This is a genomic window from Chryseobacterium pennipullorum, assembly GCF_003384725.1.
Classification (GTDB): Bacteria; Bacteroidota; Bacteroidia; order Flavobacteriales; family Weeksellaceae; genus Chryseobacterium; species Chryseobacterium pennipullorum.
In genome coordinates this window covers 1-110486 of sequence record NZ_QNVV01000018.1, presented here as the reverse complement: position 1 = coordinate 110486, position 110486 = coordinate 1, and the positions used below count along the sequence as shown (strand labels likewise).

Sequence of the window (110486 nt, the reverse complement as noted above, 5' to 3'; positions counted from 1 at the left end):
TTTATAGGTTACATGGACCGTTGTTTCGGTAATTCCATACATATTAATCAGCGTTGGTGATGAGCGGTAACGCTCATACCATGGTTTTAAAGAGGCCAGATTTAAAGCTTCGCCTCCAAATATCACATAACGGAGGCTCCCCAGATCTTCTGTCCGCTCAAGCGCGGTATCGATAAACTGATAGAATGCTGTTGGGGTCTGGTTGAGCACTGTAAGGCCTTCGTGTAAGCATAAGCTAAAGAATAGATTCGTGTCTTTGGCTTGTTCTGAAGAGGGTACCAATAGTTTTCCGCCATAAAGCAATGCTCCCCAGATCTCCCATACACTAAAGTCAAAGACGTACGAGTGGAATAAGCTCCACACATCCCGGTCATTAAATTGATACCAGTGATCGGTTGCACTAAAGAGGCGGGCTACATTTCTATGGGTCTGCATAACCCCTTTTGGCATTCCGGTGGTTCCGCTGGTGTAGATCACATAAGCCAGATGATCAGGATTTGCCTGGGTTACAGGATTGGAGCTGCTGTAGTTGGTCAATGTTGTCTCGAAAGAAGCATCATTCAGAACCAAAACAGAAGCCGAAATACCGCTGCACACTTCCTGAACGGAGGCTTTTGCACCGGCATGGGCCAGTACGGTTTTTGCTCCGGTATCTTCAAGAATGTGGCGGATCCTTTCTACAGGATAGGATGGATCCATCGGAACGTAAGCTCCTCCTGCTTTTAAAACACCCAGAATAGCGATCAGCATCTCTTCAGAGCGGTCAAGGCACAAAGGAACCAAATCATCAGGCTGAAGGTCACAGGTTTCCAAAAGGTAGTGTGCCAGACGGTTGGACCGCTCATTAAGCTCGTGGTAGGTCAGCCTTATATCCTGATGCACTATGGCAATGTGATCAGGGGTCTTCTCAACCTGGATCTCAAACAGCTCCTGAATTGTATGAGCACCAGAGTAGTTCTCCTCACTTGACCATAACCTAGATAGCTGCTGCTTCTGTTCTTTGGTCAGATACGACAATTGATCAGATGTAATTTCGGACTTTTCAAGAATCTGCTCTAAAACCGTATTCATTCCTGCGATCAATTGACGGATCATTTTTTCATCAAACAGGAATCCTTCATAGCTGATATTTAAGCTTACTTCTTCACCGGTTTCGTAGGCCACGATTCCCAATGGATAGTCGAGACGTTCTACCGACCCTTTGAAGATAAATGACAGCTCATTGTCTTCTCCTCCTTTTGGTGCAGGATAATTTTCATAGACGAATAAGCTGCTGAAACTCCGGCGCCCATCATGCTGGAGGCTGGCCAGGTTTACACTGCTATGGGTATTCAGCTCACTGATTCTGTGCTGAATTTCTGATATAATATCTGTTACTTTTCCTTCTGTATGGTTTACAATAAGAGGTAAAGTATTGATATAAAGTCCTACGGAAGATTCTATTTCGTCTACCGGCAAACTTCGTCCTGATACGGTAGTTCCGACTACTGTTGTAGATCCTCCGCTGTAGACTGCCAGCTGCTTATGCCATAAATACTGAAGGACTGCATTTACTGTAAATCCGTTTCCGGAGGTAAACTTCTTAAGCTTGTGGTATTGCTCACCCGTTATCGACATTTTTACCGAGCGATGATCTGCTATTTGTTTATATTCCGGAAGGTCAATCTGCCTTTGCGATTCTTTGATCAGACTTCCCAGGTCTTCGCGGTCTTCCAGAAGTCCCATATAGTTTTTCCAAAAACTACGGTTGCTGTCTTTATTTTCCTGAAGGTATTTCTGAGCTTCTGCATATGCTTTGTCCGGAGCCGGTATAAGCTCCTGCCCTTTAATCAGCTTAAGATAAGCCTCGTGAATCAGGGTAAGGAATACAGGCATACTCCACCCGTCCAGAATGGCGTGGTGATTGCTGAAAAGGCAGCTGTAATGTCTTTCTGAACGCTTGAACAGATAAACCCTGAAGAGACTTCCTTCAGACAGATCATATACTTCAAAACGGTCTTTTTGGGTCATCTCTCTGATCAGGTTGTCCTGATCTTCTTCATTCATTTCACTGATATCATGATACCGCCAGTCAAGCTTACCTTTTCTGTCGATGATCTGAACGATTTCCCCGCTCCAGTCGAACCTTAATCTTAGGGTAGGAAGCTGTTCCTGAGTATAGAGCCATGCTTCTTTAAGCTTATTCAGATCTATTTCAGCTCCATAATCCCATGCCAACTGTACCCGGTAAGCATCATCTTTATCTCCCTGGTTTAAGGCATGGTACACAAATCCTTCCTGAAGACTGTTGGCAAGATATACTCCTTCCACAGCTCCTGACTCCTGAATTTGGATCAGCTGCTCTTTTCCGATGATATTTCCCGTATCTGATGGGGTGAGCCAGCTTCTGTCTTCTGCTGTAAGCTGATCTACAGTCTGTTTTATATATTCTTTAAATCTTTCTGTAAGAAGATCGATCTGGTTTTGCGAAAGATATCCTGAGATTCCAAAACGAAGCACACCATCTGCTATCGCCCCATTGATACTGATCACGTAGCTATCCCTGTTCTTGCTTCCCATGGAATTTCCACTATTTTCTCCCGAAATGTACCAACTCTTTTCGCCAGTACTTTCCTCCTGGTCAAGCTGCCCCAAATAGTTGAAACTGATTTTCGGAAGCGCCTGCTTTGTATAGCCTACAAGGCTTCCATACCCAATTCCATTATTGGAAATACTTCTCAGGGATTCTTTGGTGAGAATCACAGTATCCTTTACATCATTCCCTGTTTCCAGTAATAACGGGTACATGGAGGTAAACCAACCTACAGTTTCTGTAATATCCAGCTTATTAAATACATCTTCACGGCCGTGCCCTTCAAGAAGAACAGCATGCTGAGTTTCCCCGGTAAGATCTGACAATGCAGAAGCCAATGCTGATAACAGCAAATCATTGATCTGGGTATGGTATACATGATGGACTTCCCTGATGAGCTTTTCCGTATAGCCATGATCCAGCATAAGGTTGGCAAAATGATACTCTGAGCCGGATAATGCGTTGAGGGCATCATTACTCTGTTCTACAGTTACTGCCTTATTCTTCCAATAGGAAAGTTCTTTTTCTCTGGATTCAGGATCATCAGTTTTGTAGGTTTTAATGGCTTCAATCCATTGACGGTAACTGCTTCCTTTTAAATGAGGGGCGACTGTATTTCCATTTTCAAGCGTCTGATAAATATTCTTCAGATCTTCAGTAATAATTCTCCAGCTTACGGCATCAATGATCAGGTGATGAAGGGCAAAGAAAACTCTTGCGCTTCCGTCTTCATACCCTTTAATATATCCTATCTGGAATAGCGGCCCCTTCTCTATGTTGAACTCCGCCTGCCAGTCCGTCAATATTTCAGGAAGACTGTTATGTGTAACTTTGGAGATATCTAAATAATGAATCCACGGAACGGTTTCTATTCCATACTGTTGGGTATATATTCCGTTTTCTTTCGGATAATATATTCTGAATGCATCATGTCTCTCAATAAGAAGCTTGATACTCTGTTCCAACAGTTCCGTATCCAACTGAGGCACCTTGATCAGGAAGGACTGATTCCAATGGTTAAGATCCCCCACAAACCCTTGTTCTGCCAGATCAAAGAACCATTCCTGAATAGGCAGAAAAGATAATCCTCCTGTTAACAGTCCCTGTTCTGTCAGAATCTGGGTCTGCTCTTCTTTTTCCCTGATATCGATGAGCTCAGAAATCTTCATTACTGATTTTGAAGCAAAAACATCTTTAACACTAAGCCGTATATCCAGTCTTTGCCGTATTCTGCTTACCAGCTGAATACTGATAATACTGTCGCCTCCTAATCTGAAAAAGTCATCATGGATTCCTATTGTTGAGGCATCCAATCCAAGGACTTCACCGTAGATCTGACACAGTCTTTCCTGAAGCTCATTCTCTGGTGCTGTATAATCTCTGCTTCCTGTAAATTCAGGCTCAGGTAAGCCCCGGCGGTCTAACTTCCCATTGATGGTTAAGGGCAGAGAGGTCAGATGAACAAATACTGCCGGAACCATATATTCCGGTAATACTTCTGACAGGAAGGATGTAAGCATTCCTGCTTCTATAGAAGTATCCGAGACATAATAGCCTACAAGGTAGTTCATCCCGGCCTTGTTTTCTTTGGCAAGGACAACCGATTGCCTTACTTCAGGGTATTCCTGAAGCCGGTTTTCAATCTCGCCCAGCTCTATCCTATAGCCACGGATCTTCACCTGGAAGTCATTCCTGCCAATGTATTCCAGTTCGCCATCGGAAAGACAACGTACAAGATCGCCTGTTTTATACAAAATCCCATTCTTCCCTTCTCCCTTCTCCTCATCTGTCTGGAATGGATTTGCGATGAAACGTTCTGCGGTCAGTTCGGCACGGTTGAGGTAGCCTCTTGCGATTCCTGCTCCGCCTACATATAATTCGCCAACAGCGCCGACAGGAACGGCTCTCAGATATTTGTCCAGAATATACATCCCCTGATCCGGGATATTCTCCCCAATCAAAGATACTTTGTCAAGGTCTTCTACACTCAGCTTTTTATAGGTTACATGGACCGTTGTTTCGGTAATTCCATACATATTAATCAGCGTTGGTGATGAGCGGTAACGCTCATACCATGGTTTTAAAGAGGCCAGATTTAAAGCTTCGCCTCCAAATATCACATAACGAAGGCTCCCCAGATCTTCTGTCCGCTCAAGCGCGGTATCGATAAACTGATAGAATGCCGTTGGGGTCTGGTTGAGCACTGTAAGGCCTTCCTGTAAGCATAAGCTAAAGAATAGATTCGTGTCTTTGGTTTGTTCTGAAGAGGGTACCAATAGTTTTCCGCCATACAGCAATGCTCCCCAGATCTCCCATACACTAAAGTCAAAGACGTACGAGTGGAATAAGCTCCACACATCCCGGTCATTAAATTGATACCAGTGATCGGTTGCACTAAAGAGGCGGGCTACATTTCTATGGGTCTGCATAACCCCTTTTGGCATTCCGGTGGTTCCGCTGGTGTAGATCACATAAGCCAGATGATCAGGATTTGCCTGGGTTACAGGATTGGAGCTGCTGTAGTTGGTCAATGTTGTCTCGAAAGAAGCATCATTCAGAACCAAAACAGAAGCCGAAATACCGCTGCACACTTCCTGAACGGAGGCTTTTGCACCGGCATGGGCCAGTACGGTTTTTGCTCCGGTATCTTCAAGAATGTGGCGGATCCTTTCTACAGGATAGGATGGATCCATCGGAACGTAAGCTCCCCCTGCTTTTAAAACACCCAGAATAGCGATCAGCATCTCTTCGGAGCGGTCAAGACACAAAGGAACCAAATCATCAGGCTGAAGGTCACAGGTTTCCAAAAGGTAGTGTGCCAGACGGTTGGACCGCTCATTAAGCTCGCGGTAGGTCAGCCTTATATCCTGATGCACTATGGCAATGTGATCAGGGGTCTTCTCAACCTGGATCTCAAACAGCTCCTGAATTGTATGAGCACCAGAGTAGTTCTCCTCACTTGACCACAACCTAGACAGCTGCTGCTCCTGCTCCTGAGGAACAAGGGTTAATTCAGCTAATGTAAGGTCTTTCTGCAGATCAATTCCTGCTATCTGATCAAGCATGAACAGATAGGAGTCCATCATATTTTTAACGGTTCCTTTTGAATATACCGCTTTAGCATAGTTGAACATTCCCTGAAGCGTCTCTCCGATATCATTGATCATCGTGGTAAGATCAAATTTAGCGACCTGGTAGTCTATATTTCCATTGAAAGGATGAAGGATCATTTCATTTTCAGAAGGAGAAACCTCATCTCCAAAACTCTGAAGCCCAAACATCACCTGGAAAACCGGATGGCGGGAAGCATCTTTTTCCACTCCCAGCTCTTCTACCAGTCTTTCAAACGGAAGGTCCTGATGAGACTGGGCTTCCGTCACCGATTGAGCAATCTGTAAAATAAAGTCTTTTACCCTTTGGGACGGATCAATATTTTCCCTTAAGGCAAGGGTATTGACAAAGAATCCGATCATATCCTCAAGTCCCGGATGGTGACGGTTGGCAATCGGGCTTCCCACGATGATATCATCCTGCCCGGAGTAGGCGGAAAGTGTAAGGTAATATCCTCCCAGTACTATGCTGTATAAACTTACTCCCAGATCTTTGGAAAGATTCTTCAATCTTCGTGTCTGATCACTGTTCAGACTGAAGTAAAGATTCTCTCCTTCATAAGAAATCTGTGAAGGCCTTTTAAAGTCTGATGGCAAATCAAGATTCTGGAATCCGTTCAATTTATTTTTCCAATAGCTTATTTGCTGATCAAGACGTTCTCCTGTAAGGTAATTACGCTGCCATAATGCAAAGTCTTTGTATTGGATCTTTAATGAAGGAAGTCCGTGCGTCCTTCCTTCTCTGATGGCATTGTAAATACTGGTGAGCTCTTTTAAGAAAACATCAGTAGACCACCCGTCAAAAGCAATATGATGGATGACAACGGATAGATAATATGTTTCTTCTAGTTTGAAGATGTTAATATCTGCCGGCAATTCCTCTTCCAGACGGAAAATCTTATTGGCTACGCTGCTCACTTTTTCTTCAAGCTCAGCCATGGTCTTTACCTCCTGCTGATGTATGGCAGGAATGTCATTGACAACCTCTTGCCACCCTAATCCATCATCGGTGGTACGGATCACAGAACGAAGCACTTCATGACGCATTATAATTGCATCTAAAGCATTGCACAGTGATGTAATATCCGTTTTCTCATCCAGACGGAAGATCATCGGCACATTATAGGCACTGCTTCCTCCCTCATAATTTTCTATAAACCATAGTCTTTCCTGGGCAAAAGACAATCTTTGCTCTTCAGGAGCACTTACTTCTACAGGAGCGATAACAATCTGATCTCCCATAGTGTTTTCATCTGACAAAATATGGGAAAGGGAAGCAATTGTTTTATGGCTGAAGATGGCAGCAACTTCTACTCTTATATCCAGCATCTGCCGGATCTTACTGATCAGTTTGATGGCCATAATACTGTTTCCTCCCAATCTGAAGAAATCATCATGTATACTGATATTTTCTGCATCCAATCCTAATACCTCACCATAAATATGGCATAATCTACTCTGCAGCTCATTTTCAGGAGCAACGTAATTTTTACTTTCCGTAAATACCGGCTCAGGCAGCTGTTTCCGATCTAATTTTCCATTGATCGTGAGCGGTAAAGCTTCCAAATGTACAAAAGCATTAGGGATCATATAATCCGGAAGCGTATCGGAAAGATGATCTATAAGGAGATCAGAATCAATCTCTGTATCAGAGACATAGTATCCTGCAAGATATTTTGATCCTGTTTTATTTGCTTTGGCCAGAACTGCAGCTTGGCGGATTCCAGGATAATGAAGCAAGGTATTTTCAATTTCCCCCAACTCAATCCTGTGTCCTCTGATCTTCACCTGAAAGTCATTTCTACCTCTATACTCTAATTCACCACCAGGCAGCCAGCGAACGAGGTCACCCGTTTTGTACAAACGGTCATTTTCGGCTCTGCTCTTCTGTTCAGGAGTCTGAAATGGATTTGAAATAAACCGTTCTGCCGTCAGTTCAGGTTGGTTCAGGTATCCTCTGGCAATTCCTGCTCCTCCTATATACAGCTCTCCTGCCGCTCCTAATGGAACCGGGCGCAGCTGGCTGTCCAGGACAAATGCGGTAGTATTGGCAATAGGTGCTCCTATATTCAAAGGATTATAATCTTCTTTATAATCGTGTAAGGTAACACAGACCGTTCCTTCAGTTGGCCCATACTCATTGACCAGGATGATATCATCTGTATTTTTATCCAGAGCAGGGAAACTTTCTCCGCCGGCAAAAATCAATTTCAAACTTGTTCCATGGTCTATCAGATCTCTCAGTAGTACCGGAGGAATGAATGATACTTCTATATTGTTTTCTCTGATATACTCATTGAGTCTGTTTACTGAGGTTCTTAAGTCATTATTGTAAAGCCATAAGGTATTCCCGTTACATAGTGCCGGGAACGCTTCATACACAAAGGCATCAAAAACGTAATTCGAATAACATCCCACTTCCTGATATTCTTCAAGTCGGTGAGCCTTTATCATTGATTCTATGAGGTTTATCACTCCTGAATGTTCGATCATTACTCCTTTTGGCAACCCTGTTGTTCCACTGGTGTAGATCACATAGGCAAGGTTCCCGGAATGTACTTGAGTAACAGGATTTTTAGATTCTTCTAATTCAAGCTGTACTTTAAAATCAATAGTATCCAGAACAATCAGATCTGTATTTTCAAAAGCGTCTGACTTTTCAGCAGAAGATTCTTCTACAAGAGCAATTTTAGCATGGGTGTCCTTGAGGATATGTTTTATTCTGTCTGCGGGATATGAAGGATCCATTGGTACATATGCCGCACCTGTTTTCATGACTGCCAGGATCGCAATAAGCATATTTTCGGAACGGTCCAGGCACAAAGGCACAATATCATCAGGCTGAAGCGCATAGAATTTGATAAGATGATGGGCCAGACGATTGGCTTTCTCATTTAATGCTCTGTAGGAAAGTCTTACCTCATCATACACGAGCGCCGTTCGATCCGGAGTTTTTTCCACCTGATTTTCAAAAAGGCCATGCACCGTCATTCCAGAAGGAAATTCTTTACGGGTAGCATTCCATTCTTCTATTTTTTTAGCGTCTTCATCAGGAATATATTGTAATTCAGCAAGCTTAATTTCTTTTTCCCTATCAGTGTCCGCGATTTGATCTAATAAAAACGCGTACGTACGGATCATATTCTGAACCGTTTCTTTTGAGAAAATGGCTTTAGCATAATTGAACATGCCATGGATATTTTCTTTTCCATCGTCGATCATGGTCGTCAGATCAAATTTCGCAACCTGATAATCAACTTCATCATCAAAAGGATGAAGCAGAGTCTCTCCACTACCTTCAGAAACCCTATTACCGCCAAAACTTTGAAGGCCAAACATGACCTGGAAAACAGGATGTCTGGAGGTATCCTGTTCTATACGCAGCTCTTCTACGAGCTTCTCAAATGGAAGATCCTGATGAGACTGAGCTTCTGAAACAGATGTTGATACCTGAAGAATGAAATCCCTAAGCGTCTGTTCTATATTAATTTTTTCTCTTAGGGCGAGGGTATTGACAAAGAAACCAATGATATCTTCAAGTCCTGCATGATGACGGTTGGCAATCGGGCTTCCCACGACAATATCATCCTGACCGGAATAAGCCGAAAGCATTAAATAATAACCTGCAAGCATGACACTGTTCAGACTTACTCCCAGATCTTTTGAAAGATCTCTCAGTTTTTTGCTTTGTTGTGCATTCAGACTGAAATAAAGGTTCTCCCCTTTGTAAGAAATTTGAGAAGGTCTGCTGAAATCTGCCGGTAAATCCAGGTTCTGAAAATCATCAAGTTTGTTTTTCCAATAGCTAATCTGCTGATCCAGTCGGCTTCCTGTAAGATAGCTACGCTGCCATAGGGCAAAATCCTTATACTGAAACGGTAATTCCGGAAGCGTAGAATCAAAGTTGTTATTAAGAAGAGCAGTGTACATTGTTTGTATCTCCCTAAGAAATATATCCGTAGACCATCCATCGAACGCAATGTGATGGATCACAACAGACAGATAGCTTTCTTTTTCTAATCTGAGAATATTGATCTCCACCGGAATTTCGGTATCCAGAAGGAAAACTTTATTGGCATATCTGTTAATGCAAGCATTGAGCTCTTCTTTTGTTTTTACTTCTTTTATTTTAAATTCCGGAATCAGATCAGTTACAATCTGATATCCTACTCCTTCATCCGTAGTATGAATGACTGAACGAAGTATTTGATGACGACTGATTACCGCTTCAATCGCTTTGCACAGGGTTGAGATATCCGTTTTTTCATCCAGAATTGCCGTCATCGGAATATTATATGCGCTGCTTCCACCTTCATATGTTTCTATAAACCATAACCTCTCCTGAGCAAATGACAACCTTTGTTCTTCGGGAGAGTTTATTTTTGCAGGTGTTATAACAACATGCTCATGAGCTGTACTTCCTCTCAAAACCTTTTCCAGCGCTGCAATCGTCTTATGGCCGAATACCATAGCGACATCTACCTGCAACGCAAGGTTCTGCTTAATTTTACTGATCAGCTTGATGGCCATAATACTATTTCCTCCTAACCTGAAGAAGTCGTCATGAATACTGATCTTATTACGATCCAGTCCCAATACTCCGGCATAGACATTTGCAAGTTTCTGCTGAAGTTCGTTCTCCGGTGCAGTATATGCATTTCCACCTGTAAATCCAGGCTCGGGAAGTTGTTTTCTGTCCAGCTTACCATTGATCGAAACAGGCAGTTCGGTAAGGTGTACAAAGGCTGCAGGGACCATATACTCGGGTAAAGTTTGTGACAGAAACTCTGAAAGGATATGCGAATCCATGGCTGAATCTGATACATAATACGCTGCCAGATATTTCATCCCTGCCTTATTTTCTTTGGCCAGAACTGCTACCTGATGGATTTCCTGATGCTGAAGCAATCTGTTTTCAATTTCTTCCAGCTCGATACGGTATCCACGGATTTTTACCTGGAAGTCATTTCTGCCTATATATTCAATATTCCCGTCCGGAAGCCAGCGCACAAGGTCTCCCGTTTTATATAATCTTGTGTTTTTATCATTTTCAGTCTGAAAAGGATTAGGAATGAAACGCTCTCTGGTAAGGTCCGGCCTGTTCAAATAACCCCGGGAAACTCCTGATCCGCCGATATAGAGTTCTCCTACAGCCCCTACAGGTACCGGACGGAGCTGATCATCTACGATGTAGACGCTTGTATTCCCTATGGGACGTCCTATACTGTTTGCCCTTCCATTATTATTGACAATGGAAGTAACAGTCACTTCAGTAGGACCATAGCAGTTAAGAAAATTAAAATGTCCTTCTTTGAGTTTATTATACAGATCTATGGTAAGGGTCTCACCTCCTGAAGCCAGCTTACGCATACTTTTTACCTGTGTAATGTCTATATTCTGCAGTACGGAAGGTGTAAGGTTTATGTAGGAAACTCCGTGATCGTTAAGATTTTTTAGGAATGTTTCTTCGTTTAGGTAACTCTTATCTTCCGTGAGAAGCAGGTGATTTCCATGTAAAAGAGCCAACAGCATTTGCTCTACAGAAGGGTCAAATACATAATTGGCAAATTGCAGGATCACATCCTGATCATCCAGACCATAACGTGAATACAGATCAGAAACAAGGTTCACTACATTTTTATGTTCTACCATTACTCCCTTAGGAAGCCCTGTGGTTCCACTGGTATAAATCACATAAGCAAGGTTTTCAGAACATAGCGGGACGGTTGGATTTGACGTCTCCATTGCTTCTACAGCACCCTGAAAGATCGTATTATCCAGAGATACAACATGTACGTTTTCTGTTATTTGCACCTGTTCTTGCGTACTTTCCTGAGCCAGCACTATCCTTGCCTTTGTATCGTTCAAAATATGTTTTATTCTATCTTCAGGGTACGAAGGATCCATAGGAACATAAGCTGCTCCTGCTTTCCATACCGCCAGAATAGCGATGATCATATTTTCAGAACGCTCCAGGCATAATGGGACCAACTCGTCAGGCTGAAGATCATAAGAGCTGATGAGATAATGGGCCAACTGGTTTGAGCGTTCGTTGAGTTCACGATATGACAATTGTATATGCTGATAGATCAAGGCCGGATGATCAGGCGTTTTTGACACCTGCTTTTCAAACAGCTCATGGATCGTTTTATCAGAAGGGAAGTCATACCAGGTATCATTCCAGTCTTCTGTTATTTTTTTTAACTCATCTGCTGTAAGATAAGACAGGTCTTCGGAAACAATTCCGGGATCTGTTAGAAGCTGAGCAAGGATGGTTTCCATCCCCCGGATCAGCTGGGCCATCATTTTTTCTTCAAATAGATAGCCATCATAATTGAGTAGTAACGATACCTTATCTTCGCGCTCATAAGCCACAACGCCCAACGGGTAATCCAGTTTTTCTACGGAATCCCTGAATTCAAAGCCCAGCTTGCTATCATCACCCCCTTTGGGAACAGGATAGTTCTCATACACAAATAAACTGCTGAAGATCCTGCGCCCGTCATGGTGAAGCTCAGCCAGATTGATATCACTATGTGTATTCAGGTCACTGATCCTGTTCTGAATCTCCACAATCTGGTCCGCGACCTTCCCTTCTCCATGGGTCACGATCAATGGCAGGGTATTGATGTAAAGACCTGCAGAGGTCTCAATACCATCTATCGGTAAGCTTCTTCCTGAGACTGTGGTGCCCACTATACTGGTTGCCAATCCACTGTATACACTCAGCTGCTTGTGCCATAAATATTGCAACACCGCATTGACTGTAAATCCTTGTTCCTTAGTAAACTCCTTCAAATGATCATACCTTTCCCCCTCTATCTGTAAGGAAATTTGCTGATGATCAAGAATTTGACGGTACGTTCCCATATCTATATGCTTTCGGTCTTCCCTAACCAGACTGCTCAGGTCTTCCTGATCTTCCAGCAGGCTCATATAGCCATTCCAAAATGCTGTACTTCCCTCTTTATGGGATTGAAGATACTGCTGTGTTAAGGCATAGGCACGGTCAGTTGCCAGCACCGGCGCCTCGCCTTTTAGCTTTTGAAGATAAGCGGCATGCACACTGTTCAAAACAACAGGCATACTCCATCCGTCCAAAATAGCGTGGTGGTTACTGAATAAGCAGCTGTAATGTTTGTCTGCTCTCCTGAACAGGTATACCCGGAACAGGCTTCCTTTTGAGAGGTCATACTCCTCAAAGCGGTCTTTTTGGGTAAGTTCTCTGATAAGGCTTTCCTGGGCATCTCTGTCGATATCGCTGATGTCCTGATAGCGCCAGTCCAGCTCTCCTTCTTTATCAATTACCTGAACAATCTCCCCATTCCAGTCAAACCTTAGCCTTAAGGAAGGGTAAGCTTTTTGGGTAAGTGTCCATGATTCTTTAAGTTGATCTATATCCATTCCGGAATGATAATCCCAGATCAGCTGTACCCTGTATGCATCGTCTTTATCTCCCTGATTCAAAGCATGATATACAAAACCCTCTTGTAAGCTGTTGGCAAGATATATGCCTTCTGTTTCTCTCGTTTCCTGGATGATCTCAAGCTGTTCTTTCTCTACAATATGGTCGATATCAGATGGTGTAAGATAGCCTCTTTGAACCCCTGAAAGGCTTGTGATGATAGATTCCAGGTGGTTTTTAAAGCCTTCGGATAGCTTTTTGATCTGTTCTTCGGCAAGATAACCGGACACCCCAAAACGAAGTTGCCCGTCTGCAACAGCCCCATTCAAACTGATAAAATAGCTGTCGCGGTTGTTGCTTCCTACTCCTGATCCACTGTCTTCAGATATAATGAACCAGCTCTTATCTGCCGACCAATCTTCCTGATCCAACTGACCTAAGTAGTTGAAACTGATCTTTGGTAAGCTTCTTTCTGTATAGCCGATCAGACTTCCATACCCAATTCCATTATTGGGAATGCTTCTCAGGGATTCTTTTGTCAGAACTACGGTATCAGCCGGATCTTTGCCTTTATTCAACAGTACAGGATACATTGTGGTGAACCAGCCTACGGTTTCAGTTATATCAAGATTTTCAAAGACCTCCTCCCGTCCGTGTCCTTCCAATACTATGGAGTGGCTATCCTCCCCGGTAAGCTCAGAAAGAGCCAGGGAGAGAGCGGCCAAAAGCAAATCATTGATCCGGGTATGGTACACATGATTTGTATTTCTGATCAAAGACTCAGTCATCTCTTTGCTGAGGGTGAGATGTCCGTGACAGGATTCTCCCTCTATCAGCCTGTTCAATGAAGAATTATTCTGCTCAGTGGTTTCCGCAACGGTGTTCCAATATAATAATTCGCGTGCTCTGGATTCCGGATCTTCTGAATTATATCTTTTTACAGCTTCCACCCACTGACGGTAGCTGCTGCCTTTGGTGTGGGAGGTTATGGTCTCTGCTTCTCCTTTTTCAAGGGAATGATAGATATTTTTAAGGTCTTCAGTAATGATCCTCCAGCTTACGGCATCAATGATCAAATGGTGAAGCGCAAAGTAAATCCTTGCACTGCCATCTTCGTAGCCACTGATGTAACCAATCTGATATAGAGGCCCTTTCTCAATATCAAAGCCGGATTGCCAACCGGTAAAAGTCTGAGATAATTCCTGAGCACTTGCTCCTGAGGCATCAAGGTAATGGATTGAAGGGATGATTTCCCTGCTCTCCGTACTACCATACACCTGATTATAAACACCTTCCAATTTTGGATAATGGAGTCTGAAGGCATCATGTTTTTCCAGCAACCGTTCTACAGAGGCTTCTAATAATTCTTTATCCAGCTCCGGAACCTGAATTAGAAATGCCTGGTTCCAATGATTGAAATCCACCAGATATCCCTGTTCTTTCTGACTGAAGAACCATTCCTGAACAGGAAGTAAAGAAACTGATCCACTTAAAATTCCTTGTTCTGAAAGGATATGATTGTTTTCCCCTTGGTTCTTCTCCTCAATAAGATGTGATAATGCGGCTGGGGTACGTGCTGTAAAAATTTCTTTAACGCTTAATCTTACCTCAAGCTGCTGGCGGATTCTTCCTACCAATTGAATACTGACGATACTGTCTCCTCCCAATCTGAAGAAGTCGTCTTCGATACTGATCCCTGAAGCACCAAGGCCCAGGACTTCCCCGTAGATCTTACACAGCTTTATCTGAAGCTCTGTTTGGGGAGCAATATAATTTTTACCACCTGTAAATTCAGGCTCCGGAAGCTTTTTTCTGTCCAGTTTACCATTGATTGTTAAAGGTAATGCTGTTAAATGAACAAAAACTCCCGGTATCATATATTCCGGTAAGCCTGCTGACAGATCCTCAGAAAGCAGATTGGAATTTATTTCAAAATCGGATACATAGTAACCGGCTAGGTATTTTAATCCTGATTTATTTTCTTTAGCCAAGACCGCAGCCTGACGGATTCCAGGGTATTGAAGAAGCTTACTCTCTATTTCGCCCAATTCAATCCTGTAGCCACGGATCTTTACCTGGAAGTCATTTCTTCCCATGTATTCCAGCTCACCATTTGCCAGCCAACGTACTAAATCTCCGGTTTTATATAACCGTCCATTCTCGTCTTTTCTTTTTTGAGATTCGGTCTGGAAAGGGTTCGCCATGAAGCGTTCTTCGGTAAGTTCCGGTCTGTTCAGATATCCTCTGGCAATACCCGATCCACCAATATAAAGCTCTCCGACAGCACCTACAGGAACCGGTCGCATTGATCCATCCAGGACATATGTTGTCATATTTCCAATAGGGCCACCAATATTGAGCGGATTTCCATCTTCATGATAATGGTGCATGGTTGCACAAACGGTTCCTTCGGTAGGGCCATATGCATTAATAATATCCACTCCTGCAGCCTGATAAAGGGCCATCAGCTGTGGATTGGTCACATCTCCTGCTACCATAAGCTTTTCTAATGGTAAAATATATTCCTTTGTCAGAAGGACCGGTGGTATAGTGGCAATGCTGACGCAGTGGTCAGTTATATATTGTTGTAAGGCTGCTATGTCGGTCTGTATTTCTTTATCAAGCAGGTGAATGGTGTGTCCAAAGCTAATGGCAGGATAAAGTTCGGCTACATGGGCATCAAAAACATAGTTGGCATACCAGAGGACATTTCTGTAATCATTTCGTTCAGGAATAAGATCCAGACCAGCAGCAAACTGGCTGATCAGATTCACTACTCCTTTATGCTCTACCATTACCCCTTTAGGAAGGCCTGTCGTCCCACTGGTGTAGATGACATAAGCAAGATTTTCAGGCTTTACTTCAGTAACAGGGTTATCTGAGTTTGAGATCACAGATTGAATCCGGCAATGATCCTCATCTAAAGCGATCACCGGGATTATAAAATCATTCAAAAGATCTTTTGTCACTTTCTGCCCGATCACCAATCTCGCCTTGGTATCCTGAACAATATGCTGTATGCGCTCTTTGGGATACGACGGATCCATTGGAACATAAGCCGCTCCCGATTTTAATACGGCCAAGATCGCGATCAACATATTCCCGGAACGTTCTAAACACAGGGGAACAATATCGTCAGGCCGGAGGCTGTAGGTTTCAATAAGATGGTGCGCGAGGCGGTTTGCTCTTTCATTCAGTTCACGATATGACATCTGGATATCCTGATATACCAGTGCCGTATGATCTGGCGTTTTTAAGGCCTGCTCTTCAAATAACTGATGAACAGTTTTATTGGAAGGATATTCAGAAACAGTATTGTTCCAGTCTGCTGTTATTTTTTTGTAGGTAAGCTCTTCTAAAAACTGAAGATCATTAATGGTAAAGTGTTCAACCTCTGCAGCGCTCATAACAGCCAACTGTTCCAACAGCAGTGCGTAAGTATTTTTGAGCCCTGTTACCGTATCTCTGCTGAAAAGGGAAACGGCATAGTTGAACATACCGCGGATGGCCTCTTCCCCATCATCAATCATTGTGGTTAAGTCAAATTTTGCAGCCTGATAATCAATTTCACCTCGATAAGGAATAAACAGACTCTCATCCAGTCCATCATTTCTTCCGAAGCTCTGAACGCCAAACATAACCTGAAAAACAGGATGTCTGGAGGTATCCTGCTCAACTCCCAATTCCTCCACCAGCTTCTCAAAAGGAAGATCCTGGTGAGACTGAGCTTCTGCCACTGACTTTGAAACCTGTAGAATGAAATCTCTTATCTTTTGCTGAGGCTGGATATTTTCCCTTAGCGCAAGGGTATTTACAAAGAACCCAATAAGATCTTCAAGACCGGCATGATGACGGTTTGCAATAGGGCTTCCCACCACAATATCATTCTGGCCGGAATAAGCCGAAAGCATCAGATAATATCCTCCAAGCATCACGCTGTAAAGACTTACCCCTAAATCTTTGGAAAGCCTTCTCAGCCCCAATCCTACCTCAGCAGAAAGGTTGAAGTACAAAGTAGCCCCTTCATAAGAAATAGAAGCCGGACGCTTAAAGTCCAAAGGAAGGTTCAATGATTCAAAGTCTTCAAGGCGAGTTTTCCAGTAACCGATCTGACTGCCCAGCACATCTCCTTTCAGATAGTTCCGCTGCCATAACGCAAAGTCTCTGTATTGTATTTTTAAATCCGGTAAATGATGCTCGTCATGGTTGACAAGTGCCCCATAAACGGTTTGTATTTCCTTTAAAAATACATCTGCAGACCATCCGTCGAAAGCAATATGATGAACAACAACAGACAGGAAGTTCTGTTCTTTCAATCTGAATATCTGAATATCTATAGGCAGCTCTTCCTCTAAACGGAAGATCTTATGAGCTGCCTCATTAACAGCGGACTCAAGTTCTTCGTCTGTCTCTACTTTTATGATCTTACATTCGGGAACAAAGTCTGTGATCACCTGATACCCCAGTCCTTCTCCTGTAGTCCGGATGACTGACCGGAGTACTTCATGGCGTTGTATAACGGTCTCTATTGATTTTTGAAGTACCTCCAGATTGATATTCTCCTTGAGCCTGAAAGCTATTGGAATGTTATAGGCATTGCTTCCCCCTTCATACGCTTCAATAAACCATAATCTTTCCTGCGCAAAGGATAATTTTTGCTCTTCAGGTGAAGAAACTACTACAGGAGCAATATGTAAAGTCTCAGTAGACTCAGATTCAAGAACTGAGGCTAAGGAAGCGACCGTTTTATGACTGAAAACTGCGGCTACCTGTACCGGGGAATCCATTTGATTCCTGATCTTACTGATCAGCTTTATGGCCATGATACTGTTTCCGCCCAGCTTGAAAAAGTCGTCATGGATGCCTACCGCATGGCCATTCAGCCCCAATACTTCTGCATAGATCAGACAAAGTTTTTCCTGCAGTTCATTTTCAGGTGCTGTATATTTTTCACTTTCTTTGAGCTCTGGTTCCGGAAGCTGCTTTCTGTCCAGTTTTCCGTTGATCGTCAGTGGAAGATATTCCAGGTGTACATAAGCACCGGGAATCATATATTCAGGTAAAGCCCCTGTCAAAAATTCCGAAATCCTGGAAGAATCTATCACAGAATCTGATACATAGTATCCTGACAGATACTTCATTCCGGCGTTATTTTCTTTCACCATGGCGACTGCCTGGCGGATACCCGGATACCCCAAAAGTGCGGTTTCTATCTCACCAAGCTCAATTCTATATCCACGGATCTTTACCTGGAAGTCATTACGGCCCAAATATTCCAGATCCCCATTGGGAAGATAGCGGACAAGGTCGCCTGTCTTGTAAAGTCGGCTGTTTTTTTCTCTTATTTTTTGTATTTCCGTCTGAAATGGATTTGTAATAAACCGTTCAGCAGTAAGTTCCGGTCTGTTCAAATAGCCACGGGCGATTCCGTCACCCCCGATATGAAGTTCTCCTAAGACTCCTACCGGAACAGGTCGGTGATACGCATCCAATACATACGCTGAAGCATTTCCTACAGGACGTCCGATCAGGTGGACATCTCCATGATCTACCTTTTTGTAAGCAGCATAGATGGTCGCTTCAGTGGGCCCGTATAAATTGTAAAGTGTTGTATATTCTGACCAGTATTTTCCTGTTTCGTAGTCACAGGGCTCGCCGGCATACAATAATCCTTTCAGGGCTGGATAGGATATGCGTGGAAGGACGGATAACATCACAGGCGGCAGATAGGCATAGGCTATCTGATGTTCCAGCAGATAAAGGCTTATTGAATCTGCATCCCTTTTAGTGCTTTCATCCAGCAGATGAAGTTCATTTCCAAATAATAAGGTATTAAAAAACTCTGATACAGATACGTCAAATACATAGGATGTATACGCTGTTATTTTTTCCCTGGTACTGAAGCCATAGGCATCTCTTACCTGAGTGACCAGGTTCACCACATTTCTGTGTTCTATCATCACTCCCTTAGGCATCCCAGTGGTTCCACTGGTGTAGATTACATAAGCCAGATTGCCGGATTCAACTGCTGTTACAGGATCATCAGCCTCCATGGTACCCATAGAATGCCTGAAAGCTTCTTCATCCAGAGATATTGCTGTTACGGACTCTATGTTTTGTACTTTTTCTCTGGTTCTTTCCTGCACCAACACTATTTTCGCTTGGGTATCTTTAAGAATATGCTGTATTCTGTCTGCCGGAAGAGCAGGATCCATAGGAACATAAGCCGCTCCTGTCTTTAACACCGCAAGAATGGTTACCAACATATCTTCTGACCGTTCCAGACAAAGGGGAACAAGCTCATCCGGCTGAAGACTGTAGGTATCGATAAGATAATGAGCAAGCTGGTTAGCCTTCCTATTCAGTTCATCATAGGAAAGTCTTTCCTCCTGGTATACCAAAGCCGTTTGCTCTGGTGTTTTTCGTACCTGCTCTTCAAATAAATGATGGATTGTTTTTTCTTCAGGATAAAAAGATTCACCAGAATTCCATTCACTGATTATTTTTTGATGATGTTGATTATTTATAAGAGCCAGATCTTGAATTCTTTTGTTTCCTGTATGCTCTATACTGGTGATCTGCTGCAGAAAGAACAGATAGGAATCCATCATCTGCACGATCGTATCCCTGCTAAAGAGTGCGACTGCATAATTGAATATCCCTCTCAGTATCTCTCCCTGATCATCGATCATCATCGTCAGATCAAACTTTGCAGACTGATAGTCTATATCTCCATCAAAAGGTTGAAGGACCGCATTATGATTTTTAAAAGAAACTCCGTCGTTGAAGTTCTGAAGCCCAAACATTACCTGGAATACAGGGTGCCTTGCAGAGTCCTGCTCTACCCCCAGTTCCTCTACAAGCTTTTCGAATGGCATATCCTGATGGGACTGTGCTTCGGTAACGGATTGGCTTACCTGAAGTATAAAATCCCGGATCCGTTGTCCTGGGTCCAGCTTCTCTCTCAGCGCCAATGTGTTGACGAAGAATCCTATGATGTTTTCAAGTCCTGCATGATGGCGGTTTGCCACAGGACTTCCCACCACCACATCATCCTGACCGGAATACGCTGACAGCATCAGGTAATATCCACTCAGCATCACACTGTATAAACTCACTCCAAGACCCTTCGAAAGGTCTCTTAATGCGGAAACAAGATCAACAGGGATATCAAAATATAATGTAGATCCTGTATATGAAATATGCGCCGGCCGCTTGAAATCCAGAGGGAGGTCCAGGGTTTGGAAACCTTCAAGCTTATTTTTCCAGTAAGCGGTCTGTTGATTTAACCTTTCACCTGTGAGATAAGCCCTTTGCCATAATGCATAATCTTTATATTGTATCTTCAGCTCAGGCAGTTGAGCCAGACCCCCTTGAGAAAGTACCTGGTAGAGATCACATAATTCTTTTATAAAAATGCCCGTAGACCAGCCATCAAAAGCAATATGGTGGATGACAACAGATAAATAATAATGGCTCTCGAGTCGGAAAATATTGATATATATCGGGAGCTCTTCTTCCAGGTTGAAAATTTTATTGGCTGCCTGATCAATGGCCTTGTTAAGCTCCTCCCGGGAATCAACGCTTCCGGTATAGATGGAAAGTTCATGATCGGTTACGGCCTGATATCCTTCTCCTTCCTCCGTTGTACAGATGAGACTTCGCAATACTTCATGACGTCTGGCCAGCAGATTAAAAGCTTTTTGAAGAAGCTCCAGTTGAACATGATCCGCCAGCCTGAAAACCATTGGAACATTATAAGCATTGCTACCTCCTTCATACTTCTCTATAAACCAGAGTCTTTCCTGTGAAAAGGATAACTTCTGTTCTTCGGGCGAAGATATTGCTATAGGGCTGATATCCACCTGTTCAGACAGAAAATTATTCTCTCCGTATAGGATGTGAGCCAGTGATGCTACCGTTTTATGCCCAAATATTATAGCGACATTCACCGGGATGCCCAGTTCCTGTTTGATTTTACTGATGAGTTTAATAGCCATGATACTGTTCCCTCCCAATCTGAAAAAGTCATCATGTATTCCTACTTTCTCCGGAGCAATCCCCAGCACATCACCATACATCCTACAAAGTGTCTTTTGCTCCTTATTCTTTGGGGCGGTATATTCCCGGTCTCCATTGAATTCAGGCATCGGCAGCTGATTTCTGTCCAGTTTTCCATTAATGGTTAATGGTAACATCGTCAGGTGGACAAAAACACTGGGAACCATATATTCCGGTAAAGAATCTGAAAGATATTCAACCAGTTTTTCGTGCTCTAATTCTTCTTCTGCGACATAATATCCCACAAGATATTTCATCCCCGAATTGCTTATTTTAACAAGGACCACCGATTGTTTTATTCCCGGATACTGAGCAATACGGTTCTCTATCTCGCCCAGCTCGATCCTGTATCCTCTCACCTTCACCTGGAAGTCGTTCCTGCCAATATATTCTAAATTTCCATTCGGCAGCCAGCGGACAAGATCTCCTGTACTGTACAATCTGCTATTCTCTCCTTTATCCTTCTGTTCTTCTGTTTGGAATGGATTGGGAATAAAACGTTCTTCCGTAAGGCCTGCTCTGTTGAGGTAGCCTCTTGCAATTCCCGCTCCACCGACATAAAGCTCACCGGTCGCTCCGACCGGAACCAACTTAAGGGATGTATCCAATACATAAGCAGAGCTATTTTCCACCGGACGTCCTATCAGGTGAACATCCCCGTGTTCTACTTTTTTGTATGTAGCATAGATTGTTGCTTCAGTGGGTCCGTAGAGGTTATAAAGCTCTTTTTGTTCTGACCAGTATTTTCCTGTTTCATAATCACAGGGTTCACCTGCATACAGTAATCCTTTCAGGGAAGGATAGTCTATCCTGGGAAGAACAGACAGCATTACAGGAGGCAGATAAGCGTAAGCAATCTCATGGGAAAGCAGATAGCTGCTGATAGCGTCTGCATCTTTTTTAATCTCCTCATTCAAAAGATGAAGTTCATTTCCATACAGTAAACTGTTGAAAAACTCTGATACCGAAACATCGAAGACATAGGAAGTGTAAGCCGTTATTTTCTCTCCTTCACTGAATCCATAAGCTTCTCTGACCCCGGAGACAATATTCACCACATTCTGATGCTCGATCATGACTCCTTTTGGAAGTCCTGTAGTCCCACTCGTATAGATCACATACGCCAAATGATCTGCCCGTACTTCCGTAACAGGATTCTCCGTATTCATTGTCTTAAGAATGAACTGAAAGTCAGAAGAATTCAGACAAATATTCTCCACAGAAAGGGACTGTATTTTTTCTAAATTATGATCATCAGTCAGCACTATTTTCGCTGCGGTATCCTGAAGAATATGTTCAATTCTTTCCTTAGGATAGGAAGGGTCCATCGGCACATAAGCTGCTCCTGTTTTTAATACTGCTAAAACCGCAATAAGCATATTTTCTGAACGTTCCAGGCATAGGGGGATAAGATCATCCGGCTGGGGAGCATATCGTTCGATCAGGTAATTGGCTAATCTGTTTGAACGCTCATTAAGGTCCTTATAGGTAAGACTGATATCACCAAAGACCAGTGCAATATCTAAAGGCGTTTTTAATACCTGCTTTTCAAACAGCGTGTGAAGTGTTGTACCATCTGCCTTATCCCGTCCAGCCATAGTCCAGCTGTTTACTGTCTTATGGTACGTATCACCATCTAATAATTCATATCCGCTAATCCATTGATCTGCTTTTCCATTGACAAGGTCTTCCAGAATTTCAACGAACAGGCGTTTATACATATTCACAAACTGAACAACCAATCCGGAATCGAGTTTCTGATTGGCATACCTGACTTTAAAATTAATCATTCCTTCTCTTACTTCCTGTTCAAATGATAATTTACCTGCAAGGTCAATATTCAGATCACTGTTAATGATCACATTTTGGGCTCCTTCATAATGAATAACAACATCTTTAAGACTGGTCTGAACAAATCCAAATTCCAGTATATTGGATGTAGGAGCATAGCTGATGAGATCTTCAATGGGAAGATATCTTGCCTTGCTTTTTTTAAGTTGATGGGTATACTCCAGATTCTGGTCTACAAGGTTTTGAAGAGTAGAATCTTTATCCAGTCTATAGCTTTTAAATATGGTATTGATATGTCCCCCAAAGATAAAATCCTGTCCCTCAGTAATCCCCACAGGATAATGAATGACCAGATTGTTGATTCCTGACACTCTATGAAGCAAAACGGCCAATACCAGCTGTCCGTAAGTATAGGGTGTAAGCTTGTATTTGGACGTGAGTTGTCTTAGTTTGAGAAATACAGATTCAGAAAAATGAAACCTGACTTCACTTACAGGATTTTTTGAAGCGAGAACGGGATCCGAATGAAGAGTTTCCGGGGTCTGTAAAAATTTAAACCCAATGTTTTCAACATCCTTTAAACTGTTTTTCCAGAATTCTGACATGTCAGACTTCCCTCTGTCCAATATATCTTCAAGCTGATTTCTTAGCTTTCCATACCGTTCTTTCTGCTCAGTAAGGCTTATTGGGTTGATGTGTTCGGGATCATTATAGAACGTACTCAGTTCTGCATAAATGCTGTTAGCACTTAATCCATCCACCAGAATATGCGAGAATATATGAATAATCCGATATCCACCATTATTCAGTTTGATCGCATAAAATCTTGCCAGCTGCTCTTTTTCAAGATCAAACGGCTGCAAAGCAAAATTTAACACCTCATCAGGCTCTGGCTCCTCAGTAATAAAGGTAAGTATTTGAGCATCCTCAGCGAGTAGAGCTCTATGTTTCCAATACAAATTTCCCGACTCACTGACAACATTACTGTTTAACAGCAGGTTATTGTTGACAAATCTGACTAAGCTTGAATTCAGTCTCTCAATGTCTATATATCCTGACATTGACTGGTCAAAAATAATATTATAGTCACTTCTGGAAGGATTCAAAATCCATTCATTATAAAAGGTCGATTGGTAGGGTGTTAGCTTCATGAGGAATAGTTCTTTAAAGGACATGTTTAGGTTTGTTTTAGGTAGGTTTGGACAATAGTCAATGATGGAGAACAAATCGTTCTTCATTCAAATACTGGAATCGGATTATATTTTCACAGGCTAAAGAGCTGTGGTTTCAGAAAGAGGTTTATCACATTCGGTAGCTGCTCACGTTATCAGCAGCTACCTAGGTGATGGTCTAAAATTTTATACTGATTTATTCTTTTATACAGCGAACAGAGACTCCCTGTGCTTTACTTGCTCCAAAGGTTGCCGAAGGCGCACCAAACTGTCCGATTTGCAGTGCAAATGCGGAAGGACTGGATTGTGATCCGGCACTGCTGCTCCAGTAAAGACCTGATGTTCCGGTAGTAACAGGTGATATATCGCCTGATGTTGAAACTCTTGTTCCTGCTGCAGTAAACCCTAATTTACTTGCTACTGCCCCATTGATTCCATTGCTGATATTCGCGGAATTTAGATAGTTTTGTAACTGTGACTGCGATGGAACTTTAAAGCCTATAGGGCAAGGATTATTAGCAGATGTACTATTTTGCCATAAAGTGGAACTTGTGCCCGCATCTGTTCTCCAGTCTCCACCTGCTATAATAAATAACGGGTTACCAGGATTATCCACTCTGGTACTGCTCGTACTGTAGACTCCTTTTCCGGCATTGGAGGCTGTCCATTTGATCAGAGAGTGCCCATCCGGTTTTCTGCCCCACTGGAACAATGAACCATATGCTCGGAAGTCCGTTGCTTCAGTTGGTTTTTTTCCGATATTGAAGTTAGGATCACTTATATTTGTATAGTCTGCTCCCAGGTTATGATTAAGCCATACATTTCCATCTTCTGCCTGGATTGGAAGGTAAAGGAAATTGTGGCTGAAATTCTTATTTAGATCGGGTTCATTAAACATTCTATCTGGTATCGCGGCTATAACACGAACTTCGTAGCCTTTCTGTACTCCTGAGTTAGGCATAAGAAATCTCCCCAAAAGTACGCCTAGGTAATCATTTCCTATTCCAGCGTTTACATCCAGCTTGCGGACATTCAATGTTCCCCCTTCAGCCTTAAGTGTTGCGGTAATTGACTTTGTAGAAGCATTGTATGATTGTGAGTTCCATGAAAGTGTAATATTTCTGGAAATTCCATCTTCTGTCAAATGAGCAGGAACGTTGATCGTCTGGCTCCATGCTCCAACGGTTCCGCTTCCTGTTGCTGTTGCCGGAATATACACTGTAAGGCCCGAAGCAGGGATTACTCCCTGAAGGTCAACCAATGTCTCTTTTATGCCGTCTGCTGCGACAGGCCTTGCCGTTGTAGCGGGGCCGGTAGGAGTTGTAAATGGGGAATAATCCTCATCAAAAACAGAAGCGATAAAATACCTTCCTTCCAGTGTAATATTGGAGGGAGTGATAGGAGTTCCTGGATTTACTGGTAGAGAAACAGCAGAACATGTGCTTCCGTTGACCGTGATATTAAATACTGCACTTCCCGAATTGATAGGAAAGCCTGTTACAGAAAACTGCAAACTTCCGGCCCCTGTGGCAAAGGTACCTGGTGCTAATGTAGCCGTTAAACCGTTGGACTGGATGGTCTGCCCGGGATATGCGGTTCCGTCTCCTCCGGTGTAGGGGATCGTTAATGTTCCGCTATAAGACTGTCCCTGTGTTGCGGTAGGTGGTGCAAATACAGCAGAAGCACAGGCCAGAGCAAAGGAAACACTTTCTTTCCAGAAACATTTGGACCATGCGCCTCCCTGATACGCTTTTACACATTCTTCAGAAACATCATATATCAGCATCCCGTTCACCGGATTATTAATGACTGTTGGGTTGGCAACCCTGTTCAGCAGCAAACTTTTGTTGGTAGAGCCCAATTCGAGGTCAGCGCTTAGGTGAGGGTTAGGTTGATTAATTCCTACCTGCGCTAACGCGAAAGAACTCATACTAAAATAGATGGGTAATAATAATTTTTTTCTCATTTTTTTGTTGTTGTGGTTTAATAAAATTTGTACATAAATAGGGGTACTTTTCAATCAGATGGCACATCAGAAATAGAACAGATTCTGGTCAATTCTGTAAATCATTTTGAAGCAATCAAATTTTAATGTAAAAACGCAATATAAACAGTGATTATATGGCATAATATTATATCCCTACCTATACAAAGATTAAACGATAAACCCTTTTTTAACTGGATTATCTAAGTGTTGTTGATTTAAATATTGTATGGTGTAGCCCTTATTTTGCTGCTACTGAACAGGTACTTCCTGCGATATGTACATTAAATGTTACATCCGTACGATCTGGTATCCCGGCAACTGAATACTGGACCGCTCCGTTTCCTGTTGTGAGTTTTCCGGCAGACAACATGGCAGTAAGTCCATTGACGCGGATGATCTGTTCTCCATACGTATTTCCTGTCCCGTTGGTATACGGAATGCTAAGGACTCCTTTATAGGCCTGTCCCGCTTTGAGGCTCGGAGCAAGTGTGGCTGATGTACAGGAAAGTGAAAAAGAGTCTGATGATGATTTTGCACTTTTAGAATTCAAGCCTTTCCCTAAGCATTTGGTCCATTTCCCGGACTGATAGGCTTTTACACATTCTTCAGATTGATCATAAACCATCATACCATTCACAGGATTGGGGACAGCATTTGTATTGGCAACTCTGTTTAAGAGCAAGGTTTTGTTGGATGATCCCAGTTCAAGGTCTGTGCTGGCGTGAGGATTGTCTTTCTTTATACCTACTTGTGCAAAGGACAGCACACTGAAGCCGCAGGCAACCAGCAGAAATACATTTTTTTTCATTGTTGTTCGTGTTATAAAATAATTTTTTTTCTCCTAGTAAAGATATATGTTAATTTTGGATTTTCAAAGTAAATATGCACAAAAAAAACTATGTTAGTCACCATTATATGATTTATAAAGTGAAAAAAAATCCAGTAAACAAGCCATATTTGTTGATAAATTTTAGTTTCCTTACATTCTAAAAAATTCAATGACAGGTACCACATTATTCACATTGATATCATTCGAAGCGATACAGCTGCAATAATTTTTATCAATAAAAAAATCCTTTACAAAGAATTTTTCTCCGTCCACAATACCGGTATTATTGCAAATTTGAAAAGAATCTAAAGGAATCATTATCCCATCACCATGAGCTTTTATAACAGCTTCTTTTGCAGTCCAATACGTAAAAAAACTTTTGATTTTATCCTCTGATTTGCAAATTTGTACACATTCGGCCGGTGTCATCTGAAATTCAAAATCCTGAAAGTTTATAGAAGGATCACAAAACTCAATATCGATCCCCACCGGAAATTTGGCAATAACACAAGCCACAAGGTCTTTTGAATGTGAGATGTTAAAATGTACAGGATTATCCTTTAAATACGGTTTGTTGTTGGGCGTTTTCCGAAGTTCTGCATCAATAATATTGTAATACGTTCTCAAACCATGCAGCAACATTACCTTTCCAAGCAGTGACAGCTGGGCATCTTGCCACCTTCTGTAGGCCATGATATCTTTTTTAATATTTTCAGAAAAAACATCTAAATATCGATCCATCAGATGCTGATGTTTTTCTTCTTCAATAAAAGTGTATAAAATAATCATTCTGCTTTCTCTGCTTGTTTTTTTAATTATGTAAAAAGAATGTATCCTGTTAAAAATAAGCATTTTTATGTCTTTCTTCAAAGCAATTCTTCTTATATTAAAATGCCGGAACCCTGACAGAAAACCGGATCTGTTGAGCATCGTCTCTTTTGTAGTTTCAAAAAAAAGACCGGAATCATAAAGTGTTTTGGAAAATCTTTGCTACTTTTATCGTATAATCACTATAAATCATTTAACAATGAAAGTAAAAACATTAGCATTATTGGCGGGATTTGCGTTTTTAGCAGCTTCGTGCGGAACCACTAAGACCTATGCAGTCAATGCCAAAAGCGGAACGAATACCGGAGGAACTGCGAAATTTACCCAACAGGGAGAGCGTGTAACCATGAAGCTTGATATTACGAATCTAACCCCTGGAATCCATGCTGTCCACATCCATGAAAAAGGAGACTGCTCTGCTGCAGATGGAACTTCCACAGGAGGACACTGGAACCCTTCCAAGAATGACCACGGAAAATGGGGAGCAGAACATTTCCATATGGGAGATATAGGAAATTTGGTTGCAGAGGACAACGGTACTGCAACACTGGTTTTCAAGACAGACAAATGGTGCCTTGGCTGTGCAGACGAGTCTAAAAACATTATCGGAAAAGGACTTATTGTACATGCTGCTGCAGATGATTTCCATACCCAGCCAACCGGGAATGCCGGCGGAAGAGTGGGATGTGTAGAAATAAAATAGTCATCTTTTAAGACATAAAAAAACCGCTAACTTTTATTAGCGGTTTTCTTTTTTTTATGATTTTGCTCCCATGTCCGAAACAATATTTATTGCTTCCTGCAGGTAAAGATCCTTCTTCAGATTCTTGATCCACATCTCGGATTTTTTCTTGAAAGCTTCATCTTTCTTCTGTCTTTCAACTTCGCTTGGATACATCATAAACTGAAGCCCGTTCTCAAATTTGGTCAAAGCTTTGAACTTTTCGATCTGAGACTTTCTGTGCTTCATCAGCTCATTGAATTTCGTGATATTCAATGTAATGCTTTCTTCCTTATCCAGCTTTTCTCTCCATTGTGCTGACTCCAGCAACAGCTGATAATTGCTGTTCTTAGCCATTCTGTCTGCACTTGCCTTCTCCAGAGCCTGAATATTAAAATAGTTCAGCTTCTGGAACTTCGTAGCCGGGATTTTATCCCAGGCCAGGGCATAATCGTCATATCTTTCTCCTACTTCTGCATAGGTAAAGAAATCTTTCATCTGGATGTCTGAAACAATTCCTTTTCTCTGCGTAGACTCTCCTGTGATTCTATAGAACTTCTGGATCGTCAGCTTCAAAGATCCGAAATCATCTTCGGTATTCAGGAATCTGTTCAGGTCTACAAAGGTTTGAACGGTTCCTTTCCCAAATGACTGTGGAGAACCAATAATCATTGCTCTTCCGTTGTCCTGCATTACCCCTGCAAGAATTTCTGAAGCAGAAGCTGAGAGTTCATTTTGCATGATCACCAGCGGACCGGTCCATATCGGAGTTTCATTTTTATTCTTTAGGGTCTGAATCTTCCCATTTCCGTCTTTCACCTGTACGTAAGGCCCTGCCTCCATAAACAGCCCCATAATATCCCCCACTTCTGTTAGAGATCCACCGCCATTATTTCTAAGATCCAGGATAATCCCTTCAATATTCTGAGCCTTCAGTTTAATGATCTCATTTTTAATATCATCAGAAGCATTTCTTCCTTTGGCATTTTCAAAATCGGCATTAAAGCTTGGAAGGTTGATAAACCCATATTTTTTTCCACCCGTAGTATTCACGACAATACTTCTTGCAAAAGTATCTTCAATGGCCACCTCCTCACGGATCATGGTCACATCTTTAATAGATCCGTCCTTTTTCTGAACGGTAAGGGTGACAGGTGTTCCCTTTTCTCCTCTGATCAACCTTACGGCTTCGTCGGAAAGCATTCCAACAACATTCACGGCATCATCTTTCGGCTTAGATCTTACTTTAAGGATCTTATCTCCTTCTGAAAGCTGCTTGGATTTCCATGCAGGAGCCCCGATGGTAAGAGCGCCCAGGAACAGGTTTCCTTTTTTCTCCTGGATGATTGCCCCGATACCGATTACCTTACCGGTAAACTGGGTATCAAAATCTTCTTTATCTTTTGGAGAATAATAATTGGTGTGTGGGTCGAAGACCTCCGTATACGCATTCATATACACGGTAAACCAATCCATTTTTTTTCTCTTTTTGAATCTTGTAAAAGTATCTTTTACCAGGTCCTTCACTTCATCAGTCGCCTTCTTGATCTTCTCGTCCTGAGTAAGAGGTTTGAACTTGATGGTATCTTTTAATTTGTACTTCTGAACAGAATCTTTTTTCTCTTTCTGAGCTTCCTCTTTACTGTTCATCGATTCAATTTCCTGAAGAATATTATACTTGATGAATTTTTTCCACTCATTATACTGCTCCTGCTTGTTGGCCGGAACTTTTTTAAGCTTTGGCTCCAGCGTAAGCGATTCTTCTTCCTGAAGGTTAATCGGCTTACTGAAAATATCCTGAGTGATTTTATCAATCTCGTCAACTCGCTGGTAAAGCCTGTCTATGGTAAGCTTATAGAAACTAAGATCTCCCTGGTTGATATAGTCATCAAGCTTGATCTCATGCTTGCCGAATTCATCCATATCAGACTGCAGGAAATATCTTTTCGCCGGATCTACCAGCTCGAAATAATGCTTATAAACGTCCTTCGAATAGGCATCATTGATAGCTTTTGGACTATAATGAAGATAAGAAAGTGTGTTCTTTACGCTCACCATTATTGTTTGCATCTTTTCATCGTCATTCTTTGGCGAGTTGAAACAAAACATTAGACTGGTTAATGGAATTAGGAGTAAAAATTTATTCAGTTTGAAATTTTTCCACATAAACTGTCTTTATTTATTAATTTTTAAAATACGTATTGTAATTAGTAGCCTAATTAATGGTACTGTTACAAACTACCAAATTTAATACCTTATTTACAAATATCGTACAGTTTTAATTATTTTTATTATAAGTGATCGTAAATACACAATCCTCTGGAAGAGATTTCCTTTTATCAGGCACTTTGGATGTAGCACAAAAAATAAGAACCACATTTCTCTATTTTACATGAGAAAATTAAAATATTCGCCTAAATACAAAAAACAGCTACCACAAAAATTAATTTTATTCCTTAAAGGCATAAAATATGCTAATATTTAACCATATAACATTAAAATTACAAAGTCATGAGAAGTTTACTATGGTTAATTGCAGTGATCTGCATCGTTGTTTGGCTTTTAGGAATGTTGGGAATTGTACCGGGAATCAGCACAGGGTATCTGATACATATTTTGCTGGTGATTGCCATTGTGGTCGTTCTTTATAACATTATTACAGGTAGAAAACCTCTGGATTAGGCCACTTTCTATTGTATAATCACTTAAATGAAATTATTAATCGGGCTCTTTTACAGATGCTCCTTGTTCAGAATTTCCGTATTCGAAGAAGCATCTGTAGAGTTCTGATTTTTACGTGGATTTCCCGGTCATTAATATCGAACCGATAAATCCATTCCCCATATTCGAGGTGGAGCATATTACCTATTAAGATATTTCGTAGAATCTAAGGTTTCGATTCGCCTTTCCAGATCGCTGTACAGCAATTTGCGCAGAGAAATTCTGCTTCCTAATATTACACCTCCTGTTTTATCGCGTCTTATTTTTACCTACATTTGATGGGTTGAAAATTCTTTTGTTCCATTCTGAAATGAACAAAAAAACACTGCACTTGTATAAAAAAAATTAAGATAATATATGGAAAGACCGCTTATTCTGGTTACTAATGATGATGGAATTACAGCTCCGGGTATCAGAAATTTGATCAGTTTTATGAACGAAATCGGAGAAGTAGTTGTGGTAGCCCCCAACTCTCCTCAAAGTGGCAAGGGCCACGCTATTACCATCAATTCTACTCTAAGCTACGAAGAAGTCACCCTGGAAGGGCCACAGACAGATTATTCATGCAGCGGAACCCCCGTTGACTGCGTAAAAATGGCTCTTGATAAAATTCTGAAAAGAAGACCGGATATTGTCGTTTCAGGGATTAATCATGGTGCTAATTCATCCATTAATGTAATTTATTCAGGAACAATGTCTGCTGCTGTAGAAGCAGGGGTAGAAGGAATTCCTGCCATTGGATTCTCATTGCTGGATTTCAGTTGGGAAGCTGACTTTACCCAGGCCAAAGAGTTTATTCAGAATATTGTACGAAGAACTCTTGAAAACCCAATGCCAAAAGGAATTGTTTTGAATGTCAACATCCCGAAACTTCCTGCATCGGAAATAAAAGGGGTAAAAGTTTGCAAACAAGCTCATGCTAAATGGGAGGAAAGCTTTGATGAAAGAATCAATCCACACGGAAAAAAATACTATTGGCTAACAGGTTACTTCAACAATATGGATGATTCTGAAGATGCTGATGAAACGGCTTTGGCTAACGGATATATTTCTATTGTACCCGTGAAGTTTGACCTTACTGCGTATGAGTATATGAAAACGTTGGAAGAAGTAATGGTTTTTGACACCGAAAAGGAAGTTAAATAAAAATGTTTATTAAAGATTAAAAAGCGTGAATTTGATTTCACGCTTTTTTTATTTTATATTTCTCACAGATAACACATTTTTTGTTACTAATCATCATCTGTGAAAATCCATTGCCGTCTGTGGTAAAATCTAATAACCACAGGTTGCGCAGATAGACCCAGGTGATTATGCTTTAAAAAATGGTGCGATTAATTTTCTATGTTAGAATAACACTTTGTCTTCTTTTCTTAATTCTTCCAGATAGCTTTTCTTATCATCACGGTAGAAAAGGTTCATGGTTTCAAAAGGAATTAATTTCAGATCTTTATTAACGATATGAACACAGGATTTCTTCACTGCTCTTACATCAAAATCATGAGCGTCCATGAAGTTCATAATAATAATCCTAAAAAGGTTATCATAATCCAGATTTGGAGCGCTTACTTCCGGAAGGCAACAAAGAAGCTGATTGACTTTTGGTTTTACTTTATCTACCGAAATTCCGGTACTGAAAATATCCAGCAATTGCATGTGCAGCCCTTTGTCCTGCTCATACACAATGGTATTCTTCGATTCGTTGTTCAGCAGATCTGCGGGGTTAATATATCTGGTTAAAGGAATAATTTCACCTTCAAGCTTTAAGATATATCCCATCGCCAGAGCATCCGGATTGCAGGGAACAGGAATAATATCGTCAGAATTCAAAAGGGGAAACTGATTCAATATTTCCTGCCGAACCTCCGTTAATGTTATTTTCTCATGTGCAGAATCCGCTCTGTTTCTTCCCGCAATTTCTACAGGCTGGAAAGTGATTCCCCTGACACACTTCTGCTTCAGGGCAAATTCTATGATCTTCCCAATCTCGTCTATATTTTTATCTTTCTGAAGAACAATGACCAGCGTCGTGGAAAGATTAAGCGCATTCAGCTTTTCAAGGGCACGCATTCTCACGGCAGTAAGATCTTTTCCTCTGAAATCTTCCAGCACCTCAGGTTTAAAGGAATCAAACTGAAGATAGATTTCAAATTCCGGAGCATAGGTTGCGAGCTTTTCTGCAAACCCAGGGTCATTGGCAATCCTTATCCCGTTGGTATTCAGCATCAGATGCTTGACAGGCTTTGACTTGGCGATATCCATTATTTTAAAAAACTCAGGATGAATCGTAGGTTCTCCTCCGCTGATCTGAATAACGTCCGGCTCGCCTTCATTTTTAACGATCACATCAAACATGGCTTCTATTTCCTCCAGAGTTCTATGCTGTCCATAATGAGGAGATGACATCGCATAACAGGTCGGGCAAGTGAGATTGCAGCGGTCTGTAACTTCTACGATAGACAAACAGCTGTGCTGCTCATGATCCACACAGAGTCCACAGTCATAAGGACATCCGTACTCAACATCAGTTCCGAAATGAAGCGGCATTTCTGAGGCTTTATTATAATTTCTGATGTTTTTATAGTAGGCAACATCGGATGCGATCTTGGTTTTAAAAAATCCATGATCCGGGCATCTTTTGGTCATGAAAACAGCCTCATCTTCTATGATAATTTTTGCTCCCACCCTCTTCAGGCATTCCGGGCAAAGGCTGATTGTATAATCGTAATAGGTATAATTTCTTACTGGCATACATTAATCTTTTAAAATCCTCATCCGCAGATATATCCGCTGATCAGCCCACAGACTAACAGACAGATCACCATGGTCTGGATAAACTGTTTTTTACTGAATTTTCGGTCATCTTTGCTTTCATAGATCATCTTGACAATAAAAGTAACGATAATGGATATAAATACGGCCCCCAGGATGATCATTCCGACAATCATAACGACCACTCCAACGAGATTCCCAGCTTCTAAAATGGTTAAAGTTTTCATTTTTAATATTTTAAATTTAAAAACAGGGTGTTTTTAATATGATAAAGATAGTAAATAATTACTCCGATACATACCAGCTGAATCGTTCCGAGACTGCCTGCAATTTCTATCCGCGGTTTTATAAAATCCAAAAGAAACCTGAACAGAAAATAACTCAACATAAACAGCTCAAAAAGAAAACCTGCCTTATATTTTTTATGTTTCTGAAAATATTTTAAGACTCCCCAAAGGATCATTAAAAATACAATTTCATAGAGGGCTACGGGATGTCTGAGATAAGAATCTCCCAGATGCATTCCAAAAACAGAATCTGTAGGAATCCCATACGTTTCTTCGTAAATTCCGGTAAGAAAACAGCCTACCCTTCCAATGATCATGGCCAGCATTAATGGAAAAACTATTAAATCTCCCGTACTTTCTTTGTGGCCGACAACTTTCTTAGCCAGCTCTACACCGAGCAGACCAAAAGCAAGACCACCGACAATGGTATTGTTTGACCAGAAATTTTTGATGCTGAAATCTTCAAACAGCCTATAAGGATTTTCAAGGTTTCCTATAAGTTTCGAGCCTAATAATGCTCCGGCAGTTGCCCCGATGAGCACAGCTGCAGAAGTGTTGAAAGATAACTTATCAGGTGATTTTCTTTTTAAGTAATAATAATAGCGCATTCCCATAAACATTCCAACAGCCTCAAAGAGAGGATGTGCAAGCACCGTTTTGCCGAAAATATGAAAGGTTACCGGAAAATCCATTGCTTCAAAAATAATCCATTTCATATTATTTACTACCTTTATTCTGACAAATAATTACAAAATGCGTATAGAATATGACATAAAACTGGGGTTCAAGGATGTAATGTTCCGCCCGAAACGTTCAACTTTGAAATCCCGTTCGGAGGTAGATCTTGAGAGGGAATTTACCTTTCGCCATACCCAAAAGAAATGGAGTGGAGTTCCCATAATTGCGGCCAATATGGATACAGTAGGAACTTTTGAAATGGCAGTGGAACTGGCCAAAGAAAAAATCATTACAGCTGTTCATAAACATTATACTCCTGATGAATGGAACGATTTTCTGCAAAGCCAGCCCGAGAGCATTCATCAGTATATTGCTCTGAGTACAGGAACCGGAAAAGCAGATGAGGAAAAGATCCGCCAGATCCTTGAAAAGCATCCAAAAATTGAGTTTCTCTGCATTGATGTAGCAAACGGCTATTCTGAGCATTTCGTTGACTTTGTGAAGCGCGCACGGGCCAATTTCCCCGATAAGATCATTATCGCAGGGAATGTAGTCACCGGTGAAATGGTGGAAGAACTGCTTTTGGTAGGGGCAGATATCATAAAAGTAGGAATCGGGCCGGGATCAGTGTGTACGACCAGAGTGAAAACAGGGGTAGGCTATCCGCAGTTATCCGCTATAATCGAATGTGCTGATGCTGCTCATGGTTTGCGCGGGCATATTATTGCAGACGGCGGATGCAAGGTACCTGGAGATGTTGCCAAAGCATTTGGCGGTGGTGCAGATTTTGTCATGCTTGGCGGAATGTTTGCCGGTCATGATGAAAGTGGTGGAGAAATGATTGAAGAAAATGGTAAAAAATACCGTTTATTCTATGGAATGAGCTCTAAGACAGCTATGGATAAACATTCCGGAGGTGTCGCAGAATATCGCGCATCCGAAGGCAAAACCGTGAAGGTAGCTTATAAAGGTCCTGTTTCGGATACTATAAAAGATATTTTGGGTGGTGTACGGTCTACGTGCACGTATGTAGGAGCTTCGAAACTTAGAGAACTTTCCAAAAGAACTACTTTTATAAGAGTTCAGGAACAGGAAAATCAGATTTTCAACTAAATCAAATGTAAGACTTGCCTGTCAATCCGGCTACGCAGATGATAAGATAAAGAGGCTCTACACTTTGTAGAGCCTCTTCTATTTTTAAGTTAACATTCCGCCATCTACGTTGAGTGTCTGGCCGGTAATATACGCTGACATTTCACTTCCCAGGAATACACAGGCATTAGCGATATCTTCCGGCTGGCCTCCTCTTTTCATCGGAACTCCGTCTCTCCATCCCTGCACTGTTTTTTCGTCCAGAACAGCAGTCATTTCCGTCTCAATAAATCCCGGAGCAATGGCATTACATCTGATATTTCTTGAACCCAGTTCCAAAGCGACAGATTTTGTGAATCCTATTACTCCTGCTTTAGACGCAGCATAGTTGGCTTGTCCGGCATTCCCTTTTACCCCTACTACTGAAGTCATATTGATAATAGATCCCGCTCTTGCCTTCATCATCGGCTTGATAACCGCTTTGGTAAGGTTGAATACTGAATCTAAATTTACTTTGATTACTTTATCCCAATCTTCTTTGGACATTCTCAATAACAGGTTATCTTTTGTAATCCCTGCATTGTTGATTAAAATATCGATCTGTCCGAACTCTGCCATCACTTCATCCACCAATTTCTGGGCAGCATCATAATCTGATGCGTCAGACTGGTATCCTTTAATTTGGGTTACAGAACTTAAAGCTGCTTCTAATTCTTTAGCTTTGTCTACAGAACCTGCATAGGTAAATGCTACTTTTGCTCCCTGCTGAGCAAACATTTCAGCAATGCCTTTACCGATTCCTCTTGTAGCTCCGGTAATTAGTGCTACTTTTCCTTCTAATATTTTCATATCTATTGACAATTATTTCTTTATAACACGTTCAGCTACTGATTGCTGACTCAATGGTAAATATAATTCCATTCCTGAAATTAAACGGTGTGCAAAGATATTATAATTTGTTATTCAACCCATTGAAAACATGAAAATACTAACCTTTTTTGTTATTTTTTTATCGTTTTACTGCATTTTTACCTTCTTCATTTCTAAATCTGGTGAAATAAATATAGTCTGTTTTTTTATCCTTACTCAATTTCAAAACTTCCTTCATCCAAAAATATTTATCATACATCACCTCTGCTAAAGGTTCATTCTGATAATTTAAAACACCATATTTATCGTCTTTTTTAACGATGATTTCATTTTCAAAGTTGTCAAATGCAACAATATCTTCGTACGCAAACGGTACAATTTCCGTACCTTTTGCATCTATTATCCCATAAAGATGATCACTGTTCATGCAGACCATCGGCTTTGAATACACATTAAGAAAATTAAAAGAATCCACCGTCTGTTTTTTCACCAGTGTAATGCCCTTAAGCTCTATCGCAGACTGATCGATTACTGAAAATCTGTAATACAAACCATTTCTCTGGATCATAACATTTTCAGGATAAACTCCCACGATCTGATCCCCTTCGTTCAGCATATTTTTGAGGTCCTGATTCAAAAGTTTTTCCTCATTTCCTTTTTTAAGATAAATACATTCTTTTCCGGAAATGATAAAGTCTTTAATCACTTCATATTCCAGAGGGAGAATTATATTTCCCTGAAGATCGGCGACTCCTGATTTGTCAGACTGACCACTGTATACCCTGAAAAGGTTTTCGGCTACAGGATTTAAATATTTAAAGCCGCTGGGATATAGTTTTTGGTCTTTTTTACAGAAAACGGTTGTTTTATTATTCTTTCTCAGGTAAACATACTCCTTTTTACCAAAATACTCCGGGGTTATTTCATGATAGATTTCTTCCGCAATCATATGATCACCGGCATCCATAAGGCCATATTTTCCTGTAGCTTTATTTTGAGTAATCAGATAAGGATATGCATTTATATCTGTCACATTCTTTGAAAACACATGCAGGGTCTGTCCGTCTTCACCAATGATCTCACTTTGATCCTGCTCATTGGTAATCAGAGCCCTGCCATTTTCAAAGCTGTAATCCTTTTTAAATTCTCTGTTACTGACCAGTTGTCCATTAAGGTCATACAGCCTCCACTTTTTATCTTTCAGTACAAAGAAGGTAGCCTTTCCTGCAAAGCGGATCTTGTCAGAATCCGGGATAATCAGCTTTCCCTGAAAATCATATACCGCTTCAGTATTCTGCCTGGAACAGATAATACGTTCCTTACTCCACCATGGGGTATTGAAATCATGGTAATCCAAAGGAATCAATTCATTGCCTTTTTCGTCAATAATTGCAGATTTCCTTCTATTTCCCTCTTCAGAATACAGGATAAACCTGTCTTTGAATATATGGGAAACTCCACCTTTATAGGGAGACTCAAAAGTTATATTTCCCTGGGCATCTACAATTCCCTGCTTTTTGGAAACAGGGTCATACGCCGTTCCAAATCCGTCAGAATATGAGCTGATCTCCTTCCCTGTTTTTTTGGATAGAAGAACTTTTGTGTACTGGTTGGTTTGTGACATACAAACAGCAGAACACAAGACAAAAATTAGTTTTTTCAATGAGAAATTTAAATAGAATTATTGACGATGAGAACAATCTCCCCTTTTAAAGTTTTACTCTTGGAAAATTCAATTAATTCGCTGATGGTCCCCCGCTTCGTCTCCTCAAATTTTTTAGAGATTTCACGGCTTAAGCTTGCTTTGGTATTTTCACCAAAAAACTCCCTGATTTGTTCCAGGGTGGTATTGATTTTATGGGGACTTTCGTACAGAACAATTGTTTTCTTTTCCTCAGCAAGCTGCTTCAGCTTGGTCTGTCTTCCTTTTTTCTGGGGTAAAAATCCGGCAAATAAAAACTCATTATTGGGAAGCCCGGAAACGACTAAAGCGGGAATCAATGCTGTTGCTCCCGGAAGGCAGATCATTTCTATATTGTTATCTGCACCTGCTTTGGCCAGTAAGTAACCGGGATCTGAAATTCCAGGAGTTCCCGCATCGGTAATAATGGCAATATTCTGACCGTTTTTAAGGTCGGTAATTACTTTCTCGGTCGCCTGATGTTCATTGTGTAAATGATAGGATTTTAAAGGCTTTGAGATTTCAAAATGCTTTAAAAGTATTCCTGAGGTTCTGGTGTCTTCACATAAAATGTAATCGACCTCTTTCAGGACATTCACTGCCCTGAAAGTCATGTCTTCCAGGTTCCCAACGGGCGTGGGAACAAAATATAAGATTCCGCTCAAAATTATAAGAATTTATTTTCCACCAATATCCAAAGTCTTTGCGCATATTCGTCCACCTTGCTCCATTTTCTTTCATAATACAGGTCACTCAGATATTCTTTAGCTTCTTCCAGTGTTTTAAAATGGTTCAGCATCGCTACCGTATCATTCAGATCAGTCTGGCTTCCTTCAAACAACATTTTTGAAAAAGCAATTTTATCATTCAGATCCAGCCTGAATTCAGGTTTTTGCTTTTCAGCTTCCATAAGATGGGTAGGAATATTGGATTTCAGGATGCTTCCCGTCTCGTCTTTAGCGACCGGGTCCGATGTTTCTTTTTCTTTGATAACCTCTCGTTCCAGTGGATCATCATCAAAAAGCGACTGTACGGCCTTTAATCCTTTGATATTGGCTAATTTTATTTTTTTCTCCTGATTATAGGCTTCCAGATCTTCAAAGCTTAGATCAGAAGGATGTTTTTCTGTTTCGGCAGCAGGCTTGTCGATCTCAACAATCTTTCGTCTGTCATAGACTTCCGCAAGGATACGTTCTTCCTTCAGCTCTTCCCCTGCGTGGTCATTTTTTATATCGTTCAGAATGTTTTCTACATTAGACGTGTCAGTAGCCATTTCTCCCTGTTCCAGGGATACATTTGAAGAGATAAACGGTTCTTCATTTTCTTCAATCAGAATTTCATCGTCCAGCATTTCGGTATCAAAAATACTTGGGATCGTTTCAGTTACCATACTTTCCGGAGCAGCATTTGTTGCTGCAAAATCAGTATCCCTTTTGCCTTCCGGTTCGGTACTTTCAGTCTCATCATCATCGATCTCATTCAGTTGATTGTTGAATACAGCCTCTTCTTCCGTTACGTCATTATGGAACATCTCTTCATTAATATCTTCGCTTGAATCAGGTTCTGCATCGGCAAGAATTTTTTCTTCATCCACAAAGCTGAAGACCCCGCCCCGGTTGATAGCATCTTCTTCTTCTTCAATTTCGTTCAATTGGTTGTTGAAGACAGCTTCCTCTTCTGTAACTCCATTTGGAGAAGAGTTTTCTATCTTACTTTCAGCTTCATTCTGTTCAGCGAAACTGACTATATTTTCATGGAACTCATTTTCAATAATATCATCAAGCTGGTGACTGAAAACAGCCTCCTCTTCTCTGGATTCATCAGCAAAGTTTTCATTTTCATCAATTTCGTTCAGCTCATTGTTAAAGATGGCTTCTTCTTCTGTTACTTCATTTCCTGAATCATGATATTCGGACTCACCGGAAGAAAACGATGCCGGATACTTTTCAAAATGCTGTACGGGCTGGTCTGCTACGAAATATTCAATATTTTTTTCCAGCAGTTTCAGAAAAGAAATCCTGTTAGCAAGCTCATCTACAAGATCTTGCTTGGAAAGTAATTCGTCTACGTTATTTATTTTGTCCAGATTATCAATGATATTCTTGGATTCAAAAAAAATCTTTTCCTTTAAATCTTGGATATTCTGCATAATAAGATTCTTATTAAAATTGCTTACTTTTGATGTTAAAAATATACGGCTAATTTAACAAATGTTTTTAGAAAATACAATTAATCATTCCAAACAAAGTGGTTGGATGGAAGTGATTTGTGGTTCTATGTTTTCAGGAAAAACCGAGGAGCTGATCCGGAGACTACGAAGAGCAGAAATGGCAGGGCAAAACGTGGAAATTTTTAAACCGAAACTGGATATCCGGTATTCCGAAGAGGATGTGGTTTCACACAATCAGAATAAAATACGCAGTACCGCAGTAGAAAATCCAAATGAAATTCTTCTGCTGGCTTCCAATTGCGATGTCGTAGCCATTGATGAAGCACAGTTTTTTGATGAAAGCATTGTAGATGTGGCCAATCAGCTTGCCAATAGTGGCGTACGGGTGGTAATTGCAGGATTAGATATGGATTTTCTGGGACGACCTTTCGGACCAATGCCCAATCTGATGGCGACCGCCGAGTATGTTACAAAAGTGCATGCTATTTGTAAGAGAACAGGTAATCTTGCCAATTATTCCATGAGAACTTCCCAGGGAGCAGACCTTGTTGAACTGGGAGAAACAGAAAGTTATGAAGCGGTAAGCCGCAGGGTTTTTATTGATGAAGTGCTTTCAAAGCGAAAATAAACCGGCAAACCGGCTGAATGGAAACCAAAAAACATACAGCCCATAAATAAACAATAAGTAAAAAAAGAAAAAGCAATATTGTAAGATCTTTTAAAGAATCATCAGCTTAAACGTAAGCTCTTCCCTTTTGTGATTTTACCTTTTTGCAATTTCGCCTTAAATAAAGCAGAAAGGGTACCAATGAACTACACAGTACAACACATTGCAGAAATCACCAATGCACAGGTTATTGGAGACGGAAGTCTTACGATTAAAAATATCGCCTATGACAGCAGGATTATTTATTCAATAAAAAATACGGCCTTCATCGCTATCAATACTCATAAAAATTCCGGTGAAAAATTTATTGAATCTGCAATTGACAGAGGAATTAAAGTGATTATCTCCGAGCACCAGTATCCTGATTTTGAAGATATCACCTGGATCCTTGTTGACAATTCTGTGGAATTTCTCCAAAAACTCGCCAAATACCACTTCGAAAATTCCCATTTGCAATCAATTGGAATTACGGGAAGCAATGGAAAGACTATTTTGAAGGAATGGCTCTATCAATGCCTGTGGAATGAATTTCCTACAGTAAAGAGTCCGAAAAGTTTTAATTCTCAGATCGGTCTCCCGCTTTCTCTTCTTCAGATCAGCCATTCGCACACCCTTGGAATTTTTGAAGTCGGTATCTCGAAGCCGGACGAAATGGAAAAACTTGAAAATATTTTCCATCCTCAGATCGGATTGCTTACCCATATTGGAACAGCCCACGCTGCGAACTTTTCTTCTGAAGAGGAACTGATTGATGAAAAGATCCTACTCTTTAAAAATTCAAAAGTAATTATTTACAATGGAGACAATTCTAAAGTCAGCCAAAAAATAAAAGAATCTTACGGGGACAAAAAATTAATCTCGTACGGACTGCAAAAAGAAAATCAGGTTTTCATAAAAAATAATATTTCCAGAGATGAAAACATTATCGTTGATTATTTTGGAGAAGAAATCAGTTTTCCTGCCCACCAGAGAGACGAAGCAACATTAACCAATGCTCTGGCGCTTATTACCGTCCTAAAGGAACTTCACATCGAAAATAAAAAGATCGTCGAAAAAATCAACCTTTTGAAAGCCGTTGAAATGAGGCTTGAAGCCATCGAAGGAATTAAAGGGAATATCGTGATCAATGATTCTTTTAATCTCGATCTTGATTCTTTGAAGACCGCTTTGCAATTTCTGAATGAATACAATAAACCTAAGAAGTCTCTGGTGTTAACAGATATTGTAGGCGTAAATACCAACTCCAGGGAATTGTATGAAGAGGTTTCGGAGCTCGTGAATGAGCAGCATTTTGATTCTGTATTCCTCATTGGTGATGAAATTTCAAAGTTTAGTGAATTATTCAATACCAAAACCTATACTTTTATTGATACAAGAGAACTGATTGACAGTAAGCATCTCACTGAACTGGAAAATCAGATTATTCTGCTGAAAGGTGCCAGAAAATTTGAAATTGAAAAACTTAAAGATATTCTCGAACTGAGAAAGCATGACACGGTACTGGAAGTGAATCTCAATGCTATTCTTCATAATATCAATTATCATAAATCGCTGCTGAAGCCGGAAACTAAAATGATGGCGATGGTAAAAGCTAATGCTTATGGCCTGGGCAGTTATGAGATATCAGAGTTCCTCCAGCACCACCATATCGATTATCTGGGTGTGGCTTATGTAGACGAAGGTGTTGAACTTCGTAAAAAAGGAATTACCATTCCTATCATCGTGATGAACCCTGAACAACACAGTTATCAGACCATCATAGAATATAATCTGGAACCCGAAATTTACAGTTTCAGAGTTCTTGATCTCTTTTATGAGGCGGTACAGAAATCAGGATATGATAAAAAATATCCTATTCATATCAAGCTGGAAACGGGAATGCACCGTCTTGGTTTTAAAGATTCTGAACTGGACCGTTTAAGTGAAACTTTAAGTCTGAAGAATCTAAAGGTTCAGAGTATGTTCAGCCATTTGTCTTCTTCGGATATGCCGGAAGAAAAAGCATTTACGATGAAACAGCTGGAAGTTTTTGAAAAAAATTCAACGTATCTTACAGAATTGTTAGGCTATTCCCCTATCAGACACATTCTGAATTCATCGGGAATCACAAGCTATACCAATCATCAGTATGATATGGTAAGAATAGGGATCGGAATGCTTGGAGAATCGCCCGACACTGAAATACAAAGACAATTGCAGCCTGTGGTAAGTTTTAAAACCGTAATTTCACAGATATCAACAGTGAAAGCCGGAGAATCTGTAGGGTACAGCAGAAAATACAAAGCTGAACAGCCTACCATGATCGCGACCATCCCTGTAGGCTATGCAGACGGTATTCCAAGGCTGATCGGAAACCAGGTAGGAAATGTGGGCATCAATAAGATCCTCGCCCCTATCGTTGGAAATATCTGTATGGATATGATGATGATCAACGTGGACAACATTCCCCTTGTGAAAGAAGGCGATATGGTGACTGTTTTCAACGCCAAACCCACGTTAAAAGAATTCGCAGGCTACTGCAAAACAATAACCTATGAAGTATTAACCTCCATTTCACCGCGGGTGAAACGGATTTATATAAAAGATTAACTATGAGAAAACTCCTGATTCTTCTCTTCGTATTCCAATTACTTTTGATTCATTCTCAGGTAAAGAAAGATTTAGTGATTCCGAAAAACCCAAAAATTGGTCTTTCACTCGCCGGCGGTGGTGCCAAAGGCTTTTCACATGTCGGAGTACTTAAAATATTAGATTCATTGGGAGTGAAAGTAGATTATATTGCCGGAACAAGTATGGGAGCCATTGTAGGGGGCCTGTATGCTTCCGGATATTCAGGAAAGGAAATAGAAAAAATTGTCATGGACACGGACTTCTATTCTCTGATCATGGATCCTAAATCCAGACAGGAAACTACCTTTTTCAATAAATCCGTGGATAAATATCTTTTATCAATCCCTTTGAAAAATGGAAAAATAAACCTTCCCTCCTCTATTAGTACGGGACAGAGGAATGTTTACCTGCTGAAGGAACTTTTTAAGAATGTCTCCAATATCGAAGATTTTTCCAAAATGCCTATTCCGTTTTTTTGTGTGGCAACCAATCTGGAAAGCGGGAATATGCAGATTTTTGAAAAGGGAGATCTGGTGCAGTCTATTATGGCAAGCTCTGCGTTTCCCTCTCTGATGGACCCGGTAAAAATAGGTGACAGTATCTATATTGATGGAGCCATGACAGTCAACTATCCTTCAAAGCCTTTAAAGGATAAAGGAATCGATATCGTAATTGGGGTGGACCTTAACCAGGATCTCTCCAAAAGAGAGGATTTGAACAATATTATAACCATTCTCAATCAGGTAATCGATTTTGGAATCAAAAGAGACACCAGAAAGCAATATAAATATACAGACATTAATATCAAGCCTAACCTGAAAGGCATGTCAGCGACAAGTTATGATGACAAGAAAAAAATCCTTGACAGTGGCTATGTAGAAGGTCTGAAGTACACGCAGGTACTGGATCGGCTGCCAAAACGGCCTTTTGACCGCCTGAGACAGCGTATCAATCCCATCTATTCAAATGTATACAAGATAGACAGTATTTCCATCGAAGGAAGCAAAATTTATGGAAAAAACTACACGCTGGGGAAAATGGGATTACGTCTTCCTTCAATGCAGACTTATGGCAGTATCAATAAAATGATCGATAAGCTTGTTGCCACCAACAATTACCGCTTCATTAATTACGATATCGTTCAGGAAAATGATGCGAATTACCTGAAGCTCTATGTTACTGAGGATGACGCGCGCCATTTCTTGAAATTCGGGCTGCATTATGATGAAATTTTCAAGACAGGTCTTCTTCTGAATTATTCTGCCAAAAGACTCCTGTTTAAAAACTCGAATCTATCCGTCGACATCATTGTCGGTGACAAACTGAGGTATTATCTGAATTACTTTATAGATAATGGATATATTCCTGGCTTTGGGATCTATTCTTCCGGAATGAGCTTCGATCTAAAGAATGTGGACAACAATACCATCGACAAATGGGAATGGGCCAGAAATGAAGCCTATATACAGTCTGTATGGAAGGATAAATTCGCTATCGGAGGCGGAATAAGCCATGACTATTTTAAGGCCGAAATCAACGGTGAAAACACGCGCTATGGCCGTTTTCTGAATCCTTATATATTTTTGAAGAGCGACACCCAGGATGATAAGGAATTCCCTACCAAAGGGGTTTACTTTTCCGCTGAAGGAAAGGTGGTGGATCTTTTAAAGTCTGAAGTAGACAAAAGGATCGTCCAGGTAAAAGCTGATCTGAGAGTCAATATTCCGCTAGGTAAGCAATTCACTTACCGTCTGAATTTATTTGGAGGGATTACCCTTGGCGAACATCTTCCTCAATACTATCAGTACCGTTTGGGGGGAATTTTTGAACAGAATGTGATTAACTTCAAAAGCTTTGGCGGATTTTATTTTGCCCAGCTTCATACAAATAATTTTATCCTGGCTTCTAATGATGTTCAGTTTAAATTTAATAAAAACTATTTTATCAGTGGAAATTTCAGCTTTGCCAATCTTTCGAACGATATCAAGTTCGAAGATGCAGTTAAAGTAAATTATAGCTCACTGGGATTAACGGCAGGTTATAAATCTCCTTTTGGGCAGATAAAAGTAAACTTCAGCCATTCACTTAAAAACAATCAAAAAGGTATATTCAGTGTTATTTTAGGACACTGGTTTTAAAAAAATGATACAGTTCTTTTACGAAAATTTACCGGAGTCGGTAAATACAGACTACAAAACATGGCTGGAAGATCTTATTCTTTCGGAAGGAAAAAAAACAGGAGAAATCAATTATATATTCTGTGATGATGAATATCTTTTGAAGATCAATCAGGATTATTTGCAACATGATTATTATACAGATATCATCACTTTTGATTATGTAAAAGGCAAGACAATAAGCGCTGAGATTTTCGTATCTTTGCAGCGCATTTCTGATAACGCCTCTACCCTGTCCCGGGATTATGAAGAAGAATTGAGAAGGGTCTTAGCGCATGGAATTTTACATCTTGCAGGCTACAAAGACAAGACAGAAGAGGAGGAAAAAGAGATGCGGAGAATGGAAGATCTATACTTAGCCAAATACCGTGATTTAAAGCTTTAAAATTCAATAATCGCTTAAAGTCCGATATGTAAAGTGCTCTATTATAGCATTAACATAAGTTTATCTGGAGTGCATTCTTCAAAAATGTTTCACGTGAAACATTGATTATTAAGATAAGGTTTAAAGCTTAAATAAGCGAGATAAAAAATGATTTCAGAACTATATGACGTAATCGTAGTAGGTGCAGGACATGCCGGTTGTGAAGCAGCAGCTGCAGCAGCCAACCTGGGCTCAAAAACACTACTCATTACAATGAATATGCAGACCATCGGACAGATGAGTTGCAACCCTGCAATGGGTGGAATCGCAAAAGGACAGATCGTAAGAGAGATTGATGCCATGGGAGGATATTCCGGAATTGTAGCAGACAAATCTGCCATACAATTTAAGATGCTTAATCTATCCAAAGGTCCTGCTATGTGGTCCCCGAGAACCCAGAATGACAGAATGCTTTTCGCTGAAGAATGGCGGATGGCGTTAGAGAATACTCCCAATCTTGATTTCTTTCAGGATATGGTGAAACAGCTGATTATTGAGAATAATAAAGTAGCAGGTGTTGTTACTTCTTTAGGAATTGAGATCAGAGCAAAATCAGTAGTTTTAACAAACGGAACATTTCTTAATGGACTGATCCATGTTGGCGACAAACAATTAGGTGGTGGAAGAATGGGTGAGCCAAGAGCATTTGGTATTACTGAACAATTGGTCACTTTAGGATTTGAAGCCGGAAGAATGAAAACCGGTACTCCACCCAGAGTCGACGGCAGAAGTCTGGATTACTCCAAAATGGAAGAACAGAAAGGAGATGAAAATCCACAAAAGTTCAGCTATCTGGATACTCCTAAACTAACAAAACAATTAAGCTGTCATATCGTTTATACGAATGAGACCGTACACGATATTCTGCGGGAAGGTTTTGACAGAAGTCCAATGTTTAATGGTACCATCCAGAGTTTAGGTCCAAGATACTGTCCAAGTATTGAAGATAAAATCAACCGGTTTGCGGAAAGAAACAGACACCAACTATTTGTGGAACCGGAAGGTTGGAAAACTGTTGAAATCTATGTAAACGGATTCAGTTCTTCTCTTCCGGAGGATGTACAGATCAAAGCAATGAAACATATCCCAGGATTCGAAAATGTAAAAGTATTCCGTCCGGGCTATGCCATAGAATATGACTACTTCCCTCCTACCCAGCTAAAACACACTTTAGAAACCAAGCTGATTGACAATTTGTATTTTGCTGGCCAGATTAATGGAACAACAGGATACGAGGAAGCAGCTGGCCAAGGCTTAATGGCTGGAATAAATGCTCACAATAAAGTTCATGAAAAAGACGAATTTATCCTCAACAGAGATGAAGCTTATATTGGAGTATTAATTGATGATCTGATTACCAAAGGAACTGAGGAGCCTTATAGAATGTTTACTTCACGTGCCGAATACAGACTGCTCCTCAGACAGGACAATGCAGATATTAGGTTAACGGAAAAAGCGTATCAATTAGGATTGGCAAAAGAAGACCGGTTACGTAAAGTTGAAACAAAAGTATCTGAAAGTCAGTCACTTGAAGAATTTCTAAGAGAAACATCTTTAAAACCAGGTATCATCAACCCTATTCTAGAAACTATTGAAAGCAGCCCTGTAGATCAGGCGTTCCGAGCAGCTCAGATCTTGACCAGACCCAACATGACGCTTGAGAAACTTGATAAAATAGATTTCATTAAAGAGTTTTCTACCCAGTATAGCGATGAAGTAAGAGAGCAGGCAGAAATTAACATCAAATACAAGGGCTATATTGAGAAAGAAAAAGAAAATGTGGCCAAGCTGAACCGACTTGAAAACATTAAAATTCCGGATGATTTCGACTATACAAAGCTTTCAAGCCTTTCAGCTGAAGCAAAACAGAAAATGTCAAACGTCCGCCCGAAGACAATTGCACAGGCAGGAAGAATAAGTGGTGTATCCCCTGCTGACATTAATGTTTTATTAGTGTATTTAGGACGTTAAAAAATAAATGTTTCACGTGAAACATTATTTACAATAAAAACCAAAAATAAGGCATTTATAAGCTCATATGGAAGCAATAGATGCCTTATTATTTAATAGAATAAAAGATAACGATTTCAATGAAAATAAAAGATCATTTTCTTTCACAGGAAATATTTGAAATAGAAGAAACAGATACCAAAGGAGTGTATAAGACCACGCCTATTCCTTCCAATATTTCAAGATATTACGAAAGCGAAGATTATATTTCTCATCATCAGGACTCAGGAAGCTTTAAAGAGAAACTCTATAAATTTCTCCAATCTTTTAATCTGCAGTACAAAAAAAATATACTGATCGACAGAATAAAAAAAGGATCTAAGGTTCTAGACTATGGCTGCGGGGCAGGAGAATTTGTAAAATACATAGAATCTGATTTTGAATCATTCGGATTCGAGCCTGATGCTGATGCAAGAAAAGCTGCACAAACCAAGATCACAAGAGCAACACTAATTGACGATATCAATACTATTAAAGACAACACCCTGGATGCCATTACTCTGTGGCATGTCTTTGAGCATATCGAAAACCAGGATGAAATGTTAAATACATTTCATAAAAAATTAAAGGAAAAAGGATTGCTTATTATTGCAGTACCCAACACTACTTCCTATGATGCAAAACATTATAAAGAATACTGGGCTGCCTACGATGTACCCAGACACATCTACCATTTTTCCAAAAATGGAATGGAAAACCTTATTTCGAAAAAAACTGGCTGGAAAATGAGAAAGATCAAACCTTTGATTCTGGATTCATACTACATCTCCATGTTGAGCGAAAAATATAAAAAATCACCCTTATTTTGGCTTAAAGCAGCCATCTTCGGAACGATTTCTAACGTAAACGCCCTTTTTTCGAACGAATTTTCGAGTTTGGTATATATTATCGAAAAAAGATAGAAAATCGATTTTAAAAGCCTTTCTGAAGGTCGATTTTAAGCATTTTCAACATAAAAATCAAAAACTCAGGAGAATTTTCCTGAGTTTATTTTTTTTGAATTTTTTCCATTACACATTTCATTGAAAAAAAATTCAATTCTCCCCTACCCTCTTAATCGTATAAATTTCTAATTTCAATTAATTTTATACTTTACTCATAAAAAGAAACTTGATACCGATATATTCAAAAAAATAATCTCGCTAGAAAATTTAATCCCTAATGCCTGATTTTAATAAGGTACAGCCATTAGCAACTTATTTCTAATATATATCAATCGGGAAACAGAAGATTATAAGAATCCTACTGCTTTATGAAATTCTATAATTAAATTTTTTATTCGAATACAAACTAAAATGATTATTACAAGATCATTATTAACATCGAGCTATGCAACATTTAAAAATCACCGACCCACACACAAGCTTTAAAAAATACGAAACTCAATAAAATTCTCTTTATTAGAATTTTGGCAAAACTATCGGGCTTACTTTTAAATAGATTTCTTGAACAACTGATTTAACAAGCACTATCGATTCACCGCAAAATAAACTGCTCTACATAAAATCTGGAAAAAAAACATCTTATCGCTACCACCATCAAACAAAGTACAGATTTAAAAATATAAATTAAAAAAAAGTTTAACATCTCATAACCAACCTGATACAGTCAAGGTTAATCAACATAAACAATACAAAATAAAAAATTTTGTGCAAACGTACCATGTGCACAATTAACTGAAATTACTTAGTGATAATCAATAAACTAACAGTAATTCAACTTCAATAAACAGCTACTAAAAAATAATAAACACATGGTAATATCCGCACATGCCCGCGATACGAAACTTAATATCTTGAAAAAAGTATAATAAAAAACTGACCGGATTTTATCCTCCCTCCTACTCTTTTATTTATACATACAAATCGTCATTACTAACACTATAAAACCCATAATGCATAAGATCTTTGCGGTGACACAATATACTGCCGCTGGGTTAGCAGGATCTTTTTACAAGTCTTATATTTTCATTACACCCGAATATGAGCGGAGACCTAAATACTATTTATCATCAAAAGAACTGCTTCTTCATTATACTTAAGAAACAATGGAATTTATAGAAATTGCAAATAATTATTAACCCATCTGCGACTACTTTCACTATGCAGAACCTGCAGCGATTTTTAATACATCTTTACCGAGCATTCTAAGAATTGCCTGCTTTTCTCCAATACATCACAAGTAGATTATCATCCCTTATGACAGGAAACGCCATACTTTCTTGTACTCTGCTTTTCATAAAAGTTCTAAATTATAGATTATTCTGACCCCAAATCATACTGAAGAACAAACAAAATTCCCTGCAACTTTTAAATGTCATTTATAACTTTTCTCAATCAAAATTATGCTAAAATACGCGTCAGTTTTTCTACGAAAATTAACACTCCAAAAGAAAAATCTACCCTCAAAAAATTGAATTAAATTAAGGTACAATCTGGATCAAATGTCAGTCCACACATAATCTTCAGATAATCAAAAGTCTGTAGACTATCATAACCTAAGGTTATATCTGAATTTCAAAAAAACATCGATCAATTCAGGATTTGTCAATAAGATCTTAGCCATAAAAAAACCTGCTAATATAATTAGCAGGCTATATCCTTGTTGAGATTTTCTTTCCTATTACTTATTGATCGCAGCTACTCCAGGAAGCTCAAGTCCTTCCAGGCTTTCAAGCATTGCTCCGCCCCCCGTAGATACATAACTTACTTTATCTGCATAACCGAATTGTTTTACAAAAGCAACACTGTCTCCACCACCTACTAAAGAAAATGCACCTAGCTTTGTTGCTTCAGCAATACTGTCTCCCAATGCTACCGTACCTCCGGCAAAGTTAGACATTTCAAAAACACCTATCGGCCCATTCCAAAGAATTGTTCTAGAATTCAGCAATACATCATTAAACTGATCTCTCGATTTGTGTCCCGCATCCAATCCCATCCATCCTTCAGGAATAGCATATATATCAGATTCTTTTCTGTCAGTGTCATTACTGAAACTTTCTGCAATAATCACATCAGACGGAAGATATACCTTTACTTTATGCTCTTTTGCTTTTCCTAAAATTTCTAGGGCCAATGGAAGCTTATCCTCTTCCACCAAAGAATTACCAATTTTTCCGCCAAGTGCCTTTATAAATGTAAATGCCATACCACCACCGATGATTAAATTATCAATCGCAGGAAGAATATTTTCTATAATGGTAATTTTAGTTGAAACTTTCGAACCTCCCAGAATAGCTGTGACAGGTCTTTCACCACTTTTTAATACCTTATCAATAGCTTTAAGCTCATTAGCCATCAGTAAACCGAAATATTTAGTTGATGGGAAATACTGAGCAATAACAGCTGTGGACGCATGGGCACGGTGTGCAGTACCAAAAGCATCATTAACATAAGCATCTCCTAATTTCGAAAGCTTCTCTGCAAAACCTTCGTCGCCTTTTTCTTCCTCACTGTGGAAGCGTACATTCTCCAATAATAAGATCTCACCAGGTTTTAGTTCAGAAGCGGCTTTTTCTGCTTTCTCACCCACACATTCATCAACAAATTTAACTTCATGACCGAGAACTTCCGAAACTTCACCCACAATATGCTTAAGAGAAAACTCATCTTTAACTTCTCCCTTAGGCCTTCCCAGGTGAGTTATTAAGATGACAGAGCCTCCATCCTTCAGTATTTTTTCAACCGTAGGTTTCACCGCTACGATTCTTGTGTTATCAGTCACTTTGAGTTGATCATCCTGGGGAACATTGAAGTCCACTCTTACCAGAGCTTTTTTGTCCCTAAAGTTGAAATCATTGATTGTTTTCATATGTAGATTTATTTTATTTTTTTGAGATTGTATGCAATCGGCCACCCAATCAGGTTCGGTTTTCAGTACATTTCGTCAGGCACAATTTCATCAATTTCATTAAATTTTTGTTTCACAAATGTAAGGTTTTAAACTTTTTCAACAGATTGATTAAAATAAAAGTTTTCAAAAACTTTCCCCGAACCCAATCACCCATTAATCAACAATTTCTTCTCTCTTAAAAAAAAGAATAATGTAGTTGTTGTTGAGTGTTGTTAGTTTCGGGGATAAGTTTTGGGCTTAAAGTTTTTGATACCCAACTCCTAGTCAATTCATATTTAACTCACATTATAAATCCTTGTAAACCTGCATATTCAGGGACTTATTAACAAATGTTGATAACTTTGAGTAAATCCGGTTATTAGTTATTTTATTATGGAAAAATCTGGGGATAGCTGACGAAAACATCTGGAAAGTTGTGGCTAAAAAATCCGGAAAGGTTTTCTATTACGAAATAAATTGGTCTTTAAAAACAGAAAGTTGATAAAAGTTTTCCACACTTATTCACATACCTTTTCACAATTAATCCCCGGTTTACTAACACGAATTGTTATTATTCTTACCTTTGTAAGGAAATAAAATCTAAAAAAGCTTAATACAGGTATTATGAAAAGAAAAATTGCCATTGCAGCGGACCATGCAGGCTATGAATATAAGGAGATTGTTAAGAACTATCTTTCAGAACAATTTGAAGTTCAGGATTTTGGAACGTTTTCCACAAACAGTGTGGATTATCCGGATTTTGTACACCCTGCCGCAACGTCTGTGGAAAACGGGGAAAATGAGCTGGGTATTCTGATCTGCGGAAGCGGAAACGGGGTTCAGATCACTGCGAACAAGCATCAGAAAATAAGATGTGCACTTTGCTGGATGCCGGAGATTGCAACACTGGCAAGACAGCATAATGATGCCAATATGATTTCTATGCCGGCTAGATTTATATCAAAGGAACTGGCGATTGAAATTGTAGACCGGTTTCTCTCTACAGAATTTGAAGGGGGAAGACATCAGAATCGGGTTGATAAGATTGCGGTTTGCTAATTATACTGGGGCTTGTAAATTACTTTACAAGCCTTATTTATTTTTTATTCGTACATTTGCAATGTTCAAATAGAAGTCAAACTCTATTCTTCTCCGGAACCTTGTACTATTTAATATGTATTAATATAAAAGGTTTTTCTCTTTTCTTCTCCATATTTGTATTAAATTTATACAAAACTAAAGCTCCCGTTAGATTTTTTAAACAGTATCCATATGCTGAATTAAAATTAAGAACGGAACGGATTTTTCTTATCTATTATATAGAAGGAGATTTAGAAAAAAGGGCTTACTGAAAGTAAAGCCTGCAACCATTAAAAAGAATTTTAAAATGCCAAAAAAAAGAAAATATATAAGTCATAAAAATGATTTAAAAATGATGGAGATCGGGAGACTGATTCTTCGTTTCATGAATGCAAATGCATCCAAAATTTACAATTACAAGCAGATTGCCGAAGGGATAGATTACAAAAATCCAAGACAGCGGGAGCTGGTCATCCAGGCGCTGCATAAGCTTCAGGCATCTGAAAAGATCAAAGAAGTAGAACGTGGAAAATACATTGTGAACCTTAAAATTGCCGGAACATTAACGGGAATTATTGATTTTAACCAGAGCGGAAATGCATACGTTAACGTAGAAGGCGTTGATGACGATATCTTCATTCACTCCAAAAATGTGAAGGACGCTCTTCAGGGAGATAAGGTTCTTATTATAACCTATCATTATAAAGGAAAGAAGCTTGAAGGTTCCGTTTTGGAGGTGCTGGAAAGAAACAGAACGGAATTTGTGGGTACTTTTCAGAAGGTAGGCCATAAGGATTTTGGGTTTGTAGTTTGTGATAAAAAATCCATTAATACGGATATTTTTATTCCGAAAGATAAATTCAACAGTGCTGAAGACGGCAACAAAGTGATCGTAAAAATGACCGAGTGGAGACCGGGAGATAAAAATCCGCAAGGTGAAATTATACAGGTACTCGGCGCTCCGGGAGAACATGAAACAGAAATCCACTCCATACTTGCTGAATATGGTCTTCCTTATGACTTTCCGCAGGAAGTAGAACTGGATGCTGATAAGATAGACCGCACGATTACAGATGATGAAGTTGCAAAACGATGGGATATGCGTGGGATCTGTACATTTACCATAGACCCTAAAGATGCAAAAGACTTTGATGATGCTCTATCCATCAGAAAACTGGAGAACGGGAACTGGGAAATCGGGGTTCATATTGCCGATGTATCCCATTACGTAGTTCCGGGAACAATCCTGGATGATGAAGCTTACCAGAGAGCGACTTCGGTGTACCTTGTAGACCGAGTAGTTCCGATGCTTCCGGAAGTCCTGAGTAATGATGTTTGCTCCCTCCGACCGAATGAAGATAAATATACCTTTTCAGCCGTTTTTGAACTGAATGATCAGGCCGAAATCCAGAAACAGTGGTTTGGAAGAACAGTCATTCATTCAGACAGAAGATTTACATACGAAGAAGCACAGGAACGTATAGAAACCGGACAGGGTGATTTAGCTGATGAGATCAATACCCTGGACAAGCTGGCGAAGATCATGCGTAATGAGCGAATCAGAAAAGGAGCCATCACCTTCGACAGAAGTGAAGTGAGATTTAATCTTGATGAAAATAATGAACCGGTTGGGGTTTACTTTAAAATAAGCAAAGATTCCAATCACCTGATAGAGGAATTTATGCTTTTAGCCAATAAAAAAGTCTCAGAATTCGTATCTCTTTCCAGAAAAGGTGAGATTACCAACAATACGTTCATTTACAGGGTACATGATGATCCCGATCCGGCAAAGCTTGAATCCCTGAGAGATTTTGTTGCCACCTTCGGATATAAGATGGATCTTGCGAATACCAAGAAAGTCGCTGAATCCCTGAACAAACTTCTTCATGATGTAAAAGGAAAAGGCGAAGAAAATATGATCGAAACCTTGGCGATGAGAAGTATGAGCAAAGCAGTCTATTCTACAGAGCCTATAGGGCACTACGGACTGGGATTCGAATACTATAGCCACTTCACCTCTCCTATCCGACGTTACCCGGATCTTATTGCACACCGTCTTCTGCAGCATTACCTGGATGGTGGAAAGTCACCGAGCAAACAGGAGCTTGAAGAAAAATCAAAGCACTGCAGTTCCATGGAAAGACTGGCGGCAGATGCAGAAAGAGATTCCATCAAATTTATGCAGGTGAAATTTATGGAGAAACATCTTGGAGAAACCTTTACAGGGGTAATTTCGGGCGTGGCAGAATTTGGTTTCTGGGTAGAAATTCCTGAGAACGGAGCTGAAGGATTAATAAAACTAAGAGACCTGGTTGATGATTCTTATTCTTATGATGCAAAAACACATGCTGTATACGGTGTAAGACACGGAAATAAGTATCAGCTTGGAGATCAGGTTCAGATCAAAGTGGTAAAAGCCAATCTGATTCAGAAGCAGCTTGACTTCAAGATTGTGAATAATGACCAGGATAGATAAGTACATTGTATTCAGTATTTTGAATGCAATATTATTGGTAACAGTGATTTTTAATACGGTTATCAATTTTTATCTGTTTGTACTGGCTGTATTTATCCTTGTTGTAGCATGTAATATAGGGATCAAAAGAAATTATATCAGGATTAAGAAACAAGGGAAAAAGTATTTTTTCGGAGTTACATTTCCTCTTTTAATTAATGCATTCTTTTTGATAAATTATATCACAGGGATGAATCCTACCCAGGAAAGATATTGTTTCAGAAGTATGTTTGCAAGGACTGGCGGACCTCATAGCCGCCAGAAAGGTAAAACAACTTACATTTATCTCCGTGGTAATGCATACGAGTACTCTTATATGACCAGGAGCTTTTGTATTGATTATAAAAGAATGCTGTTTAAAAATCAGGTGATTTATACATTTGAAAGAGGGATTTTCGGTCTAAAAGTTAGAAAAGACTTTGACTTTGTTTTCACCGAAAACTGTCTGGAAAATATAAAATAAACCGCAGATTTAGTCAGCGGGATACTATCTAAAGAGGTTGTTCTTAACAAGGAGCTTCCTCTTTCTTTTTTTGTAGAAACTCTAAAATGATTCAAAAACCGGGTGCATGATCTGCTCATGCTTCAGAGACTTCCCCATCCTACTCTTCGTCCGTTGGTTCAAAATTTTTTAACTTAAACGCTGCTTAAAATAAACTTGACATATGACAACTTTATTGAATAATTAAATCATAAAGTCTAACTTTGTATGAAACGAAATGAATTTTTTTCATTTTAAAACACCATTTAATGCTAGAACTTGTACTATCTGCCATCATATTAGGATTCATGCTGAGTCTGGTTTTCATAGGGCCTATATTTTTCCTGCTCATTGAAACCAGCTTTTCCAGAGGCCCTCGACATGCCTTGTCCCTGGATCTTGGAGTCATTACTGCAGATTTGTTATGTATTGTAGCAGCTTATTATGCCAGTGCAGACATTGTCACCCTTATAGATAAGCATCCTGGTTTTTACAGGATCACCTCCATTCTGATTTTTATTTACGGAATTGTGATGCTGGTCACGAAAACCAAAATGCATTTGCCCGGCGAAGAAAAGATCATCAGTCAGAATTATATTAAAACCTTTTTTAACGGGTTTTTCTTTAATCTTTTGAATGTGGGAGTGATTCTTTTCTGGCTGGTAACGGTAATTTCCGTACGAAATCAATATCCGGACACCAGCAATTTTATTTTATACATCAGCATTGTGATCGCCACTTACCTATGTATTGATCTTGCTAAAATTTTTCTCGCCAAACAGTTTCACGACAAGCTAACCCAGAAGTTGGCTAACCGCATCAGAAGAGTAGTTGGTGTTATTCTTATTATGTTCAGTTTCTTTATATTCCTGCAAAGCTTTAAAAAATTCAACCAGTTTGAAAAACAACTGGAAGAAGCGGAAAAGAAAGAAGTAAAATATCAAAAAACAAAATGAAAAAAATGATCTTTCCAAAGCCTTTGAAAAAAGGGGCAAAAATTGCGATAATTTCTCCCGCAGGAGCTGTGGAGCCTTCCCAGCTCGAAAAAGGAATAGAAATGATTAAAAGCAAAGGTTTTGAACCTGTTCTCGGTCAGCACCTGTATACAAAATTCTCAAACGGATATACCTATGCCGGAACAGAAAAAGAAAGATTAAAAGATATCAACTGGGCGCTGAATGACAATGAAATCGGAGCAATTTGGGCCTCACGGGGAGGCTATGGATGCCAGCATCTGGTGCAGCACCTGAAACTGAAAAATTTCATACATAACCCGAAATGGTACATCGGCTATTCCGACAATACCGTTATCCAGAGCTATCTATTGAAAAAAGGTTTTGTTTCCATTCACGGGCAGACCATCAAAACGTCAAGCTTTGGAGTGACAAAGGAAAGCTATGAGCTGATCTTTGATATCTTAAAAGGAAAAGCACCTCTGTACTCTTTAAAATCCCACCAGCTGAATAGAAAAGGTAATGTTACCGGAGAAGTTGTTGGGGGCAATTTAGCATTGATCTATGCTCTTCTCGGTACCAGATATACATTTGACTTCAGAGATAAAATTCTTTTTATCGAAGATATTGGTGAAAATTTCTACGCGCTGGACCGCATGATCATGAGTCTTGAGCTCGCAGGAGTTTTCTCAAAAATCAAAGGTCTTATTGTGGGAGGAATGACGAATATGGGCGACGAAAAAGAAAATAAAAGCTATGAAGATAGTTTTGATGAATTTGCTTACCAATTAATCTCAGAGAGGATTTCAAAATATAAATTTCCATTGGTATTTGGTTTCCCGAACGGACATATTAAAGATAACAGGCCTCTTATCATTGGAGGCAAAGCTAAGATAAAGGTGGAGGCGAAAGTAAAAATTGAATTTTAAAATGGATGATGTCATTCTTACATATTCTTATTCTCCAGGTTTTACCGGTGAATTTGATATCATTTCAGACGGGAAATCTGTTAAACTCAACAGATCATAAAAATGGCAGATCATAATGATTTTGGAAAAATAGCTGAAGACAGGGCGGCTGATTATCTTAAGAAAAACGGCTATAAAATCCTTATCCGGAACTTTCGTTTTCAGAAGAATGAAATCGATATTATTGCTGAAAAAGATCATCAGATTATTGTTGTCGAAGTGAAAGCAAGATCTACCGGTGCCTTTATACTTCCTCAGGAAGCTGTAACCAAAACAAAAATAAGATCCATTGTTTCTGCCGCCAATCACTATCTTGAGGAATATAATGCCGATAAAGAAGTCCGGTTTGACATTATTGCTGTTCTTCCGGATGCAAAAAGAAATTTAATCATAGACCATATAACCGATGCTTTTCAGGCATTGGATGCCAATTGATAAATCCATTCAACAGTATAATAACGGGCAATGCTCTACCCTGATCAGGAATGTACCATTGCTGCATTAAAAAGTAATTTTATGAAGACCATATTAATCACCGGTGCTACTTCCGGTATAGGCAAAGCCACCGCGGAGCTTCTTGCCAGACAAGGAAACAGAATTATTATTTGTGGCAGGCGAAAAGAAGTCCTTGAAGCAGTAAAAACAGAACTTTCAAAGTATACCGAAATATTTAGTTTGTCGTTTGATGTAAGAAACCTTGATGAAGTGGAGTCTGCCATTACTTCCCTTCCTGAAAACTGGAAAGAGATTGATGTCCTGATTAATAATGCTGGAAATGCCCATGGCCTGGATCCTTTGTCTGCGGGAAAAACTGATGACTGGGATTCTATGATCGATGGCAATGTTAAAGGTCTGTTATATGTTTCTAAAATGATTATCCCTGCCATGAAAACTAAAAATTTAGGTCATGTGATTAACATCAGTTCTGTGGCAGCAAGACAAACGTATTCTAATGGCGTAGTGTATTGTGCTACCAAAAAAGCGGTCGATGTTATCTCTGAAGGAATGAGGCTGGAACTTACAGAATTTGGAATTAAAGTGACCAACATTCAACCCGGAGCTGTAGAAACAGATTTCTCAATGGTACGGTTTAAAGGTGATGGTGAAAAAGCTGCAACGGTGTATGCGGGGTATGAAGCTTTAAAAGCTGAAGATATTGCAGATGCCATTGCTTATTGTATCAATGCTCCGAAGCATGTTACCATTTCGGATATGACCATTTACCCCAGTGCCCAGTCGGAACCAAGAACGATTTACAGAAAATAGTGTCAAAAGAAAGAAGTAAATTTGCAGAAAATATAAAGCGGATTGCTTTTTGAAGTCTGCTTTTTCGCTTAAAACAAGAAAATGAAAATTCTATATCTAGAAACCTCCTCTAAAAACTGTTCCGTGGCAGTCTCAGATGATGAAACGCTATTGTGCCTATGTGAGGAAGTTTCCGAAAACTATAAGCAATCAGAAAGTCTTCATACCTACGTGGAATGGGCGCTGGAAGGTGCCGGAATTTCTCTTAGTGAGATTGAAGCTGTTTCTTTAGGTAAAGGACCGGGCTCATATACCGGTCTGAGGATCGGTGCTGCTTCTGCAAAAGGCTTCTGTTACGGGCTGAAGATTCCATTGGTAGCAGTAAACTCTCTTGAGAGCATCGTAGAGCCTTTTTTAGGCCTCAATTATGATTTAATAGTGCCGTTAGTCGATGCAAGAAGAATGGAGGTGTATACGGCCGTTTATGACGGTCATACAGGGAAAGAGATCGTTCAGACTGAAGCTAAAATTCTGGACGAAACTTCTTTTAGCGAATTCCTTGGCAAAAAAGTATTGTTTGCCGGAGACGGTGCTAAAAAAGCAAAAGAGATCTTACAACTCCCTGATGCCGACTTTAAGGAAGATGTGTACCCTTCTGCCCAATACCTTATAAGAAAAACACTGGAAAAAATACAAAATAAGGAATTGGAAGATATTGCCTATTTTGAGCCTTTCTATTTAAAGGATTTCCACGGCGTAAAAAAGAAACCGTAAGCTCTATGTATCGAACACATATTTGCTACGAACACATAAAAAAAGCGAAGATCAGATCTTCGCTTTTTTATTTTATTGTGGACCTCCCTCAGGAACATGAGACCTCACTGGATTTTCCTTGGCTTTATCGCTTTTCTGCTGCTGCTGATTTTTAGCGGGTTTTTTCTGCTGATTCAGATTTACTTCATTCAGAACATTTCCGGAATTCTGTGGAACGTTATTCATCATTTGCGTGGAATTGTTTTTCTGATTGTTGGGCTGAACAGGCGATGCAGGCTGCTGCATAACGGCATTTCCTTTATTGTCCGTAGCCTGGAAGCTCAGTTCACTTTTCAGATAGTTCAGCATTTCCTTAGCATGCAGTCCTTCAGGTGTTTTAGAATAGTTGAGTGCTACCTGCTCAAGCTGAAGTATCATAACTTCCTTACCGCTGGATTTACCGGCATTGAAGGCATTCAGCAGATATAATTTCGGTACCAGTGCATCCTTCGGATACTTCTGAATGGTCTGATCTATAATATCCCTGCTTTCAGCAAATTTTTCGGATTCAAATAAGGCGTAAGCTCTTTTATATTCATTTTCAACATCTTCCGTAGATTTTACAAAAGACTTGTTTTTTGGATTTCTGGCAAATTCAGCATAAGAAGTATAAGGGTAATCTTTCAGAAGAATCTGTTTTGCCCGCTCAGAAGCGTTCGGGGTCTTCTCATAGTTCATGGCGAAAATCTCATACAGGGCCTGAAGCATTACTTTTTCTTCCGGATTTACATCGACAAGATCATACAGGGTCTTGGTAGCAAGAGGAGTATTGGTAAAGTAGTTCTGATACATAATACCAAGCCCTAAAGAAGCGGTGTCCCTGTCTTTTTTCAGCTGTGTCAGCTTTCCCTGATCTGCAGGAATCTGCTCAATGTAATAAGCGGGTTCAAAACGCCTTGGGTTGGGAGCTGTAGTAACGCCCAACGCCTCGCTTTTCATATCCTCAATGGTCGCCATTTTTTTAGAAAAACGCCAGTTATCAGAAAGTGCTCTTTCTCCCCAGACCTGCTTAAATGTAGAAGTTCCTTTGCTTACCGTTCCGGAATTGTTGAAATAAAACCCTTTTGTAGTAACCCCAAAATCTTCAAAAGCATTGGACTTATTGGCGAAAATTGAATTGGCATTATAATCACCCGTATCAAAACCCTTATTTCTCTCTGCGCGCTTTCTTTCCAGTTCCTCCTTTTCCTCCTTAGCTTTTAATTTGGCAATGTATTTTGTGAAGAAATCTGTTCTCTGGGCATCATCCATCTTAGCCAGAGAAAGAATACTGTCATTCTTTTTGATCAGATAATAGTTTTTAGAGATCTTTTTAATGTATCCTGATTGATCTTTCAAAAGAATTTTTGAAGGCTCATACGTCATCACGGCTAAAGCGGAATCATAATATGTGCCTGCGCCGATATAATCATTTTTTTCAAGGTAGCTCTTTCCGATCTCATAATAGGCCAGTCCACGGATCTGTGGATCTGAAACCTTTTCGAAAAGGGATTTTCTGAAAAAATCCTGTGCTTCTTCCTTTTTTCCAGCCTTATTAGCCATCAGGCCCAAGGCATAATAGAATTCATTCTTTCGGGAACCGTAAGTTCCTTTCTTACTGATGCCTTCCAGATAATTCTTAGCTCCGTTATAATCTCCTTTTCCGTTAAAAGTTTTGGCAATAGCAATCTGGGATTTTACTTCAAATTCAAAATCATTGGCATATTTGTAGGCGGCAGTGAAGCTTTCCCTGGCCTTGTCATTCTGGCCAAGATTTTCCAGGACCTGTCCTCTCAGGTAGGCGATTCTGCTTTTCAGTTTTCTGTCTGTATTCAGTTCAAATGCCTGGTCGAGCTCCCTTGCGGCCTCTTCCTTTTTTCCCGCATCGAGAAGAGATTCAGAGTAATAAATGCTCAGCAGCTTGGCATAGCTTTTATCGATCTTCTCTCCTTTCAGTTTCGCAAAGGTTTCATGAGCTTTATGGTAGTCCTTCAGCTTATCGTACGCCAACCCCTGATAGATTCTCGCCAAAGGTATTCTCTTGTCATCCTTCATACGGGTAAAAACATAATTCAGGGCATCCAGTGCTTCCAGCGATTTGTTACGGTAAATCCTGGCCTGGGCAAGAATCATATAGGCATCAAAAATCTGCTTGTTTTTCTCTTCCCCGTTTCTGGTAACAGAATATTTGTTGATAGCCTTCAGTGCCTTTGCTTCTGCAATTTCCAGTGTGGTGGCACCTTTGGCCTCTCCCCCTTCAGGATTCTGATTTCCAGAATCATTTCCGGACATTCCCGGAATACCAGGAATCCCAGGGATTCCAGAGCCCCTTACCGGAGGTTTGTTGGCGACTTCAGCCATTTTCATAGAATTCTCTGCAAAAGCAGCCGTTTGGCCAAGATCGCTTCCTAAAGGTTGTTCTTCGTAGGTAAGAATGGGAATATAGGGTGCATAAAAATTATCCTTATGCCCCTTATCCCTGCTTGTAAACTCACTGTTTAACGCATCCTTAGCATTAAAAAGAGTGTTGTAATATGTGGAAAATCCTTTCAATAGTTTTGATCGCTGCTCCGGCTTTTTTGTTTTGGTAGCACATGAAGCAACAAGGCATATAACTAAAAGGAATAAAATATTTTTTTTCATTATTCAATATAACTCGCTAATCTGCTTTTTATTATGACTGTTTGATGATTTTGTAAAAATAATAAAATTTTATAATGAATAATATTTATATTTCTTACGGAAATATTTATTTCTTCTTTATAGACGTTTAAATCAATGAGGTTTCTTTTAAAATTTTGTAAACGAGATGGGTGGGAAGTCCCATAATGGTATAAAAGCTTCCCGTAAGCCTGCTGATCTTTGCCATACCCAGCCATTCCTGGATCCCATAGCTTCCCGCCTTATCGAAAGGTTTATAATTTTGAATGTAATAGTGTATTTCATCATCTGTCAGTTCATTCAGAGTGACATCAGCTACATCTGTTTCTGTAAAGGTTTGATCTGCCGTTTTAATGGTAATGCCGGTATATACCTGATGGGTCCTGCCCGAAAGGCTCTGAAGCATCCTGAATGCATCTTGCTCATCTTTAGGTTTCCCCAGGACCTGATTGTCGATGGCTACTATCGTATCGGCAGTCAGTAAAACTTCATCTGCCTGCAGGCTTCTGAAAGCATCTGCCTTTAAATCAGAAAGGTAGGCAGCAGCTTCTTCTACTTTAATATGTTGGGGAAGAATTTCTTCACAATCTATTTTCACTACTTCAAACTCAAAACCAAGACTGGTAAGCAGTTCTTTTCTTCGTGGCGACTGGGAGGCTAAAAGTAATTTCATTATTATACAGATTGGGTATTATCATCATGCCAGTTTCCCTGTACTTTCATCACCTGTTCGATGACATCACGTACCGCTCCTGTTCCTCCTTTTTTCGGAGAAATGTAAGTGGAGATGCCTTTCACTTCAGGAACAGCATTTTCGGGACACGCTGCAATGGCTGAACTTTCCATAATGTGAATATCCGGAAGGTCGTCACCCATGGTCAGGATTTCTTCATTTTTCAGATTGTATTTTTTCTTAAAATCTTCAAAATCAACCATCTTATCATGAGATTTCGGATAATAATCCTGAATTCCCAGATAATTGATCCTGTGTTTTACCATTTCATCATTCCCTCCGGTAATTACCCCGATAAGGTAATTGTTCTTCAAAGCTTTTACGACGGCATATCCATCCAGGACATTCATCACCCTGCACATATTTCCACCAGGCAGAAGATATACGCTTCCATCGGTGAAAACTCCGTCTACATCAAATACAAATGCCTTGATATCTTTTAATTTCTCTTTATAGCTCATACATTTTTTGAATAGAATGATTCATTGTTTTATAAATTTCCAGACTTTCATCTTTTAATAACTGTTCATGCAGCTGTAACACCCGCACATCATTTCGTACTGCAGGGCCTGTTTGCGCCTTTTTGGGTTCGATTTCATATATTTTCTGAACCGTTTCATCAATGAGCGGTAAGAAATAATCAAACGGAATTTCCTGCGAATCTGAGATTTCTTTGGCCCTTGCAAAAAGATGATTTACAAAATTACAGGCAAAGACAGCTGTCAGGTGAATATATTTTCTTTTTTCGTAGCTGCTTTTCATCACCTTTTTCGAAACCTCTGAGGCCAGTTCAAACAGAATTCTTTGATCCTCTTCGTTCTCCGCTTCAATAAAAAATGGAATTTTCTCATACTTCAGTTCCTTTGATTTTGAAAACGTCTGTAGAGGATAAAAACTTGCTTTTCTGTAATTACCGTTTAGGACCTCTTTAGGCAAAGATCCTGAAGTATGGGCAACCAGACAGTCTTTTTTGGAAATGATTCCGGAGACTTGCTCTACAGAATTATCACTGACACAGATGATATACAGATCCGCATCTTTTAAATCCTCCGTAGAATTGGGAATATTCAGTTCTTCAGAAATCTTATTCAGTTCTTTTTGGTTCCTGCCAAAGATCTGAGCTAAAGGAATATCCTTCAGACTAAAGGCTTTGGCCATATGATAAGCAACATTTCCGGAACCGATGATTACAATTTGCATATAACAAATATAGGATTTTAAGCCGATTCCGGAAAGAAGACCGCTGTACAAAACAATCCATCTGTCCAGGCACGTTTATTGCGTAACTGTCTCATATTATTTTTAATATTTTAACTGAAAGTTGATATTTAATTTAACTTTAAGCTATTTTTGTAATCCAAAACAATGAAAGCATCTTATGAAGATTAAGGACGCGGAAATTATTTCGTTGATGCAGAATCCACGGACCCAGGAAAAGGGGGTTCGTGCCTTGATGGATGCTTATCAAAGCAGATTGTACTGGCACATAAGAAGAATTATTGTGGACGGAGATCTTGCGCAGGATACTTTGCAGGAAACTTTTATTAAAGCTTATCAGAATTTTCACCAGTTCAAAAATGATAGCCAGCTGTATACCTGGCTGTACAGAATTGCTACCAATGAAGCATTGCAGCAGGTGAACAAGCTGAAGAAAATGCAGAAAACGGATGAAGATCCGGAGTATCATATGCAGAACCTCGTTGCCGATAATACGGAAGGTGATGCTGAAGAAATACAGACTCTGCTGCAGAATGCCATACAAAGCCTGCCAGAGAAGCAGAAACTGGTATTTACCATGCGGTATTATGATGATCTCCCTTATGAGGAAATCTCAAAAATCGTAGATATGTCTGTGGGGACTTTGAAAACCAATTATCATTATGCCAAACAGAAAATAGAAGATTATATTAAAGAAAATTACGAAAGATAATTTTTGATACAACAAAGATGAAAGACTTCGATATAGAAAAATTAGAGCGTAAAAACATTTACACAGTGCCTGATGATTTGTTTAGAAACATTCAGGAGAACGTTTTGAATGATATAAAGACAAGCAAAAAAGCACCTGTCTTTAAGCTGAACTGGATGTATGCCGCCGCGGCATCTCTGGCTTTGATTTTTGGAGCGACTTATATTTTCAATTCCGATAACAGCCCTGTAGAAAGCGGACAGGATTCAGAGAAGGTGTACGCTTCCCATAAAGGAGAACCTCAGAAAGAAAGTGAGATCGCTTATGAAACCTTACAAGAAGATTTAACTTCTGTTGAAAATAACAATCAAACACTTGATAATCAAAAAAATAATACTACTTATGCCTTTAAAAACGAAAATGAAACGCAAAAGGCAACAGCAGTATCCCAACCGGTAACACCGGCGGCAAAGAAAGAAGAAAACCGGATGAATGATTATCTGGATTCGTTTTCTAATTCTGAGATTGCAGAATTAGCAAGCAACTCGACGCAAGACGTTTATTTGGATTTATATAATTAAGAAGATGAAAAAAATAATATTGACGCTTTTTATTATTTATGGTTTTGGCTTAAATGCCCAAAGGACGGATTATGACTGGAAGAAGATGGATCCTAAGCAGAGAAAAGAGGTCATCAATAATCTTTCTCCTGAAGAAAGGAAAGAACTCCTTAAAAAATTCAGGAATAATATGATTATGGACAATCTGAATGTAGATCCGGGAGTTAAAACCGAATTTACTCAGCTTTATAACGAATACCTCGACAGTCAGAAGCAGATCAAAAGCCAGTTTGATCCTGGTTTCGATCCTGAAACCCTTTCGGACGATGAAGCTAAAGCTAAGCTGCAACAAAGCTTTGAAGTAGGGCAGAAGCTTTTGGATAACAGAAAAAAATACGCAGATAAAATGCAGCAGGTAATTCCCTGCCAAAAAGTTCTGAAACTGTTTCAATCCGAAAAAATGATGAAAGATAAAATGGAGGAAAGAAAACCTCACAGGAATAAAGGTCAGGGACCTAAACAAAACCCATAATAGTTTATTTTTTTAATGTTGGACGGCTCTTACAAAATTATTTTTGTGAGAGCCGTTTAGCTATCGCTAAATTCATATTTTTGATGAAAACTTACAGATGAAAAAAATTATTTTATTCCTGCTGTTTTCATTGATTGTGCCAGCGCAGAAAGTGGAAACCATTCAATTCAAACAAAATATCAAAGACCGAAGGGGCCTTGCGAAATCTCTTACGCTGATTGATAACAGAACAGATAAAGAAATAGGCAAAATATCCGGTAAAAAGGGAGATATAGAATTTAAACTGCATGATGGAGACCTGAAAAGCTTTATTGAAAACCGGTTTGCAGAAGATAACAAAGTGAAAGGAAATAATGATATTGTTATCATGCTTGAAGAGTTAAAAATCTATGACGAACAAGCCAGAAATGACAAATTTATGTATTCAAAGGCTAAGATAAAAATCTCAAGTTTTCTGAAAAGAAACGATAAATATTATTTTATTAGCCGATACGATAATGTCATTGTCAGTAACCCGGAAAGAACGGCTAATAGTACTTCAAAATATTTATCTGATACGGTCTCTGATATCATTACCGGATTTATTAAGGTATCTTATTCTAATGGGGTGTCCAATCATTATATCACCGAAAATGATATTACAAGCTATAATTCCTATTTGATCAAAAATAATAAATCCCTACACCAGGAGCTGAAAGATGGAGTGTACTTAAATTTCAAAAGTTTTTCTGATCAGAAACCGGCAGAGGGCTATTCTGTTGAGAAAAATAAAAAAGGCAGAGTGGTGAGGATTAAAGATCAGGACGATCTTGTAATTTCTTTAGGTGAAGTATTTGGTTATGTAGATGCAGGCATAGCATATCGACTTACACCCAATGGTTTTCAGGAAATGAAAAAAAATGAAAATGGATTTTATATTATAATATCCAGATCACAGCTTTTTGCAAAATCAACCATAGGACCCGCTGGTTTAATCGGAGCTTTTGCTGGAGGAATAGTAGGTGCAGCGATTGGAGCAGCAATTGATTCGGGATCAAATAAAGGAGCTGCAGAAGGATTTGGTTTCAAGTCTCCAACAATGACTACGGTCTATGTTGATTCTTTGACAGGAGATTTTAATTTCCAACAATAAAAATTTACTAAATGATGGGTGCCTGAACAAAACCTATAATAGTTTATTTTTAATGTTGGACGGCTCTTACAAAATTATTTTTGTGAGAGCCGTTTAACTATCCACTAAATTCATATTTTTGATGAAAACGTACAGATGAAAAAAATATTTTTCTTTTTATTGTTTTCCGGCTTAATTTGGGGTCAGAAAACAGAAACCATTAATCTTTCAAAATCTATTAAAGACAGCAGAAACTCTGTAAAAAGTTTTACAGTAATAGATCTCAGGGCTGATCAGGACGTAGGAATGGTAATGTACCATAAAGACGAGGTAAAAATAGGGTTAGAAAATAATGCAAGTAAAGATCTGCAGGATTGGTTTTATAAATACAATCCGGTAAGGGGCCAGAATGACCTGTTTTTGGTATTGGAGAACCTAAAAATTTCTGAGGATAAAAAGGAAAAATATTCGATCGGAAAGCTTGAATTAAGAGCAAGCACCTTTCTAAAAAAAGAGGACGGGTATCATTTTATTGACAGAAAAGATACCATAGTGAGTGCTTCATCACTTAACACTCCGTATATGGGACAAACATTGGCGAAAAGAATCACTTTGGTTTTTACGGATCTCCTTAAAAAATCCTACGAAACAACGCCCTGGGAATTGAGCGTGTCAGAAAACGATCTTCCGAATTATTCCGTTGTGCTGAAGGATCAACTTGATATTTTAAAAGCAGACGAATTAAAAGAAGGGGCTTATACAGATTATTACAGCTTTTTCACTCACAACCCCGAACCTGGATACTCTCTGCAGACTAACAGTAAGGGTATAGTGACAAAGGCGGTAAAGGGAGATGAAAAAAAGGGAATAAGAAAATTTTATGCCTTTGTGCATAACGGCACTGCATACAAAAATATTCCTGTGGGCTATACCGAGATTTTTAAAAATGGTGACGGGGTCTTTATTCAGGCAACAAAAGCAGACCTGTTTCCCCAAACGGCTGCCAATGGAGCGATGATTGGTGGTGCAGCAGGTGGTTTAGTAGGGGCGATAGTCGGAGCGGTTATAGATGCCAGTATTTTAGGTAAAAAAAGCAATGTCGAAGAATCTCAGATTTACCTTGACCCCTTTACAGGAAATTATCTTTTACCTGAAAGTTTTGGCAAAACCAGGTAACATTCTGAAAATAAGGAGAGGATTTTGTCTCTCTTTTTGTGTATTGTTATTTGTGTTTCAGTTAAAAAGAAAAAATTAAGGATGAAAAAATCTCTTGCATTTTCTTATCTTTGCAAATTACAAGATTCTTAAATGAAAAACATACGAAATTTTTGCATAATCGCTCATATCGACCACGGTAAAAGTACCCTGGCAGACCGTCTATTGGAGTACACGAATACAGTGACCCAAAGAGAATTACAGTCTCAGACGCTGGATGATATGGATTTGGAGAAAGAACGTGGGATTACCATCAAGTCACACGCGATCCAGATGGATTATGAGTATAAAGGAGAAAAATACATTTTAAACCTTATTGATACACCGGGACACGTTGACTTTTCTTATGAAGTATCCCGTTCTATTGCTGCCTGTGAAGGAGCGCTTCTTATTGTAGATGCTGCACAGAGTATCCAGGCACAGACCATCAGTAACCTTTATCTTGCACTGGAAAATGATCTGACGATTATTCCTATTCTGAATAAAATTGACCTTCCTTCCGCTAACCCTGAAGAAGTAACCGATGAGATCATGAACCTTATTGGCTGCGAATATGAGGATGTTTTAAGAGTTTCAGGTAAAACAGGAGAAGGGGTACACCATCTTTTGGAGCAGATCGTTGAAAGAATTCCTGCACCCGTAGGAAATCCCGATGGCCCGCTTCAAGCGTTGATCTTTGACTCTGTTTACAACCCATTCCGAGGAATCGAAGCGTATTTCAAAGTAGTCAATGGAAGTATTTCCAAAAACGAAAAAATCAAATTCTTTGCTACCGGAAAAGAATATGGAGCGGATGAGGTAGGGACTTTAAAACTGAAGCAGGTTCCAAAGAAAACCGTTCACTGTGGCGATGTTGGCTATCTGGTTTCGGGGATTAAAGATGCCCGTGAAGTAAAAGTAGGAGATACCATTACTTCTTTTGATAAACCTGCAGCAGGACCTATTGAAGGATTTGAGGAAGTAAAGCCAATGGTATTTGCCGGAATTTATCCAATTGATTCCGAGGATTTTGAAGAATTGAGATTCTCTCTTGAAAAATTAAGACTGAATGATGCTTCTCTGGTTTTCGAACCCGAAAGTTCTGCCGCTCTTGGTTTTGGTTTCCGTTGCGGATTCTTAGGAATGCTCCACATGGAAATTGTTCAGGAACGTCTGGACAGAGAGTTCAATATGAACGTAATCACAACGGTACCCAACGTTTCTTATTTTGGATATACCAAAAAAGAACCTGAAGTTCCGATACTGATTAACAACCCGTCTGAAATGATGGATCCTTCTACGATGGATAGAGTAGAAGAACCATTTATTAAGGCTTCTATCATTACAAAATCCGATTTCGTGGGAGCGGTAATGACTTTATGTATCGAAAAAAGAGGGGAAATTGTTAACCAAAGTTATTTAACATCAGAAAGAGTTGAGTTAATTTTCAATATGCCTCTTGCTGAGGTTGTATTCGACTTCTATGACAGATTAAAATCAATCTCTAAAGGATATGCTTCATTCGATTATCACCCAATCGGATTCAGAGCTTCCAAGCTTGTAAAAATGGATATCCTGATCAATGGTGATATGGTAGACGCATTATCTTCCCTGATTCACGATTCCAACGCATACTACATTGGTAAGAGAATGTGTGAAAAGCTTCGCGAACTGATTCCTAGACAGCAGTTTGATATTGCAGTTCAGGCAGCATTAGGAACGAAAGTAATCGCAAGAGAAACCATTAAAGCCTTAAGAAAAGACGTTACCGCAAAATGTTACGGTGGAGATATCTCCAGAAAACGTAAACTTTTGGAAAAGCAGAAAGAAGGAAAGAAGAAGATGAAACAGATTGGTAGGGTAGAAGTACCACAATCCGCGTTCATGGCTGTATTAAAGCTGAATGATTAATATTGACTATAAAGATAAAAACCGCTTCAGATGAAGCGGTTTTTTTGTCTTATTTCTTACGGGTGTATTTGATCTCCATTGTTTTGTATTCTTTTCCTGTTTTGGAATCAGGTCCGTACATTTCCAGTTTTTGAGTATTGTCATCCACAAAGGTGAAGACCTCTCTGAAATCGCAGTCCTTTCCAGGTCTTGCAGGGTCGGTCATTTTTCCTTTAAACTCAACCGATTTTGTGGAAGCATTCCAATCTCCTTCACCGTGCATCATTCCGGTTCCCATATTGTCGATCCAAGTGCTGATAAATTTCTTTTTAGAATTGTCATATCCTACAATACTCATTCCTTCGAAAGGCATTCCCATAAAATTTCCTTTATGGTTACTCATCTGATAGCGCCCGCCGTACATCATTTTGTTGGTGGTTTCAGTTTGGCTGGTCATAGGCTTTCCTCCATTTTCCATCCACATGGTAGTTTCTCCGGTCCAGGTTCCATCAGATTTGGCCAGCATTTTATGCATTTCTCCAGGAGTGGCATACTCCATCCAGGCTTTGGTTGCTGTCGCAGAGTCTACGGGTTTCCATTCTGAATTTGCCGCAGTAGAGTCCGTAGTAACAGAACCATTGGCAGCGGTTGTTTTTCCTTTCTCACAAGCTGTTAATAAAAAAGCAACGGAAAGAACAGTCAATAGTTTTTTCATAATAATTTAGTTTTAAGATGGTTATATTAATAACTAAAGATATGAACTTTTATTATATGTGAAATTTTTTTTTGTTATGATGAGAAATCGTAACTTTGTGTATTCGTAACGCAAATTAATATATGGAGTCTCCAAAAAAATTACAGGATATAAAAGTAGCCGTAGATGCTGTTATTTTCGGATATTTTGATAAAAAAGATCTTCAGATTCTTCTGATTAAAAGAAATATCGAGCCTTTTAAAGGAGGTTGGGCTCTTCCCGGAGGTCTTGTTCTGGATGAAGAAAGTGTAGATGACGCAGTAAAAAGAGAACTCTATGAAGAAGCCGGCATAAAGCCCGATTTTTTAGAGCAACTCTATACATTCGGTAATGTGGGTCGCGATCCTAGAAACCGGGTGGTTTCAGTAGCCTATCTGGGACTTGTGAATCCTTCTTATCACGAACTGTTTGCAGATTCCGATGCTGAAGATGCACAATGGTTCAGCGTTAATGCACTTCCTTCTCTTGCATTTGACCACCAGACCATCATTGAGATGGCCTTAAAAAGACTTCGCACCAAAATTCAATACCAGCCGGTCGGTTTTAATCTCCTCAATGAGGAATTTCCATTTTCAGACCTTGAAAATCTTTATAAAACAATTGTAGGTCAGGAAATTGACAGGAGAAACTTCCGCAAGAAAATCATGAGCTACGGACTTCTTAACGAAACTAACAACGTCAAAAAAGAAGGGAGCGGCAGACCCGGAAAGCTTTTTACCTTCAATAAAGAAAAATATAAAGAGCTTGAAGAACAGGGCTTTTATTTTGAAATTAAATAGTTGTATCTAAACATAAAGTTCACAGATGTTGTGCACAAAAATCCACAAATATTTATAAAACGTTCTGAAGCTACAGTATAAAATATCAATTGAAAACATTCAATAGAAACGGGCTTTAGTCCGTTTTTTTATGATCAAAGTCTTTCGGCTTTACCCTAAACCAATTAAGGATTAGTGCCATTTGTGATAAAAACCTGTGGTGTTCGTGTTTATCGAAATTAAATTTTTATCACTGAAAATCAATTTATTACATTTATTAGCGTAAAATTAACACAAATAAATTTGGTTCCAATACTGGTAATATTTTAAATTTGTGTAAAAATAACGCAATCATGAAATACACCATACAAAATACTACAGAACGTTTTCAGAAGAAAGAAAGGATCAGATTTCTCTTTTTCTGGGGACATACAGCAACGGATAGGGTATCGAAGTCATGCTTCAGCCAGTGGTTTCCCGGAAAATTTAAGGAAAATGGGATCATCTATAAAACGGCAGAACATTATATGATGGCCGGAAAAGCAAGATTATTTAATGATCGTGAAACAGAAGAAGAAATCTTAAAGGCCGCTACTCCCAATCAGGCCAAGGCTTTAGGCCGGAAAGTAAAAAACTTTGATCCGCAAGTTTGGGATGAATGTAAATGCGGAATTGTCATTCAGGGAAATTTTTTGAAGTTTTCTCAAAATCAGAACTTTAAAGATTTCCTTTTGTCAACTGGAGACAAAGTTCTGGTGGAAGCAAGTCCGTACGACAGAATTTGGGGTATCGGGATGCTGGAAACAGACAGCAGAGCAGACAATCCTTTATTATGGAACGGAGAAAACCTTTTAGGATTTGCTCTGATGGAAGTAAGAGATCAATTAAGAGCATAACCATCCTTAGGAAGGAAAGGAATTGCTATGTCTTGTTTAATTAGCGTAATACTAACACAAATATAAAATATTGATCATGAAAGATGAATTAAAACCAAGATTTATCGAATCATTACAAAGAAATAATGATCAGATCAGAGAAGACCGTGCAAGAATCATCGGGGCAGATTCCGAACTGATTTACAGGCGCAGAGTCGAAGATATCGAACTTAAAATCAAAAGACTTGAGCGCGAACGGGAAGGGCTTATTGATATCAGCCCTTTAGACAGAAACAGTCTGACTTTTGCCGATTTCAATCCCGAAGCATTCGTTCAGAAAGACATAGAATTATCATTAACCATCAGAAATCTGAATATTCAGTTGGAAGTAACCCAGAAGAGATTTGAATATTTATTTGGAAAAACACTATAGTTATGGGAAGTACAAGATACGATTTAGATGCTCGTTATGACAGAGCAAGAAAAGCAGGGTACGGAACAAAATCCGCGGGTGAAATTTTTACCCAGAATGCCAAAAGAATGGCCCATGAATCTATGAATCCTCACGGAATTTCTTTCAGGGAATCCAGAGATTCAGAAGTTCATCCCGACTCAGTACCAATTATTTTGGGGCTCGATGTTACAGGAAGTATGGGACATATTCCTCATGAGCTGATCAGAGATGGATTACCAAAACTAATGGGTGGAATTATCCAGGGAGGTGTTCCCGATCCGGCTTTGCTCTTTCTTGGAATTGGAGACCATGAATGTGATGGTTATCCGCTTCAGGTAGGACAGTTTGAGTCCGGAGATGAGGAACTGGATATGTGGCTTACCCGAACTTATATCGAATCCGGTGGAGGAGGAAATGCCGGAGAAAGCTATTTGTTAGCATGGTATTTCGCAGCCTTCCACACCAGAACAGATGCCTTTGAAAAAAGAAAACAAAAAGGATTATTGTTTACCGTTGGAGATGAACCTTGTTTAAAGATACTTCCTGCTTCTGCCATCAGGGAAATTATGGGTAGCGGGCAACAAACCTATACTCATCTTGAATTGCTGGAAGAAGTAAAAAAGAAATATGAAGTATACCATATCAGTGTTTTACATTCAGACCAGGCACTGAGAGCAGACAAAGGATGGAGAGAATTGTTAGGACAAAACTGTATATCCATTGAAGATCACAGAGAAATCCCCAATGTTATCAAAGGAATTATCTGCGATAAGTTTAAAAATAAAACCTTAGGAACAACAGGTTTAGATCAGTTTCAGATGCTTTAGAACAAGGCAATTGACATTTAAAATAAAAGGACATGAAAAAAGCGCAGATCGTAATAGGACTAGGGTTTGGTGATGAAGGAAAAGGGATCACTGCAGATTTTCTGGCTTCTCAGAATCCGGAAGCGGTGGTAATCCGTTTTTCAGGAGGCCAGCAGGCGGCCCATACGGTGATGATTGATGAGAGAAAGCATGTACATTCAAGTTTTGCAAGCGGAGCACTTCGTGGCTTGCCTTCTTACTTAACAGAGCATTGCACTATTCATCCGGTTTTTCTGCTCAATGAAAGAGAAGACCTAAAGACAAAGAACGGGAATATTGAACTCCATATTCATCCACTCGCGAAGGTTACGACTCCTTTTGATGTATGGCAGAACCGGACCAACGCAAGAAATCTGGAACACGGGACCTGCGGAAAAGGAATAGGAGCCACCATGAAAAGACATGAAAGTCCGTATAAACTGTTTGCCATAGACCTTATCGCACCGAGAGAAATGCTGATGGAAAAGCTTAAAGGGATTGCTTATTATTATGGATTTGCAGACGAAAAAGAAATTGATGAACTTCTACGCCCTTTTTTAGAAGCTGTTGATAGCATTGATTGGAAAATAAATGATTATACCTGGCTGGCTTCATTCAACCACCTTATTTTTGAAGGAAGCCAGGGTATTTTACTCGATATGGATCATGGGATATTTCCCAATGTGACCTATGCATATACGACTTCAAAAAATGCTTGCGAAATCTGTAAGCTTTTAAAAATTGAAGACATTGAAATGTATTATGTCACCAGAAGTTATGCAACCCGCCACGGAAACGGCTGGATGAGTAATGAAAAAGAAATGGATCTGAGAAATAATGAAGAAGAAACCTGTACATTTAATGATTATCAAAAGGAGCTGAGGACAGGAGAAATAGATTACAACCTTTTGAATTATGCTTTGAAACTGGATGCGGCATATGTACTTTCGGTTAAAAAGAACCTTGTTGTGACCTGTTTGGATCAGATTGATGAGAAGTTTAAGGTAGAAAATCTTGATATAGATTTTGATGCGGTTTACGGATCGTATTCTCCGTATTCGAAAGATTTTAAACAGATTTTTTAAATCTTGAAGATACAAGTATTAATTTTATCCGGATCAGAACCAGAATATTGATAATGAATAAAAGTAAATAACCATGAAAACAACAACATTATATAGACCAGTAGGAGAAAAAGAAATGATATTGATTATGGAGAGCGGATTTAAAAAATTTCCACCAAGATTGGAATGGCAGCCCATTTTTTATCCCGTTCTCAATGAAGAATATGCTTCAGAGATTGCTGAAAAATGGAATACGAGAGACGAAGCCGGAAATTATCTTGGTTTTGTAACCCGGTTTGAGGTGTTGACAGAAGTAGCAGATCAGTATCCTGCACAGAATGTAGGAGCAAGAAACCACAATGAATTATGGGTTCCTTCCGAAGAGCTGAACAGCTTTAATGAGGCGATTGTAGGAAATATAAAAGTCACAAAAGTATTTATAGGAGATAATTTTGAAAAAGCTGGAAATACTGAACTGGAAGGACTGATGCTTAACATTAAAAAAACTTAACTATGACAAATAAAGGAATGGCAAAAGATACCTTAGATATCCTTGCTAAAAAATATTATATCAACGAACATAACGAAAAAATAAATATAGAGAATGAGCTGGAAATCAGTAAAAAAGATACCACTCTTTTCACCCCGGAACAGCTTTCAGAAATGATAGAATCCACAATGCCGGAAACCAATTTTGAAACACGGTTTGAAACAAGAAACAGCAGTTCCTTAAAAGCAATTTTACAATTGGCTGAAGAAGAAAATCAGGAAAAACTCATGTGTCTGAACTTCGCTTCTGCAAAAAATCCCGGAGGTGGATTTATCAACGGGGCTGAAGCACAGGAAGAAAGTCTCGCAAGAACTTCCGGATTGTATGAAAGTCTGCTTCAGGCCTGGGATTATTATACGACTCACCGTGCGATGGAGTCCTGTTTTTATACCGATACAATGATTTACAGTCCCAAAGTTCCGGTTTTCAGGAAAGATAAAGGAGAATTGCTCCCTAAACCTGTGCTGTGTAACTTCATTACCTCTCCGGCAGTTAATGCAGGGGTGGTAAAACGTCAGGAACCGGAAAGAGAAAATGAAATTCTCCCCGCAATGGATGTCAGAATGGATAAAATGCTTTCGCTGGCTTTACATGAAGGAAATGAAGTTTTAATCCTAGGAGGATGGGGCTGTGGAGTGTTCAGAAATGATCCGAAAGAAATTGCAGGATTGTTTAAAAAGCATCTTCAGGGGAAATATAAAAATAAATTTAAAAGAGTGGTTTTCGCAGTGCTTACAAAGAAAGAAGAAATGCTGAAACCGTTTGAAGAAATACAATGAATATCAAACTAAAAAAGTATAAAGAACAACTACAGGATTGGCCCCAACAAGGCTATCATATCATGGCTCAATATGATGATGAGAAAATTATTGTATATCAATCCTATAAAAAAGAAATTGGAGAATTTGCAGTTAAAAATCAATTCTTTGGCGGAGGTTTCAGTCTCGAAAGAATGACCTGGATAAAACCTAATTTTCTTTGGATGATGTACCGCAATGGCTGGGGCAGAAAAGAAGATCAGGAATACGTTTTGGCTATTCATCTGAAAAAAGAAGCATTCAGAAAATATCTGGAAAATGCAATATATTCTTCTTACAATAAAAAGCTTGAAGTTTCCAAAGAAGAATGGCAGGCTCAGATGAAAGAATCTTCAGTGAGGCTGCAATGGGATCCGGATCATGATCCATTTGGAAATAAGCTGGAAAGGAGAGCAATACAAATAGGTTTACGAAATGAATATACCCTCTCTTTTGCTAAAAATGATATTATTTTAATTGAAAACATTTCAGATTTTGTGAAAGAACAATATGAATTTGTGTTAAATGATGATTTGGACAATCTGATCATTCCAGAAGAAAAGCCTTTATTATTTGATGATGAGGTTTTAAACAAAAAGCTCAATTTAAAATGAAAATTGAATTAATAAAAGGAGACATCACGAAAATTCAGGCTGATGCGATTGTCAACGCAGCCAATTCTTCCTTACTTGGCGGAGGCGGAGTTGACGGAGCCATTCACAGAGCAGGAGGGCCACAGATACTGGAAGAATGCAGAGCCATCAGAAACAGACAGGGGAAATGCAATACGGGCGAAGCTGTCGTAACAAATGCGGGAAATCTCCCAGCCAAATATGTTATTCATACCGTAGGTCCGGTTTGGAATGGTAATGAAGAAAAAGAATCAAAACTTCTGGCGAATTGTTATCATAATTCCTTGAAATTAGCAGAAAGCCTTGGGGTAAAAACAATTGCTTTTCCCAACATCAGTACTGGAGTATATCGCTTTCCCAAAAAGCTGGCGGGAAAAATAGCTGTAGATGAGGTCAGAAAATTTCATTCAGATACAGTTAAGAAAGTTATTTTTGTTTGCTTTGATGATGAAAATAAAATGATTTACAAAGAACTATTAGAATAAACCAATGAAAAAACTAGCCATATTAAGCGGCGCAGGAATCAGTGCCGAAAGCGGAATACAGACTTTCAGAGACGGAGACGGTCTTTGGGAAAACCATAATGTAATGGATGTGGCAAGTCCGGAAGGATGGAGAAAAGACAGTGCCTTGGTTCTGGAATTTTACAACCAGAGGAGACGACAGCTGCATGAAGTACAGCCCAATAAAGCGCATCAATTATTAGCAGAGCTGGAGAAACATTTCGATGTTCAGGTTATTACCCAGAATATTGATGACCTTCATGAAAGAGCGGGATCCACCCATATTCTTCACATCCATGGAGAATTATTCAAATCGTGCTCATGCAAGAATAAAGACTTGATTTATGACCAAAAAGAGGACATCAATATTGGTGACAAAGCTGAAGATGGGGCGCAGTTAAGACCTTTTATCGTTTGGTTTGGAGAAGATGTCCCATTGTATCAGACGGCAAGAGAAATCGTGAAAGAATCAGATATTTTACTGGTCATCGGTACGTCTTTGCAGGTGTATCCGGCAGCAGGATTGATTCATGATATCAAAGATGACTGTCTTTTAATTGTTATCAATCCTAATGAAACAGGATTTGGATACGGACAGAGAGCGGTCGTCATGAAAGAAACAGCCACCCGGGGAATGGAAATATTGTTTGATAAACTGGTCAACCTTGCCTGATGGAAAATAAAGTAAAAGCAGGAATCATGGGCGTCTGTATAGGAGATGCTCTTGGTGTCCCTGTAGAAAGTTATTCAGAAACTGTTTTGAAGAGGGTAAACCTTGGAGAAGACACCGATACAACAGGAGCCATTATCGGAGGAATTGCTGGAATTTATTACGGATTTGAAAATATTCCGGAAGAATGGATTGCTGAGCTGGTGAGGAAGGATGATATTGAGAAATTATGTGAGAAATTACACCAAAAATTAATGAATTAAAACACAAACCATGAACGAAATAGAAAAGAAAAAAATAAGTAAATTTTTAAGCCTGATCTTACGACATCAGCCGGAAAGTATAGGCCTTAGACTCGATGAAAACGGCTGGGCAGATATAGGAGAGCTGAGAGGAAAATCAGCCAAAAAGAGAATATATTTTACGCCTGAAGAACTGGACGAGGTTGTAGAAACCAATAATAAGAAACGTTTTGCTTTTAATGAAGATAAAACCATGATCAGGGCAAGTCAGGGCCATTCTATTGATATAGATCTGGCTTTGGAAGCAAAACAGCCTCCTGACTTTCTATACCATGGAACTGCAGAAACCAATATGGTGTCTATTCTGGAAAAAGGAATTGAAAAAAGAACCCGTCAGCATGTACACTTAAGTGCTGATAAAGAGACCGCTGCAAAGGTCGGGATGAGACACGGAAAGCCTGTAATTCTTACCATCAGAACCGGAACAATGCATCAGGAGGGGCTCTTATTTTATCAGTCTGCAAACGGAGTTTGGCTCACCGATTTTGTAGATGCAAAATATATTTCGAAGTAATATGAGCAGAACATTAGTAGTAGGTGACATTCATGGAGGGTATAGGGCATTACGGCAGGTTCTTGACAGAGCTGAGGTCACCCCTAATGATCAGCTTATTTTCCTGGGGGATTATGTAGATGGCTGGAGTGAATCTTCCGAAGTGATAAAGTATTTAATGGACGTTTCCGGACAGCAGACATGTATTTTTATTAAAGGAAATCATGATGCCTGGTGCGAAGACTGGTTGTCATTAGGTCAGAGTCCTGATCTTTGGCTTCGTAATGGGGGGAAGAGCACCGTAGAAAGCTATGCAGATTATCTCCCGGAAGATCTTGAAGTGCATCTGGAATTCTTTCAAAGGATGAAAAGCTATCACATCGATGATCAGAACCGTTTGTTTATTCATGCAGGTTATGCATCTATGCACGGGCCGGAAAAAGAAGTCTATTCCAGCAATTACCGCTGGGACAGGACACTCTGGGAAACCGCTGTAGCAATGGATAAAAAACTCCAGAGGAATTCAGAACTGTATCCTAAAAGGCTGCTTTTGTACAACGAGATATTTATTGGGCATACCCCAACGCTTGATATCGGAATCACAACGCCGGTGAACAAAGCCAATGTCTGGAATATGGATACCGGAGCAGCTTATAGTGGAGCCTTATCCATGATGGATATTGGCTCCAAACAGCACTGGCAAAGTGATCCGCTTCCGACACTGTATCCAAATGAAAAGGGAAGAAATTGATGAGATGCCAGAAATGCATTATTTGTTTGCTTTCAGCCTTTAGATAAACAAACCTCACAGGTTTTCAAAACCTGTGAGGTTTTCATTTTTAAAGCTATTTCGTCTCTTGATTTTGTAACTTTCACCATCCTACTATCCCTCTTTTCACAAAAGATGTCTATTTTTAAAGTCTGAAAAATATGACCTCCATGAAACTGAAATATCTTTTGCTGACCCTCAGCTCTTCCTTGCTTTTTGCACAGAAATCCTTTCAAACTCCTTTCGAAAAAGGAAACGGAAACCAGACCGTTACTTATGAAGAGATGAATACCTATTATCAGGATCTGGCTAAGAACTTCAATACGATTCAGTATCTGAAAAAAGGAGAAGACGATAACGGAAAGCCCATTTATGTCGTGGTTTATAATCCTTTTGCTGAAAAAGACCTGGAAAAGTTAAGAAAAGATAAGGCCATTCTCTTTGTCAACAACGGGATTCACCCGGGAGAGCCTGATGGAATAGATGCCACCATGATGCTGATGCGCGATCTTGCTGCCAAAAAGATCAAAACTCCGCAAAATTTTATCATTGCCGCTATTTCCGTTTATAACGTCAGTGGAATGCTGAACAGAGGATCCTATTCCCGGGCGAACCAGAATGGTCCGGAGCAGTATGGCTTCAGGGGAAATGCCAGAAATTATGACCTGAACAGGGATTTTATCAAAGCAGATTCCAAAAACGCCAGAAGTTTTCAGGAGATCTATCAATGGCTGAAGCCTGATGTTTTTATCGACAACCATGTAAGCAATGGTGCCGATTATCAATATACGTTCACCTATATTTCTACTTTTAAAGAACGTCTGGGAAACATTCTTGGAACCTATTTCTATAATGAGTATCAGGCCAAAAATCTTGACGATATGAAAAAGCTGGGTTATGAAAGTACGCCATACGTAAACATTCACGGAGATGTTCCGGAAGTTGGATTTGCCGCTTTTGAAGATTCTCCGAGGTATTCCACAGGGTATACTTCACTGTTCAATTCCCTGGGAACGGTTCCTGAAACCCATATGCTGAAACCCTACGATAAGAGAGTAGATGCAACCTACAAATATATGCTGGTCAATCTTCAGAATTTAGATAAGGACTACCATACAATAAAGCGTCTGCGCCTTGAAAATTTAAAGCAGTATCAGGCCGGAAAACAATATGGAATCCGATGGAAAATAGATTCCACGAGGTTTTCTACCATGGATTTTAAAGGCTATGAAGGGAAATACAAACCGAGCGATATTTCCGGAAAGCCAAGGCTGTACTATGACAGGAACAAGCCGTTTACAAAAAATATAAAACTCTTTACCACCGCTGTCCCCACGGGATATGTTACCATTCCTAAATATTACGTCATTCCGCAGTCTCAATACCGTGTTATTGAAGAATTTAAAAGAAACAAAATCCGGATGAAACCAATACAGAAAGACAGTACTTTGGCGGTTGAGTCCTATGCCATAAAAGACTTTAAAACAGTTAAAAACCCTTACGAAGGCCACTACGTACATTATGAAACCACGGTAGATAAAACTAATAAAAATCAACGTTTCCAGGCAGGAGACTATATCGTTTCTACCGATCAGCCTGGTGTAAAATATATTATTGAAACCCTTGAGCCTGAGGCGTTAGACTCTTTTTTTAACTGGAATTTCTTCGATGGGATTTTAGCACAGAAAGAATACTATTCCGCTTACATTTTCGAAGACACCGCTGCTGAATTGCTTAAAAAAGATAAAAAGCTGAAAGAAGCCTTTGAATCAGCCAAGGCATTGGATAAAAAATTGTCTGAAGATGGAACCGCACAACTGGATTGGATTTACAGACATTCCCCTTATTTTGAAGAGAAAACCTTTAGGCAGTATCCTGTTTATAGAGTTTTGTAAATAATTGATATTTAAAGTATAAGCCGAAAAAAGACGTTTCATTCGAAACGTCTTTCTTTTATCTGGGTAAGCCTCTTTTTAAGGCTATTTCTGCTCTCTTAATGGCCATTTTTTCTTTCCATTCCATATATTTGCCTTTGAAATTAAACTTCATGAGGTCGTCAAATTTACGCTGTACGGTCAGGTTCCATAAAGAATGTGCCTTTACTGCCCATGATTTGTCCCAGGCTCTGAGGGAAATGGAGAAGCTTCCGTCCAGGTACTTCATCCAGTGCCACCATCCTGTAGGCATAAACAGGGTGTCGCCGTGTTCCAGGTAACATTCTATTCCTTCCACACCATCCAGGGCAGGAAATTGGGTGAAATCAGGATTTTCAATGTCATAATCTTCCAGCGCATACGTAGCATACGGAATCTGATACAGCCGCTCTCTCCATTTGTAATCAAAAAGAAGGACATGCTTTCTTCCGTTGAAATGGGTATGGAAAATATGGGCCATATCAATATCAAAGTGAAGGAACGTTACAGAGCCTTTACCTCCAAAGAACATATTGGGATATTTATCTAAAAAACCTCCCATCAGTTCTTTTGGGGAAATATAATCTTCCAGAAGTTTGGGCGCGTATTTTATGGGGTCGAAAAGGAATATTCTCAGATCGGTAGGCTCTTTCTGAATCAGATCAATATAGTCTCCGAATTTCATCTTAGCGGCAGAAGCATTAATGGGAGCAGAAGGGTCTGCTTTTGCGCTGTCATATAATGGAACCTCTACATCTCCTACAACTTCCTTCATGTATTCCATCGTCCATTTTTGATAAGCAGGCCATTTTTTTGCCATATTTTTGATGACAACGGGCCTTCTTGGCTTTAGATATTTTTCGTAGAAATCTTCTTTTGAAATGTCATCTACAACATCTATAGGCTTTAAAATAATTCCCATTTTAATAATTTTATGTTACAAAATTATTAAATAAATGTTTATATACCAGCCTTTAATTTTTTTTTAATCTATGATTCAAATCACTTTTTCCTATCCGCTCAAAGTAAGAATTTTAATATTTATTTTACCAGTAAAGTTTTTCATTTTTCCCCATCGAAAGGCTGTATATGCTTACATTTAATGTGGAATTATACATGAAATATAAAAGCGTAGAGGGAGCATAATTCAAGACAAAAAAGAATCTTTTCATGATGAAAAGTAGAAGTGTTTTGAAATGGAATTTCATAAAATAAAGTTAGTATTAGTGATGATTTCATTTTAATTCATGAGAATGAAATGAGTGAATGTATCGATAAACATAAAAGCTTCAGATAATACATTCAATGCTGATTTTATTGTTAAGGAATTGGTGCGGAAATTATTTAGAAAGCGATGGCTTAACGTAAGATAAAAATAAAAAACAATCATTTTTAGTTTTCAGGTCATGACTTTATCACTATGTTTTTAGTGATATTGATTTAACTTTTATCTATAAAAGACATCTTTAAAAAGTGTAACGAAAAATGATAATGACTAACTAATTGGTCAAATAATAAGTATGAAAAAAAATATTTCTTTATTTCTGGTACTTTTTTGTGCGGTCTTCACATTCGCTCAGAAAACGGTTTCAGGAAAAGTGACAGATGATGACGGGGTAGCGATACCAAGTGCGAGTGTTACTATTGAAGAGCCGGGGAAAGATGCTATTCTGGCGTACGGGATTACCAATGCCAAAGGAGAGTACAAAGTAACATTCACTTCTGGCGAATCCAATGTAGATCTTAAGGTAAAAGCATTCAACCAGAAGCCGCTTACTAAACAGATCAGCAATAGTGACCAGACCCTGAATTTTAAAATGCAGTCTGAAGCGACAGAAATAAAGGAAGTACAGCTAAAAACAAAGATGATTACGGCAAGAGGAGATACCATTTCCTATGACCTGAAGGCATTCAACAGTAAGAATGACCGTACGCTGGCTGATGTGATGCGGAAAATACCGGGAATTGAAGTGAACAAAGACGGGACCATATTATACCAGGGAAATGCCATTAATAAATTCTATGTCAACGGAAAAGATCTTATGGAAGGAGGTTACGGAACCATCAACAATTCGCTTCCAAAAGATGCCGTGCAGAAAGTGGAGGTTCTTGAAAACCATCAGCCTGTCAAAATTCTTCAGGATAAAGTGCCTTCTGATCAGGCAGCCATCAATATAAAACTTAAAAACTCTGTGACTATGACTGGTCGTGGAGAGGTAGGATCAGGATTTGGAGATCCGTGGCTTTGGAATGTAAAACTTACACCCATGTTTTTTGGACAGAAAAGCCAGTGGGTAGTCAATTATAAAACCAATAATATGGGCGAGCAGGTAGAAAATGAAGGGAATATCCTCGCTTTCGGTAGCTCATGGGAAGGAAGAAGGAGCAATATCTCTCAAAATAACTGGTTAAGCGTAGAAAATGCCAGCACCCCGGATCTACCCGTTAAACGATACCTGATGAACAGTGTCCATTATCTGTCAGCGAACTACCTTACCAATATCGATAAAAAGAAAGAGTGGGAACTGAAGGCTAACGCCAACTATACCAATAATGCGGTGGAAAGGGAAGCAAACAGCATAACCAGAGATGTGCAGCAGGGAGTGCAATACAATACAAGGTTTCTGAATAATTTCTATACCGATAAGCTGAAAGGAGAATTGATATTTACCAAAAACGCAAAAAAAGGATTCTTCAAAAACACCACCACATTTTCACAGTTCTGGAATGCAGACCGAGCTTTTGCTGAAAGAAATGACGAAATAGGATTTAGAACCGGAAATGAAGCGCTGGAGTCACCCACTTCATCTTTTCAAAATTCCTTAAGCACGATTATTCCATGGAAAGAGAAGATGGTCAACTTAAAATCCTATATCAGTTATCAGAATGACACACAGGTATTGGAAATTTCCCCGGCCGACTATCTGCGGTTTCCTTATAAAAAACCTGGCAGTGACACGCTTACAACCATTAAGTTCAGTCCAGGAACCACTGCTTTACAAAGCTTCAGAATCAAAAGCCTGGATACATCCCACTCGGCCAACATCAGTTTTTCAACAAAAGGCTGGACCTTCACTCCTCAGGTAGGATTTGATTACTCTACAGATAAGCTAACGACCAATTTTGACGGAATGACAGATGATAATTCTCCGGATTTCGGAACTTTAGCGTATGAAAATGACCTTAAGTTCACCCGGGCTAATCCTTCAGCTTCAGTTGGAATTAATTATAAATCAGAATCCTGGAGTCTATTTTCAAGCTTCCCGGTTAATTTTAACAGTATCAAAGCGGAAGATCTGTTCAGAAATGTATCAAAATCCTTGAACAGAGTGACCTTTACGCCTAACATTTTTGCCCAGTATTCGTTTGCTTCATTCTTTAAAGCAAGTGTGAACGGAGGAATTACAAACAATTTCGGAGACATCCAGACTGCTTATGCCGGGTATATTCTTACAAGCCCGGGAGGATTCAATGTCATGAATCCTAAAAACCCGATTCCGGAAACCAATACAAAAAATGCGGGAGCAAGGCTGGAATACAGAAATCCTCTAAATAACCTTTTCTTTAATGTCGGATCCAGAATGAGTGATGCAAAGAACAATTTAATTGCTTCAAGCATTGTTAACGAATCAGGATTCAGGGTAACAGAGTATATAGAAAGAGAAAATAAGCGAACAAGTAATACCTATTATGCAGAAGTTGGTAAATATTTTCCAAAATTTAAGACCAATGCCTCATTAAACTATAATAATACCATCTCTAAGGCCCAATCCATAAGAAATACAGATAATATCGATACCAGAACCAACGGGAATACGCTAGGATTTAAATTCAACAATACCTATTTCTCCTGGATGAGCATAGATTTCAATGCGTCCAAAACCTGGAACAAGCAATCGAATATCTATCTAACAGGAAATAAAGGAAAAACAGAAGGATATACCCACAATTTAAATGTTTTCTTCTATCCTCTGGAAAACCACACCATCGGATTCTATTGGGACCAGATCAATTCCAAATCAGCAGACATAAAATATAATAACGGTTTCTTTGATGTTTCTTACCAATTTTCATGGGCTAAAAAGAAATTGGATTTTGAGCTGAAATGGATGAATATTGCCGACAAAAAAGTATTTGAAAGAATTGACATCGATAATACAACCATTACACAAACCACCATGCTGCTTCGCCCAAGCCAGGTCATGTTGACCGTAAAATTCAATTTTAAATAAAAAACAAAAAACCAATCTATAAGGATTGGTTTTTTGTTTGAGATATATTGATTTTCTTAAAAGCTTTGGTCGTCTGCTGAAGGTCCATAGCTTCCCGGAAGAGGGATGTCGTTCAGGCGGTAATAGACCCCAAGCTGGGCCCTGTGATGGGTAATCTGATTCAGGGCATGGCGTATCGAGCCGTATTTGGTCCATTTTGCCAACTCTTGACCGTTATTTTTCAATGCCCAGCTGTCGCGAAGGTTCTCTTCCCGGGCTTGTTCAAGAGCTTCCTTACCCATTTTGAAATTCTGATCCAGCGTCCGGAGTAGATCTTCCCGTGAAGAAAGCTGCTTGGGCTGATGATCTGAATTGGCAAAATCCAGGTCTGAGGTGTTGAGCATCGTGTTCGGCCATTCAAAAATTTCAGCAATATGAGTCGCAAGGGGCATCATCTTCATACTTTTTTCATGAGGAGTATATTCATTTTTTCCCTCAGGATAGGCTTCAAAGAATTTTTTAGTGGTCTGGTACTCGGTCTCAAACTCATCTTTAAACTGTGATAAAGTATCCATATTAATTTGTTTTTTAGTGAGTTAAAGGTAATGGTTTTAAAAATGAAAATGTTTTAACAGAATCATAATTTTTAAAGTAAAAAATAAATTTGAAGGAAAATTGTAACAAAAGCCTGCACATGATTACTAATTGATTAAACTTGAAAAATGAGAAAGCTATTCTCTGTATTTCTTATCGCACTATTTACTGTTGCCCATGCTCAGGAAACCAAAGAAACTGCCAACCGTTTCTTTTATGAGCTGACCTTTAAACCTAAGAAAGATTCAGCCAAACTGGATAAGATTATTACCATTCTGGATATCACTCCGAAAAAATCAATTTACCAGGATTATACAATTCCGGCTCAGGATTCCATTATAAAAGTGGCTGTTGATGAGATGGAGAAAACAAAAAGCTGGAAAGACATTTCCAAACTTATTAAGATGCCCAAATTTTCATATAAGATCATTAAGGCGTATCCTGAGATGAAAGAAAAGTATGTGGATAGGGTAAGCATGAACTTATTCGGGTATGATGATGATGTTAAATTTAACTGGAACATTTTACCGGAAAAAGAAAAAGTAGGAGAATACAACACTCAAAAAGCAACTACAGAATTTGGTGGACGAAAATGGACTGCTTGGTTCAGTTCAGATATCCCTTTTCAGGATGGACCCTATAAATTTTATGGCCTTCCGGGATTGATCGTCAAGATTGAAGATTCTGAGAAAAATTATTCCTGGACGCTTAGTGGAAATAAAAAGATAGAAAATTACGAAGAGATGTCGTATTCAGATAAAATCAATGCAAAATACGGCATCCCTCAGACTATAACTCCTACTACAAAAGATAAGTTTGAAAAGGCTTATGCCAGCTTCAAACAAGATCCAATGGCCGAGTTCCGCCAAAAAATTACCCCCGAAATGATGACTATGAAAATGCCTGGATCGGACATGACCATTGGGGAAATGGCAAAAAAACAAGAGAAAATGGCTAAAGATTTTTTCAATGCCAACGACAATCCGATAGAAAAAGATCAAGGCTCAGAGAAAAAGAAATAACAAGCATTCATATCAACTAAATTATATTTCAAATCAACCCGGATACAGCAATGTGTTTGGGTTGATTTCTTTCATACCCAAACGTTATTTAGATTAAATTTAAATAACGTATATTTGCGGGACTAAAAATTAGGCTTTGAAAGAGAAAGGATTACATAAATTAAGTGGATTCCCTAAAAATAAAATGGGGAAGATATTGGGGTATGATAATGACCATCTGAAAATGCCCAATAAAATCATTGAGATGGGGCTTCTTCCGGAGACCGTTTTCAGGATTTTGTATCAGGCTCCATTCAATGGGCCTATGTATGTAGAATTTGGGGCAGAAAAAAGCCGGATTGCTCTTCGTGAGGAAGAAGGAGAATACATCATTGTTGAAGAATTGAATTAATGCAGGAAAATAAGAAAAAACAGATACTTTTAGTCGGGAATCCTAATGTAGGAAAGTCCACGGTTTTCAATACATTGTGCAATAAAAAGCAGAAAACCGGAAACTATGCCGGCGTTACCGTTGCAAGCCATTCGGGAAGATATGTCTATAAAGATGAGGAGGTTGAGGTGATTGACCTTCCGGGATCATACAGTGTATATCCAAGTTCTGAAGATGAGGCTATTTTTTCCAAATTTCTTATTGACGAGCAAAAAAATTATGCAGGCGTGGTCTACATTCTCGAAGCATTAAGCTTAAAGAGAGGACTTCTTTTGTTCCAGCAAATCCAGGATCTGGGTATTCCTATGATTCTGATTGTCAATCAGATCGACCAGGCAGAAAGAAGAGGGATCACTCTTGATATTGACAAGTTTTCCGAAGCATTGGGGATCAAAATCATTCAAACCAATGCCAAAGAACAGATTGGGATCGACGACATACGCAAATCCGTTTATAATAATGAATTTGTAAAAACAGATAAGATATCTTTTGAAACGCCAAACGAACACCGGGATTTTATCCGGAAACTGGCTTCCCATAAAGGATTTGATAATGAATATAAAGCCTGGATGAGCCTTTCATTAGGAACAGATCTGGGAAGAATAGAATCTGTCATGGATCAGCTTCACGAGCCGGACTCTAAAAGTTTGGTTCCGAAAAGATTGCAGGTTCAGGAAACCGTTAGAAGGTATCAGAATGTAGATAGAATTCTGGAGGATGTAATTTCCAAGAAAGTACAGTTCAAAGAATTGTTGACCGAAAAGCTGGATAAGGTTTTGGTTCATAAATTCTGGGGATATGTGGTCTTCATGCTGATTTTGCTTGTGATTTTCCAGAGTGTTTTTTTCCTGGCAGAATATCCGATGAACTGGATCGAAGAATTTTTCTCGTGGCTGGCAGCTTTTACTGGTGAGCACCTGCCGGAAGGGCCTATTAATTCCCTGATCTCAAACGGAATTGTTCCGGGAATAGGGGGAATTGTCGTTTTTGCACCCCAAATCGGAATCTTATTATATTTTCTTTACCTGCTGGAAGATTCAGGATACATGGCTAGAGTTGTATTCCTGATGGACAGACTGCTCCGCCCATTCGGACTGAATGGGAAAAGTATCGTGCCGCTGGTGTCAGGAACTGCCTGTGCCATTCCTGCTGTCATCTCCACCAGAAATATTGAGAACGTCAAGGAAAGGCTCCTGACAATCCTGGTAACACCGTTTATGACCTGCTCTGCAAGACTTCCGGTATACAGTATCATCATTGGGCTGATTATCTCTGAAGGAACGTTTTTAGGAATCAAATACAAAGCTTTGGTCTTAATGGGAATGTATCTGCTGGGCTTTTTAGTGGCCTTATTTTCTGCAGCGATTCTTAAAGGATTTATTAAAAATAAAGGAAAAACATATCTGGTGATGGATCTTCCGGCCTATAAAAAGCCCCTTTTCGGGTACGACTTCAAAATGGTTTTAGGAAAAGTCTGGGATTTCATTACCGGCGCCGGAAAAATAATTTTTATCGTAAGTATTATCATTTGGTTTTTGAGCTATTTCGGGCCCAAACAGCATCCTGACCAATTCGTTGCCTCCAATGTTGAGCTGGACCATTCTTACCTTGCCAAAATGGGTAAAGGGATCGAGCCGGTGATTGCTCCCTTGGGCTATGACTGGAAGATGGGAGTCGGAATTCTTACAAGTTTTGTGGCTAGAGAAGTCTTTGTAGGAACAATGTCTACTCTGTACAGCCTTGAAGATGATGCTCCTGAAGTAAAGGTGATCGATAAAATGAGAAGGGATGTAAAACCAAACGGAGAAAAAGTCTTCAGTTTTGCGACAGGAATTTCCGTTCTCTTATTTTACGCATTTGCAATGCAGTGTGTTTCTACACTTGCAGTAGTCTACAGAGAAACCAAAAGCTGGAAATGGACCGGCTTTCAGGTAGCCATGATGACAGGTTTGGCATATTTTGTGTCGATGATAGCATATCAGATTTTAAAGTAATGGACTTATCATTAATATTTCAGTATGTACTTGTATTGTTAATTGTAGCATTCGCATGTTACTCTTTGTTTAAAGTACTTAAGAAGAACTTCGCTCCCAAGAAGTTCAGCTCAAAAAGAACCAACTGTGATAAAGATTGCGGTTGTTCTTAACATTAGCTTCACCGGATAATCGAAAAAAATGTAGTAATTTCATTTTTTTAATTTAAAATTTCCGGTTTGATAAGCTCTAAAGCAGTATACCTTTTGTTATTCTTCGTATTGGCCTGCCAGGTGAATGCCCAAAATGATACTGCTCTTGTAAAATCATATGCAGATCAGGTGATGATCCGGGCCAACCTTGATACCAATATTGAAAGCTATATATTTTCTGAGGGCGAAGATAAAAATGCCAATAAAACCGTATTGGCCATCAATAATAAAACCAAAACCTCCCTTTCTATAGATTACAAATTCATTAGTGCAACCCTGTCCTTTACACCGCGCATCTTTAATGATAACAATAATGATCAGCTTAAGGGCAAAAGCACCTATACAGATTTTACCTTCAGGCTCTTTCCCAATAGATTTATCCAGACCCTTTACTATAAAAATGTAAAAGGATTTTATATTGAAAATATGAAGGATTTCCTTCCTGATTGGCAGGAGGACAAAGACCCATACATTCAGTTTCCGAACCTTAGAGTGCAAAGTTTTGGAGGGTCTACAGCCTATGTTCTTAATAAAAACTTCTCTGCAAAATCTATTTATACCCAGGGTGAATGGCAGAAAAAAAGCAGCGGAAGCTGGGTTCCGTTCCTGGATTACGACCTTACTATTTTTAGAAATACCATTGAAAATGAAAAAAGTAAAGAGCTGCAATACAATATTGGCGGAAATATCGGGTATTTTTACAATTGGGTAATTGGTAAAAAAGTAAATATCGCCCCGTATTTAGCCCTTGGTCTGGGAGGAAAGTTTGCAAGCTACCGGGATGTGGAAAACAGGGGAACAAAAGAAAACATACAATATGTGACCTTAAGAATGGAAGGGGGTCTTCACGTTGGATACAATACAGACCGGTTTTTATTTGGGGGGAAAATGAATTTCAACGCAGATGCCTATCAGAAGAGTAATCAGACCACCGAAAATAATAATGTCTATGGATTGCTGTATATTGGCTATCGTTTTGCTCCTCCGAGAGTTGTCAAAAACACCTATGATAAAATCCAAAAAAAAATTCCTATTCTCTAAGGGAAATGGTCTTTTAAGTATCTTTGTAAAGTAAAGTTTAGAAAACAATAAAATATAACACCATAATGTCGTTAATAAAATCTATTTCAGGAATTCGCGGAACTATAGGCGGAAAGGTAAATGACAATTTAACACCACTTGATGTGGTGAAATTCGCTTCTGCGTTCGGAACCTGGCTTCAGAATAATAAAAATAAAAAGGACCTTACCCTTGTTATCGGAAGAGATGCGAGAATATCAGGTCAGATGGTATCCTCATTGGTAACTGCTACTTTGCAGGGTTTGGGGATCAATGTGGTTGATTTAGGCCTTTCCACAACGCCTACCGTTGAGATCATGGTTCCTGAGCTGAATGCAGACGGAGGAATCATTCTTACTGCATCCCACAATCCAAAACAATGGAATGCGCTTAAGCTTCTGAACGAAAAAGGAGAATTTATCAACGGTGAAAACGGTGCCGATGTACTGGCTTTGGCAGAAAGTGAAGATTTCAATTATGCTGAAGTAGATCACCTGGGCGCCTATGAAACAAGAGATGATGCTTTCGATATTCATATCCAGCAGATTCTCGATTTACCCATGGTAGATGTGGAAGCTATCAAAGCCAAGAACTTTAAAGTGGTTCTGGATGCTGTAAATTCTACAGGAGGTATTGCTATTCCGATGCTTTTGGAGAAGTTAGGATGTGAAACTGTTAAATTGTATTGTGAACCAACAGGTCATTTTCCACACAATCCCGAACCTTTAAAAGAACATTTGGGCGACATTTGCGAGCTGGTGAAAAAAGAAAACGCAGACCTGGGAATCGTTGTAGACCCGGATGTAGACAGATTAGCTTTAGTAGATGAAAAAGGAGAAATGTTTGGTGAAGAGTACACGCTGGTAGCCGTTGCCGATTACTTACTGAAGCATAAAAATGGCGTGGCCGTTTCCAATCTTTCTTCAAGCCGTGCATTGAGAGATGTGGCCCGGACACACAATTCTGAATATTTTGCAAGTGCTGTAGGAGAAGTAAATGTGGTTACTTTGATGAAAGAAAAGAATGCCGTGATCGGAGGAGAAGGAAATGGAGGAATTATCTATCCTGAGCTGCATTACGGAAGAGATTCTTTGGTAGGAGTTGCCCTGTTTTTAACACATCTGGCCAAAGAAAATAAAACTGTTTCTGAAATGAGAGCCGGATATCCAAGCTATTTTATGGGTAAAAAGAAAATAGAGCTTACCCCTGATATCGACGTAGATGCTATTCTAAGCAAAATGGAACAAGAGTATCAGAATGAGGAGATTTCTACTGTAGATGGGGTAAAAATCGACTTTGAAAACAACTGGGTTCACCTCAGAAAATCTAATACCGAACCCATTATCAGAATCTATACCGAAGCGAAGTCTCAGGAAGAAGCAGATCAGCTTGGAGATGATATGATTGCTAAAATTAAAAGCTTAATTTAAAATAAATGAAAAGAACGGACCTTGCTCCGTTCTTTTTTTATCCCACTATGTTTGAGCATATTAAAAATAAATTTCCGTTTCCAAAACAAAAATGGCGAAAACTTCTCAGCAGCTTTGAGCGTATGGACGTCCCTGCCAAAACCATCCTCTTAAAAGAAGGTGAGATTTCCCATAATGCCTACTATATTGAAAAAGGAATGGTACGGGCATGGTACAACAATGACGGAAAAGACGTTACCTTTCAGTTTTTTCTTGAAAACACCATGTTTTCTTCCCTTGAAAGCTTCAAAAAGGGACTGCCCAGTATGGTGTCATTTGAGACCATAGAACCCTGTATTTTATATAAAATTAAAAAACCGGATGTAGAGGCTTTTCTTGAAGAAGTCTACGAAAACGCCGAGCTTAGAAAAATCTTTATGGATGCTTTGTTTGAAAGGGTTTTCGATTATATGAAACATTTCTTTTCGTTTATAAAAGATAGTCCCCAACAACGATATATTAATTTTGCAAAGGAAAAACCGGAAATTATAAAAAGGATTCCTCAGCATTATATCGCTTCTTACCTGGGAATTACCACAGTCCATTTAAGCAGAATAAAATCAGGAATTTTAAAGAATAATCTTCTTTGAAAGGATTTGAAACGCTCATAAAATATTCACAAGGACGTTCACTTCTTTGCTGAGCGAAGGGCCTTCGCGGTCGGAAATATGGGTTCGTTTAATTAAGCCTGGCGATCATCGCGTTATTTCTTTGTTGATACTTCTCTAAAGTGCAATATAAAAAACTTTCGTCCTCGCGTTTCAACCTTCCAAGAATTATATTTTACCGCAAAAGGCGCAAAGAGCTTTATAAAAACATTGGCAAGGGCGTTTCACTCAGCAATGGGAGCGATCTTTGCTGAACGAAGTGCCTTTGCGGCCGTGAAATATGAAATTTGTTTAATTAAGCCTAGCGATCATCGCGTTATTTCTTTATTGAATACCTCTCTAAGGTACAATATAAAAACTTTCGTCCTAACGTTTCCAACGTCCAAGAATTCTATTTTTACCGCAAAAGGCGCAAATAGTTTTATTATAGAGCATTATAAAACGTTCGCATGGGCGTTTCACTTAGCAAGAGGAATTGGTCTTTGCTGAACGAAGTGCCTTCGCGTTCGGAAATATGGGGTTTGTTTAATAAGACCTGGCGATCATTGCGTTATTTCTTTATTGAATACTTCTTTAATACACAATATAAACTTCCATCCTCGCGCTTCCAACGTCTAAGAATTCTATTTTTAGCGCAAAAGGCGCAAAGAGTTTTATTATAGAGGATTATAAAAACGTTCGCAAGGGCGTTTCACTTAGCAATGGTGAGCGGTCTTTGCTGAACGAAGTGCCTTTGTGGTCGGGAAATAAGGTGTTCGTTTAATTAAGCCTAGCGATCATCGCGTTATTTCTTTGTTGAATACTTCTCTAAGGTAGAATATAAACTTCCATCCTCGCGCTTCCAACGTCTAAGAATTATATTTTTACCGCAAGAGACGCAAAGAGGATTATAAAAACATTCGCAAGGGCGTTTCACTCAGCAATGGGAGCGGTCTTTGCTGAACGAAGTGCCTTTGCGTTCGGAAAATATGGGTTCGTTTAATTAAGCCTAGCGATCATTGCGTTATTTCTTTGTTGAATATTTCTATAAAGTACAACATAAAAACTTCTATCCTCTCGCTTCCACCTTCCAACGTTTAAGAATTTATTTTATCGCAAAAGGCGCAAAGAGTTTTATTATAGATGATTATAAAACGTTCGCAAGGGCGTTTCACTCAGCAATGGGAGCAGCCTTTGCTGAACGAAGTGCCTATGCGGTCGTGAAATAAGGTGTCTGTTTAAAAGGCTTAGCGATCATCGCGTTATTTCTTTGTTGAATACTTCTTTAAGGTACAATATAAACTTCCATCCTTGTGCTTCCACCTTCCAACGTCTAAGAATTATATTTTTACCGCAAAAGGCGCAAAGAGTTTTATTATAGAGGATTATAAAAAACGTTTGCAAGGGCGTTTCACTCAGCAATGGGAGCAGCCTTTGCTGAACGAAGTGCCTTTGCGTTCGGAAAATATGGGGTTCGTTTAATTAAGCCTGGCGATCATCGCGTTATTTCTTTATTGAATATTTCTTTAAGACACAATATAAACTTCCATCCTCGTTCTTCCAACGTCCAAGAATTTTATTTTATCGCAAAAGGCGCAAAGAGTTTTATTATAGAGCATTATAAAACGTTCGCAAGGGCGCTTCACTCAGCAATGGGAGCGGTCTTTGCTGAACGAAGTGCCTTTGCGTTCGGAAAATATGGGGCTCGTTTAATTAAGCCTAGCGATCATTGCGTTATTTCTTTGTTGAATATTTCTATAAAGTACAACATAAAAACTTCTATCCTCTCGCTTCCATCTTCCTTTCTATCCAAAAAACTCAACCTGATAACAAATGTTATTGCTTCATCATCTGTTCCGGAAATAAATTTGTATAAAATATAAAACAATGAAAGCAGCAGTCGTATTTGAAAAGGGAAGCAGTCCCCAATATGCAGAATTTCCGGAGCCGGAAATAACAAAGGATGGTGAAATTTTGGTGTCTGTAAAGGCAGCATCCATTAAAAATCTTGACCGGGCAAGAGCCGGAGGAAATCATTATTCCACAGCAAATAATGCCCATCAGCCCTTCATTATCGGAACAGATGGAGTAGGGTATATGGAAAACGGAAATAAGATCTATTTTTTCAGTAAAAAAGGAACCGTTGCAGAGAAAGCAGTAACAGAGCTTACCATGACCGTCCCGATCCCTGAAGAACTGGATTTTTCTATTGCAGCAGCACTGCCGAATGCGGTAATGGGATCAGCAATGGCCTTAAAATTCAAAGCAGGGATACAGCCTGGACATACAGTTCTGATCAATGGAGCTACGGGAATTACAGGACGAATAGCCGTTCAGGTCGCGAAATTATACGGAGCCCGAAAAGTAATTGTTACCGGCAGAAATGAAGAATCACTGAAGGATCTTTTACAGCTGGGAGCAGATGAGGTGGTATCTCTGAAGCTTAATGATGAGGATTTCAAAAGCAAAATTAAAAATATTCACAGTGAAACCCCTATTGATATCATTCTTGATTACCTCTGGGGACATTCTGTAGAAATGATTTTGTCCGCCTTTAAAGGAGACGGAACATTCTCTCACAAAATGAAGCTGGTTACCGTCGGGGGAATGAGTGGAGATAGCATTCAGCTGTCATCACAGATTCTACGGGGAACAGATATTCAGATTTCCGGTTCCGGACTGGGAAGCTGGACAAAAGAAGAATCAGGACTTTTATTTTCAGAAATCATTCCGGATATGTTTCAGGCAGCAGTGGCAGGAAAGCTCAAAATGGAGACTGAAGACATTGACATTCAAAATATCGAAGCGGTCTGGAATGCCGGAGGACAGGCCGGAAAAAGATTGGTCGTAACAATTTAACCCCAATTTCCGTTTTTTTATCCACAATTCTTTTTTCGGGTTTCTTTTTTTACTATTTTTATAATAGAAATTTATGAAAGGGAAAATTCAAAAAAAAGTTGCAACTTTGCATAAATATTTGAATATCAGTTTCAGATGTATTAATTAATTAAAAGTTTGCCGAGGTCTGCAAGCAAATTCAGACATCTGGCCGACTAAAGAGGACACTATTGGAAGAGTATTTTGGAAATGAACTTGTGAAAAAGTTCGAGGAAATGATGGAAAACAATGACGAATTCTACTTCGATACCGAAGAACTGGAAGACATTATTGTTTATTATTTGGAGCTTGGTGATTTTAATTACGCTGATAAAGCGGTTAGTTATGGACTGAAGCTTCATCCTAATTCACTGGATATCAAGATTAAAAAACTTGAAATCCTGCTGGAATGGGAAGAATATAATACGGCGAAAGAACTTATCAATGAGCTGAAAGGTTCCTCTATGGAAAATACAGACTTCATGGTTTGCTACGCCAAGTATTATTCGAATTTAGGAAATCCCAGAAAATCCATTGAAATCTGCAAAAAAGCTTTGACATTAGAGGAAGAAGAAAACTTTCTCCACAACTTTATTGCGGACGAATATGTGAATCTTGGGGATCCTTTTAACGCTCTTAAACATTACAGGAAAGCCCTGAAGGAAGATCCGGCTGACGAATACGCGCTGGAAAACTGTATGGTGTGCTTCAGTGACCTGAATAAGAGTGAGGAGGCAATTGCCTTTCTTAATGAATACCTGGATGAATTTGCCTACTCCGAAACCGCATGGTTTGAGTACGGACAATTCTACTTCAACAGAAAAAATTATGACGAAGCCATAAGAGGATATGATTATTTGCTGGCCATCAATTCAAACTCCGTAGGGGTTTATGCCAACAAAGCCGCCTGTTATGAAGCATTGGGACAATATCAAAAGGCCATCGAAACGTATGAAGAGATGCTGGAGCTGGAATATACGAAAGCATTTACTTTTTATAAGATCGGATTATGCAATAAAGCATTAAAACAGCCGATTGTGGCCCTGAATGCATTCCAGAAATCATTAAGAGAAGACCCTCAGTTTTACCTTGCGATGATGGAGCAGTCCTATCTCTATGAAGAGATGGGCGGGATGACAGAGGCCTTGCATTTTGCCAAAGAAGCTACCCAGCTGAATGAGAACAATCTTGACTATCAGAAAAGACTGGCGTTTTTGTTCATTGATTCAGGAAAATTTGAAGAAAGCCTTGCATGTCTTAAAAAACTTGTAGATGCCGAGCCTTCAAGATTTTACAACTGGTATGCGTATTCTGAAGTGCTGATGCTGGTAGGCGAATATGAAGAAGCGGTTACCATTTTGAACAGAGCGATGAAGAAGCATCACAGAGCTGAATTGTATTACCAGCTGAGCAATTGCTTTTACAATCTGAAGGATCAGGATAAAGGAATGGAATCACTTCAGAAAGCGCTTGATCTGGATCCGTCTCTGGCTAAGGATATGCAGAAAAAATATCCTTTCATCAAAGATGAGGTGAAAAAGGTAAAGGCAAGTAGAGTGAAAAAAAAGAATTAAACGTAACGACTTTATGACAATAGAAACCTGCAGAAATGCAGGTTTTTTAATTGATAATTATCCTTCATAGATCGGTTTATTCGAAGTTGTGAACGGGATTCTGTCATCTCAGATTTGCTGAAAACAATGAAAAAGTTTGGTGATCGATAAGGATCGTAGAAAAAGAATCACCAATGTAAATGCCCTTGGGTATAACGATCTCAAACCAACCGTTCCGTATGATTATTTTAATTTTTTCTGATTTGTCCTTAGAAAAATTAATCCGGCTATAATCACTCCCGCACCTATAAACTGTAGATAAGTGAGCTTCTCGCCATCTATAATTCCCCAGATGATCGCAACAATAGGCATGACCAATGTAACGGTGGAAGCAAAAAGTGGCGAAGAGACTTTCAGTAAGCGGTAATTCATCATCATGGCGAGCCCGGTCCCGAAAATGGATAAAATACTTACAAACATCAGTCCAAGCATATTATCTCTTGAAAAGCTGAATTCAGAGAAAAATCCGGTACCGGTAAGGGCAATAAGAGAAGGAAAAATTAGGACAAATGAAAAAATGAAGGCCGACAATACAGTCGATGAAACCTCCATAAGTTTTGATTTTACGGTCGTAGTACTCACGGCATAGCATAAAGTAGCCAGTAAAAGCAGCAGAATAGGAATAAGCTTGAATTGGCCGCTGTCTCCGCCACCAAAGGCAAGAATACAGACTCCTGTAAAACTTACCAGGGTTCCGATAATTTGCTTTTTGGTAGTTTCAAACTTCCAGATCAATGCACCGACAATAATAACAAAGATAGGCATCATCGAATTGATAATTCCTGCAATGCTGCTGCTGACCTGAGTTTCTGCAATCGGAAAGAGAAACATCGGGATGAAATTTCCTGTGAGGGCAGCCAGAATGAGCCATTTCAGATGCTTTTTCGGGAAAAGCCTATAATTGGAAATCGCGACAGGAAGCAAAATAATTCCTGCGATGAGAACCCTTAAAGAACCTACCTGAAAGGGATTGAAATGGTCCAGTGATTTTTTGATCAATATAAATGATGATCCCCAAATAATACTCAGGATAATCAAAAGCACCCATTTTTCTTTATCTGCGTTCATTGTTTTCGTGTAAGATTTTTAAAAAGTCTTTTTTAGGGATCATTTTTGCACCCAGGCTTTCCAGATGCTCGGTGTGGGATTGGCAGTCTATGAGTTCAAGCTGGTCTTTATGGCGTTCCACAAAATGGATAAATCCTGCTTTTGAAGCGTTGCTTACCTTGGCAAACATGCTTTCGCCACAGAAAACATTGCCGATCTGCAGTCCGTAGAAGCCACCTACCAGCTCCTCACCCTGCCAGACTTCAATACTTTTGGCAAGACCATAGTCATGAAGCCTGATAAAAGTTTGCATGAGCTCATCGGAAAGCCATGTACCCGTCTGTCCCTTTCGTGCAGCCTGCTGACAATTTCTGATGACGCCCCGGAAATCCTGGTTTTCCGAAAAGCTAAAAACGTTTCTGTTTAGTATTTTCCTCATCGATTTGGAAACTTTAAGCTCATCAGGAACCAAAACAAATCGGGGATCAGGACACCACCACAGGATTTCATCTCCCGGTTCATACCAGGGGAAAATACCCAGCTGATAGGCAAACCAGATACGTTCTACAGAAAGATCGCCGCCAAAGGCTACCACTCCTTCCTGACCGTCATACAGCTCAGGGTCGGGGAATGAAATCTCATTTTCGTCTAATCGGACCATTTTCTAGAAAAAAAATCCCACTTGATCAAGCAGGATTTATATTGGATTTTTATTCTCTGATTAAAAAGGCAAATCATCATCGTCGTCTCCAGCAAACGGATTCTCGTTGGAAACCGGGGAAGCTGACTGCTGAGGCGTAGCCTGAGTAGGTTCTGAAGCATTGTCAGATACTTTTTCTACTCTCCATCCTGTAATAGAGTTGAAGTACTTTGTTTCACCCTGAGGAGAAACCCATTCTCTACCTCTGATGTTGATACCTACCTTTACATTCTCACCTTCTTTAAGATTATCTAATAAACTGATTTTATCAGATAAAAATTCTATGTTTATCGGCTGTGGATACTGTTCCTGGGTCAAAATAACCATTTCTCTTTTTTGGAAACCGCTCGCAAATGTCTGAGCATCAAAAAGTTTCTTTACCGTTCCTTGTAATTCCATATCGTAATTATTAACGTTGTAAAAGTAAGAAAATGAAATGTAATAATAGGTACAGAGGAAAAAAAATGTAGAAAATTTGATTTTTTTTCTGGAAAAGTTTGGAGGGAAAGGAAAATGTCCTATATTTGCACTCACAAAAACGAAGCAAGCTCTTTAAAACTTACAATACAAAAAAACCAGCGGATGTGGTGTAATTGGTAGCCACGCCAGACTTAGGATCTGGTGCCGTGAGGCGTGGGGGTTCGAGTCCCTTCATCCGCACTATGCGAAAATAGCTCAGCTGGTAGAGCACAACCTTGCCAAGGTTGGGGTCGCGGGTTCGAGTCCCGTTTTTCGCTCCACACCATGCCCTGGTGGTGGAACTGGTAGACACGCAGGACTTAAAATCCTGTGCCTCTTTTGGCGTGCGGGTTCAAGTCCCGCCCGGGGTACAAAGCCCTCTGTAGTTGTACGGAGGGTTTTTTGTTTTAAGTAGAGGTTGTTCTTTTCAGGAAGAAACTTTATATTTGTAAGAAATAGTTGAATCTGTATCTACAGATCGGCAATCAGCGGATGTGGTGTAATTGGTAGCCACGCCAGACTTAGGATCTGGTGCCGTGAGGCGTGGGGGTTCGAGTCCCTTCATCCGCACAAGCGAAAAACTCTTAAACGTTTTAAAGATTGGAACCTCTGGTTCGAATCTTTTTTTTTGCCTCACCATGCCCTGGTGGTGGAACTGGTAGACACGCAGGACTTAAAATCCTGTACCTCTTTTGGTGTGCGGGTTCAAGTCCCGCCTGGGGTACTAAGCCCTCTGTAATTGGATTACGGAGGGCTTTCATTTTGTTATATTCAGACGATTAAAAAAAAACCGCTTCACAAGCTGTGAAACGGTAAGAATGATATATTGAGAGGTGATTAGTTCCCCAGTTCAAGCTGATTTTTTACGAGGGTATAATAATCTGCTTTTCTGTTGACCAGATCCTGATGGTTGCCTTTTTCAACCACAGAGCCGTTTTTCAGAACAATGATCTGATCTGCATTTTTCACGGTACTTAAACGATGCGCTACGATAATTACCGTTTTGCCTTTGAAGAACTCCTGCAGGTTATCATGAATGATTTTTTCGTTTTCAGCATCAAGGGCAGAGGTTGCTTCATCAAACAATATAAAGTGAGGGTTTTTGTATACCGCTCTTGCAATAAGAACTCTTTGCTTCTGACCTCCGGAGATTCCGTTTCCGGATGCACCGATCTTGGTGTTATATCCTAAAGGAAGGGCATCAATAAAAGATGAAATATTGGCAATTCTTACTGCATTTTCCATTTTCCTGGTATTAATTTCCACATCACTGGTCGCAATATTTCTTTCGATGCTATCCGAAAAAATAAAACCGTCCTGCATCACTACGCCGTAGTTTTCTCTGATGCTTTTTGGAGACAGCGTAAGAATATCATCATCATTATAATGAATGGAACCGCATGTAGGGTTATAAAACTTCAAAAGCAGCTTCATTAAAGTTGTTTTTCCGCTTCCACTCGCTCCTACGATAGCTGTAACTTTTCCTTCAGGAATAAAGAGGTTAACGTCTTTTAAAACAAAAGGAGATTTGGGCCCTTCATACTGGAAAGAAAGGTTTTGCAATGTGATGCCTCTCTCTTCTCCGTGGTCTGCAGTTGTATTATTGATGCTGACCGCTTTCAGTCCTTCCTTTTCTTCCTCATCATGATGCTGTACTTCATTTAATCTGGAAAGGCTCAGTTTGGCGTCCTGGAGGGTACGGAAGAAAGAAACCATCTGGTTAACGGGAGAGTTCAGCTGTCCAATGATATAGGAGATGGCCAGAAGTTCGCCAATCGTCATATTTCCTTTTACCACCTGAAGGGCCGCAAAGAAAGTCACTAAGATATTTTTTAACTGATTAAGAAATTCAAAGCCTGAAAACTGGAACTGATCCACTTTCATAATGCGAAGTGTAGTTTTGAAAAGCTTATTCTGGATTCCTTCCCATTCTTTTCTCTTATACTCTTCGAATTGATTGAGTTTCATTTCGGAAACACCGTTCAGGATTTCGTATACGCTTTCCTGGCTTTCTCCTTTTTCTCTGAATCGATAATAATCCAGAACTTCTCTCTTTTTCAGCCAATATTGAGCCCAGCCTAATGATAAGGCAGTCAGTGCCGAATAAATGAATACAATAGATACATTATAGTACCAGAGCACACCAAAGAAGACCAGGAAGGTAATCATGGAGAAGAAAGTCATCAGACTCTGTGACGTAAGGAAGTCTTCAATCCTTTCGTTGTCTTGTATTCTTTGGGTAAAGTCTCCCTTCATTTTCGAATCGAAAAAGCCCATCGGAAGCAAAAGCATTTTCTTTAAAAAGTCTGAAATAATAGAAATACTTATTCTTGTTCCGATATGAATCATAAGCCAGTTTCGAAGAATTTCTATGGTAATGCTTCCTACATAGAGGGCAATCTGAGAAATAAGAATGACTGTGATGAGATTTATATCCTTAGTATTTACCCCTTTGTCTATAAGGGTTTGCGTAAGAAACGGAAATACCAGGCTCAGGCAGCTTCCCAATAGAAGCATTGCAGATAAAAAAAGGAATTTCTTTTTATGCTCTTTAAAGTACTTTAAGGCAAAAGAAAGGTTGACTTTGTTTTCTTCAGGGAAGGATTGCTGAAAAAAGCTGTTGGTAGGACTTACAAAAAGAGCGATTCCACTATCACCGTCGGATAGCCAGCTTTTAAGAAAATCTTTTTCACTGATCCAGATCATTCCATGGCTCGGGTCTGCAATTTTATACCGTTTCTTCCCTGTAAAAATACTTTTCTTTACATCGAGTAACACCACAAAGTGGTTTTTGTTCCAGTGAAGAATACAAGGTAAGCTTCCGTTTTCGTCCAGCGTTTTTAAAGTAAGCTTGGCTGGGTATGTTTCGAATCCAATATTCTCGCACAATTCACTAATACTTAGTAAACTAACACCTTCCCGTGATAAATTTGCATTCTCCTTTAAGAAATGTAAGGGGATCTGCTTGCCAAAGTAGGAAGCCACCATGGCAATGCAGGCAGGACCGCAGTCCATTTGATCGTGTTGAGGGATAAATTTGAGCTTCATGATACTAGATATTTTCTTTTGCCAATTTTCATTTTATAGTACTTCTCTACAATGCCATAAATAATTAATTCATGCATTCTGTGTCTGGATCTGATCAGCCTGTTGATGTGCATATGGATAAAGCTGCTTACCAATTTCTCCTTTTGTTTGGGCGTGAGGCTCTCGATTTCCCTGCAGTTTTCTGTAACAGAAAGGATAAACTGAGAATAAGGCGAACTGAGGTCTGTGGTCTCTACCATCTCACTGATGATATCCAGGTGATTTCTGTATTTTAAATCCAGCTGCTTCTTGAGATTGCTGTCTACATTGAACTCACGCTGGAAGCCGATATAAAGATTGCTGATGATGGTATACCGCCCGTCCAGATCAATATTGAAAACATTAAAATAGGTGTCAATACTTTTAATGGCGTATAACCACAGATCATCGTTGTTTTCAATGTTTCTGAGCAGATCTACAACCAAAGTGCTGTCATAGTAAAAAATATGTTCAGCTGTATTGATAAATTCACCCTCATACCGGTCATATTCCCTGTCATAGGTTCCGATTTCCACTTTGTTGATCATACCTTCGCTGATGTATTTATCAAAATACTCATTAAATGTGGTGATGATTTTAGCTGTATTGGTCAAGTCTTCGTCGTTAATTTCCAGTCTCAGCCTGATATGGTTATCGGGATCGTTGTATCTGATGTAGAACCATTTTTTTATCAGATCATCTTCAGTTAGCTGGGGAAGGAGTGTAGGGAAAACATCTTTCACTATTTTGTCTGATGATTTGGTCCCGCAATAAATTTTGTAATACAGCCACTTGTTTCCAGGAATGAATTTATGATCAGAAATATTCCTGTTGAAAATATGTTCTGAAAGCTCTGTTTGAATTGCTTTATGATTTTTGTTGATCAGAGGCATTATAATTTCGTTGCTGAACTCATCATGATCGAGATCATACAGGCATTCCGTTAAAACAAGTCTTTGCTTTGCTCTCAATTCTTCCACAAGGAAAAATACCAGATTGTCATTTTGAGAATCGATAAGCAATTTGTTATCTCCCTGTGAGATAAAGAAATACCGGCTCACTTTCCTGTCAGACAGATACTGCTGTAAGATCTTAATGCATTCTGAGCTGTTTTTTGATTTAATTCCGGGTACCTCATTCTGGTATACTCTCCAAAGGGCGGACGTAAAGATAATATCATCACCAAATGTGATGCGGGGTACGTAATCATACATCAGGTAATTGGATTCTCCGATATTTAATACTAAGCCGGGAGAAATATCCTGTTTCTGAAGATCACATAGAAACTGGTACACCGGAAGAGAATTATAATCAAAATTATGAGCGGTAGAATGGAAAACTTTAACCTCCTTATTAAGTTCTTTATGGAATAGAACCATTCTGCTGTTGACCATTTTGAGATATAAATCATTTAAATGGATCGTTTGCTCCGATGATGACGCTTTGGTAAGGTAAGACAGCTGGTTTCCTCTTTTTACCTGTCTCAACAGAATATTACCTGCCCTGTTATCCGGGAGATGCAATAGCTCTGCATAGATGAAATGGGTATTATTCTGCTCTTCCTTTATTATTTTGTTCATGGGCCCCAAAACCTCGTCGTCTTCACTGGAGAATCTGGCAATCAGATTAATACCGCTTGTCCCCGCTACAGAACTGATTGCGATTTTGCCTGAAACTTTCTCCAGCATAATAGACAGGGATTTTGCTAAATTGATGTCCTCTGCTCCTTCAAGAGACTGAATATCATGTTCGTTAAGATCTATGGAATTGTCGCCCTGAGTAATTGCTTTACTGATGGCTCTTCGCCAGAATTCGTGGTGTTTTTTCTGGTAGGTGAGTGTAAATGCATCACTTTCGGCAGCCGGCCAGCTTAAGGTGTCCAGCAGCGAAGAAAAATCAGTGTCATTATTTTGTTCCTGCACATATCCAATTCCGCTTTCATTATCCAGAACCTCTACCAGAGGAACCAGGTTATCTTCGTATCTTGAATAGAACATTCTTTTGAAGTTTTCTAAATTCTCATTGACCGCTTCGTTTCCCTTGTCCCAAAAAGAAGATAGTACACCGATTCCTTTTTTAATCCTGGAAAGATCTTCTTTGGTAACAGGAGAGAAATCAAGATTTCTTTTTAGGGATGAATTGATCAGATGTTTTTTGTCGTACAAAACGGAAAAACGATTTGCAATAGAGAATATTTCGTCGTAATACTCCTGTGGTTGTCCTATTCCGGAGTTGAGTAATGCCAGATAGTCTTCCATTCTGATCAGGTTTTCCATATAAGCGTCCAGCTCAGGATGAAGATTCTTTTTTGAGGAGATGTAATCTATGGTCTGGCGGAGCGGAGACCGCTCATTCAGGCAGATGTCAAAATTGCTTTTGAAAAACTGAGCATCAATCAGACTAAAGATATAGTATCTCGCATCTTCTTCAGAAACACCTTCTACATTATCTGTAACCAGGGAAACCAAATTTTCGAAGGAATAGGAGCGACCAGCAGCGGTCTCAACCAGAAAATCCAGAAGGTCATCCTTTTCCAGAGAGCTTAAGGTGTAAATTCTTTTTTCGTTCTGTATTGTGGTTTCAATATAGCGGTAATAATCCCCTAGTTTGTAGATGGAATCGTTGAGTGAATAGTCGTGAACTTCAGGAAAGTCTCTGTTAATCAATGCGATCACCTGAAATAGAAAAGACAAGTCCAAAGTGCTGTACCGGCTAATAGAATGCATGTTGTCCTGCTCAATATTCCGGGATTCTGAGCTTAATTCAAAAGTTGAATGAGAAGCAAATGTTCCGAAAGGAGTAGACCTTGTGGTCATCCGGATGAAGTATTTCAGAATGGAATTGTTTATTCTGTTTCTTTTAGCCAACGGCAATGAAATATCATGCTGGCAAAGTTTTGCCCATTCATGGTACAATTCTGATGATGCCAGGAATATTGCCTCTCTGAAGATGGTATCATTCCATAGCTCCAGCACAAAATGATCGAGCTCTTCTGTCTTTTTGGGTATATTTTTATATTGCTTAAATGAGTACAGGGCGTTCCTCATAAAACCAACGTTTATATTATCGAGTTGCATTTTCATGGTGAAAAGATTGTAGGTTATAGTAATTGCTAATGGTTTCAGCATTTTCTATTTTCTTGTCGCTGTCGGATTCCGTATCATATAAAATGAATTCATCAATAGGAAGCTTGTTGTCAAGCTGGGCTATCAGTTCATAAAGCTCCTGAAAGCTGAGGTTGAGAACCTTGAAAGATTCAGCCTCCTGTTCTGCTTTGGTTTCCAATTCATTAAAGTCTGAAAGGTTAACCGCCAAGGCTAAAGAAAGCTTGGGAATGAAGCCGTTTTTCTGTAAAAACGAATTTTTATAGGCATTGATTTCCTCTCTTTTATCTTCAAGGCCTTCCAGGAATTTACCGTTATTATGAAATAATGAAATACAGTAATTGGAATGTAAATGTATAGCATCCTCTGCGTTGCCTAAAGAAGAAGAAAGATACCAAAGCTCAGGGATCAGCCCGCCATACGGTGGAATTAATATCCCTTCTTTTTCATTTTTTTCAATTTCCGAATATAAAAGTTCATGGATGGTGTAGGCATTTTCTTTAAAGACATTCCCGATTCCCTTGGTAAGCATATCCGGGTTCAGAAGATCTTTGGTATACCGGCTTTCGGGAACTCCTTTTGATAATCCAAGATCTATTCTTCCGTTAAAAAGATTGTTGCTCAGTTTATAGGTAGTGGCGACTGCATAAGGTGAGTAGCTGGGAACAGAAGTGCCTGCGGATCCTACTCTTATCTTTTCTGTCATTCCCGCGATCATGGCAATGACGATATCGGGATTGGAGAATGCAAGATTTTTGATGTGAGAATAATGATGCTCGGCCAGCCAGAATCTGCTGTATCCTAATCTTTCTGCATGAAGGGCATAATCCACCACGTCGTTAAGAGCCGTCATTGAATCTTTGCCACTTCTGTAGCCTAATTCCAGTAATCCTATGCTTTTTGTTTTCATGTTACAGTAAAAATTTTAGATAATTAGTTTTGTCGATTTTATCATTGAGCGCAAGAAGCGCTCCTGTTTTTCCAAAGATTAAAGAACTGTCCTGTTCTGTGAACGGATGATCCAGCTCATTTTCCAGAATTTCGAGAGACTTTTGCGTCCAGAACCTTTCTGAATCTTTGTATGGCTGCTGCCGGTCTCTTTGGTATACTTCGTGGTAAAGCTGTACAAGTCCGGAAGTTCCATGGCAATAATGGACCAACTCTATTCCGGTATTGGCCATTACCCTTCGTTTTGTAGTTTCCATTCCTATTTCATGAGCCAGCATTTTGTATTGGTCATTTTGTAATGCTTCAGATGCTTTATAGAGAAGATAGGAGAAAGAAAGATCGCTGTTGCACCAGCAAAGCCTGTTGTTGTGAAACGGTTTTAAAACATCCGCTGTTCCGGTGTAGTTGTAGGGTTTATATATTTTGGCATTCTCTATCTCATGGATATCAAAATTCGAGATGATAAATTGGATGCATGAGTTGATAATGTGTTTTGCCTTTTCCGGAATTACGGGGAGTGACAAAAGATTATTTACAATAGATAAATAGCCGTAATTGAAGCCTAAATTGATACCATCTGCAAAACTGTCATTCAGTTTATTTTCAAATGGGATGGGTTGGGACATACATTCCTCGTAAAGGAGATCTATAAGTCCACTGCTGTATTGTTCATTTTTGACGGTATTGAAATAATATAGGTTCCCAATAGGTCCGTCAAAAAAAGTATAATTGTTTTCATGGAGCATTTTGATAGACTGGCTGAAAAGAATTTCTCCGATGTCTGCAATCTGTTCATCAAAATCATCTTCTATCAGTTCTGCTTTTTTCAGCAGATCAAGGATCACTCCTAATCCTGTAAGCCCTTTGGATAAAACAGGGAGGGCGTATACATTACCTTCTTTCTGAAGATTGGCATTCTCAAATACTTCTTCCAGAATGGCGATGACCTTTCCGAGATACTGCTCGTCTTTTTTTATCTGATAATGAGATAAGAAATAAAGTAATAAACCCAATTTCCCGAATAACAGTCCGTCTGGTAAAGAACTGTAATCATAATGGAGGATTTTTTGGTCATATTCCTCAAGAATAGTGTCAATTTTATAAGATTGTAGTGTTTCCATTATAGATCGTAATTATAGAATGAGACGTAGCTGTGATTCATTTTGGTGATATCGGCCATTAGCATAATGCCAATTCCTGTGATCCCTTGTCCAAGAGCAAGATGTACGCTTTCGTACTGTTTGGCATAGTAAGGGGAAAACCCCGCCCAGCTTGTATTTTCGTTACTTTGGTATTGAAGCAGGTGTTGGTGCCAGTATTCTTTTGCATCCAAAAAAGCTTCGTGCTCCGTAAGCTGGTAAATGTTTTTATATAAGGCGGTTAAGCCTGCAGAACCATAGGTTAATCCAGGTTCCAGAATCATTTTTTTGTCAGTATCTTTAAATCGCGTGGTATTCAGCAGGATATGCAATCCTTTTTCAGAATAATCTGTGTTGTTGAGCAGGATACCGGCATTGTAAAAAGTATAACCGATTCCTATTTCTCCATAGGCCAGATTGTGATAGTCCACATACTTGTTTTCATAAGCATTAAAGGGAAAAAGAGAGATGTTCTCAGCATTTTTCTCTTTACAAGCCCAGATAAACGATAGCCCGCGATGAATGAGCGCGATAGATTGGTCAGTGAAGATCCTGTTTTTGTAGAGGAAAAGCAGGTAGCTCACTACTCCTGTTACGCCATGGCCTAAGCCCAGTTCTACATAAGGAAGCTCCTTATTGCGCAGATCAAACATCCAGTAACTCCCATTCTCGTCAGACCGGCTCAGTTCTGTAATCCTGTCAATGGTTTTGTATATCAGCTGTTTCTTATCAGCAATATTCCGCAACACGAAATATTTTGCGATACTTGGGAAGCCGCTGGTAAGATCCAGATCTCCTTGTTCCATCTTTTGAATAAGAATTTCTTCTAATATTTCATCGATGTTTTCTAAAAGAGAATCAATATCATTATCCAGAATTCCCTGTTGTTTAAGAAATAATATATATAATCCAAGCTCTCGGATTTCATCATTAAAGTGAAAGCTCCTGTAATCTTCCGTCAGCGCAGATAGAGATTTTTCTATGTAGTACGTCACCAGTTCCAATGATTTGGCTTCCTGAGTCATCAGATAATGATAATAGTAGAACAGAGATGCACTGAGTATCCCGTTATTCAAGCCAATACTGGTGAGTACAGAATCTTTTTTACGGATACATTCTTCTATTTCGGAGATGATTAATTTTTCTTTTTGCATGATCTTGGAGCTATCGGATTATATTTTTTTAAAAGAGGGAGGGTTTTAGATCTCCCTCTTTTATAGAGAAGCATAACGCTTGGTTATTCTTGTTTCTTTAGCAGGGGCTTAAGAAAGTCTTAATTCTGCCTGAGTAGACCCGTGGCAAGAACACTGTCCACAAGATTGTGCAGGCGCCTGGATGCGGTTGTTACCTCCTTTCAGGCTGTTCATCTGCTCTTCCTGCAGTTTGCTGATTTGTTCTTTGTTGATTTGTAGTCCTTTAGTTAATTTGATTTTTTGCATGATGTTAAATTTTAATGATTTGTATGAGTTAAAAAATGATTTGATAATTAAGAAAGTCTTAGTTC

General features: G+C 39.3%; 77 protein-coding genes and 5 tRNA genes. 53 read left to right on the top strand and 29 right to left on the bottom strand.

Annotated features, from left to right (window positions below; genetic code table 11):
- The 4 genes from DRF67_RS17190 to DRF67_RS17175 all read right to left on the bottom strand — a co-directional run.
- Positions 1–24090 (bottom strand): non-ribosomal peptide synthetase (locus DRF67_RS17190; RefSeq protein WP_115929531.1); only part of this gene is annotated, 24090 nt, incomplete at its 3' end.
- Positions 24091–24307: 217 nt separating this feature from the next.
- Positions 24308–26077 carry an FISUMP domain-containing protein gene (locus tag DRF67_RS17185; RefSeq protein ID WP_115929530.1) on the bottom strand — a complete coding sequence of 590 codons (1770 nt, stop codon included), beginning with the start codon at positions 26075–26077 and terminating at the stop codon, positions 24308–24310.
- Between the two features lie 259 nt (positions 26078–26336).
- Positions 26337–26906 (bottom strand): hypothetical protein, encoded by a 570-nt coding sequence (locus tag DRF67_RS17180; RefSeq protein ID WP_115929529.1) that lies wholly within the window; start codon positions 26904–26906, stop codon positions 26337–26339.
- A 171-nt stretch (positions 26907–27077) separates the two neighbouring features.
- Complete coding sequence (locus DRF67_RS17175; protein ID WP_165851822.1) at positions 27078–27716, bottom strand: 4'-phosphopantetheinyl transferase family protein; 639 nt, start codon at positions 27714–27716, stop codon at positions 27078–27080.
- 238 nt (positions 27717–27954) lie between these two features.
- Between DRF67_RS17175 and DRF67_RS17170 the strand changes: the two genes are divergently transcribed.
- A complete protein-coding gene (locus DRF67_RS17170; RefSeq protein WP_115929527.1) occupies positions 27955–28458 on the top strand; it encodes a superoxide dismutase family protein in 504 nt (167 codons plus the stop codon).
- 54 nt (positions 28459–28512) lie between these two features.
- Here DRF67_RS17170 and DRF67_RS17165 read toward each other — a convergent pair whose 3' ends face one another.
- Positions 28513–30642: a carboxy terminal-processing peptidase gene (locus tag DRF67_RS17165; RefSeq protein ID WP_115929526.1), complete on the bottom strand. Its 2130-nt coding sequence runs from the start codon at positions 30640–30642 to the stop codon at positions 28513–28515.
- 345 nt (positions 30643–30987) lie between these two features.
- Between DRF67_RS17165 and DRF67_RS17160 the strand changes: the two genes are divergently transcribed.
- Positions 30988–31158: a lmo0937 family membrane protein gene (locus DRF67_RS17160; RefSeq protein WP_115929525.1), complete on the top strand. Its 171-nt coding sequence runs from the start codon at positions 30988–30990 to the stop codon at positions 31156–31158.
- 396 nt (positions 31159–31554) lie between these two features.
- Positions 31555–32343, top strand: a complete 789-nt coding sequence (gene surE, locus DRF67_RS17155; protein WP_115929524.1) for a 5'/3'-nucleotidase SurE — start codon at positions 31555–31557, stop codon at positions 32341–32343.
- A gap of 201 nt (positions 32344–32544) precedes the next feature.
- On the opposite strand, the gene DRF67_RS17150 is transcribed toward surE, so the two are convergent.
- From DRF67_RS17150 to DRF67_RS17140, 3 genes are read right to left on the bottom strand one after another with little or no spacing between them, the layout of a single operon-like run.
- Positions 32545–33948, bottom strand: coding sequence for a radical SAM protein (locus DRF67_RS17150; RefSeq protein ID WP_115929523.1), 1404 nt, complete (start codon positions 33946–33948; stop codon positions 32545–32547).
- A gap of 20 nt (positions 33949–33968) precedes the next feature.
- Positions 33969–34196: a hypothetical protein gene (locus tag DRF67_RS17145; RefSeq protein ID WP_115929522.1), complete on the bottom strand. Its 228-nt coding sequence runs from the start codon at positions 34194–34196 to the stop codon at positions 33969–33971.
- A gap of 2 nt (positions 34197–34198) precedes the next feature.
- On the bottom strand, positions 34199–34972 hold the full coding sequence (locus tag DRF67_RS17140; protein ID WP_228435841.1) for a prolipoprotein diacylglyceryl transferase: 774 nt from the start codon (positions 34970–34972) through the stop codon (positions 34199–34201).
- 37 nt (positions 34973–35009) lie between these two features.
- Here DRF67_RS17140 and DRF67_RS17135 point away from each other — a divergent pair, with 37 nt between their 5' ends.
- Positions 35010–36047, top strand: a complete 1038-nt coding sequence (locus DRF67_RS17135) for a GMP reductase (protein WP_115929521.1) — start codon at positions 35010–35012, stop codon at positions 36045–36047.
- 84 nt (positions 36048–36131) lie between these two features.
- On the opposite strand, the gene fabG is transcribed toward DRF67_RS17135, so the two are convergent.
- The 4 genes from fabG to DRF67_RS17115 all read right to left on the bottom strand — a co-directional run bounded on the left by fabG (position 36132) and on the right by DRF67_RS17115 (position 40726).
- Positions 36132–36875, bottom strand: a complete 744-nt coding sequence (fabG, locus tag DRF67_RS17130; RefSeq protein WP_115929520.1) for a 3-oxoacyl-[acyl-carrier-protein] reductase — start codon at positions 36873–36875, stop codon at positions 36132–36134.
- Between the two features lie 160 nt (positions 36876–37035).
- On the bottom strand, positions 37036–38559 hold the full coding sequence (locus tag DRF67_RS17125; protein WP_123912769.1) for a WG repeat-containing protein: 1524 nt from the start codon (positions 38557–38559) through the stop codon (positions 37036–37038).
- An 8-nt stretch (positions 38560–38567) separates the two neighbouring features.
- Complete coding sequence (gene rsmI, locus DRF67_RS17120; protein WP_115929518.1) at positions 38568–39242, bottom strand: 16S rRNA (cytidine(1402)-2'-O)-methyltransferase; 675 nt, start codon at positions 39240–39242, stop codon at positions 38568–38570.
- A 2-nt stretch (positions 39243–39244) separates the two neighbouring features.
- Positions 39245–40726, bottom strand: a complete 1482-nt coding sequence (locus DRF67_RS17115) for a hypothetical protein (RefSeq protein WP_115929517.1) — start codon at positions 40724–40726, stop codon at positions 39245–39247.
- Positions 40727–40787: 61 nt separating this feature from the next.
- Here DRF67_RS17115 and DRF67_RS17110 point away from each other — a divergent pair, with 61 nt between their 5' ends.
- From DRF67_RS17110 to DRF67_RS17085, 6 genes are all read left to right on the top strand, one after another.
- On the top strand, positions 40788–41375 hold the full coding sequence (locus DRF67_RS17110) for a thymidine kinase (RefSeq protein ID WP_115929516.1): 588 nt from the start codon (positions 40788–40790) through the stop codon (positions 41373–41375).
- A gap of 180 nt (positions 41376–41555) precedes the next feature.
- On the top strand, positions 41556–44003 hold the full coding sequence (locus DRF67_RS17105; RefSeq protein ID WP_115929515.1) for a bifunctional UDP-N-acetylmuramoyl-tripeptide:D-alanyl-D-alanine ligase/alanine racemase: 2448 nt from the start codon (positions 41556–41558) through the stop codon (positions 44001–44003).
- 2 nt (positions 44004–44005) lie between these two features.
- Positions 44006–46162 carry a patatin-like phospholipase family protein gene (locus DRF67_RS17100; RefSeq protein ID WP_115929514.1) on the top strand — a complete coding sequence of 719 codons (2157 nt, stop codon included), beginning with the start codon at positions 44006–44008 and terminating at the stop codon, positions 46160–46162.
- A 4-nt stretch (positions 46163–46166) separates the two neighbouring features.
- Positions 46167–46586: an rRNA maturation RNase YbeY gene (gene ybeY / locus DRF67_RS17095; RefSeq protein WP_115929513.1), complete on the top strand. Its 420-nt coding sequence runs from the start codon at positions 46167–46169 to the stop codon at positions 46584–46586.
- Positions 46587–46733: 147 nt separating this feature from the next.
- Positions 46734–48596: a tRNA uridine-5-carboxymethylaminomethyl(34) synthesis enzyme MnmG gene (mnmG, locus tag DRF67_RS17090; RefSeq protein WP_115929512.1), complete on the top strand. Its 1863-nt coding sequence runs from the start codon at positions 46734–46736 to the stop codon at positions 48594–48596.
- A gap of 119 nt (positions 48597–48715) precedes the next feature.
- A complete protein-coding gene (locus DRF67_RS17085; protein WP_115929511.1) occupies positions 48716–49537 on the top strand; it encodes a class I SAM-dependent methyltransferase in 822 nt (273 codons plus the stop codon).
- A 1720-nt stretch (positions 49538–51257) separates the two neighbouring features.
- Here the strand turns inward: DRF67_RS17085 and DRF67_RS17080 are convergent.
- Positions 51258–52448: a phosphoglycerate kinase gene (locus DRF67_RS17080; RefSeq protein ID WP_115929510.1), complete on the bottom strand. Its 1191-nt coding sequence runs from the start codon at positions 52446–52448 to the stop codon at positions 51258–51260.
- A gap of 645 nt (positions 52449–53093) precedes the next feature.
- Between DRF67_RS17080 and rpiB the strand changes: the two genes are divergently transcribed.
- From rpiB to tsaB, 8 genes are all read left to right on the top strand, one after another.
- Positions 53094–53528, top strand: coding sequence for a ribose 5-phosphate isomerase B (rpiB, locus tag DRF67_RS17075; protein ID WP_065399889.1), 435 nt, complete (start codon positions 53094–53096; stop codon positions 53526–53528).
- Positions 53529–53856: 328 nt separating this feature from the next.
- A complete protein-coding gene (gene rnr, locus DRF67_RS17070; protein WP_115929509.1) occupies positions 53857–56025 on the top strand; it encodes a ribonuclease R in 2169 nt (722 codons plus the stop codon).
- Positions 56009–56527, top strand: coding sequence for a hypothetical protein (locus tag DRF67_RS17065; protein WP_115929508.1), 519 nt, complete (start codon positions 56009–56011; stop codon positions 56525–56527). The genes rnr and DRF67_RS17065 overlap by 17 nt, the downstream gene beginning before the upstream one ends.
- Before the next feature lie 287 nt (positions 56528–56814).
- The gene (locus DRF67_RS17060; protein WP_115929507.1) at positions 56815–57501 is read left to right on the top strand and encodes a LysE family translocator; all 687 of its coding nucleotides are present in this window, start codon (positions 56815–56817) and stop codon (positions 57499–57501) included.
- Positions 57498–58427 (top strand): S66 peptidase family protein, encoded by a 930-nt coding sequence (locus DRF67_RS17055; protein ID WP_115929506.1) that lies wholly within the window; start codon positions 57498–57500, stop codon positions 58425–58427. Before DRF67_RS17060 ends, DRF67_RS17055 begins: the two co-directional genes overlap by 4 nt.
- Positions 58428–58529: 102 nt before the next feature.
- Positions 58530–58901 (top strand): YraN family protein, encoded by a 372-nt coding sequence (locus DRF67_RS17050; RefSeq protein WP_115929505.1) that lies wholly within the window; start codon positions 58530–58532, stop codon positions 58899–58901.
- 81 nt (positions 58902–58982) lie between these two features.
- Positions 58983–59732, top strand: a complete 750-nt coding sequence (locus DRF67_RS17045; RefSeq protein WP_115929536.1) for an SDR family NAD(P)-dependent oxidoreductase — start codon at positions 58983–58985, stop codon at positions 59730–59732.
- An 81-nt stretch (positions 59733–59813) separates the two neighbouring features.
- Positions 59814–60485, top strand: coding sequence for a tRNA (adenosine(37)-N6)-threonylcarbamoyltransferase complex dimerization subunit type 1 TsaB (tsaB, locus tag DRF67_RS17040; protein WP_115929504.1), 672 nt, complete (start codon positions 59814–59816; stop codon positions 60483–60485).
- Positions 60486–60557: 72 nt separating this feature from the next.
- Here the strand turns inward: tsaB and porW are convergent, their stop codons facing one another.
- The 4 genes from porW to DRF67_RS17020 form a co-directional block, all read right to left on the bottom strand.
- Positions 60558–63146: a type IX secretion system periplasmic lipoprotein PorW/SprE gene (gene porW / locus DRF67_RS17035; RefSeq protein ID WP_115929503.1), complete on the bottom strand. Its 2589-nt coding sequence runs from the start codon at positions 63144–63146 to the stop codon at positions 60558–60560.
- A gap of 127 nt (positions 63147–63273) precedes the next feature.
- Positions 63274–63837: a Maf family protein gene (locus DRF67_RS17030; protein WP_115929502.1), complete on the bottom strand. Its 564-nt coding sequence runs from the start codon at positions 63835–63837 to the stop codon at positions 63274–63276.
- Between the two features lie 2 nt (positions 63838–63839).
- A complete protein-coding gene (locus DRF67_RS17025) occupies positions 63840–64358 on the bottom strand; it encodes a KdsC family phosphatase (RefSeq protein ID WP_115929501.1) in 519 nt (172 codons plus the stop codon).
- The gene (locus DRF67_RS17020; protein WP_115929500.1) at positions 64348–65097 is read right to left on the bottom strand and encodes a Rossmann-like and DUF2520 domain-containing protein; all 750 of its coding nucleotides are present in this window, start codon (positions 65095–65097) and stop codon (positions 64348–64350) included. The genes DRF67_RS17025 and DRF67_RS17020 overlap by 11 nt, the downstream gene beginning before the upstream one ends.
- Before the next feature lie 178 nt (positions 65098–65275).
- Here DRF67_RS17020 and DRF67_RS17015 point away from each other — a divergent pair, with 178 nt between their 5' ends.
- The 6 genes from DRF67_RS17015 to lepA all read left to right on the top strand — a co-directional run bounded on the left by DRF67_RS17015 (position 65276) and on the right by lepA (position 71114).
- Positions 65276–65827 (top strand): RNA polymerase sigma factor, encoded by a 552-nt coding sequence (locus tag DRF67_RS17015; protein ID WP_115929499.1) that lies wholly within the window; start codon positions 65276–65278, stop codon positions 65825–65827.
- Positions 65828–65844: 17 nt separating this feature from the next.
- A complete protein-coding gene (locus DRF67_RS17010) occupies positions 65845–66387 on the top strand; it encodes a hypothetical protein (RefSeq protein WP_115929498.1) in 543 nt (180 codons plus the stop codon).
- A gap of 4 nt (positions 66388–66391) precedes the next feature.
- Positions 66392–66898 carry a hypothetical protein gene (locus DRF67_RS17005; protein ID WP_115929497.1) on the top strand — a complete coding sequence of 169 codons (507 nt, stop codon included), beginning with the start codon at positions 66392–66394 and terminating at the stop codon, positions 66896–66898.
- 97 nt (positions 66899–66995) lie between these two features.
- Complete coding sequence (locus DRF67_RS17000; RefSeq protein WP_115929496.1) at positions 66996–68030, top strand: glycine zipper family protein; 1035 nt, start codon at positions 66996–66998, stop codon at positions 68028–68030.
- A 135-nt stretch (positions 68031–68165) separates the two neighbouring features.
- Positions 68166–69185 (top strand): hypothetical protein, encoded by a 1020-nt coding sequence (locus DRF67_RS16995; RefSeq protein ID WP_115929495.1) that lies wholly within the window; start codon positions 68166–68168, stop codon positions 69183–69185.
- 132 nt (positions 69186–69317) lie between these two features.
- On the top strand, positions 69318–71114 hold the full coding sequence (lepA, locus tag DRF67_RS16990) for a translation elongation factor 4 (protein ID WP_115929494.1): 1797 nt from the start codon (positions 69318–69320) through the stop codon (positions 71112–71114).
- A 49-nt stretch (positions 71115–71163) separates the two neighbouring features.
- Here the strand turns inward: lepA and DRF67_RS16985 are convergent, their stop codons facing one another.
- A complete protein-coding gene (locus tag DRF67_RS16985) occupies positions 71164–71808 on the bottom strand; it encodes a DUF1579 domain-containing protein (protein WP_115929493.1) in 645 nt (214 codons plus the stop codon).
- A gap of 122 nt (positions 71809–71930) precedes the next feature.
- On the opposite strand from DRF67_RS16985, the gene DRF67_RS16980 reads away from it, so the two are divergent.
- The 14 genes from DRF67_RS16980 to DRF67_RS16915 all read left to right on the top strand — a co-directional run bounded on the left by DRF67_RS16980 (position 71931) and on the right by DRF67_RS16915 (position 82454).
- Positions 71931–72626 carry an NUDIX hydrolase gene (locus DRF67_RS16980; protein ID WP_115929492.1) on the top strand — a complete coding sequence of 232 codons (696 nt, stop codon included), beginning with the start codon at positions 71931–71933 and terminating at the stop codon, positions 72624–72626.
- A gap of 332 nt (positions 72627–72958) precedes the next feature.
- The gene (locus DRF67_RS16975; RefSeq protein ID WP_115929491.1) at positions 72959–73501 is read left to right on the top strand and encodes an NADAR family protein; all 543 of its coding nucleotides are present in this window, start codon (positions 72959–72961) and stop codon (positions 73499–73501) included.
- 76 nt (positions 73502–73577) lie between these two features.
- Entirely contained in the window at positions 73578–73913 is a 336-nt protein-coding gene (locus DRF67_RS16970) for a hypothetical protein (protein ID WP_115929490.1), read from the top strand.
- Positions 73914–73915: 2 nt separating this feature from the next.
- Positions 73916–74761 carry a hypothetical protein gene (locus DRF67_RS16965; RefSeq protein WP_115929489.1) on the top strand — a complete coding sequence of 282 codons (846 nt, stop codon included), beginning with the start codon at positions 73916–73918 and terminating at the stop codon, positions 74759–74761.
- A 32-nt stretch (positions 74762–74793) separates the two neighbouring features.
- Positions 74794–75864, top strand: a complete 1071-nt coding sequence (locus DRF67_RS16960; RefSeq protein WP_115929488.1) for an adenylosuccinate synthetase — start codon at positions 74794–74796, stop codon at positions 75862–75864.
- Positions 75865–75937: 73 nt separating this feature from the next.
- On the top strand, positions 75938–76354 hold the full coding sequence (locus DRF67_RS16955; protein ID WP_115929487.1) for an ADP-ribosylation/crystallin J1: 417 nt from the start codon (positions 75938–75940) through the stop codon (positions 76352–76354).
- A gap of 2 nt (positions 76355–76356) precedes the next feature.
- Complete coding sequence (locus DRF67_RS16950) at positions 76357–77172, top strand: TIGR02452 family protein (protein WP_115929486.1); 816 nt, start codon at positions 76357–76359, stop codon at positions 77170–77172.
- Positions 77169–77804 carry a DUF4291 domain-containing protein gene (locus DRF67_RS16945; RefSeq protein WP_115929485.1) on the top strand — a complete coding sequence of 212 codons (636 nt, stop codon included), beginning with the start codon at positions 77169–77171 and terminating at the stop codon, positions 77802–77804. The genes DRF67_RS16950 and DRF67_RS16945 overlap by 4 nt, the downstream gene beginning before the upstream one ends.
- Entirely contained in the window at positions 77801–78307 is a 507-nt protein-coding gene (locus DRF67_RS16940; RefSeq protein WP_115929484.1) for an O-acetyl-ADP-ribose deacetylase, read from the top strand. Before DRF67_RS16945 ends, DRF67_RS16940 begins: the two co-directional genes overlap by 4 nt.
- 4 nt (positions 78308–78311) lie before the next feature.
- On the top strand, positions 78312–78998 hold the full coding sequence (locus DRF67_RS16935; RefSeq protein WP_115929483.1) for an SIR2 family NAD-dependent protein deacylase: 687 nt from the start codon (positions 78312–78314) through the stop codon (positions 78996–78998).
- On the top strand, positions 78998–79258 hold the full coding sequence (locus DRF67_RS16930; protein ID WP_228435840.1) for an ADP-ribosylglycohydrolase family protein: 261 nt from the start codon (positions 78998–79000) through the stop codon (positions 79256–79258). The genes DRF67_RS16935 and DRF67_RS16930 overlap by 1 nt, the downstream gene beginning before the upstream one ends.
- A 10-nt stretch (positions 79259–79268) precedes the next feature.
- Entirely contained in the window at positions 79269–79811 is a 543-nt protein-coding gene (locus tag DRF67_RS16925) for an RNA 2'-phosphotransferase (RefSeq protein WP_115929482.1), read from the top strand.
- Position 79812: 1 nt separating this feature from the next.
- A complete protein-coding gene (locus DRF67_RS16920) occupies positions 79813–80541 on the top strand; it encodes a metallophosphoesterase family protein (protein ID WP_115929481.1) in 729 nt (242 codons plus the stop codon).
- A 188-nt stretch (positions 80542–80729) separates the two neighbouring features.
- A complete protein-coding gene (locus DRF67_RS16915) occupies positions 80730–82454 on the top strand; it encodes a M14 family metallopeptidase (RefSeq protein WP_115929535.1) in 1725 nt (574 codons plus the stop codon).
- 58 nt (positions 82455–82512) lie between these two features.
- Here DRF67_RS16915 and DRF67_RS16910 read toward each other — a convergent pair whose 3' ends face one another.
- Positions 82513–83394, bottom strand: a complete 882-nt coding sequence (locus tag DRF67_RS16910) for a cupin-like domain-containing protein (RefSeq protein WP_115929480.1) — start codon at positions 83392–83394, stop codon at positions 82513–82515.
- A 598-nt stretch (positions 83395–83992) separates the two neighbouring features.
- Here DRF67_RS16910 and DRF67_RS16905 point away from each other — a divergent pair.
- Entirely contained in the window at positions 83993–86704 is a 2712-nt protein-coding gene (locus DRF67_RS16905) for a carboxypeptidase-like regulatory domain-containing protein (RefSeq protein ID WP_115929479.1), read from the top strand.
- A gap of 56 nt (positions 86705–86760) precedes the next feature.
- Here DRF67_RS16905 and DRF67_RS16900 read toward each other — a convergent pair whose 3' ends face one another.
- Positions 86761–87258, bottom strand: coding sequence for a DinB family protein (locus tag DRF67_RS16900; RefSeq protein WP_115929478.1), 498 nt, complete (start codon positions 87256–87258; stop codon positions 86761–86763).
- 147 nt (positions 87259–87405) lie between these two features.
- Here DRF67_RS16900 and DRF67_RS16895 point away from each other — a divergent pair, with 147 nt between their 5' ends.
- The 9 genes from DRF67_RS16895 to DRF67_RS16850 all read left to right on the top strand — a co-directional run bounded on the left by DRF67_RS16895 (position 87406) and on the right by DRF67_RS16850 (position 98480).
- On the top strand, positions 87406–88299 hold the full coding sequence (locus DRF67_RS16895) for a GLPGLI family protein (RefSeq protein WP_115929477.1): 894 nt from the start codon (positions 87406–87408) through the stop codon (positions 88297–88299).
- A gap of 136 nt (positions 88300–88435) precedes the next feature.
- Positions 88436–88690 carry a FeoA family protein gene (locus DRF67_RS16890; protein WP_115929476.1) on the top strand — a complete coding sequence of 85 codons (255 nt, stop codon included), beginning with the start codon at positions 88436–88438 and terminating at the stop codon, positions 88688–88690.
- The gene (gene feoB / locus DRF67_RS16885; RefSeq protein ID WP_115929475.1) at positions 88690–90723 is read left to right on the top strand and encodes a ferrous iron transport protein B; all 2034 of its coding nucleotides are present in this window, start codon (positions 88690–88692) and stop codon (positions 90721–90723) included. Before DRF67_RS16890 ends, feoB begins: the two co-directional genes overlap by 1 nt.
- 218 nt (positions 90724–90941) lie before the next feature.
- Entirely contained in the window at positions 90942–91955 is a 1014-nt protein-coding gene (locus DRF67_RS16880; protein ID WP_115929474.1) for a DUF4421 family protein, read from the top strand.
- A gap of 65 nt (positions 91956–92020) precedes the next feature.
- The gene (glmM, locus tag DRF67_RS16875) at positions 92021–93403 is read left to right on the top strand and encodes a phosphoglucosamine mutase (RefSeq protein ID WP_115929473.1); all 1383 of its coding nucleotides are present in this window, start codon (positions 92021–92023) and stop codon (positions 93401–93403) included.
- 5 nt (positions 93404–93408) lie between these two features.
- The gene (locus tag DRF67_RS16870) at positions 93409–94032 is read left to right on the top strand and encodes a Crp/Fnr family transcriptional regulator (protein ID WP_228435839.1); all 624 of its coding nucleotides are present in this window, start codon (positions 93409–93411) and stop codon (positions 94030–94032) included.
- A gap of 1418 nt (positions 94033–95450) precedes the next feature.
- Positions 95451–95912, top strand: coding sequence for a hypothetical protein (locus DRF67_RS16860; RefSeq protein WP_115929471.1), 462 nt, complete (start codon positions 95451–95453; stop codon positions 95910–95912).
- Positions 95913–95916: 4 nt separating this feature from the next.
- Positions 95917–96888 (top strand): quinone oxidoreductase family protein, encoded by a 972-nt coding sequence (locus DRF67_RS16855; protein WP_115929470.1) that lies wholly within the window; start codon positions 95917–95919, stop codon positions 96886–96888.
- A 209-nt stretch (positions 96889–97097) separates the two neighbouring features.
- Complete coding sequence (locus DRF67_RS16850) at positions 97098–98480, top strand: tetratricopeptide repeat protein (protein ID WP_115929469.1); 1383 nt, start codon at positions 97098–97100, stop codon at positions 98478–98480.
- 222 nt (positions 98481–98702) lie between these two features.
- On the opposite strand, the gene DRF67_RS16845 is transcribed toward DRF67_RS16850, so the two are convergent.
- From DRF67_RS16845 to DRF67_RS16835, 3 genes are read right to left on the bottom strand one after another with little or no spacing between them, the layout of a single operon-like run.
- A complete protein-coding gene (locus tag DRF67_RS16845; protein WP_115929468.1) occupies positions 98703–99587 on the bottom strand; it encodes a DMT family transporter in 885 nt (294 codons plus the stop codon).
- Positions 99574–100227, bottom strand: a complete 654-nt coding sequence (gene aat / locus DRF67_RS16840) for a leucyl/phenylalanyl-tRNA--protein transferase (protein ID WP_115929467.1) — start codon at positions 100225–100227, stop codon at positions 99574–99576. The genes DRF67_RS16845 and aat overlap by 14 nt, the downstream gene beginning before the upstream one ends.
- A gap of 60 nt (positions 100228–100287) precedes the next feature.
- Positions 100288–100665 (bottom strand): DUF3127 domain-containing protein, encoded by a 378-nt coding sequence (locus DRF67_RS16835; protein WP_115929533.1) that lies wholly within the window; start codon positions 100663–100665, stop codon positions 100288–100290.
- A gap of 179 nt (positions 100666–100844) precedes the next feature.
- Between DRF67_RS16835 and DRF67_RS16830 the strand changes: the two genes are divergently transcribed.
- The 5 genes from DRF67_RS16830 (at position 100845) to DRF67_RS16810 (ending at position 101449) form a co-directional block, all read left to right on the top strand.
- Positions 100845–100926: transfer RNA gene (locus tag DRF67_RS16830), tRNA-Leu, on the top strand.
- Positions 100927–100930: 4 nt separating this feature from the next.
- A tRNA-Gly gene (locus DRF67_RS16825) sits at positions 100931–101006 on the top strand.
- A gap of 6 nt (positions 101007–101012) precedes the next feature.
- Positions 101013–101096: transfer RNA gene (locus tag DRF67_RS16820), tRNA-Leu, on the top strand.
- Between the two features lie 117 nt (positions 101097–101213).
- Positions 101214–101295, top strand: a tRNA-Leu gene (locus DRF67_RS16815).
- 70 nt (positions 101296–101365) lie between these two features.
- A tRNA-Leu gene (locus DRF67_RS16810) sits at positions 101366–101449 on the top strand.
- A gap of 113 nt (positions 101450–101562) precedes the next feature.
- Here the strand turns inward: DRF67_RS16810 and DRF67_RS16805 are convergent.
- The 6 genes from DRF67_RS16805 to DRF67_RS16780 all read right to left on the bottom strand — a co-directional run bounded on the left by DRF67_RS16805 (position 101563) and on the right by DRF67_RS16780 (position 110421).
- Positions 101563–103773 carry a peptidase domain-containing ABC transporter gene (locus DRF67_RS16805; RefSeq protein WP_115929466.1) on the bottom strand — a complete coding sequence of 737 codons (2211 nt, stop codon included), beginning with the start codon at positions 103771–103773 and terminating at the stop codon, positions 101563–101565.
- Positions 103770–106838, bottom strand: coding sequence for a lantibiotic dehydratase (locus DRF67_RS16800; protein WP_165851821.1), 3069 nt, complete (start codon positions 106836–106838; stop codon positions 103770–103772). The genes DRF67_RS16805 and DRF67_RS16800 overlap by 4 nt, the downstream gene beginning before the upstream one ends.
- A 16-nt stretch (positions 106839–106854) precedes the next feature.
- Positions 106855–107805 carry an LLM class flavin-dependent oxidoreductase gene (locus tag DRF67_RS16795; protein WP_115929464.1) on the bottom strand — a complete coding sequence of 317 codons (951 nt, stop codon included), beginning with the start codon at positions 107803–107805 and terminating at the stop codon, positions 106855–106857.
- A 1-nt stretch (position 107806) separates the two neighbouring features.
- Positions 107807–108964 (bottom strand): lanthionine synthetase LanC family protein, encoded by a 1158-nt coding sequence (locus DRF67_RS16790; protein ID WP_115929463.1) that lies wholly within the window; start codon positions 108962–108964, stop codon positions 107807–107809.
- Positions 108964–110136, bottom strand: coding sequence for a lanthionine synthetase LanC family protein (locus tag DRF67_RS16785; protein ID WP_115929462.1), 1173 nt, complete (start codon positions 110134–110136; stop codon positions 108964–108966). The genes DRF67_RS16790 and DRF67_RS16785 overlap by 1 nt, the downstream gene beginning before the upstream one ends.
- Before the next feature lie 108 nt (positions 110137–110244).
- Entirely contained in the window at positions 110245–110421 is a 177-nt protein-coding gene (locus DRF67_RS16780) for a class I lanthipeptide (RefSeq protein WP_115929532.1), read from the bottom strand.
- Positions 110422–110486 lie beyond the last annotated feature (65 nt).

Excerpts from the sequence above, each read along its gene's own strand:
- DRF67_RS16895 (WP_115929477.1), top strand. The coding sequence starts at position 87,406 with ATGAGAAAGCTATTCTCTGTATTTCTTATCGCACTATTTACTGTTGCC.
- surE (WP_115929524.1), top strand. The coding sequence starts at position 31,555 with ATGGAAAGACCGCTTATTCTGGTTACTAATGATGATGGAATTACAGCT.
- DRF67_RS16925 (WP_115929482.1), top strand. The coding sequence starts at position 79,269 with ATGAACGAAATAGAAAAGAAAAAAATAAGTAAATTTTTAAGCCTGATC.
- DRF67_RS17140 (WP_228435841.1), bottom strand. The coding sequence starts at position 34,972 with ATGAAATGGATTATTTTTGAAGCAATGGATTTTCCGGTAACCTTTCAT.
- DRF67_RS16900 (WP_115929478.1), bottom strand. The coding sequence starts at position 87,258 with ATGGATACTTTATCACAGTTTAAAGATGAGTTTGAGACCGAGTACCAG.
- DRF67_RS16910 (WP_115929480.1), bottom strand. The coding sequence starts at position 83,394 with ATGGGAATTATTTTAAAGCCTATAGATGTTGTAGATGACATTTCAAAA.
- DRF67_RS16995 (WP_115929495.1), top strand. The coding sequence starts at position 68,166 with ATGAAAAAAATATTTTTCTTTTTATTGTTTTCCGGCTTAATTTGGGGT.
- DRF67_RS17055 (WP_115929506.1), top strand. The coding sequence starts at position 57,498 with ATGAAAAAAATGATCTTTCCAAAGCCTTTGAAAAAAGGGGCAAAAATT.
- DRF67_RS17160 (WP_115929525.1), top strand. The coding sequence starts at position 30,988 with ATGAGAAGTTTACTATGGTTAATTGCAGTGATCTGCATCGTTGTTTGG.
- DRF67_RS16870 (WP_228435839.1), top strand. The coding sequence starts at position 93,409 with ATGAAAAGAACGGACCTTGCTCCGTTCTTTTTTTATCCCACTATGTTT.
- ybeY (WP_115929513.1), top strand. The coding sequence starts at position 46,167 with ATGATACAGTTCTTTTACGAAAATTTACCGGAGTCGGTAAATACAGAC.
- DRF67_RS17185 (WP_115929530.1), bottom strand. The coding sequence starts at position 26,077 with ATGAGAAAAAAATTATTATTACCCATCTATTTTAGTATGAGTTCTTTC.
- DRF67_RS16950 (WP_115929486.1), top strand. The coding sequence starts at position 76,357 with ATGACAAATAAAGGAATGGCAAAAGATACCTTAGATATCCTTGCTAAA.
- mnmG (WP_115929512.1), top strand. The coding sequence starts at position 46,734 with ATGATTTCAGAACTATATGACGTAATCGTAGTAGGTGCAGGACATGCC.
- DRF67_RS17110 (WP_115929516.1), top strand. The coding sequence starts at position 40,788 with ATGTTTTTAGAAAATACAATTAATCATTCCAAACAAAGTGGTTGGATG.
- DRF67_RS16935 (WP_115929483.1), top strand. The coding sequence starts at position 78,312 with ATGAAAAAACTAGCCATATTAAGCGGCGCAGGAATCAGTGCCGAAAGC.
- DRF67_RS17145 (WP_115929522.1), bottom strand. The coding sequence starts at position 34,196 with ATGAAAACTTTAACCATTTTAGAAGCTGGGAATCTCGTTGGAGTGGTC.
- DRF67_RS17025 (WP_115929501.1), bottom strand. The coding sequence starts at position 64,358 with ATGAGCTATAAAGAGAAATTAAAAGATATCAAGGCATTTGTATTTGAT.
- DRF67_RS17150 (WP_115929523.1), bottom strand. The coding sequence starts at position 33,948 with ATGCCAGTAAGAAATTATACCTATTACGATTATACAATCAGCCTTTGC.
- rpiB (WP_065399889.1), top strand. The coding sequence starts at position 53,094 with ATGAAAAGAAAAATTGCCATTGCAGCGGACCATGCAGGCTATGAATAT.
- DRF67_RS16780 (WP_115929532.1), bottom strand. The coding sequence starts at position 110,421 with ATGCAAAAAATCAAATTAACTAAAGGACTACAAATCAACAAAGAACAA.
- porW (WP_115929503.1), bottom strand. The coding sequence starts at position 63,146 with ATGAAAAAAAATATTTTATTCCTTTTAGTTATATGCCTTGTTGCTTCA.
- DRF67_RS16790 (WP_115929463.1), bottom strand. The coding sequence starts at position 108,964 with ATGGAAACACTACAATCTTATAAAATTGACACTATTCTTGAGGAATAT.
- DRF67_RS17100 (WP_115929514.1), top strand. The coding sequence starts at position 44,006 with ATGAGAAAACTCCTGATTCTTCTCTTCGTATTCCAATTACTTTTGATT.
- DRF67_RS16845 (WP_115929468.1), bottom strand. The coding sequence starts at position 99,587 with ATGAACGCAGATAAAGAAAAATGGGTGCTTTTGATTATCCTGAGTATT.
- DRF67_RS16855 (WP_115929470.1), top strand. The coding sequence starts at position 95,917 with ATGAAAGCAGCAGTCGTATTTGAAAAGGGAAGCAGTCCCCAATATGCA.
- glmM (WP_115929473.1), top strand. The coding sequence starts at position 92,021 with ATGTCGTTAATAAAATCTATTTCAGGAATTCGCGGAACTATAGGCGGA.
- DRF67_RS16805 (WP_115929466.1), bottom strand. The coding sequence starts at position 103,773 with ATGAAGCTCAAATTTATCCCTCAACACGATCAAATGGACTGCGGTCCT.
- DRF67_RS16785 (WP_115929462.1), bottom strand. The coding sequence starts at position 110,136 with ATGCAAAAAGAAAAATTAATCATCTCCGAAATAGAAGAATGTATCCGT.
- DRF67_RS17020 (WP_115929500.1), bottom strand. The coding sequence starts at position 65,097 with ATGCAAATTGTAATCATCGGTTCCGGAAATGTTGCTTATCATATGGCC.
- DRF67_RS16975 (WP_115929491.1), top strand. The coding sequence starts at position 72,959 with ATGAAATACACCATACAAAATACTACAGAACGTTTTCAGAAGAAAGAA.
- DRF67_RS16955 (WP_115929487.1), top strand. The coding sequence starts at position 75,938 with ATGAAAACAACAACATTATATAGACCAGTAGGAGAAAAAGAAATGATA.
- DRF67_RS16960 (WP_115929488.1), top strand. The coding sequence starts at position 74,794 with ATGAAAAAAGCGCAGATCGTAATAGGACTAGGGTTTGGTGATGAAGGA.
- DRF67_RS16970 (WP_115929490.1), top strand. The coding sequence starts at position 73,578 with ATGAAAGATGAATTAAAACCAAGATTTATCGAATCATTACAAAGAAAT.
- DRF67_RS16940 (WP_115929484.1), top strand. The coding sequence starts at position 77,801 with ATGAAAATTGAATTAATAAAAGGAGACATCACGAAAATTCAGGCTGAT.
- DRF67_RS17115 (WP_115929517.1), bottom strand. The coding sequence starts at position 40,726 with ATGCAGAATATCCAAGATTTAAAGGAAAAGATTTTTTTTGAATCCAAG.
- DRF67_RS17085 (WP_115929511.1), top strand. The coding sequence starts at position 48,716 with ATGAAAATAAAAGATCATTTTCTTTCACAGGAAATATTTGAAATAGAA.
- DRF67_RS17080 (WP_115929510.1), bottom strand. The coding sequence starts at position 52,448 with ATGAAAACAATCAATGATTTCAACTTTAGGGACAAAAAAGCTCTGGTA.
- DRF67_RS17065 (WP_115929508.1), top strand. The coding sequence starts at position 56,009 with ATGACCAGGATAGATAAGTACATTGTATTCAGTATTTTGAATGCAATA.
- DRF67_RS17175 (WP_165851822.1), bottom strand. The coding sequence starts at position 27,716 with ATGATTATTTTATACACTTTTATTGAAGAAGAAAAACATCAGCATCTG.
- DRF67_RS16930 (WP_228435840.1), top strand. The coding sequence starts at position 78,998 with ATGGAAAATAAAGTAAAAGCAGGAATCATGGGCGTCTGTATAGGAGAT.
- DRF67_RS16905 (WP_115929479.1), top strand. The coding sequence starts at position 83,993 with ATGAAAAAAAATATTTCTTTATTTCTGGTACTTTTTTGTGCGGTCTTC.
- lepA (WP_115929494.1), top strand. The coding sequence starts at position 69,318 with ATGAAAAACATACGAAATTTTTGCATAATCGCTCATATCGACCACGGT.
- feoB (WP_115929475.1), top strand. The coding sequence starts at position 88,690 with ATGCAGGAAAATAAGAAAAAACAGATACTTTTAGTCGGGAATCCTAAT.
- DRF67_RS17135 (WP_115929521.1), top strand. The coding sequence starts at position 35,010 with ATGCGTATAGAATATGACATAAAACTGGGGTTCAAGGATGTAATGTTC.
- DRF67_RS17000 (WP_115929496.1), top strand. The coding sequence starts at position 66,996 with ATGAAAAAAATTATTTTATTCCTGCTGTTTTCATTGATTGTGCCAGCG.
- DRF67_RS16795 (WP_115929464.1), bottom strand. The coding sequence starts at position 107,805 with ATGAAAACAAAAAGCATAGGATTACTGGAATTAGGCTACAGAAGTGGC.
- DRF67_RS16860 (WP_115929471.1), top strand. The coding sequence starts at position 95,451 with ATGGGAGCAGCCTTTGCTGAACGAAGTGCCTTTGCGTTCGGAAAATAT.
- DRF67_RS16965 (WP_115929489.1), top strand. The coding sequence starts at position 73,916 with ATGGGAAGTACAAGATACGATTTAGATGCTCGTTATGACAGAGCAAGA.
- DRF67_RS17180 (WP_115929529.1), bottom strand. The coding sequence starts at position 26,906 with ATGAAAAAAAATGTATTTCTGCTGGTTGCCTGCGGCTTCAGTGTGCTG.
- DRF67_RS16985 (WP_115929493.1), bottom strand. The coding sequence starts at position 71,808 with ATGAAAAAACTATTGACTGTTCTTTCCGTTGCTTTTTTATTAACAGCT.
- DRF67_RS17170 (WP_115929527.1), top strand. The coding sequence starts at position 27,955 with ATGAAAGTAAAAACATTAGCATTATTGGCGGGATTTGCGTTTTTAGCA.
- DRF67_RS17060 (WP_115929507.1), top strand. The coding sequence starts at position 56,815 with ATGCTAGAACTTGTACTATCTGCCATCATATTAGGATTCATGCTGAGT.
- DRF67_RS16920 (WP_115929481.1), top strand. The coding sequence starts at position 79,813 with ATGAGCAGAACATTAGTAGTAGGTGACATTCATGGAGGGTATAGGGCA.
- DRF67_RS16800 (WP_165851821.1), bottom strand. The coding sequence starts at position 106,838 with ATGAGGAACGCCCTGTACTCATTTAAGCAATATAAAAATATACCCAAA.
- DRF67_RS17005 (WP_115929497.1), top strand. The coding sequence starts at position 66,392 with ATGAAAAAAATAATATTGACGCTTTTTATTATTTATGGTTTTGGCTTA.
- aat (WP_115929467.1), bottom strand. The coding sequence starts at position 100,227 with ATGGTCCGATTAGACGAAAATGAGATTTCATTCCCCGACCCTGAGCTG.
- DRF67_RS16945 (WP_115929485.1), top strand. The coding sequence starts at position 77,169 with ATGAATATCAAACTAAAAAAGTATAAAGAACAACTACAGGATTGGCCC.
- tsaB (WP_115929504.1), top strand. The coding sequence starts at position 59,814 with ATGAAAATTCTATATCTAGAAACCTCCTCTAAAAACTGTTCCGTGGCA.
- DRF67_RS16915 (WP_115929535.1), top strand. The coding sequence starts at position 80,730 with ATGAAACTGAAATATCTTTTGCTGACCCTCAGCTCTTCCTTGCTTTTT.
- DRF67_RS17030 (WP_115929502.1), bottom strand. The coding sequence starts at position 63,837 with ATGAAATTACTTTTAGCCTCCCAGTCGCCACGAAGAAAAGAACTGCTT.
- DRF67_RS17050 (WP_115929505.1), top strand. The coding sequence starts at position 58,530 with ATGGCAGATCATAATGATTTTGGAAAAATAGCTGAAGACAGGGCGGCT.
- DRF67_RS17105 (WP_115929515.1), top strand. The coding sequence starts at position 41,556 with ATGAACTACACAGTACAACACATTGCAGAAATCACCAATGCACAGGTT.
- rnr (WP_115929509.1), top strand. The coding sequence starts at position 53,857 with ATGCCAAAAAAAAGAAAATATATAAGTCATAAAAATGATTTAAAAATG.
- DRF67_RS17165 (WP_115929526.1), bottom strand. The coding sequence starts at position 30,642 with ATGTGGAAAAATTTCAAACTGAATAAATTTTTACTCCTAATTCCATTA.
- DRF67_RS17015 (WP_115929499.1), top strand. The coding sequence starts at position 65,276 with ATGAAGATTAAGGACGCGGAAATTATTTCGTTGATGCAGAATCCACGG.
- DRF67_RS16980 (WP_115929492.1), top strand. The coding sequence starts at position 71,931 with ATGGAGTCTCCAAAAAAATTACAGGATATAAAAGTAGCCGTAGATGCT.
- fabG (WP_115929520.1), bottom strand. The coding sequence starts at position 36,875 with ATGAAAATATTAGAAGGAAAAGTAGCACTAATTACCGGAGCTACAAGA.
- DRF67_RS17010 (WP_115929498.1), top strand. The coding sequence starts at position 65,845 with ATGAAAGACTTCGATATAGAAAAATTAGAGCGTAAAAACATTTACACA.
- DRF67_RS16835 (WP_115929533.1), bottom strand. The coding sequence starts at position 100,665 with ATGGAATTACAAGGAACGGTAAAGAAACTTTTTGATGCTCAGACATTT.
- DRF67_RS17045 (WP_115929536.1), top strand. The coding sequence starts at position 58,983 with ATGAAGACCATATTAATCACCGGTGCTACTTCCGGTATAGGCAAAGCC.